General features: G+C 42.4%; 102 protein-coding genes, 2 pseudogenes, 1 riboswitch and 1 other annotated feature (2 of these 106 running past the window's edge). Of the genes and pseudogenes, 77 read left to right on the top strand and 27 right to left on the bottom strand.

Going from position 1 to position 115,343, the window contains the following annotated elements; translation table 11 throughout:
* Positions 1 to 937: the 3' portion of an AbrB family transcriptional regulator gene (locus ACFSMW_RS11780; RefSeq protein WP_390355854.1), read on the top strand. It extends 173 nt beyond the left edge of the window; only the last 937 of its 1,110 coding nucleotides appear in the window; its start codon lies beyond the left edge, outside the window; it ends in the stop codon at positions 935 to 937.
* A gap of 71 nt (positions 938 to 1,008) precedes the next feature.
* Entirely contained in the window at positions 1,009 to 1,569 is a 561-nt protein-coding gene (locus ACFSMW_RS11785) for a thioredoxin family protein (protein ID WP_390355856.1), read from the top strand.
* A gap of 88 nt (positions 1,570 to 1,657) precedes the next feature.
* On the opposite strand, the gene ACFSMW_RS11790 is transcribed toward ACFSMW_RS11785, so the two are convergent.
* Complete coding sequence (locus ACFSMW_RS11790) at positions 1,658 to 2,431, bottom strand: YibE/F family protein (protein WP_390355858.1); 774 nt, start codon at positions 2,429 to 2,431, stop codon at positions 1,658 to 1,660.
* Positions 2,428 to 3,534, bottom strand: a complete 1,107-nt coding sequence (locus tag ACFSMW_RS11795) for a YibE/F family protein (protein ID WP_390356425.1) — start codon at positions 3,532 to 3,534, stop codon at positions 2,428 to 2,430. The genes ACFSMW_RS11790 and ACFSMW_RS11795 overlap by 4 nt, the downstream gene beginning before the upstream one ends.
* Before the next feature lie 213 nt (positions 3,535 to 3,747).
* Between ACFSMW_RS11795 and ACFSMW_RS11800 the strand changes: the two genes are divergently transcribed.
* Complete coding sequence (locus ACFSMW_RS11800) at positions 3,748 to 4,320, top strand: cysteine hydrolase family protein (protein ID WP_390355859.1); 573 nt, start codon at positions 3,748 to 3,750, stop codon at positions 4,318 to 4,320.
* A 278-nt stretch (positions 4,321 to 4,598) separates the two neighbouring features.
* Positions 4,599 to 5,771 (top strand): hydroxymethylglutaryl-CoA synthase, encoded by a 1,173-nt coding sequence (locus tag ACFSMW_RS11805; RefSeq protein ID WP_390355861.1) that lies wholly within the window; start codon positions 4,599 to 4,601, stop codon positions 5,769 to 5,771.
* A 158-nt stretch (positions 5,772 to 5,929) separates the two neighbouring features.
* Here the strand turns inward: ACFSMW_RS11805 and ACFSMW_RS11810 are convergent, their stop codons facing one another.
* The gene (locus ACFSMW_RS11810) at positions 5,930 to 8,821 is read right to left on the bottom strand and encodes a S8 family peptidase (protein ID WP_390355862.1); all 2,892 of its coding nucleotides are present in this window, start codon (positions 8,819 to 8,821) and stop codon (positions 5,930 to 5,932) included.
* A gap of 427 nt (positions 8,822 to 9,248) precedes the next feature.
* Between ACFSMW_RS11810 and ACFSMW_RS11815 the strand changes: the two genes are divergently transcribed.
* The 5 genes from ACFSMW_RS11815 to ACFSMW_RS11835 all read left to right on the top strand — a co-directional run bounded on the left by ACFSMW_RS11815 (position 9,249) and on the right by ACFSMW_RS11835 (position 16,490).
* Positions 9,249 to 12,644 carry a hypothetical protein gene (locus tag ACFSMW_RS11815; protein ID WP_390355864.1) on the top strand — a complete coding sequence of 1,132 codons (3,396 nt, stop codon included), beginning with the start codon at positions 9,249 to 9,251 and terminating at the stop codon, positions 12,642 to 12,644.
* 110 nt (positions 12,645 to 12,754) lie between these two features.
* Complete coding sequence (locus tag ACFSMW_RS11820; RefSeq protein ID WP_390355865.1) at positions 12,755 to 13,192, top strand: acyl-CoA thioesterase; 438 nt, start codon at positions 12,755 to 12,757, stop codon at positions 13,190 to 13,192.
* 13 nt (positions 13,193 to 13,205) lie between these two features.
* Positions 13,206 to 14,450 (top strand): beta-ketoacyl-ACP synthase II, encoded by a 1,245-nt coding sequence (gene fabF / locus ACFSMW_RS11825; protein ID WP_390355867.1) that lies wholly within the window; start codon positions 13,206 to 13,208, stop codon positions 14,448 to 14,450.
* Positions 14,451 to 14,482: 32 nt separating this feature from the next.
* The gene (locus tag ACFSMW_RS11830; protein ID WP_390355869.1) at positions 14,483 to 16,150 is read left to right on the top strand and encodes a class I adenylate-forming enzyme family protein; all 1,668 of its coding nucleotides are present in this window, start codon (positions 14,483 to 14,485) and stop codon (positions 16,148 to 16,150) included.
* A gap of 157 nt (positions 16,151 to 16,307) precedes the next feature.
* Positions 16,308 to 16,490 carry a YjzC family protein gene (locus ACFSMW_RS11835; RefSeq protein ID WP_390355871.1) on the top strand — a complete coding sequence of 61 codons (183 nt, stop codon included), beginning with the start codon at positions 16,308 to 16,310 and terminating at the stop codon, positions 16,488 to 16,490.
* 114 nt (positions 16,491 to 16,604) lie between these two features.
* Here the strand turns inward: ACFSMW_RS11835 and ade are convergent, their stop codons facing one another.
* Both ade and ACFSMW_RS11845 read right to left on the bottom strand, forming a co-directional pair.
* A complete protein-coding gene (ade, locus tag ACFSMW_RS11840) occupies positions 16,605 to 18,368 on the bottom strand; it encodes an adenine deaminase (protein ID WP_390355873.1) in 1,764 nt (587 codons plus the stop codon).
* A 26-nt stretch (positions 18,369 to 18,394) separates the two neighbouring features.
* Complete coding sequence (locus ACFSMW_RS11845; RefSeq protein WP_390355875.1) at positions 18,395 to 19,708, bottom strand: NCS2 family permease; 1,314 nt, start codon at positions 19,706 to 19,708, stop codon at positions 18,395 to 18,397.
* Positions 19,709 to 19,916: 208 nt separating this feature from the next.
* Positions 19,917 to 20,020: riboswitch (purine riboswitch) on the bottom strand.
* A 139-nt stretch (positions 20,021 to 20,159) separates the two neighbouring features.
* Here ACFSMW_RS11845 and ACFSMW_RS11850 point away from each other — a divergent pair.
* Positions 20,160 to 20,927: a MerR family transcriptional regulator gene (locus ACFSMW_RS11850; protein ID WP_390355877.1), complete on the top strand. Its 768-nt coding sequence runs from the start codon at positions 20,160 to 20,162 to the stop codon at positions 20,925 to 20,927.
* Between the two features lie 195 nt (positions 20,928 to 21,122).
* Here ACFSMW_RS11850 and ACFSMW_RS11855 read toward each other — a convergent pair whose 3' ends face one another.
* Both ACFSMW_RS11855 and ACFSMW_RS11860 read right to left on the bottom strand, forming a co-directional pair.
* Positions 21,123 to 21,320: a DUF2188 domain-containing protein gene (locus ACFSMW_RS11855; protein WP_390355879.1), complete on the bottom strand. Its 198-nt coding sequence runs from the start codon at positions 21,318 to 21,320 to the stop codon at positions 21,123 to 21,125.
* A 73-nt stretch (positions 21,321 to 21,393) separates the two neighbouring features.
* Positions 21,394 to 22,125 carry a YqjF family protein gene (locus ACFSMW_RS11860; RefSeq protein WP_390355881.1) on the bottom strand — a complete coding sequence of 244 codons (732 nt, stop codon included), beginning with the start codon at positions 22,123 to 22,125 and terminating at the stop codon, positions 21,394 to 21,396.
* 159 nt (positions 22,126 to 22,284) lie between these two features.
* Between ACFSMW_RS11860 and ACFSMW_RS11865 the strand changes: the two genes are divergently transcribed.
* The 17 genes and pseudogenes from ACFSMW_RS11865 to ACFSMW_RS11945 all read left to right on the top strand — a co-directional run bounded on the left by ACFSMW_RS11865 (position 22,285) and on the right by ACFSMW_RS11945 (position 38,364).
* On the top strand, positions 22,285 to 23,145 hold the full coding sequence (locus ACFSMW_RS11865) for an EamA family transporter (RefSeq protein ID WP_390355883.1): 861 nt from the start codon (positions 22,285 to 22,287) through the stop codon (positions 23,143 to 23,145).
* A 244-nt stretch (positions 23,146 to 23,389) separates the two neighbouring features.
* Positions 23,390 to 24,016, top strand: coding sequence for a metal-dependent hydrolase (locus ACFSMW_RS11870; RefSeq protein ID WP_390355885.1), 627 nt, complete (start codon positions 23,390 to 23,392; stop codon positions 24,014 to 24,016).
* Positions 24,017 to 24,174: 158 nt separating this feature from the next.
* Positions 24,175 to 24,573 (top strand): VOC family protein, encoded by a 399-nt coding sequence (locus ACFSMW_RS11875; RefSeq protein ID WP_390355887.1) that lies wholly within the window; start codon positions 24,175 to 24,177, stop codon positions 24,571 to 24,573.
* A gap of 45 nt (positions 24,574 to 24,618) precedes the next feature.
* The gene (locus ACFSMW_RS11880) at positions 24,619 to 24,933 is read left to right on the top strand and encodes a CHY zinc finger protein (protein ID WP_390355888.1); all 315 of its coding nucleotides are present in this window, start codon (positions 24,619 to 24,621) and stop codon (positions 24,931 to 24,933) included.
* A gap of 100 nt (positions 24,934 to 25,033) precedes the next feature.
* A complete protein-coding gene (locus ACFSMW_RS11885) occupies positions 25,034 to 25,729 on the top strand; it encodes a DUF4396 domain-containing protein (protein ID WP_390355890.1) in 696 nt (231 codons plus the stop codon).
* A gap of 222 nt (positions 25,730 to 25,951) precedes the next feature.
* A complete protein-coding gene (locus ACFSMW_RS11890) occupies positions 25,952 to 26,551 on the top strand; it encodes a DedA family protein (protein WP_390355892.1) in 600 nt (199 codons plus the stop codon).
* 165 nt (positions 26,552 to 26,716) lie between these two features.
* The gene (locus ACFSMW_RS11895) at positions 26,717 to 26,983 is read left to right on the top strand and encodes a thioredoxin domain-containing protein (protein ID WP_390355894.1); all 267 of its coding nucleotides are present in this window, start codon (positions 26,717 to 26,719) and stop codon (positions 26,981 to 26,983) included.
* Positions 26,976 to 28,919 carry an anaerobic ribonucleoside-triphosphate reductase gene (nrdD, locus tag ACFSMW_RS11900; protein WP_390355896.1) on the top strand — a complete coding sequence of 648 codons (1,944 nt, stop codon included), beginning with the start codon at positions 26,976 to 26,978 and terminating at the stop codon, positions 28,917 to 28,919. The genes ACFSMW_RS11895 and nrdD overlap by 8 nt, the downstream gene beginning before the upstream one ends.
* Before the next feature lie 30 nt (positions 28,920 to 28,949).
* Positions 28,950 to 29,603, top strand: coding sequence for a 4Fe-4S cluster-binding domain-containing protein (locus ACFSMW_RS11905; protein WP_390355898.1), 654 nt, complete (start codon positions 28,950 to 28,952; stop codon positions 29,601 to 29,603).
* 174 nt (positions 29,604 to 29,777) lie between these two features.
* A complete protein-coding gene (locus ACFSMW_RS11910) occupies positions 29,778 to 30,101 on the top strand; it encodes a PadR family transcriptional regulator (protein WP_390355900.1) in 324 nt (107 codons plus the stop codon).
* Positions 30,094 to 30,654, top strand: a complete 561-nt coding sequence (locus tag ACFSMW_RS11915; RefSeq protein ID WP_390355902.1) for an HAAS signaling domain-containing protein — start codon at positions 30,094 to 30,096, stop codon at positions 30,652 to 30,654. The genes ACFSMW_RS11910 and ACFSMW_RS11915 overlap by 8 nt, the downstream gene beginning before the upstream one ends.
* Positions 30,647 to 31,561 carry a DUF4097 family beta strand repeat-containing protein gene (locus tag ACFSMW_RS11920; RefSeq protein WP_390355904.1) on the top strand — a complete coding sequence of 305 codons (915 nt, stop codon included), beginning with the start codon at positions 30,647 to 30,649 and terminating at the stop codon, positions 31,559 to 31,561. The genes ACFSMW_RS11915 and ACFSMW_RS11920 overlap by 8 nt, the downstream gene beginning before the upstream one ends.
* A gap of 395 nt (positions 31,562 to 31,956) precedes the next feature.
* Positions 31,957 to 32,262, top strand: coding sequence for a metal-sensing transcriptional repressor (locus ACFSMW_RS11925; RefSeq protein WP_390355906.1), 306 nt, complete (start codon positions 31,957 to 31,959; stop codon positions 32,260 to 32,262).
* A gap of 12 nt (positions 32,263 to 32,274) precedes the next feature.
* Positions 32,275 to 34,656, top strand: a pseudogene (locus tag ACFSMW_RS11930) (heavy metal translocating P-type ATPase); the annotation flags it as partial.
* Between the two features lie 91 nt (positions 34,657 to 34,747).
* Positions 34,748 to 34,957, top strand: coding sequence for a copper chaperone CopZ (copZ, locus tag ACFSMW_RS11935; protein ID WP_390355908.1), 210 nt, complete (start codon positions 34,748 to 34,750; stop codon positions 34,955 to 34,957).
* Positions 34,958 to 35,256: 299 nt separating this feature from the next.
* Positions 35,257 to 37,239: a methyl-accepting chemotaxis protein gene (locus tag ACFSMW_RS11940; protein WP_390355910.1), complete on the top strand. Its 1,983-nt coding sequence runs from the start codon at positions 35,257 to 35,259 to the stop codon at positions 37,237 to 37,239.
* A 276-nt stretch (positions 37,240 to 37,515) separates the two neighbouring features.
* On the top strand, positions 37,516 to 38,364 hold the full coding sequence (locus ACFSMW_RS11945) for a DUF72 domain-containing protein (protein ID WP_390356427.1): 849 nt from the start codon (positions 37,516 to 37,518) through the stop codon (positions 38,362 to 38,364).
* A gap of 65 nt (positions 38,365 to 38,429) precedes the next feature.
* Here ACFSMW_RS11945 and ACFSMW_RS11950 read toward each other — a convergent pair whose 3' ends face one another.
* Positions 38,430 to 39,149 (bottom strand): pentapeptide repeat-containing protein, encoded by a 720-nt coding sequence (locus ACFSMW_RS11950; protein ID WP_390355912.1) that lies wholly within the window; start codon positions 39,147 to 39,149, stop codon positions 38,430 to 38,432.
* 87 nt (positions 39,150 to 39,236) lie between these two features.
* Positions 39,237 to 39,566 (bottom strand): PadR family transcriptional regulator, encoded by a 330-nt coding sequence (locus tag ACFSMW_RS11955; RefSeq protein WP_390355914.1) that lies wholly within the window; start codon positions 39,564 to 39,566, stop codon positions 39,237 to 39,239.
* A 438-nt stretch (positions 39,567 to 40,004) separates the two neighbouring features.
* On the opposite strand from ACFSMW_RS11955, the gene ACFSMW_RS11960 reads away from it, so the two are divergent.
* The 20 genes from ACFSMW_RS11960 to ACFSMW_RS12055 all read left to right on the top strand — a co-directional run bounded on the left by ACFSMW_RS11960 (position 40,005) and on the right by ACFSMW_RS12055 (position 59,568).
* A complete protein-coding gene (locus tag ACFSMW_RS11960; protein WP_390355916.1) occupies positions 40,005 to 40,403 on the top strand; it encodes a DoxX family protein in 399 nt (132 codons plus the stop codon).
* A gap of 43 nt (positions 40,404 to 40,446) precedes the next feature.
* On the top strand, positions 40,447 to 41,430 hold the full coding sequence (locus ACFSMW_RS11965; RefSeq protein WP_390355918.1) for a ring-cleaving dioxygenase: 984 nt from the start codon (positions 40,447 to 40,449) through the stop codon (positions 41,428 to 41,430).
* A gap of 744 nt (positions 41,431 to 42,174) precedes the next feature.
* A complete protein-coding gene (locus ACFSMW_RS11970) occupies positions 42,175 to 43,278 on the top strand; it encodes a CpaE/TadZ family protein (RefSeq protein WP_390355920.1) in 1,104 nt (367 codons plus the stop codon).
* 10 nt (positions 43,279 to 43,288) lie between these two features.
* Positions 43,289 to 44,581, top strand: coding sequence for a CpaF family protein (locus ACFSMW_RS11975; RefSeq protein WP_390356429.1), 1,293 nt, complete (start codon positions 43,289 to 43,291; stop codon positions 44,579 to 44,581).
* A 103-nt stretch (positions 44,582 to 44,684) separates the two neighbouring features.
* A complete protein-coding gene (locus ACFSMW_RS11980) occupies positions 44,685 to 45,614 on the top strand; it encodes a type II secretion system F family protein (protein WP_390355922.1) in 930 nt (309 codons plus the stop codon).
* Positions 45,615 to 45,632: 18 nt separating this feature from the next.
* Positions 45,633 to 46,499 carry a type II secretion system F family protein gene (locus tag ACFSMW_RS11985; RefSeq protein ID WP_390355924.1) on the top strand — a complete coding sequence of 289 codons (867 nt, stop codon included), beginning with the start codon at positions 45,633 to 45,635 and terminating at the stop codon, positions 46,497 to 46,499.
* A gap of 23 nt (positions 46,500 to 46,522) precedes the next feature.
* Positions 46,523 to 46,693: a Flp1 family type IVb pilin gene (locus ACFSMW_RS11990; protein WP_390355926.1), complete on the top strand. Its 171-nt coding sequence runs from the start codon at positions 46,523 to 46,525 to the stop codon at positions 46,691 to 46,693.
* A 51-nt stretch (positions 46,694 to 46,744) separates the two neighbouring features.
* Complete coding sequence (locus ACFSMW_RS11995) at positions 46,745 to 47,341, top strand: TadE family protein (RefSeq protein ID WP_390355928.1); 597 nt, start codon at positions 46,745 to 46,747, stop codon at positions 47,339 to 47,341.
* Between the two features lie 10 nt (positions 47,342 to 47,351).
* A complete protein-coding gene (locus ACFSMW_RS12000) occupies positions 47,352 to 49,505 on the top strand; it encodes a hypothetical protein (RefSeq protein WP_390355930.1) in 2,154 nt (717 codons plus the stop codon).
* Positions 49,506 to 49,533: 28 nt separating this feature from the next.
* On the top strand, positions 49,534 to 50,115 hold the full coding sequence (locus tag ACFSMW_RS12005; protein WP_390355932.1) for a DUF4352 domain-containing protein: 582 nt from the start codon (positions 49,534 to 49,536) through the stop codon (positions 50,113 to 50,115).
* A 60-nt stretch (positions 50,116 to 50,175) separates the two neighbouring features.
* On the top strand, positions 50,176 to 50,571 hold the full coding sequence (locus tag ACFSMW_RS12010) for a hypothetical protein (protein WP_390355933.1): 396 nt from the start codon (positions 50,176 to 50,178) through the stop codon (positions 50,569 to 50,571).
* A gap of 35 nt (positions 50,572 to 50,606) precedes the next feature.
* Positions 50,607 to 51,200 carry a TadE/TadG family type IV pilus assembly protein gene (locus ACFSMW_RS12015; protein WP_390355935.1) on the top strand — a complete coding sequence of 198 codons (594 nt, stop codon included), beginning with the start codon at positions 50,607 to 50,609 and terminating at the stop codon, positions 51,198 to 51,200.
* Between the two features lie 39 nt (positions 51,201 to 51,239).
* Entirely contained in the window at positions 51,240 to 51,758 is a 519-nt protein-coding gene (locus ACFSMW_RS12020; RefSeq protein WP_390355937.1) for an A24 family peptidase, read from the top strand.
* Positions 51,759 to 51,899: 141 nt separating this feature from the next.
* The gene (locus ACFSMW_RS12025; protein WP_390355939.1) at positions 51,900 to 52,385 is read left to right on the top strand and encodes a DUF4352 domain-containing protein; all 486 of its coding nucleotides are present in this window, start codon (positions 51,900 to 51,902) and stop codon (positions 52,383 to 52,385) included.
* Positions 52,386 to 52,539: 154 nt separating this feature from the next.
* Complete coding sequence (locus ACFSMW_RS12030; protein WP_390355940.1) at positions 52,540 to 54,174, top strand: DUF6382 domain-containing protein; 1,635 nt, start codon at positions 52,540 to 52,542, stop codon at positions 54,172 to 54,174.
* On the top strand, positions 54,174 to 55,010 hold the full coding sequence (locus tag ACFSMW_RS12035; protein WP_390355942.1) for a PP2C family protein-serine/threonine phosphatase: 837 nt from the start codon (positions 54,174 to 54,176) through the stop codon (positions 55,008 to 55,010). The genes ACFSMW_RS12030 and ACFSMW_RS12035 overlap by 1 nt, the downstream gene beginning before the upstream one ends.
* A 12-nt stretch (positions 55,011 to 55,022) precedes the next feature.
* A complete protein-coding gene (locus ACFSMW_RS12040) occupies positions 55,023 to 55,823 on the top strand; it encodes a serine/threonine protein kinase (RefSeq protein ID WP_390355944.1) in 801 nt (266 codons plus the stop codon).
* A 33-nt stretch (positions 55,824 to 55,856) separates the two neighbouring features.
* A complete protein-coding gene (locus ACFSMW_RS12045; protein WP_390355946.1) occupies positions 55,857 to 57,305 on the top strand; it encodes a type VII secretion protein EssB/YukC in 1,449 nt (482 codons plus the stop codon).
* A 158-nt stretch (positions 57,306 to 57,463) separates the two neighbouring features.
* On the top strand, positions 57,464 to 57,667 hold the full coding sequence (locus ACFSMW_RS12050; RefSeq protein ID WP_390355948.1) for a hypothetical protein: 204 nt from the start codon (positions 57,464 to 57,466) through the stop codon (positions 57,665 to 57,667).
* Positions 57,668 to 57,975: 308 nt separating this feature from the next.
* On the top strand, positions 57,976 to 59,568 hold the full coding sequence (locus ACFSMW_RS12055; protein ID WP_390355950.1) for a solute:sodium symporter family transporter: 1,593 nt from the start codon (positions 57,976 to 57,978) through the stop codon (positions 59,566 to 59,568).
* Between the two features lie 187 nt (positions 59,569 to 59,755).
* Here the strand turns inward: ACFSMW_RS12055 and ACFSMW_RS12060 are convergent, their stop codons facing one another.
* Positions 59,756 to 60,934, bottom strand: a complete 1,179-nt coding sequence (locus ACFSMW_RS12060) for an MFS transporter (protein WP_390355952.1) — start codon at positions 60,932 to 60,934, stop codon at positions 59,756 to 59,758.
* 285 nt (positions 60,935 to 61,219) lie between these two features.
* Between ACFSMW_RS12060 and ACFSMW_RS12065 the strand changes: the two genes are divergently transcribed.
* Both ACFSMW_RS12065 and thrS read left to right on the top strand, forming a co-directional pair.
* Entirely contained in the window at positions 61,220 to 62,869 is a 1,650-nt protein-coding gene (locus ACFSMW_RS12065; RefSeq protein WP_390355953.1) for an FAD-binding dehydrogenase, read from the top strand.
* Positions 62,870 to 62,939: 70 nt separating this feature from the next.
* Positions 62,940 to 63,164, top strand: a binding site (T-box leader).
* Positions 63,165 to 63,212: 48 nt separating this feature from the next.
* Entirely contained in the window at positions 63,213 to 65,111 is a 1,899-nt protein-coding gene (gene thrS, locus ACFSMW_RS12070; protein ID WP_390355955.1) for a threonine--tRNA ligase, read from the top strand.
* 77 nt (positions 65,112 to 65,188) lie between these two features.
* On the opposite strand, the gene ACFSMW_RS12075 is transcribed toward thrS, so the two are convergent.
* The 6 genes from ACFSMW_RS12075 to ACFSMW_RS12100 all read right to left on the bottom strand — a co-directional run bounded on the left by ACFSMW_RS12075 (position 65,189) and on the right by ACFSMW_RS12100 (position 70,773).
* Positions 65,189 to 66,481, bottom strand: coding sequence for an arsenic transporter (locus ACFSMW_RS12075; RefSeq protein ID WP_390355957.1), 1,293 nt, complete (start codon positions 66,479 to 66,481; stop codon positions 65,189 to 65,191).
* A 31-nt stretch (positions 66,482 to 66,512) separates the two neighbouring features.
* Positions 66,513 to 66,824 carry an ArsR/SmtB family transcription factor gene (locus tag ACFSMW_RS12080; protein ID WP_390355958.1) on the bottom strand — a complete coding sequence of 104 codons (312 nt, stop codon included), beginning with the start codon at positions 66,822 to 66,824 and terminating at the stop codon, positions 66,513 to 66,515.
* A gap of 190 nt (positions 66,825 to 67,014) precedes the next feature.
* Complete coding sequence (locus tag ACFSMW_RS12085; RefSeq protein ID WP_390355960.1) at positions 67,015 to 68,022, bottom strand: FecCD family ABC transporter permease; 1,008 nt, start codon at positions 68,020 to 68,022, stop codon at positions 67,015 to 67,017.
* On the bottom strand, positions 68,019 to 69,026 hold the full coding sequence (locus tag ACFSMW_RS12090; protein WP_390355962.1) for a FecCD family ABC transporter permease: 1,008 nt from the start codon (positions 69,024 to 69,026) through the stop codon (positions 68,019 to 68,021). The genes ACFSMW_RS12085 and ACFSMW_RS12090 overlap by 4 nt, the downstream gene beginning before the upstream one ends.
* Positions 69,027 to 69,041: 15 nt before the next feature.
* Positions 69,042 to 69,971, bottom strand: coding sequence for an iron-hydroxamate ABC transporter substrate-binding protein (locus ACFSMW_RS12095; protein WP_390355964.1), 930 nt, complete (start codon positions 69,969 to 69,971; stop codon positions 69,042 to 69,044).
* Positions 69,922 to 70,773, bottom strand: a complete 852-nt coding sequence (locus ACFSMW_RS12100; protein WP_390355966.1) for an ABC transporter ATP-binding protein — start codon at positions 70,771 to 70,773, stop codon at positions 69,922 to 69,924. The genes ACFSMW_RS12095 and ACFSMW_RS12100 overlap by 50 nt, the downstream gene beginning before the upstream one ends.
* Positions 70,774 to 70,924: 151 nt before the next feature.
* Between ACFSMW_RS12100 and ACFSMW_RS12105 the strand changes: the two genes are divergently transcribed.
* The 7 genes and pseudogenes from ACFSMW_RS12105 to ACFSMW_RS12135 all read left to right on the top strand — a co-directional run bounded on the left by ACFSMW_RS12105 (position 70,925) and on the right by ACFSMW_RS12135 (position 79,342).
* Positions 70,925 to 71,980, top strand: coding sequence for an NAD(P)/FAD-dependent oxidoreductase (locus tag ACFSMW_RS12105; RefSeq protein WP_390355968.1), 1,056 nt, complete (start codon positions 70,925 to 70,927; stop codon positions 71,978 to 71,980).
* Positions 71,981 to 72,131: 151 nt separating this feature from the next.
* Positions 72,132 to 72,593: a GNAT family N-acetyltransferase gene (locus ACFSMW_RS12110; RefSeq protein ID WP_390355970.1), complete on the top strand. Its 462-nt coding sequence runs from the start codon at positions 72,132 to 72,134 to the stop codon at positions 72,591 to 72,593.
* Between the two features lie 239 nt (positions 72,594 to 72,832).
* On the top strand, positions 72,833 to 75,151 hold the full coding sequence (gene helD / locus ACFSMW_RS12115) for an RNA polymerase recycling motor HelD (protein WP_390355972.1): 2,319 nt from the start codon (positions 72,833 to 72,835) through the stop codon (positions 75,149 to 75,151).
* 112 nt (positions 75,152 to 75,263) lie between these two features.
* A pseudogene (locus tag ACFSMW_RS12120) lies at positions 75,264 to 75,515 on the top strand (NUDIX domain-containing protein); the annotation flags it as partial.
* 46 nt (positions 75,516 to 75,561) lie between these two features.
* A complete protein-coding gene (locus tag ACFSMW_RS12125; protein ID WP_390355974.1) occupies positions 75,562 to 76,416 on the top strand; it encodes a VOC family protein in 855 nt (284 codons plus the stop codon).
* Positions 76,417 to 76,598: 182 nt separating this feature from the next.
* Positions 76,599 to 77,381 carry an ABC transporter ATP-binding protein gene (locus tag ACFSMW_RS12130; RefSeq protein ID WP_390355976.1) on the top strand — a complete coding sequence of 261 codons (783 nt, stop codon included), beginning with the start codon at positions 76,599 to 76,601 and terminating at the stop codon, positions 77,379 to 77,381.
* Positions 77,382 to 77,644: 263 nt separating this feature from the next.
* A complete protein-coding gene (locus ACFSMW_RS12135; RefSeq protein ID WP_390355978.1) occupies positions 77,645 to 79,342 on the top strand; it encodes a methyl-accepting chemotaxis protein in 1,698 nt (565 codons plus the stop codon).
* A gap of 435 nt (positions 79,343 to 79,777) precedes the next feature.
* Here the strand turns inward: ACFSMW_RS12135 and ACFSMW_RS12140 are convergent, their stop codons facing one another.
* Positions 79,778 to 81,355: a peptide chain release factor 3 gene (locus tag ACFSMW_RS12140; RefSeq protein ID WP_390355980.1), complete on the bottom strand. Its 1,578-nt coding sequence runs from the start codon at positions 81,353 to 81,355 to the stop codon at positions 79,778 to 79,780.
* 582 nt (positions 81,356 to 81,937) lie between these two features.
* Here ACFSMW_RS12140 and ACFSMW_RS12145 point away from each other — a divergent pair.
* On the top strand, positions 81,938 to 82,969 hold the full coding sequence (locus ACFSMW_RS12145) for a DUF1646 family protein (RefSeq protein ID WP_390355982.1): 1,032 nt from the start codon (positions 81,938 to 81,940) through the stop codon (positions 82,967 to 82,969).
* A gap of 192 nt (positions 82,970 to 83,161) precedes the next feature.
* On the opposite strand, the gene ACFSMW_RS12150 is transcribed toward ACFSMW_RS12145, so the two are convergent.
* Positions 83,162 to 83,431, bottom strand: a complete 270-nt coding sequence (locus tag ACFSMW_RS12150; protein ID WP_390355984.1) for a hypothetical protein — start codon at positions 83,429 to 83,431, stop codon at positions 83,162 to 83,164.
* A gap of 513 nt (positions 83,432 to 83,944) precedes the next feature.
* Between ACFSMW_RS12150 and qoxA the strand changes: the two genes are divergently transcribed.
* The 7 genes from qoxA (at position 83,945) to ACFSMW_RS12185 (ending at position 90,721) form a co-directional block, all read left to right on the top strand.
* A complete protein-coding gene (gene qoxA, locus ACFSMW_RS12155; RefSeq protein ID WP_390355986.1) occupies positions 83,945 to 84,817 on the top strand; it encodes a cytochrome aa3 quinol oxidase subunit II in 873 nt (290 codons plus the stop codon).
* 39 nt (positions 84,818 to 84,856) lie between these two features.
* Entirely contained in the window at positions 84,857 to 86,827 is a 1,971-nt protein-coding gene (gene qoxB, locus ACFSMW_RS12160; protein WP_390355988.1) for a cytochrome aa3 quinol oxidase subunit I, read from the top strand.
* Positions 86,808 to 87,395 (top strand): cytochrome aa3 quinol oxidase subunit III, encoded by a 588-nt coding sequence (gene qoxC, locus ACFSMW_RS12165; protein WP_390356430.1) that lies wholly within the window; start codon positions 86,808 to 86,810, stop codon positions 87,393 to 87,395. Before qoxB ends, qoxC begins: the two co-directional genes overlap by 20 nt.
* Positions 87,396 to 87,402: 7 nt before the next feature.
* A complete protein-coding gene (qoxD, locus tag ACFSMW_RS12170) occupies positions 87,403 to 87,687 on the top strand; it encodes a cytochrome aa3 quinol oxidase subunit IV (RefSeq protein WP_390356432.1) in 285 nt (94 codons plus the stop codon).
* Positions 87,688 to 87,877: 190 nt separating this feature from the next.
* Positions 87,878 to 89,230, top strand: a complete 1,353-nt coding sequence (locus tag ACFSMW_RS12175) for an MATE family efflux transporter (RefSeq protein ID WP_390355989.1) — start codon at positions 87,878 to 87,880, stop codon at positions 89,228 to 89,230.
* A gap of 10 nt (positions 89,231 to 89,240) precedes the next feature.
* On the top strand, positions 89,241 to 89,741 hold the full coding sequence (locus ACFSMW_RS12180) for a metallophosphoesterase family protein (protein ID WP_390355991.1): 501 nt from the start codon (positions 89,241 to 89,243) through the stop codon (positions 89,739 to 89,741).
* Positions 89,742 to 89,821: 80 nt separating this feature from the next.
* Positions 89,822 to 90,721: a hypothetical protein gene (locus ACFSMW_RS12185; RefSeq protein WP_390355993.1), complete on the top strand. Its 900-nt coding sequence runs from the start codon at positions 89,822 to 89,824 to the stop codon at positions 90,719 to 90,721.
* A 144-nt stretch (positions 90,722 to 90,865) separates the two neighbouring features.
* Here ACFSMW_RS12185 and ACFSMW_RS12190 read toward each other — a convergent pair whose 3' ends face one another.
* Positions 90,866 to 90,991 carry a hypothetical protein gene (locus tag ACFSMW_RS12190; protein ID WP_390355995.1) on the bottom strand — a complete coding sequence of 42 codons (126 nt, stop codon included), beginning with the start codon at positions 90,989 to 90,991 and terminating at the stop codon, positions 90,866 to 90,868.
* A gap of 260 nt (positions 90,992 to 91,251) precedes the next feature.
* On the opposite strand from ACFSMW_RS12190, the gene ACFSMW_RS12195 reads away from it, so the two are divergent.
* Entirely contained in the window at positions 91,252 to 92,121 is an 870-nt protein-coding gene (locus ACFSMW_RS12195; protein WP_390355996.1) for a gamma-glutamylcyclotransferase family protein, read from the top strand.
* 139 nt (positions 92,122 to 92,260) lie between these two features.
* Here the strand turns inward: ACFSMW_RS12195 and ACFSMW_RS12200 are convergent, their stop codons facing one another.
* Positions 92,261 to 92,968, bottom strand: a complete 708-nt coding sequence (locus ACFSMW_RS12200; RefSeq protein WP_390355997.1) for a potassium channel family protein — start codon at positions 92,966 to 92,968, stop codon at positions 92,261 to 92,263.
* A gap of 152 nt (positions 92,969 to 93,120) precedes the next feature.
* On the opposite strand from ACFSMW_RS12200, the gene ACFSMW_RS12205 reads away from it, so the two are divergent.
* A complete protein-coding gene (locus ACFSMW_RS12205; RefSeq protein ID WP_390355999.1) occupies positions 93,121 to 95,439 on the top strand; it encodes an ATP-dependent DNA helicase in 2,319 nt (772 codons plus the stop codon).
* Between the two features lie 97 nt (positions 95,440 to 95,536).
* Positions 95,537 to 96,094, top strand: coding sequence for a YdhK family protein (locus tag ACFSMW_RS12210; protein WP_390356001.1), 558 nt, complete (start codon positions 95,537 to 95,539; stop codon positions 96,092 to 96,094).
* 143 nt (positions 96,095 to 96,237) lie between these two features.
* Here ACFSMW_RS12210 and ACFSMW_RS12215 read toward each other — a convergent pair whose 3' ends face one another.
* Positions 96,238 to 97,404, bottom strand: a complete 1,167-nt coding sequence (locus ACFSMW_RS12215) for a pyridoxal phosphate-dependent aminotransferase (RefSeq protein ID WP_390356003.1) — start codon at positions 97,402 to 97,404, stop codon at positions 96,238 to 96,240.
* A gap of 328 nt (positions 97,405 to 97,732) precedes the next feature.
* Between ACFSMW_RS12215 and brnQ the strand changes: the two genes are divergently transcribed.
* On the top strand, positions 97,733 to 99,112 hold the full coding sequence (brnQ, locus tag ACFSMW_RS12220; RefSeq protein WP_390356005.1) for a branched-chain amino acid transport system II carrier protein: 1,380 nt from the start codon (positions 97,733 to 97,735) through the stop codon (positions 99,110 to 99,112).
* A 51-nt stretch (positions 99,113 to 99,163) separates the two neighbouring features.
* On the opposite strand, the gene ACFSMW_RS12225 is transcribed toward brnQ, so the two are convergent.
* Positions 99,164 to 99,844 (bottom strand): GntR family transcriptional regulator, encoded by a 681-nt coding sequence (locus ACFSMW_RS12225; RefSeq protein ID WP_390356006.1) that lies wholly within the window; start codon positions 99,842 to 99,844, stop codon positions 99,164 to 99,166.
* A 108-nt stretch (positions 99,845 to 99,952) separates the two neighbouring features.
* On the opposite strand from ACFSMW_RS12225, the gene ACFSMW_RS12230 reads away from it, so the two are divergent.
* Positions 99,953 to 100,639, top strand: a complete 687-nt coding sequence (locus ACFSMW_RS12230; protein WP_390356008.1) for an RluA family pseudouridine synthase — start codon at positions 99,953 to 99,955, stop codon at positions 100,637 to 100,639.
* 147 nt (positions 100,640 to 100,786) lie between these two features.
* On the opposite strand, the gene ACFSMW_RS12235 is transcribed toward ACFSMW_RS12230, so the two are convergent.
* Together ACFSMW_RS12235 and pdxK are read right to left on the bottom strand one after the other, a co-directional pair.
* Complete coding sequence (locus tag ACFSMW_RS12235) at positions 100,787 to 102,163, bottom strand: Nramp family divalent metal transporter (protein ID WP_390356010.1); 1,377 nt, start codon at positions 102,161 to 102,163, stop codon at positions 100,787 to 100,789.
* A gap of 450 nt (positions 102,164 to 102,613) precedes the next feature.
* Positions 102,614 to 103,423, bottom strand: a complete 810-nt coding sequence (gene pdxK / locus ACFSMW_RS12240) for a pyridoxine/pyridoxal/pyridoxamine kinase (RefSeq protein ID WP_390356011.1) — start codon at positions 103,421 to 103,423, stop codon at positions 102,614 to 102,616.
* Positions 103,424 to 103,979: 556 nt separating this feature from the next.
* Here pdxK and ACFSMW_RS12245 point away from each other — a divergent pair.
* Together ACFSMW_RS12245 and ACFSMW_RS12250 are read left to right on the top strand one after the other, a co-directional pair.
* Positions 103,980 to 104,690 (top strand): EcsC family protein, encoded by a 711-nt coding sequence (locus ACFSMW_RS12245; protein ID WP_390356013.1) that lies wholly within the window; start codon positions 103,980 to 103,982, stop codon positions 104,688 to 104,690.
* Positions 104,691 to 104,712: 22 nt separating this feature from the next.
* A complete protein-coding gene (locus ACFSMW_RS12250) occupies positions 104,713 to 106,068 on the top strand; it encodes an MFS transporter (protein WP_390356015.1) in 1,356 nt (451 codons plus the stop codon).
* Between the two features lie 22 nt (positions 106,069 to 106,090).
* On the opposite strand, the gene ACFSMW_RS12255 is transcribed toward ACFSMW_RS12250, so the two are convergent.
* Together ACFSMW_RS12255 and ACFSMW_RS12260 are read right to left on the bottom strand one after the other, a co-directional pair.
* Positions 106,091 to 106,807: a phosphatase PAP2 family protein gene (locus ACFSMW_RS12255; RefSeq protein ID WP_390356016.1), complete on the bottom strand. Its 717-nt coding sequence runs from the start codon at positions 106,805 to 106,807 to the stop codon at positions 106,091 to 106,093.
* Between the two features lie 358 nt (positions 106,808 to 107,165).
* Positions 107,166 to 107,789, bottom strand: a complete 624-nt coding sequence (locus tag ACFSMW_RS12260; RefSeq protein WP_390356018.1) for a DUF3298 and DUF4163 domain-containing protein — start codon at positions 107,787 to 107,789, stop codon at positions 107,166 to 107,168.
* 172 nt (positions 107,790 to 107,961) lie between these two features.
* Between ACFSMW_RS12260 and ACFSMW_RS12265 the strand changes: the two genes are divergently transcribed.
* The 3 genes from ACFSMW_RS12265 (at position 107,962) to ACFSMW_RS12275 (ending at position 111,752) form a co-directional block, all read left to right on the top strand.
* Positions 107,962 to 109,497: a multicopper oxidase family protein gene (locus ACFSMW_RS12265; RefSeq protein WP_390356020.1), complete on the top strand. Its 1,536-nt coding sequence runs from the start codon at positions 107,962 to 107,964 to the stop codon at positions 109,495 to 109,497.
* Between the two features lie 309 nt (positions 109,498 to 109,806).
* Entirely contained in the window at positions 109,807 to 110,253 is a 447-nt protein-coding gene (locus ACFSMW_RS12270) for a MarR family winged helix-turn-helix transcriptional regulator (RefSeq protein ID WP_390356022.1), read from the top strand.
* A 23-nt stretch (positions 110,254 to 110,276) separates the two neighbouring features.
* The gene (locus ACFSMW_RS12275) at positions 110,277 to 111,752 is read left to right on the top strand and encodes a DHA2 family efflux MFS transporter permease subunit (protein ID WP_390356024.1); all 1,476 of its coding nucleotides are present in this window, start codon (positions 110,277 to 110,279) and stop codon (positions 111,750 to 111,752) included.
* A gap of 84 nt (positions 111,753 to 111,836) precedes the next feature.
* Here ACFSMW_RS12275 and ACFSMW_RS12280 read toward each other — a convergent pair whose 3' ends face one another.
* The gene (locus tag ACFSMW_RS12280; RefSeq protein WP_390356026.1) at positions 111,837 to 112,418 is read right to left on the bottom strand and encodes a TetR/AcrR family transcriptional regulator; all 582 of its coding nucleotides are present in this window, start codon (positions 112,416 to 112,418) and stop codon (positions 111,837 to 111,839) included.
* A gap of 146 nt (positions 112,419 to 112,564) precedes the next feature.
* Here ACFSMW_RS12280 and ACFSMW_RS12285 point away from each other — a divergent pair, with 146 nt between their 5' ends.
* From ACFSMW_RS12285 to ACFSMW_RS12295, 3 genes are all read left to right on the top strand, one after another.
* On the top strand, positions 112,565 to 113,464 hold the full coding sequence (locus ACFSMW_RS12285; RefSeq protein ID WP_390356028.1) for an ABC transporter ATP-binding protein: 900 nt from the start codon (positions 112,565 to 112,567) through the stop codon (positions 113,462 to 113,464).
* Positions 113,464 to 115,065, top strand: coding sequence for an ABC transporter permease (locus tag ACFSMW_RS12290; RefSeq protein WP_390356029.1), 1,602 nt, complete (start codon positions 113,464 to 113,466; stop codon positions 115,063 to 115,065). The genes ACFSMW_RS12285 and ACFSMW_RS12290 overlap by 1 nt, the downstream gene beginning before the upstream one ends.
* A 73-nt stretch (positions 115,066 to 115,138) precedes the next feature.
* On the top strand, positions 115,139 to 115,343 hold the beginning of the coding sequence (locus ACFSMW_RS12295) for an NUDIX hydrolase (RefSeq protein WP_390356031.1). It continues 296 nt past the right edge of the window; the window shows 205 of its 501 coding nt (coding positions 1-205); its start codon is at positions 115,139 to 115,141; its stop codon lies beyond the right edge, outside the window.

Here is a 115,343-nt window from a genome sequence, read left to right on the forward strand (position 1 = left end):
TCATTTACGTAACACAGGCATGATGATCATTGGCTATACGATTGGTTTGTCCATGACGCTGGCAGCGCTTCGTGAAATGGCGTTACAGCTGCCAACGATGCTGCTGATGACAGTGTTGCTGATGCTATTATGCGCCGGTATTGCTTTGATTGTTTCCATGCTATCAGACAGTGATTACCGTTCCGCCTTATTGGGAAGTATTCCAGGTGGGTTGACGCAGGTTATTGTACTGGCGGAAGAAACAAAAGGAATCAATTTGGCGGTAGTGACTGTAACCCAGGTGATTAGGCTGATGATGATTGTGATCGCAATGCCGCTGCTTGTATTGATGCCTTTCTTTGGACAGCATGCAGGTGACAACGGAGGAACTGCTGCATTGCCGATAGAGACAACAGTCAGTCTATTTCCTCATATTATCTTATTTGCATTGGTCGGAGTTATACTTGCGTTGTTAGGAAACAAAATACATTTTCCGACAGCTTACTTGCTTGGACCTATGATTGGAACGGCCGTTTTACAGGTCTTGGGGTTTACGGGGCCGCATCTCCCTGGTTTTGTTATCAATGCGGCCCAGTTATTGATTGGTACGCATGTTGGCCTTATGTTGAAAGCAAGTGAGATTGAACATAAGGGCAGAACATTTTCCCTTGCGATTGGCAGCGGATTGATGTTAATGGGAGGATCGGTGGTATTGAGTTTTATACTGGGATGGCTGCATGATATGTCCAGAGCTACTGCGCTGTTAGCAACGGCTCCAGGCGGGATGGACCAGATGGGGATCATCGCACACGCGATTGAGGCGGATTTGTCCATTGTGTCGGGCTACCAGCTGTTTCGGACCTTTTTCATTTACTTTGCGATCCCCCCGATTTTAAAATTGCTGTTTAGAATGATGGGCGATAAAAGGAAACAAAAAAGACATGGTGTAACAACTTGAAAAAAGGATATGAAGTTATTTTGCTTCTGTGGTATTTTAAATATATAGATAAAAGGTAAAGGGGAATGTAAATGGCAACACTTGAAAAGTGGTTCGAACAAGCTATTCCAGCTGAAGACTTTGTGGCTTCCATGCAAACACATCGAGAAAACTTGCAATCTATTTATCAGCAATTCCGCGTTCCCGAGGAGGATAGGGCCTTTTTTGACGGGCTGAAAAGCAAAGGGATTCGCGTGATTGCCATTACTGAGGACTGGTGCGGGGATGCGATGATGAATACGCCAATTTTGATGCGGATAGCGGAAGCGGCTGGTATGGAGATTCGCATGATCCTCCGTGATCAAAATCTGGAACTGATGGATCAGTATTTGACGAACGGGACTGCCCGCTCGATCCCGATTTTCATTTTCATTGATAAAAATGGAGAGGAAAGGGCTGTATGGGGGCCGCGTGCCGCACGTGTCCAGGAATTTGCCATGGGGCTTAAAGCGGGGTTGCCGCCAAAAGAAGATCCCCATTTTGCCAAAGAACAAAAGCGGGTCATAGAAAAAATTACACAGGCTTATACAAAAGACAGACAATTATGGAAAGAAGTGTATGACAGCCTGAAGAACGTTTTGACCACTATATAGCACAATGCCCTGCCTTCAGGAAGGAGACAGGGCATTTTTTATATATACAGAAGTGTAAATCGCAAGGACTGGCGCGTGATTTGGTTATCTATCTGTTTTGTGATTTTTCCCTCATCCTCACCAGATAATATGCGTTCATCCACGCAGCAATCGGGATGATGAGTGCTATGCCGATCCCTGCACAAAATATGGTTAGTATCTCAGCACTGAACACCTTTGAATTGATGATTTGTCCAAAGGAATAAGACAAGTCCTTGAACCAAATAAGCAATCCCAGATAACCGCCGATAAAGGCGAAATACAGTGTATTCGTATTGGTACCCAGGATGTCACGGCCAATCCTCATCCCGGAAGTAAACAAATCCTTTCTGTCAATATGCGGATGATGGTTGAAAATCTCCTGCATGGGCGATGTGATAGAGATGGCGACATCAGTGATCGCACCGATCGTACTCATAATCACCACGGCAGCGCCAACCTTTATGAAATCAACACCAATATGAAGGGAAAATACGCTCAGTTCCTCTATCTCTTCCTCGCCAAATCCTTGTATCATCGCTTTTTTTGTCAATATAAATATAAAGAAAAGTAAAATGATAATGGTGGCAAGTGTCGAGAGAAAAGCGGTAATTGTTTTGCTGTTTACGCTATTGATGAAAAACAGGTTGATACTGCTGACCACAGTACAGGCAATCACTGTCAAAATAATCGGGTTGATATGGGGATCATTCATAAGAAATACAGTGAATAATAGTACTACAAAATTCAGGAATAAAGAAATGAACGAACGGGCACCTTTTCTTCCGCCAACCATGACCATGAGGATGAATAATACAATCGCCAGCACCAGTAATGTGTTCATCGTTTCACCCTCTTTCGATTAACGAAGAAAATAGTTGTATACAATCCGATCGGTATCGTCAGAACGATACCGATGCCTCCAGCAAGGGCTCTGGCCAATTCCAGTGAAAGATTCATGGAAAGGGTGAACCCTAATGGTGAGGCGTTTTTCAGATATAAAATAAGCGCTGGGATGGATCCGCTGATATATGCGAAAAACAAAATATTCGTCATGGTGCCCATAATGTCTTTTCCAATATCCATACCCGATGTTTTTAGAGCTTTTATCGAAACGTCGGGATTCTTTTGGTACAGCTCGAAAACGGAGGATGACATGGTTATCGCCACATCCATCACTGCACCCAGAGACCCGATGAATAGTCCCGCCATGAACACAAGCTTATAAGGCCGGGTAAGAAATTGCATTTCTTCATAGTGCATTCCGTTTTCGGACGTCACCCACATCACAACGACAGTGACGATTAGAGAAGCGGCGGTTCCTATCATCGTAGCGATGATGGCTGCGTATGTCTTTTCATTGAAACCGTTGACGAGCAATAAGGAAATGACGGTAAAGAGCACCGCAATGATTCCGCAGATCCAAAGCAGATTTGTATTCGAGTTGCTTACATAGATATCCAAAGCATAGGAAAGTAAAATGGCATTCACTGCCAAACTGATACCGGAGAACAGTCCCTGTCTCTTGCCGACAGCCAGTAAAATGAAGAAAAATAACCAGCCTGCGAAAACGATATATGTATCCCGTTTAACATCCTGGATGCTGCCGGTTAGGTGGGAGCTCTTTTTTGTTTTATCTATCGTAACAAATAGTTCATCGCCAACATCATAACGTTGATCATAAGCTTTTGATAAAGAGTACTGATTCGTGAGTTGTATGAGTTGTCCTTTATCTTTTCCATTTTTCAATTCCGCTGTGATATGCTGTGTAGACAGCTTGTCTTTATTATGCCGGCTGTCTTTCACATTTGTCGTATCTGTGACCTTTGTTTGAATAACCTTTGCTATCGGCCGGTCATAAAAGGTCTCATTATGGGTAACAAATATGAAAGAAGCAGCGCAGCAAACTGCTAATATGATGAGAAAACAAATTTGTTTATAATTCATAGTTTTGAATGCGTCAATGATGTGTTTCAACTTCAAGCCTCCAGCTTTGTCTGCTTCCTGTTTCCTGTATGGTATTTTTACTTAACAATGCATTTAGAATATCAATGTTGCTTTTGGCGGTCAAGAAAAGCCGTCAGAAAGTGAATGAATATAGGACAGGTTACCTTTTGTTTGGGCTGGGTTGGAACATGTAAACTGCTAGGAGGGCTAAACATGAAAGAAGCGAAATCAGTTTTACTTGTAATGGATTTGCAAGCGGGAATTGTGAAAGGAAATTTACAGGATTCAGCTGCACTTGCACCATTTCAGCAGGCGATACAGACTGCAAGGAATTCAGGAGTCCCAGTCATTTTCGTACGAGTTGCATTCCGAAGCAATTATCCTGAAGTGAGTGAAAAAAATAAAATCTTTTCCGCCATTTCCAAGCGCGGCGGCTTTACGGAAACAGACGAAGCGACACAAATTGTTCCAGAAGTGGCGCCGCTTCCGGAAGAGCCGATTGTGGTCAAGCGACGCTTCAGTGCGTTTTCCGGCAGTGATTTACAGGAAATTTTACGTGCTAAACATATTGACAAGCTTGTACTTGCCGGCATATCTACCAGTGGAGTGATTTTATCGACTGTTCGTGAGGCAGCAGATAAAGATTTTGAAATGGTCGTCCTTTCTGATGCATGTGCGGATTCAGATGTCCAGGTACACGACACTCTTATGCAAAAAGTATTTCCTAAGCAAGCCGAGGTCATGACAGTCCAGCAATGGCAGGAAAGTTTACAATCCATGGAATGACTGATGTAATACTTTGTCTAAAGTGTCGCGAATGCAACCTTTGTTCCTGTCATCAGTTGAAAAAAGGAAAATCCTCATGAGCGCTCCTTCTTGCATGGACTTTTGTCTGACAGATGATACAATATATTTGTGATGTAATTCACGTAAAGGATTTATTTCATATAGTTGCAGACAGCTGCTCGAATTGGCGGTTACTCGATTGCAACCTGGAACTGCTTTTTACCATATAGAATGCATTAAATTACAAAAATAAAACCATTTTTACAGGAGAGCTGAAGATGAATATTGGAATAGATAAAATGGGGTTTTATTCTCCACATTTATACGTCGATATGAATGAGCTGGCTATTTCCCGAGATGTGGATCCGGGAAAGTTCACGGTCGGCATTGGCCAGGAAAAGATGGCTGTGGCACCGTTAACGCAGGATCCAGTTTCTCTTGCGGCAAATGCAGCTTTAGAGATATTGGATGAAACGGATCAGGAAAAAATCGACTTAGTCATTGTCGGGACTGAATCTGGCGTCGATCACTCTAAATCAATTGCTACTTATATCCACCCGCTTCTCGGATTAAATCCGCAGGCACGTGCTTTTGAAATCAAGCAAGCTTGCTATGGTGCAACTGCGGGCCTGCAAATGGCAAAGGGGCATATTGCACTGCACCCGGACAGTAAGGTACTGGTAATCGGTACGGACATTGCCAGGTATGGATTGCGTTCATCCGGCGAAGTTACACAGGGTGCCGGAGCAGTTGCAATGTTAATCAGCCGGGAACCAAGGGTACTTAGGCTTGAGGAGCATCATGCGTATCACACGGAGGACATCATGGATTTTTGGCGTCCAACGTATGCGGAGAATGCATTTGTTGATGGGAAATTTTCCAATGAACAATATATTTCTTTTTTCAATCGCGTGTGGGAACAGTATAAAGCAGCATCCCATTTGAAGCTGGCAGAATATGAAGCGATTTGTTTTCATATGCCATATACCAAAATGGGCTTGAAGGCACTAAGGACCATTCTGGAAGAAACAGATGAGGCGAATCGTGATCGTTTGCTCGCCAATTATGAAGTCAGCAAGACATTTAATAAAAATATCGGCAATATTTATACAGCATCCTTATATCTTAGCTTGTTATCCTTATTGGAAAATCAAGAAGGGTTGCCAGCAGGGGCAAGAATCGGGATGTACAGCTATGGATCGGGGGCTGTCGGTGAATTCTTTTCCGGAATTTTGCAGCCGGACTACCAAAAACAGCTGCATATCCAAAGACATGCAGATCTGTTTGCTTCCCGGAAGGAAATTAGTGTAACGGAGTATGAAGAAATTTTTCAGCAAATGCTCCCTGCGGATGGCTCGAAGGCAGATCTGGCGATAAACGAGGATCCTGCGGACATTGTACTGGCTGGCATCGAACATCATGTTCGCCAATATGTAAATAAAAAACAGTAACAAAAAGGCAACAGCCTCCCTTTGGGAGAGTTGTTGCCTCTTTGCATACTCTGGCTTTTGCAATCAATGATAAGTAACCTTTAGGTAAACTGAATATCACCGGATTAAGATATTTATCTTGCAAATAACAAGACAGCATTTATTTAATGAACGGAAGATCATTTCTTTACGGCCACTTTCGTTGCCTTGCTGATATTGCCAGCCTTATCCTTCGATGTTACGTACAGAATTGTTCCGGCTTTTTGCTTCTTGATTTTTATGTTGAAATTACCTTTGCTGTCAGTTTTTTTGGAGGCGATTTTTTTGCCTTTTTGCTTCACAACCACTGTTGCTCCAGTCTCTGTTTTTCCTCTTATGAGAGTGTCACGAGTGGTTATCTTGTTTACTTTAGGCGCCTTGGGCGGGATTTTATCTGCCACGACTATTTTAGCGGCCTTGCTTTGCCTTTTGGCGAGATCTGTAACGGTGATATGAAGCACAGTCCCGGCCTTTTGTTTTTTGATCTTGAGTTTAAAAGTCCCTTTATTGTTTGCTTTTCCGGAAGCAATGGACTTGTTGGAGTGATTCTTGATTTTCACCCCTAGATTAGCGAGTGTGGAGCCCGTTACAATAGTGGACTTATTGCTCACTGCTTTCACCTTTGGAGCTGGTGGCTTCGTTCCTTTTTTGACGATAATCTTCATGGTTGTTTTTGCTGAACCGTTTTCTCCTGAGAGGTGGAGTACAGTGTCAGCCCGCTGCACTTTTTTTATGCTTACTTTGAATTTTCCATTGGAATCAGCTGTGGCTTTGCCAAGTACCTGTTTCCCTTTTTTTATCGTAATGCGGGTCCCCTTTTTAGCAGAACCGGTCAATGAAATCATATTATCTTTAAGTTTGCTGACATTCATTCGCAAGTCAAGTGCACTCACGGCGCTAAAAGCGTTCAACCGCCCCCATCCTGAAGCATAATCATAGCCGGGCTGCTGGCTGCAAGGGACGATTTCGTAGTCATCATTGTAGCATTCCAAATATTTATTATCTTGTTCCTCCATGGCAATATCATCTGCTGTGTTCGTTAATAAATGTTTGATTTGAGCTGGCTTCAGTTTTCGATCCTTTGCAAGCAGCATGCCGGCTACAGCAGTAACATGCGGTGCTGCCATAGATGTGCCAGACATATAAGTGACGTTGCCGTTTGGCAGAAGGCTCGGGATGTCAGAGCCAGGTGCGACGAGAGCCAGTTCCTTGCCAAAATTGGAATAGTCACTGGTAATGTCCAGCTTGTTTGTTGCCCCGACAGCGATTGCATAACGGGAAGATGCAGGATAATCTATTTCTTCTGAACCATCATTTCCACTGGCTGCTACGATAGTGACATTTTTATTTGCGGCATACTTCATAGCGTGTTCAATTGTCCTGCTGTAAGGACCGCCGAGACTTAAATTTATCACTTTTGCCCCTTTGTTGACGGCATATATGATACCTAGAGCGATTTGCTCTGTTTCTCCTTCGCCATATGCATCAAGCACTTTGACTGGCAGAATTTCAGCTGATTGATTCACTCCGGCCATGGAATAACCGTTGCCGGCATTTGCTGCGATGATGGCCGATACATGCGTGCCATGACCTTCATCATCGCTTGCATCATTGTTATTAGCGACAAAATTTTTTCCCAGATCGGTGCGGACTTTTCCTTTTAAATCTGCCAAGGAACTGTCTACACCAGTGTCCGTGATCGCAATCAGTGTTTTTGGCAGTTTTTGGCCTTTCAATAATTTTTGAAGGCTTTCCTGCTTTACGTCTGCCCCTTTTTTGCCTGCATCTTTGCCAGTATTGTGCAATGACCATTGATATGGATATTGCACATCTTTGGATAGGGCGCGGTAGGTCCGGACTGGTTCAACATATTCGACTTCCGGAAGGTTATCTAGCTTTTTTATTAGTGTGTTTGCAGCATTTTTGTCGATGCTGGCTACGAATACTCCGGGTAAAGATACGTTTTTAGTCCCAAGCGCAGATACATGCTTTGTTTTATAACCGTGCGCAGCAATTTTTTGGGAGACCCATTTTCCGCTTTTTCCATTTTTTACTTTGATGATCAATTTTTCGGAAGCAGCCGCTGTACTGGAAAGCTCAAAATCTTTCAATGCTTGTTTGATAGATTTGCCTGCAAGCTTTGAGAGCTTTTTTTCTGGAACAAGCTGGCCAATGCTATTTTTCATGTCTTGCGGTAAAGTATTCATCGTAAAAGTATACAAATTGATAATCGCTTGCTGGTCTTTACCCTGAATCATATAGCCGGCATCAGAGCCGTTTTCTGCGATATCTTGAAACATTGATTGCAGCTGTACAAGGTTTTTATAGACGTCATCCTTTGCTTTGGTGTTGAAAGCCATTTTGGCAATGAGAAAAGGAGATGCATGATAATATAGTGATGTCAGTTTCTTGCCTTTGCTTGTTTTGCTTAAAAGACCATCCCTTGTCTGGCGTAAATGTTTCATGATTTGGGTACCGGACTTTTTTTGAGATGTACTTAATTCGACAGGACAAGGCTCGCCGGATTCTGTGGCAGGTGGAAGATTGACAGATTCATAATGAAGCTGGTAATTAATTGCTTTGGAAGCGGAATTTGGCTGTTCCCCATCATTAAAACCAGTTACTTTGATGTAGCAGGGTCCACTCCACGCATAAGGGAAATCTACTTCGGCAGATTGTTTCTTATCGGCATATGCCTGATACCAGTAGAATGGTTCATTTTCGATTGCACTTTTCTTGCTTGGATAAACGCTGATCTCAACGGGCGCATTGCTGCTCAATGTCAGACGCAAATGTGTATGATTAGTAAGATTGGCTTTACCTGGATCGAATTGATACCATTGTTCGTCCTCTAGATGGGTAAGTACATTGGAAAACGTGTTTGGCTTAACCGAGATTCCTATCAGCTTAACCGGATGGTCAATGGACTTCCCATCCGGTTGGGAGTTGGTAAAGCCGGTTTCCGGGACTATCAGGCTGAAGCATAACGCACATGTAAGGAAAAATCCAATTAATCTCTTTCTATTGGTCATGTAACTAACCCCCACGTTCATCGATTTTTAGAAGTGCTGTCAGGTAAGAAAAACATATAAATAGATTCGGGTCCCGTGCTATCCCCTTTCACGTGCATACTTTTTAGAATATTATCCCACAAGCGCGGTCAAAGTAAAGAAGTATTTTCCGCTTCCAATAAGAATCGTTCGACAAAACATAATTTACTTGAATAAGAGCTCCCGTGCCCTCCTCGAAAACAGCGTAGGTTACAAGGTGCTGGCCTTCTTTTAGAAAACGCAAAATCGGTCATGTAACATTATGCAGTAACATACATATGAAATATTTATTGATCACCATTGTTTCTGGATTAGAAAGGGAATTCGAGCGCTTTTGTCGAATATAGTCTAGTAAGAGGAAAGCGAGGTGCCTATTTTGCCCTGGTCAATGTACACAGAGAGAAAGCAAATGGTTGAAAAAGAACTGAAGAAACTTGAAAAGGAAAAATATATTTCAACAGACGTTTGTCAGCAAGTTGTAAAAGCCCATGAAAAGTATTACAAGGAATTGGAACATAGAGAGAAAGAGGAAAGAAACGCACGTTTGTCCAAGAATACATCTGCCTTGAAGAAGAACAAAAAATTAAATCAATCAAGCCCGGTGCCGTTTGCTAAAAAACAATTATCCCCACAGCAAATCCGTGAACGCAATATCATCTGGTCACTGAATATAGGCATTATCCTGTTATTGCTTGGGGGATTGGTGCTGGCAACTAGCACCTGGGACACATTGAACAGCCTGATGAAAGTAGTTCTGATCACATTTGTTTCGGTGCTGTTCTATGGGCTGGCATATGTGACAGAGCGCATGCTTAAAATTGAGAAAACAGCATTCGCCTTTTATGTGCTGGGAAGCCTGTTTTTGCCGATTGTTATTTTATCAATTGGATTTTTCAAACTGTGGGGAAATTATTTCTCCGTTTTTGGTGAAGGTAAATTTCTGTTCGGTGCTGCCGGAAGCCTGATCATATTGCCTGTCTATGTGTTTTTTGCACAGAAGCTTCGCGCCAGATTGTTTGTCTGGTTTGCCTGCGCCAGTCTGACATTGGCTGCTGGATTTTTGCTGGCAGCTTGTAAACCTCCACTTGATGTGTTCTATTTTGGTATGATGCTGTTCAATGGGTTGCTGATGGTGCTGTACCGTTATTTGAAGAAAAATGATGCATGGCAATTGTTTTCGAAAGAATGCCTGCTTTATGTACAGGTAAATATGATTTTTTCCACTTTGCTGATGCTGGGATTTTATGAAAGGGAAGTGGCACACGGCTTTAATTTGATTTTGACAGCGATACTTTATTTTGCGATGGTATATGTCAGCAAACATAGGGAATATCAATTTGTGTTTACTGCCATGCTTGTCTATGGTGTATATCAGATAATTGAGTTCTCTGCGCTTGTGCATGTTGGCGCAGCCGTATACGCGTTGCTCGGTTTTGTATTCATTGTACTGCCTTTATTACTGAAAGGCGATGACAAACAAAAAAGGATATATCATTATACCAGTGCGCTGGTATCAGGGTGTGCTTTTCTTTATATCAGTTTTCAAGGACTCGTATGGCTCCATGATCAGCCATCAATCGTATTTTTAGCAGCTTATGTGATTATATTTCTGAATTATGCATATCTGTCTCACTCGGTGAAGCGTGTGCTGTTTTCCTACCTGGCTCCTGTGTTTTTATTGGCTGCTTTACGTGAGGCTGTTTTGCTCGGACACACTTGGTTTGGTTACGAATCAATTACGTTAATCATGTTCTTTGCCAGTCTGCTGGTATATATTCTGTTTGGGTGTTTGATGAAGCTACCACTCTTTCAGTCTTTGAAGGAAAGTTCACGTGATATTGCTGGCGCTGCTGCGCTGATATGCTTGATTGCAGATTTAATCGTTTTCAACTGGTGGCAAGCAGGTATGATGATGCTTTGTCTCAGTTTAACTGCGGCGTTCGTCGCAGCGAAATTTGAAATACGTACCTGGATACCTGAAATCAATTTGCCAGCATTGTTTCATGCCATCCTGCTCGCAATGAGTGTTTGCTTATTTTATGGAGCATGGGCTGATAGGAGCATGCCATATCATCATGACGGTCCGCTGGAGGCACCGGGAGCGGCGATAGCGAGCTTTCTTACACTTTTGGCAAGTATATTATGGCAGAGAAGAAACAACAGATTGTTTGCTGATTACTGTTTTTATACTTCCGAGATATTTTACTTGTTCGCAATAGCTGGTACCTTGACGTGGGGTTTCAGTCCGTCCTTACGGGTAAGCATCGTTTCAGGCGGCATTGTGATGGCTTATTTGCTGTATCGCAAAACAAAATCGAGAACAGCTTCATTTGCGGCTGGCAGTACTTCCTTACTATTCTATCTGACAACCATTTACTTGATGGATGTCGATCTATATATACAATCAGAAATGTGGCAGGAGCTTCGGTTTTTGCTTGGGGCGGTGTTGTTACTCGCTGTCGGCATGGCATTGGCAAAATGGGATGATGTACTGGCAAGGGCCTTTTGGTGGACAGGGCACATTTATTTGCCGCTCGCACTGCTTGGCAGTCTATTAGAACACGGTGATAAGTCATTCTGGGTATTTGGTATTGCGGTGTTGATATATGCCATTAGTACTGTCAGGGTTTCAGAGGAATGGCGAATTAAAACGTTTTTATACGCGACCTTTGTCTCCTTTTGGGTAATGCTAAGTCTCGGCTTCATTTTTTTAGGGTGGTATGACACCTTACATTACACTTGGCTGATAACAAGCGCGACTGCGGCTACTGTATGGTTCATCGCCAGACAGCCATGGACAAAACGGATCGCCTATTTGGTCGTTCCTTTTTCCGTCTTTGGTATGTTGGATTTTGTCATGGCACAGCCTTTTGGTCTGCTGCTATTGATTATAACAGCCATATACGCCTCAGGGCTTCTATTCATCCTACATGCTGAAGAATGGGATATGTTCGCCTTCATACCCTTGGCCTTTGTTCTTTACGCTATCAATGTTTACAGCGAGGCATATCCTGAACAGGAGTACGGTTTGCTGGTGATGTTCCTGGCTGCAGTGACGTTGGCTGGGCAATCACTCTACAAGAATATTTACACCAATATCGATAGGAAGGTGTTACGTGTTGATTGGTATACGATTGCTGGGCTGATGCCATTGATACAACTTAATTTCCAGACGGGAGAGTCGCTCTGGGTCCGCCTGCTGCCCGGTCTGTTTGTAGCAACATTCATATTTTTGCAGCGTAACCGTGTACCCGATATCAAACCGAAATGGGTCATATTCGCATCCATTGCTTATTTGCTGCAGCCATTTTATGCATTGCTGGACCGGCTGGATATTCCCCCATTGTTTGAAATGGAATGTTATGTACTACCTTGGGTGCTTCTTTCAGTCATTTTACAGAAAACGGCTGGAAGAAAGAACAGACAGATCACCAGCTATATTCAGTGGACCATTCTAGTAATTGTTTCCTTGCTGCTGATTCAGGATGGGCTTGACGGAGGCACCGTGTACGATGCGCTGGTCATTGGGTCGTTATCACTCGCATCCATGCTTGGCGGTATGGCATATAAAATGAAATCCTTCTTCTTTGTCGGTTCGGGCGTCCTGCTGCTCAATGTTTTTTTGCAGACCAGGCCATTTTGGGGAAACATGCCTTGGTGGGGCTATTTGCTTATCGGAGGTTCTTTGCTCATCGCGGTTGCAAGCTATAATGAATGGCATAAGCAGAAAAGTGCGGAAGGACGGGAAACTTTGCTGTCAAAATGCAGACGGTATCTCATACAGAAGTTCAAGGAGTGGCAATAACAGTGCATGCCCTTTTAAAATGAACTTTCGCTTTAGAAGCAAAATAATTCATCCAAGCTTTCTCTAGGTGTACAATTGTTAAATAAATTCATTAGAAAGGGGGGATTAAAGTGGCTGATGTTAACTTTCATGATCAAATGGGAATGATTGTAAAATGGGGAGATTGTGACGCAGCAGGCATTTCTTATTACGCGAAAAATTTTGAATGGTTTACAGATGCCCGGATGCAATTGCTGCATCAATATGGGTTTCCGTATATGGAAACATTTCAGGAGCAGGGCATATCTCTTGTATGTTTAAAAGCGGATTGCCATTATAAAAAAATGATACGACCCCTGGAACATATTACGGTACATACAAGGCTCTCTGTTCTAAAACGTTCCAGAATGGTATTCGACTATCAGGTGACGAAAGAAAATGGTGAACTGGCTGCTGAGGGGATGACTTCCCATGCGTATGTTGACGATAATGGGAAGCCCTTCGATGTGAAGAAGCGCTTCCCTTCTTTGTGGGAAAAAATGAATCATACTTTTTCATCAATAAAATAAGGAGGGACATGTCTTGGGTAAAGAGCGAATTGTCATTACGGGCATGGGCGCTGTGACCCCTGTTGGAATAGGGGTCACAGCTTATTGGGAGAACCTGGCGGCAGGAAAAAGCGGCATTTCCCATATCACCCGCTTCGATACGGATGAACTTCCGGTGCAGATTGCTGCAGAGGTGCAAGATTTTTACCCGCAGGAGTTTTTACCTAAAAAGCTGGTAAGAAATACAGATATATTCATGCAATTTGCTTTAATTGCAGCAAAGGAGGCATTGGCTCAAAGCAGGCTGGATGCTGATCCAGAACGTATAGGTATTGTGATGGGAACAGCACTTGGCGGTATATCCACTGTGGCTGAGACACAGGCAGCCATCACCGAAAAAGGCAAATACAGGGTAAGTCCGCATGTCGTTCCAAAGATGCTCGGCAATATCGGCGCTGCGCAAATCGCCATCATGCACGGTATTAAGGGACCGAGCTTGACTGTAAACACTGCTTGTTCATCTGGGGCGGATGCTATTGGAACAGCATCCATGCTGCTAAAAGCCGACCAGGCTGATGTTGTCATTGCAGTTGGAGCGGAATCGATCCTTAGCGGATTGATGACTGCGGGGCTTCATTCGGCACGGGCACTTTCGACAAATAACGCAGATCCAGAAAAAGCAAGCAGGCCTTTCGATTTGAAACGTGATGGTTTTGTCATGGGCGAAGGCGCTGGGGCGATTGTACTTGAAAAGTTAGGTCGTGCGAAGACAAGAGGGGCCGAAATTCACGCAGAGCTGCTTGGATATGCGAACAATACGGACGCCTATCATGTTACCTCGCCGGAACCGCACGGCTATGGAGAAGTCCGCTGTATGCAGCAAGCCTTGCGCGAAGCGGGACTTACAGCTGATGCGATCGATTATATCAATGCACACGGCACTTCCACGAAGCTGGGCGACGAAGTGGAAACAACGGCGATCAAGTCTCTTTTTAGTGAAAGATTGGCAAAGCAAATCCCAGTCAGTTCCACGAAAGGCGCTACCGGGCATATGATGGGAGCCGGCGGTGTGACAGAATGCATCGCATGTATTCAGGCTATCAAGAAATCACTAGTACCGCCAACGATCAATTACGATCAACCGGATCCACAATGCGATCTGGATTATGTGCCGAATCAGTCACGCCAAGCAGATGTGAAAGCGGCCATGTCGAATGCATTTGGCTTCGGTGGTCAAAATTCTTCATTGATTGTTGGTAAATGTGATGAAGACGAGTAGTTTTTGAAAACGAATGGATAGGTGGAGAAACAATGGAAGATAATCAATACACATATGACACAACGATGTTCAAAGAAACCTTTGAAAGCGGGTTTACCTATATAAATGGTTTTATTCGCAACACACACAGATATGCCAGCCGTCCTGCGCTAACGTGTCCTTTACGCAATAAAACTTGGACATATGCCGAATTGAACAAAGAAGTGAACCGATTTGCACATGCACTGTTGGCTGATGGCGTAAGCAAAAATGATGTCATCATGTATCAGCTGCCGAATTCTGCAGAATTTGTTTTTTGCTATTTGGCTCCGCAAAAAATCCGCGCCATTAATGCCCCGATCAATTTCAGGCTTTCTCCAGGAGAAACAGCTGCTATTCTGGATGACAGCAAACCCGTTGTCTTTGTCTATGATGCAGAATATAAGGAAACCGCCGAACAGGCACTCAGTATGGCGGACCACCAGCCGCACCGTATCATCGTGACTGAGTTGAGTGGAGAACAAGCAGTTCCAGCTGGTCATATCCCTTATAAGACTTATGTAGAGAAACAGCCGGATATAGAGCCGACTGTGGAAGTGCCTGCCCACGTATATGATGAAGTGACCAGATTGTATACCTCAGGCACGACAGGAAATCCAAAAGGTGTTCCGCTGAACAATATTAATGAAGTGCTGTCTGCACATGATGTTGCGATGCATTTTCCGTTGAGCCCTCAGGATAAAACGATGAATATGAGTCCTTGGTTCCATCGTGGAGGAATCCATTCCGGCGGCCCCAATCCGACATTATACATGGGCGGGGAGGTTGTGATCCTTCGTAATTTTGAACCTAAAAAATGTTTGGACTATGTAGAAGAATATGGCATCACTTTTTTAATCGGTGTACCTTCGATTTTGAAGATGCTTTACCATGCCCAACGGAAAAAACATATGGATTTGTCTGGTTTAAAAGGGATAGTCACAATGGGCTCGCCTTTGGAAAAGGAGGATTGCATCAGATTCCAGGAAACATTGACACCAAATATTTTCAACGGGTATGGAACCTCGGAGGCATTTTGGAACACTTTTCTGCGGCCGTATGACCTTCCGGAGATGGCTGGTTCTTCAGGAAGATCATGTACAGATGATGATGTCGCAGTAGTCAAAGTTTATCCTGACCGTAAAGCTGACCCCGATGATTTTGTTGCCAAGGATGGAAATGAAGTCGGAGAGGTCATCGTCAAAGCTCCTGGAAAAAGTGCATATGCCTATGTGAACCACCCAGAAGAAAGCAGAAAAGTCTTTCATAAAGGTTGGATTTATATTGGGGATATGGCTACTTGGGATGAAGCGGAATATGTAACTATCGTCGGTCGCAAAGACGACATGATTGTCTCTTCCGGTGAAAACATTCATCCAGTACAGGTCGAAGAAATTCTGAATATGCATCCGGATGTTTCTGAGTCTGTCGTTGTCGGTGTCCCGGATAATCTTAGAGGAGAAGCCGTGGTCGCCTACATCGTCAGCGAGAATGCTTCGTTATCAGCCGCAGACTTGCATCACTATTGTACCGAACATGAGATGCTTGCAGATTATAAACAACCAAGGTTTTATCGGTTTATTGATGAGCTGCCTTATACGGCCACCGGCAAAAAGAAACATTATTTGATGAAGGAGCAAGCAGTGAAAGACCAGCAAGCAGGCTTGCTGAAACGCTCTTGAGCAGCCAATTTTAACAGGGATATATCATCTTTTTGACGCTGATGAAATATCTGATGTTTCGTGTTTATTTTGCTTTCTTTCGGGAATCCACTAAATAGAAAAGAAGAGACAGGCTTTCATATACCTCTTCTTTTCAATATACTTGGAGGTGAGAATGATGGCAAAAGAAACTTACAAAACAGGAGAAAAGGCTCCAGAGAATGGAACTTTCAAGGTGGATAGCTTGGTAAGCGGAAGTTCATCTTCTCAAGACAACACGGAGATTCAAGTAGAAAAAGGGGAGCAGTTCCCTCCTTCACCGTCCAGCAATGAGGCGGCTAACTGGGTAAAAGTCTCTTAAGTCCTATGGACCCGGAAATTTAAAAGAAAACAATATTTTAAGTGTAACGCAAAGAACAGCCTTATCGAAATTTTCACCCTCGATAAGGCTGTTTTGTATTAAAATCAAGCTGCATCAGTTTTGGAACAGCGGGATAAGCTCTTGTTTGCCGACATCTACTAACCCTAAATCGCTTATTCGAACCTCAGGGATGACAGTCAATGTTAGGGAGGAGAGCGCCATAGACGGTGATCGTCTGCCGACTTTTACTCCCAGGTTTCTCGCTACGCGGTTGAACGTTTCAACTCTGGGTCCCAATTCTTCAATAGGTTCTGCCGCCATCAGGCCAGCAATCGGAAGATCCACCTGAGCCATTTTTTCTCCATCTTGCACAATACACAAGCCGCCGCCGGATGCTTTCAGATTTTGTGCAGCAAGCAGCATATCTCGCGCGTTTTTTCCAGCCACTACCAAATTATGGCTGTCATGGGCGACAGTCGTGGCATAGGCACCGGCATGCAGACCAGCATTTTTTAATATGCCGACAAAAGGTTTGCGGTTTTGTCCATGGCGGCCAACAACAGCAGCAAATACATAGTCCTCCGGCAGTTCGGTAATTTTCCCGTCAGTGACTTCCAATTGCAATGTTCCTAATTTTGTCGTTCCGATCTCTGTCATTTCCATTGTGTGAATGGTGACCATTCCATGCTGGACCGGGGCATGAACCGCGAAATCCTGTTCAGTCAAGCTAGGAATCATCACAGTGTTTTTGCCGATGGGAGGTATACTGCTACGAATATCAACAAGGATTTCCTTATTTTTGACCATATGTTTTCCCTGTACAAAAACGTCCGCTACGTCCATAGTCTCTAAGGAATCTACTAATGAAAAATCAGCCAAATATCCTGCTGTTATGGCACCGCGGTCCCTTAGGCCGTAACGGATAGCCCCATTTAGAGAAGCGAAGCGGATGGCAAGCGGAGCAGGAATTCCTTCCTCGATACAGCGTCGTACGACCCGATTCATTTGTCCGTTATGAAGCATATCATTCGGCTCTACATCATCTGTACACATGGCAATATTTGCGGCATAAGGCAGCTCCTGCCAAGCTTTTGCAGCGATATCCGCAAATTGGCTCACACTGGATTCACGAATATAAATCAGCATACCAGCACGCAGCTTTTCGATAATTTCATTAACTGATCGGCTTTCGTGATCCGAATTGACCCCTGCAGCCAGATAAGCATGTAAATCACGGCCGGTAACGCGCGGTAAATGGCCTTCATTCAGAACCTGGAGGTCCAATCCTTTTTGAACAATTCCAGCCATTCTTGGGCTTTGCTTGATGACACCGACATAGTCCATCAATTCAGCAATACCAACTACCTCTGGGAGCTGAAGCAGTTTTTCAATTTCTTCAGCTCCAAAGACCGCGCCAGAGGTTTCCAAGCCGGGAACTGCCGGTACGGAAGAAGGCACCGTGGTCAGGATATGAACAGGGAGCCCTTTGCTGGCCTGGACCATGTATTCCACACCTTCCATCCCTAGAACATTTCCAATCTCATGCGGATCAATAACCGCGGCGGTTGTTCCATTACGCAATAATGCCCTTGCAAACATATCAGGAGTGACCATGGTGCTTTCAATATGGACATGACAGTCAATGAATCCGGGAACTGCAAATTTTTCTTTCGCGTCAATTTGTACTTTCCCTTGCATTTCAAATGCAGGAGATCCCTGATGATAAGGTGCAATAGCACTGAATCTGTTTTCTTTGATGCCGATATCGGCAGGATAAATTTCGGCTGTAAACACATTGACCAGATTCACATTTTTGATGATAGTATCCATGGGCTCGTCTCCGCGGGCAGCAGCAACAATATGTTGGCGTTCATACATTAAAAAAACTCCTTTTCATTTAAATTTTAGGCGAGTGAAATAAAATATGCGATAAGCGGGATGACCAAGATATACATCCCCGGATGAACTTCTTTATGTCTGCCGGATAAAGCCTTGACAACGACATAGGTGATAATGCCGGCAGCAATCCCAGTCCCGAAATTAAAGGTGAAAATGGTCATGACAATCGTCATAAATGCCGGCAGTGACTCGGTCACGTCTTCAAAATTAATGTTTCGAACGGAAGAAAGCATAGTCAGTCCAACTAGAATGAGAGCGGGAGCGGTCGCTTCAGTGGGAATAATCATAATTAATGGCGTGATGAACAAGGTTAATAGGAACAAAAAACCCGAAGAAACCGCAGTCAGTCCCGTCCGTCCCCCCGCTTCCACTCCAGCAGCGGATTCTACATAAGTTGTCATGACAGGCACGGAAAATAATGACCCAAGTACTGTGCCGCCTGCATCCACCAGGAACGGCTTATCAATATCTTTTAAGTTGCCGTTTTTATCGAGCATATTTCCCTTGCTAGCCACACCAAGCATTGTCCCAAGACTTGAAAAGAAGTCAGGAACAAAAAATGCGAGCAAAAATGGGAAATACGACCATTTTAAAGCTTCTATGATGTCAAGCTGAAAGAAAGCCGGACTGATACTTTCTGGCAGTGAAAAGATAGCGTTGGGAAGCTTGGTAACTCCCATCGGAATACCAACCAGTGTGACAATGACAATACCGATAAGCAAATGGCCCTTTACTTTTCTGGCAAGCAACACGCTCATGATGAAGAAGCCCAGTAATGCCAAAAGTGTATTTGGCGAGCCAATATCGCCTAATTGCAAAGAATTTGCTTTTTCACTGGCTTGAATCAAACCAGCATTCCTAAAGCCGACTAAAGCGATGAATAGTCCTACGCCTGCTCCAATCGATAATTTAATGGCAGGCGGGACAAGTCGGACAATCAGCTTTCTTAGCCCCAAGACGGTAAATAGGACGAAAAGCAAACCGGATATGAAAACCATTCCCATGCCAACCTGCCAAGGGATATCCTCTGCTACAACGAGTGTAACAGTCAAAAATGCAACAGAACCAAGACCTGGCGCTAAAACAAATGGACGGTTACTATAAATTCCCATGATGATAGATATAACGCCAGTCATGATGATTACTGTTACTGTAGCTGTCCCTTTTGGGATACCAGCACTAGCCAGCATGCCTGGAACGACAATGAGTACATAGAGCATAGTCATGAAAATTGTCAGGCCAGCGCTGAATTCTGTTCTTACATTCGTATTGTTGCTTGATAGGCGGAACATTTTTTCAAGCAGATTAGATTTACGCATGAAGTGAAGACCTCCTTGATGCTATTAAATGTGTAATACTAATCTTGTAATGCAATCCTCCCCGCGTGAAAATTTACCCGATGAGCCATTTCACTAAAAAAGGTCTGGAGGGTAGAAAAAAATGTCTACCTTCCAGACCTATAAAAGTTAAAGTATCCAATACTATAATTCCCGAATTAACATTCAATTTCGAAAATGAAGCATGGCCATGACTTATACTTTAACCCGTAGTCTGGTTCTTTTTCCGGGAACCAGGTAGAGACGCTCGGACCTTATTACCAAGCATATACGAGTACTCACTATGAAGATTAATATGGAGATAGTATAGCATAAGAAAAAAGCGTTTGTCACTTCCGGTTTTCGACTGGTCTCCTGTAAAAACATGAAACTATCCCTTGACCTTTACGTTGCGTAAAGGTTTATGCTATATATTGTCAAGGAGGTCGATGTTGTGGAGTATACAGTCAATAAATTGGCAAAAATGTCCGGCGTAAGCGGCCGCACCCTGAGATACTATGATCAAATCGGATTGCTGAAGCCGGCTAGAATCAGTTCATCCGGATACCGTATCTATGGGGAAAAAGAGGTAGATCTGCTGCAGCAGATATTATTTTATCGGGAGATGGAGATTAGTTTGGAAGAAATAACGAGCATTCTCCATGATCCGGATTTTAACCGAATGGCCGCTTTGAAAAAGCATTATCATTCCCTGCAGAAAAAACGCGCCCGCCTTGACAGACTTATGGCTACTGTTGAAAAAACAATTGTCAATGCAGAGGAGGGAGCATTCATGCAAGATGAAGAAAAATTCGCTGGGTTCAAGGAAAAACTGATTGAGGAAAATGATCAGCAGTATGGCAAAGAGATCCGTGAAAAATACGGAGAAGAAACCATTCATGCCAGTAACGAAAAATTAAGAGGACTATCGCAGGAGAAGTTTCAGGCAATGACCGCTTTGGAAGAAGAAATATTTGAGCTCCTGGAAAAAGCAGCCGCTATAGGGGACCCGGCATCTGAAGCAGCACAAGAACTAGCGGAAAAACACAAACGCTGGCTGATGTTCACCTGGCTGAATTATACGAAAGAAGCGCATGCTGGTTTAGCCAAAATGTACGTATCTGATGAGCGATTCGCTGCCTATTATGATAAAAGGGTTAAAAATGGAGCGAAAATATTGCGAGATGCGATATGGTATTACACAGGCAATCCCCATGCGTAAAGGATCACCTGGCTAAAGTGTAGACTGAACTGTGTAAATAAGAGTGCGTACGGCTCTTACCTCGCAGTTCTTTTTTAATGCCTCCTAATGAGAGGAGGCATGCCAGAACAGAGGAGTCATGCGAAGAACCCCCACCTCTCAAAGGCAAAAAAGAGAGACAGCCTGTAAGACTGCCTCCTTTTTAATCCTGTTATTTTAAAAACGTTTTTCCTCACGTATTTCATTTTCCACATCTAAAATTTTGACTATGCTTGGGCTATTTTCTTTTGCCATTTTTTCAGCAGCATCGATTGCTTCTTCTTCAGATTCATATTGCTTTTCAGGAGCAACATCTTCTAATTTCACTAACCATCCAGTTTTTTCGGGGTTAGGTGCCACACTGTACATATTCATATAAAAAACACTCCTCACTATCTCGTTGTTTATTTTTATGTTCCCGACTGTATGAAACTCAAACGTGTACGATTTATAGTTTAGTAAGCATCCACATGAAGGCCTGCTTTTTATGGGAATAGTGGAATACAGGCGATTGGACGGCAGCATCGTTCAAATGAGAGGGAAATGACTCAATAAATACTTTTGCTTGCTTGATTCGCCAAGGGGTGTGATGGATATCCCCGCGATAAATCTTCTTTTTTCTTACTGTGAAGAAACAATAACGTTCTAAGAGCCAATGTTCCAGACTCCCTGCCAACGGGGTATAGCTTTGTGAAACTGGTTGGTAGTGCAGCTTCAGATTTCCTTCCATCCAGTCAGGACCACATGGTTCACTTTCGAAATAAACGGAATGCCCTTTTTTGACCATTTTTATTTCTGCTCCTTTATATGGAAGCAATGCTCCGACTCTTCCACCAAAAACAGCAAGCGATTTATCTGCATTCAGTGAGAGGAAATATATCCCGGGAACACCTTTGTATGTGACATAGGTGCGAACGTTCACTTCAAGATAAGATTGGAGATATGGAACGGGGGGCATCATCCTGAGTCGCATATTGTCTACTTGGAAAGGGATAACGCCTACCCAGCAATTTCCTTCATACGTATCGAGTTCTAATTCTGGTGGAATGTGTTTGCGTATGACAGCATACGATACCGGCCAATGACAAAAAAGCAGATCCTCCCAAGTCTGTGTCATCAACCATTTCCTGTCAGGAAGCGGGAAAGGGCGATGATGTGTATCTGAAAATGCTTTATGCAACATGTTCCCTCCTTCAAATGATGTATAGTATTAGTATTTGCCAAACAAAGCTATACTTATTTCTTTTTTAAATGAATCATTCGAATCCCATGTACTGTTGGAAAATTTAGTGTATAATTTCCAATTAATAATAAGAGGGAAAGGGAGGGAAGATTTTTTATGTCAGCACTTGCCCTATCACTTATCGTTATGTCGGCATTCATGCATGCAACTTGGAATTATCTCGCAAAACGATCGGCGGGCGGTTTTGCTTTTGTTTGGCTGTATATGTCAGTCAGTACCGTCATTTTTGCACCCTTCGTCATTGGTTTGTTTTTCTTGCAAAGCATCTCTTTTGGCTGGATGGAGCTGGCTTTTATTGCAGGCAGTGCCCTGATTCATGTGGTTTATGCCTTGATGCTGCAAAAGGGATACAAGATTGGTGATTTTTCCCTGGTCTATCCTGTTGCGCGCGGTATAGGACCAGCCATTGTAGCTATCTCAGCTGTCTTTTTATTTCATGAAACATTATCGCTCATTTCCATTATTGGCATCATATTGATTATCGGCAGTATTTTCGTGATTTCTGGAGGGCTGCAAGCCATCCGGGGAGCAGATACATTGTTTCCATTACTATATGGGTTGATGATTGGTTGTCTGATTGCTGCTTACACTTTATTGGATAAAGCTGCAGTGGGTTTCGCGCTCATGCCCCCGCTGCTCTTAAATTACGGCACCATTGTCGGTCAGGTGCTAATGCTTACTCCCAAGGCTTTGCGGAATGTTGACCAGGTTAAAAGTGATTGGAAGGAGCATCGCAAAGAGGCGATCGGTATCGGTATTTTAAATCCGCTGGCGTATATACTGGTATTGACGGCGATGACATTCACTCAGGTCAGTCATGTCGCGCCTGTAAGGGAATTGAGTATCCTGATAGGAACTGTGATGGGCGCAAAAATGCTTTCTGAGGGTCTGGGATACCGCAGAATTGTTGCAGCTGCGACGATGGTCCTTGGTATCATTGTCATTACACTGTCGTAAGATAGAAGATCAGACTCGGGTTTTCTTCTGACTGGAAAAGAAAAAATAAAAGGGGCTGCTTGAATGTGAGCAGCCTTTTTTATATTGATGGGAAATTGTACTATCTTTATAAAAAGTGATATATTATTCTAGTTGACTGTATGTAATGATGGATTCAAAAAATAATGTTGTTTTACTAAAAAATGACCTCAAGGCAGAGAAGCAGGCGAAACGAATAGCTTGATGTTAAAAGGAGGTTGCCCAAATGAGAGGATCCGCGCATGCGGTACTTGGCGCAGCAGCCGGTTTTATCGTGGCGCAAAAAGTAGGTGCTAATCCTGAAGATGTACTTTTTCTGACAGGAGCCGGCGTGGTTTCCGGGTTAATTCCGGATTTGGATACTGGCGGAAAACTGGCCAACCGTATTTCTGTTTCAAATAAATATTTGAATGCAGCAGTAAGACTGATTGGTATCTTGCTAGGCTGCTACGCTTATTTTTTTGCCTCAGGCATGGATGAATACATCAGTTTTATTGGCGCGTTCATCCTGTTGTTTGTATTGCCGCAGTTTTCAAAGAAGTTCATGCTGCTGCTTTCCGGTGTTGTTATTGCTGTTGCGGGATACGTTTTAATGACTATATGGATCCAGTTGATCGGTGTGTATGTGATGGCCGCTTCGCTGCTTGCTCACCGGTCTTATACGCATTCCCTGCTGGGATTGGCTTTTTACGGGGTGATTTCATATCATTTTGCAGCGGATTTTCCGATCAATGGTCTGTTTACAGCCTGCGTCTTTGGGTATATCAGCCATTTGATTGCCGATATGCGCTTCATCCCCGGAAATAAAAAAGGCATTAAACTATTTTTACCATATAAGGGAATAGAACTATAAGGCACCCGAATGCAGTGCACCTTCTAATAATTAGGGGCACTGCAAAATGGGTGTCTTTTAATTACTGCCGCCGGCTTTTCAAAATTACGATATTCCTATTCAAGTTAACTGAAAATATGTTAAACTTATTGAAAATATAGCTCAAACGGAGGAATGAAATGATGAAACAGCTTATACCGCATCTCACCATGAAAAATTGTGAACAGACCATCAATTATTATCAGGAAGTGTTTGGTGGGGAAATTAAGAATGTGCAACTGGCTGATGGGAATGAAATGTTTAAGGGGCATGAGGGGAAATATATTCATAGTGAATTGCACATTAACGAAAATTGCGTTATGTATATGAATGATACTTTCCATGGTGATGTGCAACATGGCAATGCTATTCAGCTATCTCTTGATTTGGAATCAGAAGAGGAAATTGATCGTATTTATCATGTTCTGTCCGCAAGCGGCACGGTAAAAATGGAGCTGCAGGACACGTTTTGGAATGCAAGATATGCAGTTGTAACTGACAAACACGGTATCACATGGGAATTGAATGTTTCGAAATAACCTTGTGTATTTATCGCAAGAACATTGCGCGCGAGGGGGATAACGATGCCAAACGTTTATGGACCGACGGTGGATGAACAGACACGCTGCATCCATTACCATGGACCTACAGACATTATTGCTATCAAATTTCATTGCTGCGGCAAATACTATCCATGCTATCAATGTCACCATGCATGCGAAGAGCATGAAATTTCCGTTTGGAATAAAGCAGCATTCCATCAATATGCTATACTGTGCGGGGTTTGTGGGGAAGAGCTTACGATAAATGAATATTTACATACAAAGCAATGTATTCATTGTCGCGCACCGTTCAATGTGGGCTGTAAAATGCATTATCATATCTACTTTGAGCTCTAAATGCCAGGAATATATCCATGCAAGGAGCGCTCTCCTTTATTTTTTGTTTAAAAATTACGTTACGGGGGTATCGTAAAAGCAGATTACTTAACGTAAGGAAGTGATTTGTTTGGATCGTCTGGAAATGGTTTCGTGGATTGCTATTTTAATTGGCGGGATGCAAGTAATCGCCATTTTAATTGATTTGAGCAGACACCCCCAAAGAATGATGCCTATTATGAATATCGTTTGGCCATTGACAGGTTTATATTTTCCTATCATCGGCATTGCTGCATATTACAAGCTGGGAAGGGATACTGGTGCCCCCCATGAACATATGGAGCATGAGGATATGCACCACCATCGTGACAAACCATTTTGGCAAAGCGTGTTCGTTTCCACGACCCATTGCAGCAGCGGCTGCTCTCTTGGTGACATGATCGGTGCGCCGATTGTATTTTTTACCGGTTTCACTATTGCGGGAAGTATGCTGCTTGCCGAATATGCAGTCGAATTTGTGATTGCATACGTGCTTGGCATCGCATTTCAATATTATGGGATGGGATTCAAAAAACATTCTCAACCAGCAAAAAGGATCAAGAATGCTATCAAGGCGGATACATTGTCTTTGATCGCTTTTGAAATCGGTATGTTCGGCTGGATGGCATTGGCACATCTTGTTTTTTTTACAGAAGCTCCTGGCCCGGGTACGGCCACATTCTGGTTTATGATGCAGCTGGCCATGATGCTAGGTTTCCTGACCAGCTATCCAGCCAACTGGTTGCTGGTGAAAAAAGGTATGAAGCATGCGATGTAGACAAAAGCATATAATATGAATGATTACAGTGCCGGCCAATCAAGGTCCGGCGCTGTTTACGTGTATATGTTTGCCGGGATTAGTGAAGGATTGGGAATCCGGAGCCGTGAATTTCATCATAACCTGCAGAATCAGTGGCAATAATAGAGTAATGAATACGACTTTTACAAGTTTATGCAATATTGGTATTCTAATAGAAAGCAGTGGACGGGGAGACGCTAGATGGATCAAATTATCAGCTGGTTTGCAGATTATGGATATAGCATTTTGTTTTTTGGATTATTGCTCGAGTTTCTATTCCTGCCTTTTCCTGGTGGTACAGTCATGGGTTTTTCGGGTGTGCTGGCTCATAAAGATGAACTGATATATGGACTATGTGTGCTGTGCGCCGGGATGGGTGCATCCACCGGAATGACGATAACCTATTTTATTGGCGCGAAACTAGGTGCACCATTTTTTGAAAAGTACGGATCACGTTTTTTGATGGGGCCAAAACGCTGGCAAGTTGTCCAAAAATGGTTTCAACGATTTGGTAATAAAATAGTCTTTATCTCTTTTTTTGTTCCGGGAATCCGACATTTTACCGGCTATTTTATGGGGATTGTTCAAATGAAAGCGAAAACGTTCGTCCTTTATACAATCGGGGGAGCCTTTTTGTGGGCAATTGTATTTGTATCATTAGGTTACTTTTTAGGGCCGAAATGGGAACAAGCCATTACAGTATATAAAATGTATACCATACCAATAACCATTGCGGTTGTCGTGATTTTTGTACTGATTATATATTTCAGGAAATCGTTTGATGGGGTGAGAAGCAAATAGTGGATGCATGACAGCCCGGTAATTCAGTAAAGATTCAGAAGGATGACGGAGCCATTTATATGGTTCCGTTTTTAATTACATACTATATATAGTGATTATTGTCACTTTTATATTCTGTATGTTGTGTTACGGTTGGTTTTATAATACCCGAAAGGAGAAAAACTTATGAGACTGCTAAAATTCGAAACAGTATCTTGTCCAAGATGTGCACTTGTTTCCAAGTTTCTGCTGGATCATCATGTAACATTCGAATCCATAGATGCAGTGAAACAACCAGAAAAGGCAGAAGCATACCTCGTTACTTCTGTTCCAACGATGATATTATTTGCGGAGAATGGAATGGAAATCATGCGTAGTACCGGTGTAAATCCGCCGGAACTGATTCAAATGATTGAAATCATGTCACAGGAAGGGACGTTGAATCATGTTTGAAAGTACCAGGCAGATCATTCAAAAATTCACATCGGATACAAATGACAAACAGGCAGACTACCTGAAACATGAAAATAGCAATTACGTATATTCATTGCCTTTACTCCGGCACAATTTGCATAATTACGCGGAAGAGGAATTTTTATTCTCTCAGATTCTCCCTCCGAAAATAAAAGAATTGTATGATGAAGGTGTGATTTATGTCCATGACAAGCAGCTGGCACCATATTGTGTATCCATCAGCTGTATGGATATTGCTGCCAAGGGAATCCCTTCGCTGGCCAAGAACATGATTTCATCTAAACCGACAAAGCATTTGACCACACTGGTCAGACATTTTAGCAACGTAGTCACTTTGATTTCGCAACAGGTATCCGGGGCTGTCATGCTGGCACAGCTGACAACAGTTGCGGCTTCTTATTTACAAGATGAGGAAAACCACGGGGTTACATATCAAGACGCTGAGTTGCAGCAATTGTTTCAAAGTTTGGTTTGGGAGCTGAATATGCCGCTGCGATCCGGTGCACAAAGCAGCTTTTCCAATATCACTTTGGAGTTTGGCAGACCATCCGCAGAGATCAAGGAGGAATATGTAGTGATCGGGGGAGAGATCCGTATGCTGCAATATAAGGATATTCCTACTGTCTATTTTGACAGGATCAACCAGGCGATCATCCAAGTCATGAGCCATGGTACTGGAAATGGGGGCATCCCGTTTACGTTTCCGTTGCTGACTGTGCAGATTGATGACCAATTCAACTATAGGAATCCGCAGTTTCTGGAACTTCTTGACAAAATGTATCAGTGGGGCGGTGTTTATTTTGAAAACTTTAAAACCAAGCCGTTTGAGGATGAATATTACAGGAAACTGAATCCACTTATCCAGACAAAGGATCCTGAAGTGAGCCGAAGCCTGTGCTGCAGACTGCAAATCAATCTGGAAACCTTATCTAAAGCTGGCGGGGGTATTTTTGGCTCTTCAACAGGTTCTACCGGGGCAGTCCAGGTGTTGAACCTGAATATGAATCGCATGCTGCTGGAGTTTGCTTATGATATGGACTTGTTGAAGAGGAGAATGCGGGAGTACATGGAAATCATGCAGGAAGCACATATGGCTAAACGCAGTTGGATCGAGAGAAACAAAGCATTGTACCCGACCTTTTTTGCTTTTAACGATACACTCAAAAACTATTTTAATGTGTTTGCTGTAACAGGTATGCATGAAGGGTTAATCAATGCGGGATTTGCCGGCGGGATAAAAGATGAGGCCGGCAAACTGCTTGCGCATGAATTGATGCAGTATATGACCGAAATTATCAACGAATTTATTGTCAGGGACAAAGTCGCCTGCGGAATTGAGTATGCACCGGCGGAAAATGCCGCGATAAAATTGGCACGTCATGACGTCAAATGGGCAGCCAAAAACGACCGTGATATTTTTGTACAAGGAGAGGGGGAGAACCCATACTTGACAAGCGGCTGTATGACACCATTTTCCGAGGAAGATTTTTTGGAACAGCTGGAAAACAGCGCTGAATTTCAAGGATATGCAACCTCTGGCAGTGTATTGCATCATTTTTTGGAATCGAAGGTTTCTCCGAAGTATCTGGCTGATTATTTGGACCGTATTTTCGAAAAACCAATCAATTATATTACATTGACACCAACCATCACATCCTGCATGTCATGCGGACAAAAAATCGTTGCTGAAGATGCGAAAAATATCCACCACTGCCCGACTTGCGGTTCGGAAGATATTGCCACTTTCAGCAGAGTCATCGGATATTTAAAGATGATTGCCCGCAGTAATATTCATATTGATGACAAAGGATACTATAAAGGTAAATATAATTTTTGGTCCAAAGCTCGAAGGCATGACTGGAATGTAAGGAATCGTGTCGATGAAAAAACGTTAAGGGAGGTAGTTCGTCAATAGAGAGTTCCACTTCTTATTTGACGGCTTGTGATGAATTTTTATAGCAATTTTATACGAACATTTACCGATCTTCCGAACCATACGACCCTGCTGGTACATTCCCTGGCCGGCTGTCCGTTTCACTGCTTTGGCTGCCATAATTATGAAGAAATCGTTGCTGGAACGCCTGCAGTATATAAGACAAGTGAAGACTTGTTCTCTTATTTGGAGAAAAGCGGTTTCCTTTTTGATGCAATCATGTTTAGCGGCGGGGAATTTCTGATTAGTCCGCTGGATGAAATTTGTGAACTATTGCAGAAGGTACGCAGAATATTTACCGGAAAAATCATTATTACAACCAGTGGTATATACCAAAAGAAAATCGAAAAGGTATATAGCGGCAACTTGACCGATGGTGTCCATATCGATATGAAGCTTCCATATCACGTGCTTGATGTAGTAGAAGATAAACAAATATACCAAGATATAATGGGAATCACTCCAACCAAAAAAATGGTGGATAATTTACTGTGCAGCGTTGAAATGGTAATTGCTCATAATTCTATACTGGATCAAGTGCGGACAGTGAAATATCCGATTTTGGGAGACGCGTTTTTTGAAGAAATCCGTCGGTATGTCGATGAATTAAAGGCCAGATACCAGAGTAATGTGCCTTATTTTCTCAACGAATTTTTGATGGCATGACATCATGTAGACTTATTATCGCATTTGCAGAAAAATCAAGAGGGACAACCCCCATGGCTGTCTCTTTTGATCTTTTTTTGTTTAGTACCTTGCAATAAACAGTAGTGTGTGATAAATTGATGTTAATAAGTACTGTTTATTGCAAGGTAGTGTAGTCTGAAACGGGGTGAAAGGATGAATGTACAGTTCAAAAAAGGCATATTAGAAATCTGTGTACTCGTTTTACTTGATAAAAAGGATCGATATGGATATGAATTGGTACAAAAAATTTCTGAGAACGTTGAAATATCGGAAGGGTCCATTTATCCGCTTTTGAGAAGGCTGACAAAAGAGGGGTTTTTTACAACATATCTTCAGGAGTCCACAGGAGGGCCGTCCCGGAAATATTATAAGCTGACGGATACCGGACGAAAACATCTACGCGATCAAATGCAGGAGTGGAAAGAATTTTCGAGTGCAGTCAACCAATTAATTGAGGATGGTGAGAAGGGTGAATGAAGAACAGTTTTTGCAGGAACTGGGAGATGTAATCAAACATCTTCCAACCGAGGAACGACAAGATGTTTTGAGTGATTACGCGGAACACTTCACATTGGGCAGGGAAGAAGGAAAGACAGAAGAGGAAATTGCGAATTCACTTGGCTCCCCAAAGAAAATCGGCAAGGAAATATTAGCAGTTTACCAGTTAGAAATAGCCGAAGAAAAAGCTACGACAGGAAATATTTTGCGGGCGGTGTGGGCTGGAATAGGGCTAGGTTTTTTGAACTTGGTTCTTGTTTTGGGACCTTTCATTGCTTTGGCTGCTGTTGTGATATCAGGATGGGTTGTTGCGGTTTCTTTTGTTCTATCTCCATTGATGATTCCGGTGAATGCAATCTTTTACCCAGGCACTTTTGAATGGGTCGACTTGTTCTTTATGCTGGTTGCTGCAGGATTGGGAATCTTAATAGGCATCGGTATGTTTTATTTGACCAAGGGGTTTGTCTGGGTGTTCGTTCAATATTTGAAATGGAACACGAGACTTGTCAAAGGGGGGCTGACACATGCTTAATGTGAAAAAATTGGCAGTGCTAGGAATTGTCTTACTTGTGGCAGGGTTAGCTGGTATCTTTTTTACGAAGGATTCTGCGAAAAATGTAGTTAATGAAACAAGGGATTTACAGCAAAATGCATTCAACAATATCACAGTCAATACAGACAATGCTCGTGTAGATATCGTTGCAACCAAAGATGTTTCTCCTAAAGTGACATTGGAGGGAAAGCAGCCTTCTTATCATAAGCAGGATTTTTCCGTAAATACGCAAAATGGGACACTTCATATCAATCTCAAAGAAAAGAATACAAAGCTTTTCAATATTGATTTTGATTTCTTCCAGAAGCCATTGCATTTATATGTATATCTACCAGAAAAAAAATACAAGAAGCTTTATGTAAACGGAAAAAACGGCAGAATTAATATTACGAGTATACAAGCAAATGATGCGAGTGTTTCTTCAAGCAATGGACGTTTGACCTTAGACAATCTTCAAAGTCCAAAGCTCAACGCTGAAACGAATAATGGACGAATCCATGCCACGAATATTCATGCCGCTGAATTGCGGATGGCATCCGATAACGGTAATATCGAATTGGAGCGGGCAGATACAGCTGAAGCAAAAGTGGAATCAAATAATGGCAGAATCAGCTTGACAGCCGTGGAAGGAGAAATTGTCGGCAAAACAGACAATGGAAGAATTTCACTGGTAACAGATCAAATTGACCGTCCTATGGATCTTACCTCTCATAATGGCAATATCAAGATCTCCACAAAAAATAAACCTAAAAATGCGTTGTTTGATGTTGAAGTACACAATGGCAAAGCCAGCCTATATGGAAGTAACAAAAACACCCTCATCTTCGGAGAAGGAAAAAACATCATCAAACTCAGCACTCATAATGGTAAAATAACGGTGGACTGATAGGAAACAGTCCCCGCCGCTCTAGATTTTAAAGCGACGGGGCTGTCTTTTTTTATGTACCGGATTGTAACAGTCTCCTACCTGCTGGATGCTTAGCAACTGTAGTCCAGCTATCATCACTGCTTTACGTCATACTGACAAAATGTCAAAAATGAAGCAACCGGTGGTTTGAAGCCAGGAAATTGCGGATACTACCCGAGAATCCGTGAAAATGCAGACTCCAGCATATTACCAGGAAGACCAATATAGAAAATAAATATCGTATCAAACCTGCTTATCGCTTTATCATTTTTTCAGAGCAGGTATGTATTATCTTTATTCGCTTGACAAATACAGTAGGGGGGTATAGTATATAGGTATAATATATGATGATAATAAAACTAGGAGTGATTTCTATGGAGGATAAATTTTTGCATGACCATCCGAGCAAACCAAGGACAAAAGATGAGAAACAAGCGGTTATTAATCGTTTGAAGCGTGTAGAGGGTCAGGTTCGCGGTATTCAGAAGATGGTGGAAGAGGACCGGTATTGTGTGGACATTCTTGTCCAAATCAGTGCGATCCAGGCCGCGTTGAAAAAGGTCGGCTTTTCAGTGACAGAGCGGCATATGAAACATTGTGTCACAGATGCTATCAAATCGGGTGAGGGAAAAGACGCCATAGATGAGCTGATGGACGTATTGCAGCAGTTTTCCAAATAGGAGGGAAACAAAATGGAAGAAACGAAACATGCAACACTTGGCGTAACAGGTATGACATGTGCTGCGTGCTCTAACCGTATTGAAAAAGTGTTGAATAAAATGGACGGTGTGGACGCGAAGGTCAATCTGACAACGGAGAAAGCGACTGTTGACTATAATCCTGAAAAAGCTTCCATAGATGATATTTCATCTAAAATAAATGATATCGGCTATGGTGTGCTTATGGAGAAAACTGAGTTGGATGTATTCGGCATGACATGTGCTGCTTGTTCTTCACGCATCGAAAAAGTACTTAACAAGCAAGAAGGTGTGGGAAAAGCGACTGTCAATTTGACGACAGAAAGCGCCACTGTCCAGTATAACCCTGCGATGGTAGATACAGGAACCATCATCGAAAAAGTCAGGAACATTGGATATGATGCCAAGGTGAAGGCAGACAGACAGGAGAAACAATCTCATAAAGAGAAACAGTTTAAACGCATGAAGTTGAAGCTGACTGCTTCTGCTATCTTGTCCTTGCCGCTGCTGGCAACGATGCTGGTGCATCTGTTCAACATCAGTGTCCCTGCCTTGCTGATGAATCCATGGTTTCAATTCGCTCTTGCAACACCTGTCCAGTTCATTATCGGATGGCAATTTTATGTGGGTGCATATAAGAATCTTAGCCACGGCGGAGCCAATATGGATGTACTCGTTGCACTAGGCACAAGCGCAGCATATTTTTACAGTTTATATGAAGCTGTGAAAACTATTGGGGTTGTGCATGCCGCACCGCATTTATATTTTGAAACAAGCGCTGTTCTGATTACGCTGATACTGTTCGGCAAATATTTGGAAGCGAGAGCGAAAAGCCAAACGACCAACGCTATCTCTAAGCTGCTGCAAATGCAAGCGAAAGAGGCTCGTGTGATCCGAGACGGCAAGGAGAAGCTCATAGCCGTTGAAGATGTTATTGCCGGAGATATACTGGTTGTCAAGCCAGGGGAAAAGATACCTGTAGACGGTATTATTGTCAAAGGACATACGTCAGTGGATGAATCCATGTTGACAGGAGAATCAATTCCAGTCGAAAAAGAAGCAGATGCGCAAGTAATCGGAGCTACGATGAATAAAAACGGGTCATTTGAAATGAAGGCCACGAAGGTCGGCAAAGATACTGCTTTGGCGTCCATTGTCAAAGTGGTTGAAGCGGCACAGGGATCCAAGGCGCCGATTCAACGGCAGGCTGATGTGATTTCCGGCTATTTTGTGCCAATCGTAGTCGGTATCTCCGTATTGACGTTTATCATCTGGATTACAATGGTACAGCCAGGACAGTTCGAACCGGCGTTGGTTGCAGGGATTGCTGTTTTGGTCATCGCCTGCCCATGTGCACTCGGTTTGGCTACACCGACTTCCATTATGGTGGGAACTGGCAGAGCTGCCGAAAGTGGTATCTTGTTTAAAGGCGGCGAACATCTCGAACGGACACATCAGCTGCAGGCGATCGTTTTTGATAAAACGGGTACGATTACCAAAGGCAAACCAGAAGTGACACATTTTACGGGAGATGAAGAAGCATTGCAATTACTTGCGAGTGCTGAAAAGGGGTCGGAGCATCCTTTAGCTGAAGCGATTGTCACTTATGCGTCTGAAAAAGAGATTTCCCTGTTGGATGCTGACCAGTTCGCAGCAGTCCCTGGACACGGTATCGAAGCAAACATCGCAGGTAAGCAAGTGATCGTTGGAAATCGTAAGCTGATGATTGACCGGCATATTGTGACGGCGGATGTGGAAGAGCAAATGTCTTCTCTTGAAAAAGCTGGACAAACTGTCATGTTACTTGCTGTGGATGGCGTTTTTCGTGGAATCGTCGCGGTTGCAGACACGATCAAAGAAACAGCGCGTGCAGCTATCACGCAGCTGAAAGAGCAAGGATTGGACGTGTACATGCTCACGGGGGATAATGAACGTACCGCGCAGGCTATTGCCAGGCAAGCAGGTATTGATCATGTGATTGCCCAGGTGCTGCCGGAGGAAAAAGCAGAAAAAGTAAAAGAAATCCAATTGCAAGGAAAAAAAGCCGCGATGGTAGGAGATGGGATCAATGATGCGCCGGCGCTGGCGATTGCAGATATTGGCATCGCAATCGGAACAGGTACAGAAGTTGCTATTGAAGCTGCTGATGTGACCATTTTGGGAGGCGAGCTTACATTGATTCCAAAAGCGATACAAATCAGCCATGCTACGATGAAAAATATCAGGCAAAATTTATTCTGGGCATTCGGTTATAATACGGCAGGTATTCCGATAGCCGCCTTAGGTCTGCTCGCCCCATGGATTGCGGGAGCTGCCATGGCTCTCAGTTCTGTAAGTGTTGTTTCTAACTCTTTAAGACTTAAACATATAAAAATTAACGGAGAAGCACGGGGTCAACGAATGAGCTCTGGCGGAAAATCTACAGCCGCACAAGCACGTTGAGAATTTTTAAAGGAGGTGATTCAGGATGGCTGCAACAACACTGCATGTCCAAGGTATGTCATGTGGACATTGTAAATCATCAGTAGAAGGTGCGCTTGACAAACTCGATGGCGTATCCGCTGTGGATGTGCACCTGGAAACAGGCAAAGTCGATGTGACCTATGATGAAACCAAAGTCAATTTAAAAGCTATGCAGGAAGCCGTTGAAGATCAAGGTTATGATGTCGAAGCATAACATCACTTCATACCTTTGCGATAGCAACTGAAAGCACTTGTGGGGACAGTACTTTAAACTGTTCTCATAAGTGCTGTTTTTGATTTTTCCTTCTATAAAACACAAAACATCGTTCAGATCGCTATTTCTCTCTTCACTTTATATAAAAGTAGGTACAAGGAACAAAAATATAGGTCTAATTACATATTTTTAGAAAGAAAATTACTGTGAATTACTTCACTTAAATTTTATCATGCCGATATAAACAAATGTAGAAGCAGTTATATATCACATTACATATAGAGATTAGGAGAGTAAATATGCGTAAAAAGAACACCAAGAGAAATATGAGCATGAAGAATAAACTGATACTTTCTTTTTTGGTTGTGCTGTTGATTCCCAGCCTGGTCATATTCTATACAGCTTATACCAGTGCCAAGAACACGATCGACCGTCAATTAAAGGATTCAGCGCTAGGGAATGTAGAGATCGTCAACCAGACTATTGACCAATTCATTCGTGCCCAAATGGAAAATGTCGACTACTTATCACATGCTATCAACCCGGGAAAAATGAAAAATAACAGTGATAAAGAAATAAGATTGTTGCTGGATACTATCCAGGATTCGAAGAAGGATGTGGAGCAGACATATGTAGGCTCTGAAACAGGAGAATTCATGAACTCGCCAACATCTTTTAAAAACCCTCCTGATTATGATCCGCGTGAACGTCCTTGGTATCAAACGGCCATGGAAAATAAAGGCGAGGTCATCATCACTGATCCATACGTATCTAAGTCTTCCGAACAAGTTGTTGTCACACTTGCAAAGGCCACCCCTGATGGAAAAGGGGTTGTGGCAGTGAACTTGAAACTCGGTAATTTGACAGAGATGATCAATCAGATCAATATCGGTAAAGAAGGGTACGTTTCTTTACTCGATACGACTGGCCATTATATAAGTGATCCGAATTTAGAAGCCGGCTCGGAAGCGAAAAGTGATCTTTTCAATAAATTGAATGCAACCAAAGCAGGTAAATTTCAATATGGAAAAGGCAGCAAAGAAAGCAACAGATCATTTACAACCAGTGACATTTCTGGATGGAAAACAGTCGGGACAATGTTCCAAAGCGAAGTCAAACAGACTATCCATCCGATTTTGAAATCGACTTTGATCGTGATTGCCATTTCTTTGGTATTGGGCGGACTGATTGTGCTGTTTATCATTCGTTCCATCAACCAACCAATCAATAAATTACTGCTTGCAAGCCGTGAAATGAGTAAAGGGAATCTTAGCGAACCTATTACCTTATCCAAGAATGATGAATTGGGACAGCTGGCACAGTCATTCAATCAAATGCGTGAAAAATTGAATGCGATCATCATGAGCGTCAGGGATAAATCGACCGGCCTTGCAGCTTCTGCCGAGCAATTAACTGCAAGTACAGAACAAAACACGCTAGCGACAGAGCAAATATCATCTTCTATCCAAGAAGTAGCTGCCGGAATGGAAACACAGTCTGCCAGCCTGGAAAAAAGTTCACAAAGTGCAACAGAAGTATCCAGGGTGCTCCAGCAAATCACTTCCAGTTCGGAACAAGTAACAGAAACAACTGTTCATGCGTTATCTGTAGTCAAAGAAGGCAATGCTGCCTTAGAAACGTCTGTCGGACAGATGGATTATATTAAAGAGACAGTACATGAACTATCCAATAGTATTGAAGGATTGGGCAGAAATTCCCAAGAAATCAGTAAGATTGTCGATGTTATTAAAGATATAGCGGATCAAACGAATTTGCTTGCCTTAAATGCGGCTATCGAGGCTGCAAGAGCGGGTGAACATGGAAAAGGATTCGCTGTAGTAGCCAGCGAGGTCCGTAAACTGGCTGAGCAGTCTTCGCAGTCATCTGAACAAATCAGAAAAATGATCGAAATGATCCAGGAAGAAACCAATTCTGCCGTCAAATCCATGGAAGTAGGTACAACTGAAGTAGAAAAAGGAATCCATGTAGTGAATAATGCAGGAAAATCGTTCACTGCCATATCAGATTTTGTGAATGATATCAGTGATCAAGCCGGCATTGTAACTGCTAAAATGCAAGAGGTTGCGTCTAGTGTCGATCAGTTTGTGCAGACATTCGATGAAGTGACTACTGTGGCTGATACCACTGCTGATGGCGCGCAAAACGTATCTGCTTCTACCCAGGAGCAGCTTGCATCCATGGAAGAGATAAGGGGATCAGCAAGCTCGCTAACCGAGATGGCCGAGGAACTCCAGGAGTTAGTAGAACAATTCAAACTATAATCAAGACCGTCGTGATACACGGCATGCAATACCCCTCTATCTGTCAAAAGATCGAGGGGTTTTTTTCTAGTTTGCTTTGCCGGTAGTACAGGAATATTTGTTTATGGGGAAGGAACAGGCAACATTTCTTTTGACAGTAGAAAAAATATAAAGACCTTTCCTTCTGCATAAGAGCAACTAGCCTTCCTGCAAATGTATTCATATAGAGTAGACGAATGGGCGGCAAGCCAGCATGGTAAATATTCTGTGTTATGATAGAAGGAGGAGGGTATGACATTGATTTACATTGGTGTAACCGGCTGGGGAGATCATTATTCATTATATCCGGCCCATATAAAACCGAAAGATAAATTACCTGAATATAGCAGTCATTTTCCTGTGGTCGAAGTCGATGCCTCATTTTACGCTGTGCAGCCCGTACGCAATGCTTTGAAATGGGTTAGTGAAACACCAGCTGATTTTCGTTTTGTTGTCAAAGCATATCAGGGAATGACCGGACATCAACGCGGGGAAGAGAATCCCTTCGAGACAAAAAAAGAGATGTTTCAAGCGTTCAAGGAATCGTTGCGGCCATACCAGGAGGCAGATAAATTGGCCATGGTACTGTTCCAGTTTCCGCCATGGTTTGACTGCAGAAAGAAGAACGTACAATATCTGCGTTTTTGCAAACAGATGATGGGTGATATTCCGCTGGCGCTTGAATTCCGAAACCAAACCTGGTTCGGTGAAAAATATTATTCTGATACGTTGACATTTGCCAAACAGGAAGGTTGGATTCATGTCATTGCAGATGAGCCGCAGGCAGGAGAAAAATCTATTCCGATTGTTCCTGAAATCACAAATGGCAATATTACTTTGATACGGATGCACGGCAGAAATGTACATGGCTGGAATAAACCAAAGGATGCCAATTGGCGAGAAGTACGTTATCTGTATAGATATAACAAAGAAGAGCTGACAGAATGGAAGAACAGAATATTGGCATTGCGCGAACGTACTGAAGATGTCATCATCCTGTTTAATAACAATTCGGGTGGAGATGCTGCAGGAAATGCAAAAGAACTGCAAAAAATGCTTGGCATCGAATACGAAGGACTCTCTCCAAGACAGTTGGATTTGTTTTAATTACGTAAAAAAGGGATAGTCTCCATGTTCCATTTTGAGCCTGGAGACTGTCCTTCTGCATCGGATCAAATAAGTGTCACATTATTTAATTCTGCTTTGGAGCCTTTTAAGAAATTGTAGGTTAGTTTATCCATGATGGTACCGTCAAAATCGATTTTTTTCACGTCGGAAAGACGGAATTGCACATTGTTTAGTGTAGCGTTGCGAAAGGATGCTCTTTTCAGTGAGGATGTTTCAAAAATGGTCTGATTGAAGACTTCCCCCTTAAATGAAAGTCCTTCCAGATTACATCCCTTGAAATGGGCGCGATCGTAAACACAGTCTTTAAAGCATGCACCTTTCAAATTCGACCGCTTGAAGACTGCTCCTGTCAAATCAGTTCCTTCAAACACACATTTATTTAGATTGCTGCTTTTAAATGAACAATCGGTCAAGTTGGCGTGGCTGAAGTCAGATCCTTTCAAGTCTGCGGAATTGAATTTTCCATTTTGAACGGTTACGGAACGGAAATCAGAGTCATGAAGACGCTGCCTGGAATAATTCATATGGACAGCCTCTTCTAATTCATTTTGCTGGAGATTGATGGAAGCAATCAGTTCAGATACTTCGCCGATGGAATCGGTTGTTAACTGATATGCCTCATCATCACTGTATCCCTTTGCTTTATAGTCATCGTACTTTTCTCTTAGGTTTTGCAACAATTCTTCTTCCAATTCTTGCGCTGATTTTGTTTTTTGGTACGGAGCGAAGATTTGCTTCACATGTGCCTGTAATTGATCTATCACTTCTGCTCATCCTCCTTTTATTTTTTGTGAAATATCACCATTAATCTTATGGATTCAATGGATATAAATTTGGCTGAAACGCATCCCTTATAACAGACGTTCCAGAATCTGCTTTGCTTGTTCCCAGTTTGCCTTGTTTTGCCTATATGCCTCTTTGCCATTAGCTGTAATCGTATAGTATTTACGTCTGCCGCCTTGGGTCGCGTCTCCCCAATAGGATTGGATTTTTTCCTCCTTTTCCAGACGTTTCAAGCTTGAATACATCGTCGCTTCCTTCAATTCGTATCGTTCGCCGGAACTGGCGAATATGAGTTTGCTAATTTCATACCCATATTTATCTCCACCCATTAAAAGTTTCAATATCATCGTATCCGCATGTCCGCGAAGTAAATCAGACGACAATTTCGATGCAACCACACGTTCACCTCCTTAGTTTCACTGCCGGAAAACATTTGATAAATCAATTGTAATGCGCTAATTGTTACACTGCTATGTTGCATGAAGCCATGATAATCCCATGTTTTACGAACAGATATAATGGCATCAGCTAAATACAATATAAAACGAATTACTATGACTGTCAAGGTAATATAATAAACAAATTACTTAACTGAAAAAATATAGCATTCGTTCGAACATGATGTATTGACAAATTGACATACAGTTGTTATCATTAGTTTTGTAGTTACGAATTGTAATTACTGTTTTGCAAATCAATGGCTGGCCACCTTGATGCGTTTTTTTCTTGGCATAACAAAAGGAATTATGTATAAGATAAGGGTAAGCTGATTATTTTTTGCCTGGATATCTCGAATTCAAGATATATGAAATGAAGGAAATAAAGGAGGATTTAAAATGGCAGGTTTAGGATTGTTAATAATTCGTTTGTTAACAGGGATTTCTTTCATGGGCCATGGTGCCCAAAAAATGTTTGGCTGGTTTGGCGGAGGGGGTGTGAAGGGTACAAGTCAATTTTTTGAATCTATCGGTGTTAAGCCCCCAAGAGCAATGGCAGTAATGGCTGGGTTATCAGAATTAGTCGGCGGTTTACTTTTTGCGTTAGGATTATTGACCCCGTTGGCAGCACTGCTAATAGCGGCGGCAATGGTCGTTGCCATTGCTAAAGTGAGCGGCCAAAATGGTTATTGGATTACGGAAAATGGGTATGAATATAATCTGATGATCATTGTAACCGTGATAGGGGTAGCTTTGATCGGACCAGGCACCTATTCTATTGACGCACTCATTTTCTAAAATGGAATTCATTTGATTCATTTAAACATTAGGAGGCATTGAAATGACACAATCATTAAAAGGTATGCACCACGTTACAGCGATCACCAGCAGTGCTGAGAAAAACTATGATTTCTTCACATATACGCTTGGAATGCGTCTGGTAAAGAAAACAGTAAATCAGGATGATATTCAAACATATCATTTGTTCTTTGCAGATGATACTGGCGGCCCCGGTACAGACATGACGTTTTTCGATTTCCCCGGTATCCCAAAAGGGACACATGGCAACAATGAAATTTATAAAACATCTTTTCGTGTCCCAAGTGATGCCGCTCTTGATTATTGGAGCAAGCGATTCGATGAAAAACAGGTCAAACATTTCGGCATTCGCAAGCAATTTGGCAAGAAGACACTTTCTTTCGTTGACTTCGATGACCAGCAATATCAGCTGATCTCAGATGAAAATAACCATGGAGTTGCGGCGGGAGTGCCCTGGCAAAAAGGACCAATTCCACTGGAATATGCTATCACAGGATTAGGGCCAATCTTTGTTCGCATAGATAATATCACCTATTTCAAAGAAATGATGGAGAAAGTATTGCAGTTCAAGGAAATCGATCAGGATGGATCCTTGCATTTGTTTGAAACTGGAGAAGGAGGAAACGGTGCCCAAGTCATTGTGGAGCATAATACGGTTCTTCCGAGAGCCCGACAAGGCTATGGAACAGTTCATCACGCTGCATTTCGTGTTGCAGACCATGAAGGGTTGGAGGAATGGATCGAACGTATGAAGCAGTTTGGTTTACCAAATTCGGGGTATGTCAATCGTTTCTATTTTGAATCTCTATATACTAACGTCGCTCCACACATTCTGTTTGAAATCGCTACTGACGGTCCAGGCTTCATGGAAGATGAACCCTATGAAACCTTAGGTGAAAAACTTGCTCTGCCGCCGATGCTGGAGCCTAAAAGGGAGCAAATTGAAAATTATGTTCGTCCAATAGACACCATGCGAAGTGATAAGGATTTGACCAAGGAAAGATAATATGCTGGAAGCAGGGAGCAGATTTTATATCCTGATCTGCCCCTTGCCCCCTTTATCCATTAATCCATTCTTTCACAATAAGTGCCATTACATAAAACCCAAATAATGATTTATATAATTGAAAAACACGAACAGTTTTTGAACGTAACTTAATCATTTAGATGATTTCTAATATTTTGTTTAAGTACGTTTATTATGTAACCACTGCTGCATAAGGAACTGATTGTAATTCGTTTATGGGTAAATTGAATAATTGTAATAGAGGTAATTTTAAATTTATGGGGAATTTTCAGTAGTTTAATAGGTCTAAAGAACTGATTTAAAAAGTGGTTATTTTGTTGAATTTTGTAATGAAATTGCAATAAATATAATCAAATCGTTGGTAATAAACCAACCATACAACTGTAAACATTAAATTTCTATGACATGGAAAATACATAAAAATCACCTAGGGAAAAGTACCCACAACCAAAGTCCTTCATCATCCTTTCTTTTTTGAAATCCAAGATTTTAAGCAGAAATGCGAACAAAACTTACAAAAAATGTAAAATTATCCTTATAAAAATAGCAAAAAATGATCAAAATTGATTGTTTTTTGCTATTTCCTTGCAATTTTCCTCGAAAGTCATAACCAATCATGTTGTTTAGGTCTAACTACTCAATTTCCCGGGAGCCCCTTTTCTTTTACACATATTTACTGTACGTTTATTATATATTTTTTTATGACTAGACGGGGGTAGGAAAGTGAACAAACTAAGGGTTGTTTTATATACAAAAGATGCCACATATGCGAACTTCTTTTCAAATTTTATGCTCAATCCGGACAACGGAGAAAAATATGCAACGAAAATATTTACAAATCTCGATGCTTTTCGCGAAAATACAAGGAATCAAAAACATCATATTTTATTGACGGATGAAGAGTTGGACACGCAGGATATACAGGTATTCGACCAGATGATCCGTCTTGCTGATTCAGTGGATGAATCGGATTCCCCGGAGATATCGCTTTTTAAATACCAGCCACTGAAAGACTTGATGTCTCAAGTGTTGGCCAAGTACTACGAACAAAGCGGTAAAGTGCTGCAAATGGTAAATGGCAAACAGAAGGAATCCGTCATCACTTTTTACAGCGGCAGCGGCGGCGTGGGTAAGACCCTTTTCTCTTTGTGCATGGCCAAATACCTGGCAATGCTTGAAAAAAGGGTATTCTATCTCAATCTGGAGCTATTGCATACGACTTACCTGTATTTCAAAGATGAAAAGCCTTCATCAGCCGAAGTGCTATATTATCTAAAAAACAACCGGGAACGTTTGATAGCAAAAATCGAGTCATTGAAATCACGTGATGCTTTATCAAACATTGACTATTTTTCACTTCCTGCAAATCCGGAAGAAATGGAAATTGCCACAAAGGAACAAATAGAATCGTTTGTCGAGGCGATTAGGCAAACACAGGATTACGATTATATCATCATCGATCTTGACAGCACATTACATGAAAGAAACAGCAGTGCCTTGGATATTAGTGACGAAATATTCTGGTTGTTGTCCGCTGATGAAACGAGTTTTGAACGGACGAAAAACATGCTGAGCAATGATTTGCATCATATCAACCTGGATCAATCAAAAATACACTTTGTATTAAATAAAGCCGGGCAGGGGCATTTCGATGGTTTTTCTGCATACAACCTCAGTATAGAGGAACAAGTCGCATTTCAAGAGGCATGGCTGCTGCTAAGCGAGGAAGAAAAATTCCGCTCCGACACCATGATCGGTGCAAAGCTTGCTTCATTGTTAAAAAGCCATTCGAGTTTGGAAGCGGGGGTAGCACAAATTGGCAGCTGATAAAACAAAAATGAAGCAAACACAGGATGCACAACCGAAAACGGAAGATGACATCACGAAGCACTTAATTGAAAAACTGCGGGAAACCCTTGATTTCATGCACTCGACAACAAATGAAGAATTGTTGGAAATGGTCGAGGAAACCGTTATTGAATTTGCGCAAAAGGAAAAGCTGACCTCGACAATGATCAAGCGGATTGTGGATCGTATGTACCATGCTTTTCGCGGACTGGGAGCCATTCAGCCGATATTGGATGATCCGTCCGTAACAGAGATCATGATCAATAATTACGATGAAATCTATATCGAGCGTAATGGTCAGGTTTTTCAGACAGAAACCAAGTTTGAAAATCAGCAAAAGCTGGAGGACACTATTCAGGCGATTGTTTCCAAAGTGAATCGTGTTGTAAATGAGTCCAGCCCGATTGTCGATGCGAGGCTCGAAGATGGTTCACGTGTCAATGTCGTTTTGCCACCGATTGCTTTGAAAGGCCCGGCAATGACGATTCGTAAATTCCCGGAAAACCCATTGACAATTGATGATCTCATTCGTTTCGGGGCGTTGGATGAAGAAGTGGGGGAATTCCTTAGACAGCTTGTGGAAGCAAAGTATAATATTTTCATCGGCGGCGGTACTGGTTCCGGGAAAACAACTTTCCTGAACGTATTGTCCAATTTCATCCCGAAAGATGAACGGATCATCACGATTGAAGACTCTGCAGAGCTGCAGATACGCCATGTTCCAAACTTGGTTGGTCTGGAAACTAGAAATGCCAATACAGAGGGCAAGGGAGAAATAACCATTCGGGATTTGATCCGGGCTTCTCTCAGGATGCGTCCGAACCGGGTGATAGTAGGTGAGGTCCGGGGGGCGGAAGCATTAGATATGCTGCAAGCGATGAATACAGGACATGATGGTTCTTTGTCTACCGGTCATGCCAACTCTGTATTTGATATGCTGAGCAGACTGGAAACGATGGTGTTAGGCGCTGCAGAGATGCCGATTGAAGTGATCCGAAAGCAAATCAGCTCTGCCATAGATATCATGGTCCACCTCTCCAGATTCCGTGACCACTCCAGAAAGGTGGTCGAGGTTTCAGAAGTGTTGGGTGTGGAAAACGGTGAAATACAGTTGAACCCGCTATTCGTCTTTCAAGAAAAAGGAGAAAGCTACAGCAAAAAAGTGATTGGCAAGCTCGAGAAAACCGGCAATCATTTACAGGCTTTTGAGAAATTGATCATGGCAGGGAAATACGATACAGCAGAACAGTTGTCAGGCAGAAAGTTTTCCATGGATAATTAGTTATTATGTTTTGAAAATTATTAACACGGGTACAGTGTAATATATTTGTAACATCCATGTAATGCTTATTATGTTATGTCGAGCCATAAGGTGGTGAAATAGATTGGGTATTGATAAAATTGTCGGCACCATTTTAATTGTCTTCTTGATCGGCATTATCGTTTTCCGACGTATCACGCAATCCAAAAAGGAAAAAGAGGAAAAAAAGCAGTTCGATTTAAAAGAAAAGAAGACAAGAGAACGGGCGATGGCCACGATTCGCAACAGGACTATCGGCGGAGAAACATTGATTGATTATGCTACATATAGGCTTTCTTTTCAGGAAAAGGTCAAGTATTCGCTGCTCGCAGCAGCAGTGATTTTCTGCGTAGCTTACCTGTTTTACGATAATATTATTATTTCATTGATTGCAGCATGTTTCGGAATGATTTATCCCAAATTTAAACGTAAACAGCTTATAGAAAAACGCAAGGATGAGCTGTCCATGCAATTTAAAGAAGCGATTTCCTCTCTGGCGTCCTCTCTGGCTGCCGGACAATCGATTGAAAATGCCTTTCGGGACGTATTGCGGGATTTGAAGCTGCTGTATACGGATGATCAGACATATATCATTAAAGAGTTCAACCTGATCAACCGCAGGGTGGAAAATGGCGAGATTATCGAGCGTGCGGTGGATGATTTTGCTAACCGTTCCGATGTGGATGATATCCGCAATTTCGCGGATGTCTTCATCACTTGTAAGCGCACGGGCGGTGATTTGGTGGAAGTCATCAAACGTACTGCTGATATCATTACCGATAAAATAGAGATTCAACAGGATATCAAAGTTCTGATATCTCAGAAAAAATTCGAATCAAAAATCATGGCAGTTGCGCCGCTTGGGATCATTTTATTCCTGCGTCTCTCTTCGCCGGATTTCATCAAACCTTTATACCAATTCGGGACATTCGGCCCGATAGTGATGACTGTAGCACTTGTCATGGTCGTCTGCGGTCTGCTGATCAGCCAAAAAATCATGGACATTAAAGTCTAGAAAGGGATTGATGCCGTTATGGTGTTGAAAATCATCATTGCCATCATTTTACTGGCAGTACTGTTTTTAACTGTAAAGAACAAGGCAGTTTACACGTCTTTCATCAAGCAATATGAAAAGGACATCACATTGCCGGTGCTTGCACCATATGCATTTACAGTTATTGACAAATTGAACTTTTACAAACGATTCCCCAAAATGGTCAATTTTATTCATCAAAAAATGATTATTTTGCGAGGAAGCAAATTATCGAAGGATTACACCAGGATTTATCTTGCCAAGGTCATTACAGTTTTTACACTGTTTGTATTTTTCACGCTGGCGCTGACAATGGCCAATGACTCAGAATATTCGAATCTGATATACGGATTCCTGCTGACTGGCATTATCACATTCTATCTGGTCAAGGACCTGGATAAGAAGGTGAAACAGCGCAAAGATGCCATTATCATCGAACTGCCGGAATTTGTCAACAAACTGATCCTGCTTGTCAACGCCGGGGAGACAGTGCAAGGCGCGATCAAAAAATGTGTCCAGCAGAATAAGAAGAAAATCTATGACTCTCCGCTCTACTATGAATTGAATGAGGCTGTGAACAAAATGACAGCCAACACTTCCTTTCAGGATGTGCTGAAAGACTTCAACTATCGATGCGGCATTCAGGAAGTGTCAATCTTCACGACGACTGTCATGATGAACTACCGCAAAGGCGGTTCATTGTTAGTAGATTCATTGAAAGAATTATCTGTATCACTTTGGGATAAACGGAAAACCGTCACCCGTATCAAGGGGGAGGAAGCTTCTTCCAAACTGGTTTTTCCGATTATATTCATATTTGCATCCGTACTTATTATCGTGATTTACCCGGCGCTTGCCGTATTCTAAAAAAATGGGGGAGAGATATTACTATGAAAACATTTTTGACAGATTTTTGGAATGATGAAGAGGGAATGGAAACGATTGAGATGTTGTTGATTCTATCTGTATTGATTGTAATTGCAGTCATGTTTAAAGAAAAAATCAAAACATGGGCAGATCAATTGTTTTCTAAAATCAACAAGGAAATGAAGATTGACTAAGGAGGCATTAACATGCATTCCTTCTTAAAAGATGACAGGGGAAGTTTCACGTTGGAAGCTTCTCTTGTTTTCCCGGGTTTTTTGATGTTCACATTAGTCTGTATCTTCTTTTGCATCGTGATTTTCCAGATTGGTACAGCAAATTTTGCAGCGCAAAAAGCTGCTTCAGAGCTGGCGTACATATGGAATAATTCTCACAAAGACTTGGAAACTGGTGATTTTGGGAAAGCCAATTACACTGGTTTGCCAGCAGGGGATGGATTGTATTGGAGAATTACTGATAGTGGGGTACTCAAAATTTTTGGCTTAAATGGATTCCCAGGCAGTAGTTCTCATGAGGGAGATAAAAAGGATAAAGTTGCCACCGAATACAATGGGGCTATTAAAATCGACCTAGGCGATATTCAGTATGAAAGTATTTTAATAAACAGTGAAGTCAGGGTTAAAGCGAAAAGCTCGTTGTATGTTCCTGGGTTCATCTCAAAGTTAGTCGGTTCTGAGGTGGTCGGTACCTCGTCAAGAACGGTTACCGATACACCAGAATTAATAAGAACATTCAACTTTTCCAAATATCTGTGGAGTGAATTTGGATTTGACAAGAAGGTTTCAAGGGCAATTGAGTCAATAAAAGGCTTCTTCGGGAAGTGAGGGTGAGTTGATGAAAAAGATAAAAAAACTGTTCTTTAATGACAAAGGCTCAGTATCCATTTTTGCTATAATCATCATCTTACCTATATTCGTATTAAATGCATTACTGATTGATACCTTGCGGATTGTAACTGCTGAAAGACAAATGGAAAATGCAATGGATGCGGCTTTACGCTCCACTTTTTCACACTTTAAATCAAACCTAGCTGATGTAGGGTTATTTGCATATGACGGTAATTCCGATGATGCATCGAGTCAATTCGATCAATACCTTAAAAAGCAGTTTGAAGGGTTGAGTGGATTTGATAATCTTTCAGTACCTAACGGAATAAAAGCAAATGCAACTTTCGATGATGAAAGAAATTTGGTAGACTATGATGTATTTACACATCAAGTATTGGAGAGTATGAAATACCAGGCTCCGGTACAACTTGGAAAAGATTTTACAGAATTGCTGTTGGGAGGCAAAGGAGTATCTGATGAAGATATAGACAATGCTGAAAAATTGGTTGAAAACTATGAAGAGATATTGGATTTGATGAAAAAAAGGAACAAAAAAATTGATGAGATAACAGAACAAATGAACCAATATTTAAAAGTAGTCAAATCAGATATAAAAAATAAAGTGATTGGCAGTGAAGTTACATCTGACAGCGACAAAATTCCAGCTAATATAAAAACATTCAACCAAATGGTTTTTTATGTTAACAGGTATAAAAAATTAAAAGAAAAGGAATCTGATGAAGATAAGAAGCTATCTGATAAGGAAAAAGAAGAAATAAAACATTTTGAGGAAGCTATCAATAAGAATGCCTTTAAATCCATTTATGATGTGGAGATTTATCATAATCACATTCCCGAGTCTTTAATTGGTTCTGGAACGCTTCAAAATCCAGCGGATAAATCAGCCAAATATTATGATGATCAAATTAGCGAGATTTTTGATGATGACGATAGTGACATGTTGGAGGAACTCAAAAAATTTACTTTAAGTGATAAGTTTTTCAAGGACATTTTGGAGGGTAATGATCATATTTATGATCAAATTAGATTGGATAAAGAACTACCTGATTCTGGAAAAGACCTAAGCGACCCTGGGAAGTATACAATAGGACAGCTGTACGGATTGTTTTATTATGCCATGTCAATGAAAAGCAAAAAGGCCGGGGAAATAATTATACAGTCTATTGAAAACAAACTGGGCGATCTAAAGAAAAAACAAGTTAAAACAATAGAAGGCCATATGAGTGACTACGATAAGGCAAAGAAAGAACTGGAAAATGTAGACACAAAAAAAGAAGAAGATAAAGCCGACAAAAGCTTTGGTGAATTATGGGCGGAACTGAACAAATATAAGGACATAAAGGATTCAATCACTTCTGATAATGCAACATATGCCGAATTGGATGGGTATATTAAACAGTATAATGGTGCCGTGGAAGGGGCTGGAGATGCCTCTGAACCGGAATCCAGGCTGCAATTTATAAAAGATGCGTTTAATCGATTTAAAGAATTTGTGGAATTCATACAAGGTTTTCCAAATTCGATTAGGAATGAACTTTACATCAATGAATATATACTTGCCAATTACGGTACAAAAGCTCCCTATGAATTGGGAAAAGAAAGTTCCTATTATTACAATACAAAAAAAGCCCAATACATTACTTATGGATATAATACCGCGGGTATAAATTACTTTATGTTTTTGAAGGATGTCGTGATGATTTTATTTGTGGTAAATATGTTAGCTCAGATCACCCAAGGGGGATTTGCAGGGCCACTAGCATTTTTTAAAGCGTTGGGATTTGCCCTTGCAACAACCGGAAATGATTTAATGGAGTTAACAGGGAAACCCTATAGCATACAATGGGCTCCCTTCAAGACAATGAAAAAGAAAATTACAGTAACTATGCCCATGTTTTTGAGGATAATTATGGCCATGAAATCAACCGGAGAAACCTACAATCATCAAAAAATGAGGAGGTTACAGGCTGTTATTACTAAAGAAACTGGTGCAAACTTATTACGCTCACCGTCATATATCACGGGGAATGTGGATGCAAAATTAAAGGTCTGGTTTATACCACAATTAGCCAAAGCTTTACCTGGTAAAGTTGAGGATGGCTACTATATTATTAATCAGAAAAAAGTTTATTCATATTAAATATATTCGTTTCAAAGGAGGAAAAAACATGAAAAAAATTTTGGCTGTGTTAATACTGGGGATACTTTTGGTAGGATGTAGTGATGGTGAGAATAAGAATGAGAAGTCAAACATTGATGATAGTGCCACATCCAAAGGTGAAGATGTAAATAAAAGTGATGAAGGTAAAAAGGACGAGAAAAAGGTTTATCAAATAGGGGAAACAGCTGTTATTACAAGTGACATGTATGATTTTGATTATCAAGTAACCGTAAACGATTTTAAATTAGTAAGAGAAGTTGATGGCGTCAAAATTGAAGACTATATCAGTGGGGCGATCGATGAAGATAGATTTGCAGTTATCAATGTAACGATAAAAAACATTAGTGATGAGGCTTATGTTCCAAATGAAATGTTCTCAGCCAATTTTTCAAAGCAGGGTGATGATGGGGGACATACCTCTGAAGATCAATTTTTTACTGAACGTGACAAGGAGTTGCAACCCGGAAAAGAAATTACTGGTAATATAGTTTTCACTACCAGAGTGAATAGCGCTAAAACTTTTTTGATAAAGTTTGAGGGAAACTCTGATGAAGAAACACATTTTGAACTTCCAAATCCCGAAAAATAATAAGTGAGTTGGGTTCAAGCAATTTGAACCCAACCTATAAAAAATCGAAAGGAGGATACTATGAAAAAAACAATAGCATTACTAGGCTTATGTATAATTCTATTAGCAGGCTGCGGAGGTAACTCTGATTCAGAGGCAAAAGGTAATAACGTTAAGGGGATAGACGATATAGATAAAGAGAAAGCAAAGAACTCCATTATTCAAGGGGCATTGGACTCAAACTTATTAACCAACACAGCAAAAGAAGATTACAGTAAATCTGATATCGTTAATATAAAAATGTGCGAGGCTTACCATATTGATCATCCAACAGATGGTTTTGAAGGGAATTTCATAGTTTTTTGGGAAACAAGTGATGGAAAATATGAACATAATTTCATAATGAAAAATGATTATGAGATTGAAAACTTAGCAAACTATGAACGACTAGACGATAAATGTGTCAACCTTGATTAAAGCCTTTAAAGAAAAAAGTCAAAGGATGGTTGTCAATGGGAAGAAAACTTAAAAATGAAAATGGAAGCATAACCCTTGAAGCTGCGTTGATCATACCTATATTATTGACTTTTTTCCTGTTGTTAATATCATTTGTAAAAATTAGTATTGCAGAAATGGCTTTGGATGATGCAGTTAGTGATGCGGCTCAATCAGTTGCCCACTATTCTTATGTGGCAATGGTAGTCCAAGGTGTAGTGAAAAAAGGTTCAGATGGTTTTGTTGACTCTTTGACAGACAAGGCGAGTGGGAAACTGGATAATAATGAAGTAGCCAAGTATTTGCTAAAAAAATTAGGTGGAATCGGTAAAGACGCCATCCCTACAACAGGAGATGTCGCCAACCGTTATTCGGATAGTTTTTACCAAAAAATGGTGATAGACAGATATAAAGAGAGAGTAAGCAATACATCTTTTTTTAACCCTGGTGGCATAGTTGTAAAAAATTCATCTTTTCCTAGTTCAACAAGCGGTGACAGTGCAAATGTAAAAATACCTGCTGAGAACACATTGAAAATTATACTCCCTTTTTTTGAAAAAGATATAAAAATCAAGAAGGTTGCAGTTGAACGTGGTTGGGTTGGTAATTGATTTTAAGTAGAATTCAAACAAGGGAAAGGGGGCAATCTGTTGCAGTGGCATTTTATCATACTCATTATTTTTCTCGCTATTGTTTGTTATTATGACATTCGGCAAAATAGAATTCCGAATTGGCTAAACTTGGCTGGTATTCTTGCTGGTATACTTTATCATTTAATTGCCGGGCAAATGGCTGGTTTCCTTGATGCCATGTTCGGTATGCTGGCGGGCGGCGGGATCATGCTGCTCTTATATATTTTCAAAGCGCTCGGTGCAGGAGATGTGAAATTGTTCGCAGCGATTGGTGCAATCTGCGGTGTCCTATTCACGTTGTACAGCGTCATGTATTCGATTGTCTTCGCAGGTATTATCGCACTCCTTATATTATTGTTCACAAGAACGTTTCTTGTCAGTATGACAGTGGCCATTCTACATATCTATGAATCTTGGAAAAAGAAATCACTCACTGCGTTGGATGAATTCAAGAGAGAGTTCTCCAATCGCTATCCGTTCATTTATGCCGTTATTCCGGGTGTGGTCACAACTTTTTACTATATGTATTTGGCATAAGCGGGGATTGGAATGGATCACAGCTTTCCAATTGACTTTACAAATAATAGGGTCGATACAATGACTCTTCGCTTTCCGAAAAGATGAAAAGACAAGCGGTAGCATCTATAAAGTAAAAAAATAAATAGTGGGGGGTTAGTGATGAAAAAAATTTACTTGCTAGCCATAACGATATTAGTCAGCGTAGTAATAACAGGTTGCAGCTCATCAAAAGATAGCACATCAAAAGATAAAACAGAAACAACTATTTTAACTAATACAGGCGATAAAGAAAAAGACAAAAACAAAAATGAAAAGAAAAAAGATATCTACCAAATTGCTGAAACGGCTAACACAGAAAGCAGTAATGGCGGTCATCCATACTCGGTCAAAGTAAATAGTTTTGAAATTATAAATGATAAAAGTGCATCAGGTGTATCAATGAAAGACGCTGGATACACAAAAGATGATCCAGATGCGCGGTTTGCAGTAGCCAATGCCACCAATAAAAACACAGGTGATAAGCCATTTGTACCAAATGATGAGATCGAAGCACAAATTGAATCAAAAGTTACACCCCAGAAGATGATTATTCGGATATTACTTTCAAGGAAAGAGACGAAGAACTTGCACCTGGTGACGAGATAAGTGGTAATTTGGTTTTTGCAAGCAACTACTTTTTGGATACGGATAAACTCTATATTATTTATGAGTATGCGTCTAGTGATAATGAATTCAAATTCGAGCTACCTGTCAAAGATCAGTAAAAAAGTAGTATTTTACAGCAAAAGGGGGAAATAGGATGTCCATTGAATTATATGATTATCATATAGATTTTGTGCAAACCAATGGCACTTACATGAAATTGCGCAAATCTGAAACACATGGTTTTTCCGCGGATGATTTTCAGGAATTACAGCTAAAAATGATCCAATCTAACACGATTCCCCGGCTTGTCCCTATCCGCTTTGAAGAGAAGAATGGGGAATCCAGTATTTTCTATCGGGTGGAAGGGCTTCGCCGGTTGCGGGCTATCGCAAAGGAAAAACCAATGTCGATGCAGGACTATTATGCGTTGTTTATTAACATCGTGCAGGCGATTCAGGATGCGACCAATAACATGCTCGATGAAGATCATTATGTATTGAACGAGGACTTCATTTATATCGGTCAAAATTACCATCAGGTGTATCTGACTTATTTGCCATTGAAAGAAATCAGTGGAAAAGCCGATATGCATGAGAAGTTGAAAAAACTGCTGCTTAACCTGGCTAGTGAAGTGCAAGGCATCCATGGCGGGCAGTTCAAGATGATTTTAAGCTATATCAAGGATCCTGGCTTTAGTTTGCAAGGATTGAAAAAATTACTGCAAGATTTGCAGACAGTTCGGCCAGTTGATGAAGTACAAGGCGCCTACGAGTCTTCAGAAACAGTTGTGGATACGACAAACGAAACGGAAGAGGTCACCATCACGAAAAAGGTGAAGAAACTGCCTCCGCTGCCGAGAAAAATGAAAATTTACACCGTACTCATCGGTTTGCTTTTGATTGCTGCCAGCTGGAAGCTTTCGGAAGGCTCATCTTCCGCCATGATGATTGTATCAGCGGTATTGTCAGTCATCATCATAGCCGGTGTGATCACTTATCTGTTCTTCTGGCGTCCAGGCGTCGAGCCGATCATTACGGAAAAAGAAGTAACGGTTAAAAGACCTAAAAAACAAGTTCATAAAAAACCACAGCAACCGGCAGCCAACCCTCAACAAATGTCGCAAAGTGCTTCAGAGCAGCATCTCACATTACAGGATTTGCAATTAGAGATGGCTAATGCTGTGAAACCAACAGAGAAGCCTGTTACAGCGAGTGCGGAATCGCAGCAGGCACCTGCATTTTCTGCACAGGTGGAGGAAACAGCTGCAGCAAATCGTCAGGATGGCGTCCACGAGGCAGCTGCATCATCGGTTACTGTCATGGAAAAACCGCGGGCAAAAGATACAGCTGTGGCTGCCAAACAACCCGGAGCCAGTTTTACTGCCAATACAACTGTTGCTGAAATGGAAGGAAATGTTCCAAAGGCATCAGGATTGCGTGATCAGACAGTTTTGCTGGATGAAGGCGAGTTGCTAGGCACGGCAAGCAAACATGTCAAAAACTATCTGATTGCAGAAGCAGATGGCAAGGAGAATGAATTGGAAGCAGACAACATCATTATCGGACGCTCACCAAAAGCAGCACAACTTATAGATACAGGCGTTGGGGTGTCCCGATCCCATGTAGAATTGGTCAAGCTTTCCGATACGTATGGTGTAAAAGATCTTGGTTCTAAGAATGGTACTTTTTTAAATAACAAACGATTGATTCCATATAAGATTTATGAAATGAATCATGAAGATACCGTACAGATCGGTAAATCCATTTACACATACAAGGTGCAGAAATAATGACAGAGAAAAAGAAGCTTCATATCGGGCAAAAGACGGTTCAAGGACCTGATAAAGAAATAAACGATGATTACATGGATGTAGAAATATGCCACATTCATCAGGAGTCAGATGCATATCTGCTAGTCATTGCCGATGGAATGGGTGGTCATGCGTTTGGTGATATTGCAAGCTTTTATGCAGTGAACAGACTGCAAAAATGGTGGAAAAAGACCAGCTTGCACTGTCATACCCCCGAGGCGTTCCTCCAGCGTTGTAAAGAGGAGATGCCGAAGCTCTTTCAATCCATCAATAAGAAATTAATTGCGATCGGGCAGGCAGAGGAAAAGGGCACAGGAACAACAATGACGGCATTGATGCTGGTAGAAGGCAATTATTTTATTTGCCATATTGGGGACTGCCGCGTTTATCAATTACACAGTGCCAGCACAAATGGTGTGTATTCAGACGATACGGTGGACTTGACAATGGAGAAAAAAGACTTTGTCCAATTGACCAAAGACCACTCATGGGCAAATATGCAAATCGAACATGGTGCGCTGACACCGGAAGAAGCAAAAGGGCATCCGAAAGCGCATGTTTTAACACAGTGCCTGGGGATACGTGGTGATGTTCGCCCATATACAGCAACAGGGACTTTTCGGGAGTCGGATCATTTCCTGCTTTGTACGGACGGCTTTTATGCATTATTTGACGATGGACTCATTCAAAGGCAATGGATGGAGCAATTGCAGGCAAGCGCCAGCGAAACAGAAATGGCAGCGCATTTTCTGCAACTGGCGAAAAAAGGGAAGCACCATGACGATGTGTCCATTCTTTTAGCTAATTTACGTTAAAGAGGGATGAGTATGCTGAAAGAACATGATGTCATAAACGGCAAATATATTGTTACGGGATTCATCGCAGAAGGCGGGACCTCACTTTTATACGAGCTGAAAGACCAACAAGGCAAAAAAGCTGTGTTAAAAATTGTTAAAGAGCCCACCACGCTTTTTAAACAACAATTGGAAAATGAATCGAAAATCCTTGCTTCTCTAGAGATAGCCAACATTCCTGTTCTGTATGATAAATTTCAATATAAGGATCAATATCCTGCCATTGTCATGGAAAAAGTACCTGGCAAAACTATTGCCTATTTAATAGAAAAAGATAAGCAGAAGTTCCATTGGAAACAGCTGCTATCTGTGGCAAAACAAATGGCATTGATGGTCAAGCAGCTGCATGATCATCAGCCTGCTATTATTATGCGGGATATCAAACCATCCAATGTACTGCTGACTGATGACAATAGGGTTTCTATCGTGGATTTTGGTGCTGCAGCAACGCCGGAGACAAATACGATGGCATTGGGGACAATTGGTTTCGCGGCCCCTGAGCAATTTGAAAGAGGCGTGTGCGATGGCCGGTCGGATTTGTTTTCCATGGGTGCGACCTTATTTTATATTCTGAGCAATGGAAAAAATATTTTTACAACGGAACATGAGGCAATGGTTTGGGAGAGGTTGCCGAAGTCATTTGCCAAGATCATCCTGAAATTGACAAAAACGGATAAGTCAGAACGTTACCAGAACATTGACCAGCTGATAAAGGAACTGGATAAAGTAAAACTGAGTTGGAAAGAAAGGTTTTTCTCAAGGCGGTTTAAGTAGTATATCTACTCTCGGGAAAAGGAGTTGAAGACATTGGCACAAGGGAAAATCAGTGAAAATAATGAATTTGTCACCTATGAAATAGCACTGAATGAAACGAATCTGGTAGAAGCGGAACAATTGGAAGAATTGAAGCGACCACACCCACTATTCTTACCTTGCGACAGCTACAAGATGGAAAATCAGCAAGTGACCATTCACTATAAGAAACAACCAGGCTATACCCCACTTGTTACATATCTGCAAAGCGACTTGCCATTAAAACAAAAAATCGCTGAACAAATTCTTCAGGTAGAGGACTTGATTGGAACGCAATATACGGTTTTATTAAGTCCCAATAATATTTTTGTGGAGGAAACCGGGCAAATAAAATTTGCTCACCGAGGTATTCGTTCGGTATTACCCCCAGAGGAATTACCTGAAGCAATGCTGCAGGAAGTAAAGGATGTTATTATTTTCCTGCTGAAAACGGGGAGCGGTAATGATACACAAACTCCGGCAGTTATACTAGCCAACCAAGTAGCTTCAGCAGAAACAATCAAGCAAATTCATACAGTCCTGCAATCGGACATACCGAACATGGAACCAAAATCAAATGAACCAGCTGCACCTGAGCCAGTTCCAGTTACTGAGCCAAAAGCCAAGCCATCTGTACCACCAGCGGCTAAGCCTGCAGTAAGTGAGCAAAAGCCACCGCAGGCGAAAGAAAAACCGAAAACCCCTGTTAAGCAAATAGCAGCAGCGAATACGAGAAAGATGCTGTTAACAGGGATTTTAATTGGGCTGCTTATTGGTTTCGGGGCTTTGTATTTGGCGAAGGTTATGCCGCTTGAAAACGAGGTTGCCAGTGCTTCAGATGATTATCGGAGCCAGGTGGAGGCCCTGGAACAGGATCAACAATCCACACAGGAAAAACTGGATAACCAAAAGGCGATTAACCAGGCTTACCAATTGGTGATCAGTGATAAGGCAAAAGAGGCGGTTGCACAGTTTGAAAAAGCAAAAAGTCTTAATGATGCTGACAAAGAAGTCCTTGCTGCCCAATATATCAAACTCAATACAGTGGAAAGCCTTACAAAGGCAGCCGAACTAAATCCGGACAATCAAACGCAAGCTGTAAATCATTTGGTGGCATTACAGTCTGATGAAGCGAATAAAGCCATTTTGAATATGGAGTCAGAAAAACCGGAAATCAACATTGAAAAATCATGGTTGAATAAAGATTATCAGCAAGTGGTTGATCTATCTGCTAAGTTAAAGAATAACAAGCGTGCGAAAGAACTGGCAGCCAAAAGTTATATCGAATTAGATAAGCCGGCTGAAGCAACAAAACTCGCAAAGGAATTGAAAAACAAAGATTTGCAGATAGCCAGCTTGAAAAAAGAGATTGCCATGGTAAAAGCTGATAAAAAGATGAAAAAAGATAAGCGCGAGAAAAAAATCAAGGACTTGAATAAACAGGTGAAGAAGCTGTCAAAATAGCATATGGAGCAGGGCGATTTTGAGATCTGCTATTTGTGTAATATTAGGAATTCAAAGCAGAAGGCGGAAGATTCGCATTAGCCAATATTACTATCAAAAATATTAGTGATAAGGCTTTTGTTCCCAAATCGACTTTGGCGGGATTTTTAACTTCTGAGATGGAGGACATTCCATCCGATGAAGAATTTTTTACTGAAAGAACAGAAGAATTAGCACCTGGGCAAGAAATCACGGGAAATTTAGTTTTTATAAATGAAAACTTTGATGCCGTAGACAAGGTTTATTTAACTTTTGAAGAATTATCTAAGCATGAAATCAAGTTTGAGATACCAATCCCAAAGATTAAAAAGGCAGTTCCTTGATTCAAACAAATACAACATTGAAAAAAGGTCAAATGACTCCCTTGTGGATCATTTGGCCTTTTTTACCAACTGCTTTTCAGCTTCATCATGTTTGTCGGGACAATATAGGTGGTAAATAAGAGAGGGAGACTGGTGATTTCGTAACCAATTGTTCCGAATCTATCATTCAACGCGTCTGTTTGAAGACGGGTTGTTTATTTATTTGGCAGGTACATTATCCTGATTAAGGACAGCGATGGCATTCGCTTTAGATGAGTGGATGTCGGCTTTTTTAATATATATTTTTAAGAGGGAGGAAGACTGGAAAGGTGAATTTATTTGCAATTGTTTCATTCATTATCATTATAGCGGCGATATGGACGTATGCTTACTTCCGGAGCCGCTCCGTTGATATTGCCACATCAGAAGGTTATTTTCTTGGTGGAAGAAGTTTGAAAGGATTTACGATCGCGGGAACAATCATTATGGCCAACCTGTCCACTGAACAAATCGTTGGCCAAAATGGCCAGAGCTATCAAGCGGGGATGCAGGTGATGGCCTGGGAGGTTACAGCTGCTGTAGCCGTAGTCGCATTAGCTTTGGTTTTCTTACCGAAATACTTGAAATATGGTGTAGATACGATATCTGACTTTATTGAAATACGTTATGATGGTACGACAAGAAGAATTGTCTCGTTTTTATTCATGTTAACATATATGATCTCATTTATGCCGGTTGTATTATACTCCGGATCACTGGTTTTCAATAAGATTTTTTCTATCGATAAGCTGCTTGGCGTGAATCAGCTGACTGCAGTGATTGTCATTGCAACGTTTGCAGGTATTGTCGGTATGTTGTACTTGTTGATTGGCGGACTGTCCCTTAGTGCATTCAGCGATACCATTTACGGGATAGGTTTGCTGGTAGCTGGATTGGCCGTTCCGATTGTTGGATTATTCCTATTGGGAAAAGGAGATCTTTTAGATGGTCTGGGCACTATAGAGGCTAGAACTCCGAAATTACTTAACTCTATCGGTGCATATGACTCGGAAATGGTGCCCTGGCCTGCTTTGTTTACAGGTATGCTTTTTAATAATCTGTTTTACTGGTGTACTAACCAGATGATTGTTCAGAAAACATTGGCAGGGAAAAGCCTGAAAGAGGGACAGAAAGGGACATTATACGTTGGGATGTTCAAAGTGATCAGCGGACTGATTCTGGTTTTTCCTGGCATTATCGCTTTCAATATGTTCGGTGACTCGCTGCCGATTGCGGATGATGCCTATCCTAAATTGGTAAATAGTGTTTTGCCTGGAGCAGTGAAAGGTGTATTTGGCGCAGTATTTTTCGGGGCCATTTTGAGCTCGTTTGTTGCAGCTTTAAATGCCACATCAACCTTATTTACGATAGATTTTTACCGCCCACTGCTAAAAAGCAACCCATCTGATAAAAAGGTTGCCCGGGCGGGGAAAATCGTTACAATCGCTGTTGGAGTGGCTTCCATCATGATTGCTCCCCTGATTTCCTTTGCGCCGAGCGGTTTGTACAATGTGGTTCAACAATTCAATGGCGTGTACAGTATGCCTTTGCTTGCTGTTATTTTATTTGGATTCTATTCCAAGCATGTTACCGCATTGGCAGCCAAAATTACTTTCCTTTTCCATGTGGTCGTATATCCGGTCGCGAATTTGCTGCTGGATGTCAATTACCTGTATATCCTTGGGGCGATGTTTCTGTTGGATGTGCTGCTCATGTGGATCATCAGCAGCATCAAGCCGCTGCAGTATACGTTTGTATTTGAAAAGGATACAAATAAAGTCGATCTCACACCTTGGAAATATGCGAAGGCAGGGGGGGCGATTGTTATCCTGTGTGTGATCGGTATGTATGTGCTGTTCTCGCCATTAGGACTGGCAGGCTAAATACAGCAGAAATTCATATTCTCTTTTCATTTAGGCTATGAAGAAAATGAGCATCGGTTGCTTCCCCCACAGCTGAACGATGCGGCATTTCATTGAATAAAAAATGCAAGCCCAATGGTGGCAGCCACCAAAGTCAGTATTTCAACGCTAACTTTCGGAGGACGGTACCAATTAGAGGCTTGCGTTTTTAGGTTAGGGTGTACAATGATTTATCTTCTACTTTATGCGTTATGACTGCGATGATGATACCGAGAAGGATCATCACAGACGCAATGAATGTGATTCCCTTATAATCGAGCCCGCTGCTGAGAAGGAAACTTCCTAAAGTGGCACCGATACTATTAGCCAGATTGAAAATCGATGCTGCGATTGTTCCGGAAAGCGAAGGCGCTTCCCGGCCGCCAATAATAATCTTTGAATTTAACAAAGGGCTTGTCCCGAATGTTCCCAGCCCGAACAGGAAGCTCATGGCAAAAGCAAGTGCAGTCCATTGGATGAGAAAGGTGAAGCTGGCCAGCACGATCGCCAGAATCGTCAAAACAGCAATAAGACGTTCAGTCAATACATGTGGCTGGATACTGCCGGAAATGAAATTGCCAATCACAGCACCTATCCCAAAGCAGAGGAAAGCCCCTGTTACGCCTGCGATACCAAATCCTGCAAAATGGCGCAGCATTGGCTCAATAAAGGTATACGCTGTAAAAACTCCGGAATAGCCGAACACGATAATAGCAAGTATCAGCAAAACGTTTTTATTTTTGAAAATGCCAAGTTCCTTTCGCAAGTTCGGCGCTTCTGCCGGCTGTGGATTGGGAGTCAGGAAAATGATGCCGGCCAGAGCGATTAGTCCGAGCAGCACAATAAACCAGAATACATAGCGCCAGACGAAAATTCCGCCAAGATAAGAGCCGAATGGCACACCGATCATGACGGCAATTGTCAATCCACCTTGAACAGCTGCGATCGCGCTCGTTTTTTTATATGGCGGTGAAATCGCGACTGCAGTCGACATACATAACCCAAAAAAGGGAGCATGCATCATTGCAGAACACAATCTGGCCGCCATCAACACACCAAAATTAGGGGCCATTGCTGCAATTGCGTTACTAACGGCAAATAAACCCATAAAGCTGATCAATAAAGGTTTTGGAGAAATTTTAATGGTTAGGATACGGAAAATTGGTCCAAAGACTGCGACGCTGATGGCATAAACGCTTAAAAGCAGTCCAGTTGTGGAAATAGCAACATGAAAATCCTTCGCGAATTGTGTCAACAAACCAGTAACAACATATTCAGTCATGCCAATTGCAAAAGTGGCTACCATAAATACCAATAGTACGACGTTGCGGGAGGATTGCAGTTTCATCATCACCCCTCCTTTTAAGAAATCAGAAATGAATATAGTAAAATAAAATAACGATAATGTCTAGCAGCATGTTTGTAAACAGAAAGAAACCTGAATTTTTCCCCGGATTTCGATGAACATCAAACTTGAGTATATATATTACAAAGTTGATAGTAATCGGAATAGTGTATATATTTGAAAGTAATCCCATATCAACAAGGAAATCAGCTTATCATAAGGGTTATACCTAAAGATACCTCTGAAAAGGCTGCTTGGCCCTATTCTAATAAAAGGACGTGAGGGTACATGAATTACGATGTAATCGTTGTCGGAGCAGGACTTGCAGGGCTGGTTGCGACTGCAGAAATAGCCGATGGCGGAAAAAAGGTTCTGCTGTTGGACCAAGAGGCAGAAAATTCACTTGGCGGACAAGCTTGGTGGTCCTTTGGCGGTTTATTCCTGGTTGATTCTCCTGAACAGCGGAGAATGGGAATCAAAGATTCGAAGGAGTTAGCTTGGCAAGATTGGTGCGGATCTGCAGGATTTGATCGGGAAGCAGACGAAGATTATTGGGGAATGAAATGGGCTAAGGCCTATGTGGAATTCGCAGCTGGCGAAAAACGACAATGGCTTCGGGATATGGGGGTGCGTTTTTTTCCTGTTGTTGGCTGGGCAGAACGAGGCGGGTATTTGGCAGACGGTCATGGCAATTCAGTACCCCGATTCCATATAACCTGGGGCACGGGTCCTGGACTAGTTGCTCCTTTTGAACGCCGTGTCAGAGAGCATATGAAAAAGGGACTGGTTGATTATCTGCCACGGCATCGTGTAAACCGCCTGATTAAAGAACATGGTGTGGTGGCTGGTGTCCAAGGTGACATATTGGAGCACGGTAATATCAAGCGTGGCGAGGATAGCTCAAGAATTCCTATTGATGACTTTGAATATCGGGCGGAAGCTGTACTTGTTTCCAGTGGCGGAATTGGTGCGAATTTCGAATTGATTCGCAAGCATTGGCCGAAACGGCTAGGGGATCCGCCAAAGCATATGATTTCAGGGGTCCCAGCCTATGTCGATGGACGAATGCTTGCCGTTGCAGAAAAAGCGGGAGGTCGTATTGTCAACAGGGACCGTATGTGGCATTACACAGAAGGTATTAAAAACTGGAACCCTATCTGGAGAAGTCATGGTATACGTATTTTGCCAGGACCGTCATCTATCTGGCTGGATGCGCGCGGACGACGATTTCCCGTCCCTTATTTTCCAGGTTTTGATACCCTTGGGACGTTGGAAGCCATTCAAAAAACGGGCTATGACTACTCGTGGTTCATTTTAACCCAGAAAATCATCGAGAAAGAGTTTGCTCTTTCTGGTTCTGAGCAAAATCCTGATTTGACTGGAAAGCGTATCAAAAAAGTGTTGCAGCGTGTCAAACCTGGAGCGCCCGGACCGGTAGAAGCGTTCAAGCAATATGGAGAGGATTTCATTGTCGCCAATACAATTGACAATTTGATTATCGAAATGAATAAGCTTGCTGGGGAAAATCTATTGGATGCAGATGAGGTCATTGCACAAATACGGGCACGAGACAAGGAAATAGATAACGCTTTTACCAAGGACTTGCAGATTGCAGCGATAAGGGGAGCAAGGAATTATCTGGGAGATAAGTTAATCCGTGTCGCTAAACCGCATAAGATTCTGGATTATAAAAATGGCCCGCTGATTGCGGTCAAATGTCATATTCTCAGCAGAAAAACACTTGGCGGGCTGCAGACTGATCTAACTGGGCAAGTGTTGAATGAAGCCGGCCAGGCAATTCCAGGATTATATGCTGCGGGAGAAGTTTCCGGTTTTGGCGGTGGAGGTGTTCATGGCTATCGATCCTTGGAAGGGACATTTTTGGGAGGCTGTTTATTCAGCGGCAGAGCAGCTGGAAGGACATTTGCGGACGTGTAACAGTAAAAGTATGGTTGAGTAAAGTGGTTGTAAGAGACCATGTTTTTGTGTAGTATATAGGGAAATTATAAAAAAGGCTTTGAAAAGGATATGTGCTGTTTTACACTGGTCCACAGAGAGGGAAGTCTTGCTGAAATCTTCCCAGCTAAGAAGAACGGTTCACCACCTTGGAGCTGTATCGGTGAAAAAGAGTAATCGATACCGTCCAGCAGACGTTACACTGCGCCAGAGTCATAAACGAATAGGTTTAGGAGAAATTTGGGTGGAACCACGTGTATAAATACCCGTCCCTTTCGCAGGGGCGGGTATTTTTTATATTTAAGTTTACAAAGGAGGCATTTATATGCGTCAAGCAGATTTGATTGGAGTTCAATTTCCGGATGGACAGGTAAATGCATACACGAAAGGGATTTCTGTGAAGGACATTGCATCCGATATTTCTTTTAGGCTGGAAAAGAAGGCAGTGGCTGGAAGAGTGAATGGTGAGTTGGTTGATATGGCTCACCAACTACAGCAAGATGCAAAGCTGGAAATTTTCACATTGGATTCTGATGAAGGAGTGCAAGTATTGCGTCACACACTTGCCAGCGTATTGGCTCAAGCGTTAAACAGGCTTTATCCTGAAGCGCAATTGGGTACGGATGCCGTGGCTGGAAATGGCTTTTATGTTGATGTGAAGCTGGAGGAGCATATTAAACCTGATGATTTGGCAGCAATCACCAAAGAAATGCATGCTATTATACAAGAAAATTTGGAGGTTCCACGCATTTCAATAGCACACAAAGATGCGAAAATACGTTTTGCGGATAGGGAAGAGCACTTAAAACTGGAGATACTGAATGAGTTGGATGAGAAACAACCATTGATACTGTATCAACAGGGCGAGTTTATCGATCTTGGCGGCAGCCCCTGCTTACCCAGAACGGGAATGATTCCGAAAGCTTTTCAACTGACAGATATATCTGGGGCCTATTGGAAGGGAGATAGCCAAAATGAAATGCTGCAGCGCATATATGGGTTAGCTTTTGTAAAAAATCAAGCGTTGCTGGACTATTTGCACTTTATCGAGGAAGCAAAGAAACGTGACCATCGCCTATTAGGAAAACAGCTGGATCTGTTCATGTTTTCTGAAGAAGCTCCGGGCATGCCGTTTTATCTGCCGAAGGGTCAAATCATTCGTAATGAATTGGCGTCTTTTTCACGAGAGATGTTTACAAAAGACGGCTACGAAGAGGTTCGCACACCACTGATGATGAATCAGCGGCTTTGGGAAGAATCCGGACATTGGGACCACTATCACGAGAATATGTATTTTACAAAAATCGATAACGAGGATTTCGCATTGAAGCCGATGAATTGCCCTGGACATATGCTGATATTCAAAAACAAACTGCGTTCTTATCGTGATCTGCCAATTCGTTTAGCAGAATTCGGCCAGGTACATCGTCATGAATTCAGTGGAGCCTTAAATGGTATGTTGCGTGTTCGTACATTCTGTCAGGATGATGCCCATATTTTTGTTCACAAAAATCAAATCGAATTAGAAATAAAGGAGGTATTTCGCCAAGTAGACGCCATGTATCAGACATTTGGTTTTTCTTATTCAGTTGAGCTCTCTACACGTCCAAAGGATTCTATGGGTGAAGATCATTTATGGGAGATGTCGGAGCAGGCGCTGAAAAAGGTTCTTGATGAATTACAAATTGCCTACCAGATAAATGCAGGTGACGGAGCTTTCTACGGTCCAAAGATCGATTTTCATATTCAAGATGCATTAAAGAGAAGTCATCAATGCGCAACAATCCAGCTTGATTTCCAAATGCCGGAAAAATTCGACCTCACTTATGTGAATGAGAATAATGTAAAAGTTCGGCCTGTTGTCATCCATCGAGCAATATTTGGCTCTATTGACCGTTTTTTAGGAATCCTGGTTGAACATTTTGCGGGAGCCTTCCCTGTATGGCTTGCGCCCGTGCAAGTCAAAGTGATACCGATCGCAGCTGTGCATCATACGTATTGTATTGGTTTGAAAAGGAAACTGGAGACGCTCGGAATAAGAGTAGCACTAAATGATCGGGACGAAAAACTTGGCTATAAAATGCGAGAAGCACAGACGCAGAAAATTCCTTACACACTTGTGATTGGCGACAAAGAAATCGCTGATCAAACAGTGAATGTCCGCCGCTTTGGAAAGAAACAGTCAGAATCACTTGCTGCAGTGGATTTTCAAGAAAGCATTTGACGTAAAATCACATCACGAAGTGCAGACTGAGCGTACAAATAGGCGCAGGGACGCAGGTAGTCCTTGCGCCGCCATGTTCATTGCAAAAGATAGAGCCATATATACAGACCGCTCAGCGTGATGAACAAGGTGGGGATAGTCAACACGATGCCGATTCTAAAATAGTATCCCCAAGTGATCCGCACACCTTTTTGTTTTAAAACATGCAGCCACAGCAACGTGGCCAATGATCCGATGGGGGTAATTTTCGGACCGAGATCAGATCCAATCACATTGGCATAAATAAGCGCTTCTTTCACGGCCCCAGTCGTATTTGCATCCGCAATCGCCAATGCATCGATCATGACAGTCGGCAGGTTGTTCATGATGGAAGAGAGGAATGCTGCAATAAAACCCATGCTGATGGTGGCGATGTACATGCCATGACTCGCTGCAAACTGGATCAGGTCTGTCAGCAATGTCGTCAGTCCGGCATTTCGTAGTCCATAGACAACGACATACATGCCAATGGAAAAGAACACAATTGCCCATGGGGCGCCTTTGAGAATCGTTCTTGTCTGCACGACGGTACTTCTGCTGGCAATAATCAGGAAAATGATGGCAATCGCTCCAGCAATGATAGAAACAGGTATCCCGATATATTCACTGGCGAAGTAGCCGATCAACAATACACTAAGTACGGTCCAGGACAGACGAAAGAGCTGTTTGTCCCTGATCGCTTCTGCAGGCAGTTTTAGCTGTGATATGTCATATGTTTTCGGTATGCTTTTTCGAAATGCGATATATAAAACGAGCATACTTGCCGCAACACTGAAAAGATTTGGGATAATCATGCGGGAAGCATATGCTGCAAAGCCAATATCAAAGAAATCAGCTGAAACGATGTTGACCAGGTTGCTGACAATCAAGGGTAAGGAAGTTGTGTCGGCAATGAATCCCGAAGCCATGATAAAAGGGAGAATAAGCTTGTCTTTAAGCCTCAGGCTCCGCACCATGGCCAGCACAATTGGTGTCAGGATGAGCGCGGCGCCATCATTTGCAAACAATGCTGCTACAACCGCCCCCAGCAGGCTGATTAATACAAACATTTTCATACCGCCGCCGTTTGCGAATTTTGCCATATGTAATGCTGCCCATTCAAAAAAGCCGATCTCATCCAGTATGAGCGAAATAATGATCAGCGCAACAAACGTTAAAGTGGCATTCCAAACCAGGCTGGTCACATCCAGGACATCGTGAAAATCGACCACCCCGGTAATCAATGCTAATGCAGCTCCGATACAAGCGGACCATCCGATGGAGAATCCTTTCGGCTGCCAAATCACAAAAAACAATGTTGCTAAAAATATTAAGATTGCTACATAAACCATTCCAGTCACCTTTCAGTCATGAATTTTAACATTAATCGCAGGTCATACGCTGAACTCTCATCTTAAGTGGCGGAAGCATGCTGTACAAATGAAGCAGCAATGGGTAAAATGCATGCTGCTTATTCAATGCATAATACATCCATTTGCCTTTACGAGTTTCCTGGATGATACCTGTCTGCTTTAGTCGCTTTAAGTGCTGGCTCACTGCAGGCTGGCTCATTTCCAGCAGTGCCACCAATTCACATACACAAAGCGCCTCCTGCATCATCAAATATCTGATGATTTTCAAGCGGTTTTCATCCGCCGCTGCTTTTAGGCATGTTACCGTATCAGGAAGATCCAACCTCATCGCCTCCTTTAATATATAAATGTATGCGTATATATATAGTTATTTTATCTTTTATTATACATATAATATATAAGTATTTCATTATATGTGTAAAGAGATTAGTCCTAAAAAATGATTTTCAATATATTGATGTTATAAGAGGAAAAGCATAAAAAAACCCCCGCCACTTGGCAGGGAAGCTGCACTATTTTCTAAGCAATAAGTAAATGAAATACGGCGCACCAAGAATAGCAACGATGATGCCAGCAGGGACACCATTTGGTTCCAATATGTTATGTCCAATCGTATCGGCGAATAATAGCAGCCAGCCACCGATACAAATCGCAATCGGCAAGAACAACTGATGTCTTGGGCCGACTAACGCCTTGGCAATATGCGGTGCCATCAGTCCGACAAAAGCTATCCCGCCAGTGACGGCGACAGCTGAAGCGGCTAATGCAACCGCAGTGATGAGCAAATAAATACGTTCCTTTTCTACATGCATGCCTACGCCGATCGATACAGGTTCACTTAGGCTGAAGATGTTGAGCTGTTGTGACTTATAAAGCGTGAATGGTATCAAAATGACCAGCCAGGGCAGCAACGCCCAAATGAATGGCCAATCCGTCCCCCAAATATTGCCAGCCAGCCAGGTGGAAATAAAATCTACTTTTTCTCTTTCTGCAGATGAAGTTAAGACAATCATCACACCGGAAAGAGCCATAGAAAACCCGACCCCTGTGAGAATCAACTTCATTGGTTGTAAGCCTGTCCGTTTGCTGTAGGAGAAAATGTAAATCAATATTACCGTTAAGAAAGCCCCGCAAAAAGCCACCAGCGGCAGTATGTAGACAAATGATGCGACATCAACAGGGAAAAACAAAAAGAAGATAGCGATGGCAACGCCCGCACCGGAATTAATGCCGATAATCCCGGGATCTGCTAAATCATTACGGGTCAATGTCTGCAAAATGGCACCGGAAAGTGCAAGTGCCATACCAGCGAGTAAGGTGATGATCATTCTAGGCATACGTAACGAAAACAGGATGAAGTTTTCTTTGAAAGTTCCCTGGCCGAACAAAGCAGGGAGCAAGCGCTCATAGGACAAGGTGGAATACCCAAGTCCCAAACTGATAACAGCTGTTGCGATCATAACGGCGAGCAGCAAGATCATAAAGAGGCGCTGTTTTTTGATTAACTTTGAATTAATCATGTGAATGCTTTGCCCCCTTTATGCAGGATAAATAAAAAGAAGGGCAGGCCAAGGATGGCGACAATGGCTGCTACAGGTGTTTCTAAAGGTGCATATAATGTTCTTCCGACTGTATCTGCGAGTGACATGAAAATGGCACCGATGATAATGGAGGTTGGAATAATATACCGATAATCTGTGCCGACAATGGCGCGGACGATATGGGGTATCATCAAACCAATGAAAGCCATATTGCCTACTAATGCGACCGCCGCTCCAGCCAAAATCACGATGGCGATAAATAGGGCGAATTTTACTCGGCCTGTATGCTGGCCAAGTCCAATAGCAACCTCTTCATTCAAACTCAGTATAGTCACCTGTCTGGATAAAAAAATCGCGATGATGATGCCTGCTGCGATAGCAGGAGCAATGATTTGCAATTGTATCCATGTGGTTCCAATTGCACCTCCGGCAGTCCACATGGAAATGTTCTTCGACACTTTGAAATACAGTCCGACGCCATCAGCAAGTGCTTGCAGAAACGTCGATACAGCGGCTCCTGCAAGTACAATTTTGAAGGGAGAAAATCCGCCCTTTTTAGCAGCCCCAATTCCAAATACGATGCCCGCACCAGCGGCCGCCCCGATAAAACAGGCAATCATGATGCCAAAGGGAGACAGGGAAGGGAGCATCGCCAGAGAAACCGCAAGGGCTGCATTCGCACCTCCGGTCAACCCAAGTAGACCGGGGTCAGCCAAGGGGTTTCTTGTCATCCCCTGCATGATTGCCCCGGATACTGCCAAAGCTGCCCCGACAAGCATAACGGCAAGTTCACGAGGTAAACGGATTTCTCTGATGATAGAAAGCTGTTCGCCTCCGGCATTGGATATCATCGCTTTCCATACGTCCGGGACAGAAATATCTGCTGCTCCAAAGGTCATGGATAGGAAGAATACAACAATCAACCCGATACATCCAATGATGAATTTGTTTATAAATGAAAAAGCGTTCTTTTTTTTCCCCATTATGTCAACTTCTCTTTATTTGTTTTTCGAACCCAGGAATTTTTCTTTAAAGAAGTCCAGCTGATAGTCCAGTGTTAAAGGATCATTGAAATAGAATTCTTTAGCGTTGGCTACGAATAAATGGTTGTTTTTAACTGCTGGGATATTTTTAAACGTTTTGGTATCAAGGAATGAGTTGTCTGTATCGTCACTTTTACTCAAGATGACATAATCTCCTGCAAATTCAGGGATGACTTCCAAAGACAATGCGTAATACCCGTCCTTCAATGCTTTCTTTTTCACGGCATCCGGCATCTTCAACTTCATTTCTTGATAAAGTATTTCGGTCCCTCGTCCCCAGTTATCTCCAAAAACGTACATTTGTTTATCGAATTTTTCCAGTACGGAAACAGTTGCGTCCTTGCCGATGACTTTTTTGATGTCTTTTCCAGCTTGCTGGGCGCGCTCTTTAAAGTCTTTTACCCAGGTCTCTGCCTCTTTTTCTTTATTCAGCAGCTTGCCGATTTCGATATGCTGCTGCAGATAATCGATTTTTCCATACGTGAATGTAACGGTTGGTGCAATTTTTTTCAGCTTATCTACATTTTTGAGATCGGATAGCCCGATAATCAAATCTGGATTCAGTTCCATGATTTTTTCTATATTATCTTCAGAAACTTCTTCAACATCCTTCAATTTATCCTGAAAGCGCGGATTGCTTTTAGACCATGCATCCACGCCGACAACGTTAACACCAAGAGACATGACATTACCGGCAAAAGTGGATAGTACCACAACTCTTTTTGGGTGGGCAGGAACTTTCACGGGCCCATTCTCAGATTGATACGTGATCGTTTTTTGATCGTCTGCAGCGCTGCCGTTTTTTTCGGAACTGTCTTTGCTTTGTCCACAAGCGCTAAGAAATAGAATGAGACATAAGAGCAGGAATAGGCTCGTTTTCTTCATTGGTTGTTAACTCCTCTGGTCTGATAAGATTATAAGTAATACACATCGGCTTGCCGGTTCTTGGGTCGATACCGATTTCCCCATCAATATCAAATACTTGCTGCAGCACTTTTTTAGTAAGGATGGCGTGCGCATCTCCCGTTTTTACGACTTCACCATTTTTTAAAGCGATCATGTGATCAGCAAAACGCGCTGCTTGATTTAAATCATGCAGTACCATGACAATGGTCCGTCCTTGTTCTTGGTTGAGATGCTGCAAGAGTTCCAATACTTCCAATTGATGGGCCATATCTAAATATGTTGTGGGTTCATCAAGAAAAATGATATCCGTTTCTTGTGCGAGAGCCATTGCGATCCAGACTCTTTGACGCTGCCCTCCGGATAAAGCGTCGACTTCACGGTGTTTGAAACCAATTGTACCAGTAACCTCAAGCGCCCAATTGATGACTTCATGGTCAGCTGCTTGCAGTCTTCCGAATCCCTTTTGATGCGGGAATCGTCCATAGGAGACCAATTCTCCCACGGTCAATCCGCTGGCACTTTCCGGCGTCTGCGGAAGAATAGCCATCTTTTTGGCCAATTGCTTTGTTCCCAGTTTGGAAATATGTTCACCATCCAGCAAAACTGATCCTGATTCGTGACGAATGATACGCGTGATCGCTTTTAACAGGGTCGATTTACCGCAGCCATTTGCGCCGATGATCGTAGTGATTTGTTTATCAGGTATTTCTATATTCAGATCTTTGACGATGAGTTGCTCACCATAACCTACATTAATATTTTGAGTCGCCAAGCGAAACATAAAATTCCTCCTCAAAAAATGAGAATGATTATCATTATCGTAAATATAAATTTAATCTGCCTTTTTGTCAATCATTTTTGGGTTGCAAAATGAGAAAATAACCTGTATATTTAATGTAATTGATAATCATTATCAGTCGTGAGGTGTAATTATGACAAAAGGCGAACAGCGTGACATTTTCGACGTGACAATTATTGGTGGAGGGCCCGCTGGTCTATACTCTGCATTTTACAGTGGTCTCAGGGAAATGAAAACAAAAGTTATTGAATATCAGCCGGAACTTGGCGGAAAAGTTCATGTTTATCCCGAAAAGATGGTCTGGGATGTTGGAGGTTTGCCGCCGTTACCCGGACAACAGCTGATAGAAAATATAGTTCAGCAAGGATTGACATTCGACCCCGAAGTTGTTTTGAATGAGAAAGTGATCTCCATCAACAAAAACAAAGATGGCATTTTTGAATTGACAGCGGCGTCAGGCCGGATTCATTATTCGAAAACAGTCATAGCTGCCGTTGGCGGCGGAATTCTGAATCCGAAAAAATTACAGCTGCGAAATGATAAAAAAATCGAGGCTGCGAATCTGCATTACAGTGTTACATCACTCAAGCATTTTAAGGATAAGCGTGTACTTATTTCAGGTGGAGGCAATTCCGCAACCGACTGGGCAAGTGAATTGGCGCCGATTGCCAAAGAGGTTTTCATTGCATGCAGAAGTGATTTTTCCTGCCATGAATCCCAGTTGACTGAGCTGACCGCCAATGCTGTTGTATGCCTTGTCAATACGACGATAACTGATTTGATAACCGGAGCGGATGAAGGATATGTTGAAAAAGCGGTACTGACGAATAACCAGACCGGTGCAGTACAGCAGCTGCCAGTGGACGAAATCATTGTCAATCATGGCTATGAACGGGATATGTCATTGCTGGAAGAGAGTGAGCTGCATGTGGACATCGTGGATGACTATTTCATTGCGGGATCCAGCAGCAGTGAGGCATCCGTACCAGGTATGTACGCTGCAGGCGACATTTTGATGCACGATGGTAAATTACACCTGATTGCCGGTGCTTTCCAGGATGCGGCAAATGCAGTCAATAAAGCGAAACAATATATCGCACCAGAAGCTACCAAAACGGCAATGGTTTCTTCGCATAATGAATTGCTGACGGAACGTAATGAGAAATTGGTACGGGAACTAGTAAAATAACGTCATTAAAATGGAAGACATGGATGAGGGGATTGGGGCGCATGTGAAAGGGATGCTATCTCAATCCCTTTTTTGTTTGGTGAAGCGTCCAGATGCGGACGTGATATAATAAATTTAGAAATACATAACATTGCAGAAAGAGCGTGAAACAGTGGAACTCGCAATTCGGGCTGTAGATGAAAACAATTGGCGGCAAGCAGCTGCATTGAAAGTAGCTGATAATCAAGCAGATTATATTGAGAGTAATCTTTATTCGATTGCACAATCAAAATTTGAGACATGGTGGCATTCCCTGGCGCTTTACGATGGAGATGTTTTAGTGGGGTATGCCATGTTTGGGGCGTATTCTGAAAAACATCAAACGGCATGGCTTGACCGGTTCATGATTGGTGAAGCGTTTCAGGGCAAAGGCTATGCGAAACAATTCATTCCTTTACTGCTTGGAGAAGTCAGGCGGAAATATCCTTGCAAGCGTATTTTGCTGAGTGTAGTCCCGGAGAATAAGGTGGCCATACGCATGTATGAAAAGTTCGGTTTCCGCTTCAATGGAGAGATTGATGATACAGAAATTGTAGCAGGACATGTGATGGAGCTATGTCTTCACGATAGATAGGCCTGCAGAAATGGATAATAAGCATAAGCGTCGACTTTCCATATAGAATAGAGGAAAGTCGACGCTTCTTTTGACCCAAAATGAAAAAACCTGCTTGTAACAGGTTGATGAAAAAATATAACCGTGATAAACTATATTAGTTAATGTTTGTTTTTATTAATAATGTAATCCTATCCAATTATATTATATCAACAAACATTTTCTCTGTCAAGAATTTCATTGCGAATGGGGTCGATAAAATGGAAAACCAAGCAAATGAGCGTCAGATGGAGCAGCAGCGCGTCGATAAGGTTATGGAGGAAATTACACATAAGGAAAATATTTTACAAGCGAAGTCGGTTGGCCTGAAAGAAAGTGTGATAGCACTTCGGAAGAACTTTTGGGAGGATGTGACAGTCAACCTCGATGAACCAGATGATGTGATTGAAACACAAGCCAGTATCAAGCAGCAGGCAGAACTTTTATCTGAAAGGGAAAGAAGCCATGGCAGTATTGCTGATGAGCAAAAAAAACTGCATAAACTGAAGAATGAACCTTATTTTGGCAGGATAGATTTTCTGGAGCAGGACGATACAGAGAGTGAAAGCATCTATATTGGTACATCCACATTACTTGATCGCCGGGAAGAAGATATTTTGATCTATGACTGGCGTGCGCCGATTTCAAGCCTTTATTATGATTATGCGCTTGGGGAAGCGGCATATGATACTTTGGAGGGGGATGTCAAAGGCAATATCTCACTGAAACGGCAATTCATCATTCGTCAAGGGAAAATCAGAGGAATGTTTGATACTGGTTTGACGATAGGTGACCGTCTGTTACAGGAGGCATTAGGTAATCAAGCCAGTACGATGATGAAGAGCATTGTAGCCACCATCCAAAAGGAACAGAATAAAATTATCCGCAACGAGAAAAATGATTTACTCGTCGTCCAAGGAGTAGCCGGCAGCGGGAAAACCTCCGCAGCTTTGCAGCGTATTGCTTACCTTATGTATCGGCACAGAGATGAGCTGAATGAAAATAATATGCTGCTATTTTCCCCGAACTCCCTATTTAGCAGTTATATTTCCAATGTACTTCCTGAATTGGGGGAGGCCAACATCAACCAGGTTACATTTCAACGTTTCCTGCAAGAACGGGTAGGAAAATACACAGTAGAATCCCCATTTGAGCAAATGGAATTCGTATTGACTTCCGATAAGAATCGGAAAGCAGATACAATAAGAATTGCTAGCGTCCCGTATAAATCCAGCCTGAAATTCAAACAATTTATTGATGCCTACGCAGAGGAGTTGAAATTTGACGGTATTCAATTCCGAAATATTGTTTTAAGGGGAAGTAAATTGGTTTCTAAAGAAACCATCCGTGACTATTTTTATAGTTTGGATGAAGGCATGACGATACCGAACAAGATGGAACTCACAGCTAAATGGCTGCTTCAGGAAATCCGGCCCATACAAAAAGCGGAAACGAACAAGGATTGGGTCATGGAGCAGGTCGAATTGATGGATAAAGAGGCTTTTCAGCAGGCATATTACCAGAATCAAGAGATAGATGAAGATGATTTTAGCCTTGAAGAGAAATTTCTACGCGAAGAAGTGGTCGATCGTGCTTTTCAGCCGATAAAAAAACGAATCAAACACTATGGTTTTGTCCATGTCGGCAAAACGTATCAAGCTTTGTTTACAGAAACAGAAGGTCAAGCAAACGTTCCCGAAAATTGGGAGGAAATCTGCAAACAGACGGTGGAGAACCTATCGGAAATGTATTTGACTTGGGAAGATGCAACACCATTTCTTTACTTTAAGGATTTACTTTTCGGACCGCGCAAGGAAAGAATGGTGAGACATTTATTCATTGATGAAGCACAGGATTATTCCGCATTCCAGTTCGCTTATATCAAACATACTTTTCCTTATACCCGAATGACGTTGCTTGGAGACAGCAACCAGGCAATTTATACCTATGCAACGGATGAAAATCCGCTGCTCACCAATCAACTAAAAGAAAGCTTCGACCGGATTGCTCTTACAACCAGCTATAGGTCTACAAAACAGATTGTGCAATTTACCAAGGCATTTGCACCGGCGGGAGAAGACATCGAACCGTTTGAGCGTCACGGGAATAAGCCTCGTGTCATAGGGGCAGGGGAAAGTTCCTCGTTGCCTAAGCTGATTCGGAAGCTGGCCGGAAAACAGTTTGCAGTTGGTAATGAAACGATAGGCATCATTTGTAAAACGATGCGGGAATGCGAGGAATACTACCAACAATTAAAACATGATTGTGCGGTGTCACTGATCACCCCCAAAACTGCCAGTTTTGAAAAAGGGCTGCTGATTTTGCCAATATATCTTGCAAAGGGGATTGAATTCGATGCTGTCATCATTCCGGAGGCTTCGGCAGAGAATTATGATGATGAAACGGATCGCAATTTATTTTACACTGCCTGCACAAGGGCGATGCACGAATTGTTGATAATCAGCAAGGGAACATTGAATCGTTTTATTGTTGAAGCGCCGGAAGCGTCATATGAGGTAATGTCTTCCAGTTCCATCTGAACTGGAAGACATCTGAAATCAAAGGGGGAAAAATTTAGTGGATCTGACTACCATTTCCAGAAGGACGTTTTAACCACCGGGTCACAGGGGTTTTCTTGGAAAAAATTGTTTACTTATCCACCGGTCCCAATTCGACAGTTTCTGGACATTGCCAGGCGGCAGGATCCGATTGCATGAAAGCAGCGAACAAGCATTGCGGAGGGAAATGAAAGAGGAGTTGAACTGGCGTATCAGTCAAACAACGCTGCTTTGGATTGCGGAGAACTTTTTTACATATGATGAAGAAAAGTATCATGAAGTAATAAGAGCAATCGGCTTTCCCAAAATTGATTCTTATGATACGATATGTATAATTGTTACATAAAGTAACCTTGTGCAATTAGATAACTATAGTATCGGAGAGTGGCGATATGGAAAAACAATTCTTTGCTAGACCGGCGGTTTATGTTGGAGAAGTGCATATAAAAGTAAAGCATATGGAAAGGGCAATACATTTTTACCGATCTGTTTTGGGATTTCGAGTAATGAAGCAAGACCATCACGAGGTAGTATTGACTGCGGATGGAAGGACGCCACTCCTAACACTGCATGAGCCACAAGGGGTGGCCGAAAAGGAAAACCGTACAACCGGCTTATACCATTTCGCCATTTTATTACCGAACCGCAGTGATTTCGCAGCTTTTTTGCGGCATATACTGCAGTCTGGCCAGCAACTCGGAGCGGCTGATCATTTAGTAAGTGAAGCTTTATATTTTTCGGATCCGGACGGCAACGGCATAGAAGTATATCATGATCGCCCTTCCAATTTGTGGCAGTGGGAAAATCGGCAGGTGTCCATGACGACTGATCCATTAGACGCGAATGATATATTAGCGGAACCGGATATTGCATGGCAGGGATTGCCGGAACATACATTGATGGGGCACATCCATTTGCATGTTTCCGATCTGGAGGAAGCAGAGGCTTTTTATGTACAAGGCCTTGGATTTCGTATCGCAACCACTTATCCTGGGGCGTTATTTCTCTCAACAGCTGATTACCATCATCATATCGGATTGAATGTATGGAATGGCAACGGAGCAAAAAAACCATCAGCTAAAAGTGTTGGACTGGAATGGTTTTCGCTTATTTTCCCTGATAAAACCAGTCGTGATTTGGCTGTGGATCGTTTACAAGCGCAGCATGTCACTACCGTGTGGATGGGAAGTGACGTGGTAGTTGAAGACCCGGCTGGCAACAGGATTCATTTAAAGGCCTCGGAGTGATAGACGTTTCCTTATAGGATAGCCGGCGGCAATCGCCAGTCTGTCGAAAACTGCTGCTATGGCGGGAAGACCTCTGCCAGGGTGGGTACACGTGATCGAAACCATCACGCCTGCTTTTGAAATGTGATATACTGAAAAATATGAAATTACAGGAAAACACAAAGGAAATGCAGGTGTAAAAATTGGAAAAAGTTGTTTCTTTCACCAATGTATCTTTGACAAAGAACCGCCATTCACTGCTGGAGGAGATCGATTGGCAAATCAATCCAGGTGAAAAGTGGGCGGTACTTGGATTGAATGGTTCGGGGAAAACGTCACTGTTGAATGTGATCAACGGCTATCACTATCCAACCAGGGGAGAGGTGTCTGTACTCGATAATCCATTTGGAAAAACAAATCTGCCGGAGCTGCGTAAACAAATCGGATTCGTAAGCAGTGCACTGGATAAATTTTCTCATGTAATGAATCGTGAATCAGTGGAAGCTGTCATTTTGAGTGGCAAATTCGCTTCATTCGGGATATATGAAGATGTATCTGAGGACCAATGGCAGGAAGTGTATGCATTGATGGAAAAACTGCGTCTGCATCACTTGGAAGGAAAAGCTTTCCGGCTGTTATCACAGGGGGAACAAAGGCGGGTGCTGATAGCCCGGGCACTGGTCCATCATCCAAAAATTCTAATATTGGACGAGCCGTGCACTGGATTGGATGTATATTCACGTGAGGAAGTGCTCGGTTTGGTAGAAGACATTGCAAATGGCGATTGCCATGTACTCTATGTCACGCATCATATTGAGGAACTTGTCGGCGGAATAACACATGTGTTGCTGATGAAGGATAGCAAAGTTTTTGCAAAAGGAACAAAAGAAAAAATGATTCAGGACAATTTGCTGTCAGAGGTTTTTGGTGTAGATGTCCATGTGCGCTGGGAGGCAGAACGTCCCTGGCTTTCTGTTATAAACTGAGCAAAGGCAGCGGCAAATGGAAAAAAACAAAACAGACTGCTCCCTGAATAATTGAATAGTCTCGAAAGGAAGCCAAGACTTGGTTACGTGTAATCAGGAAATGGCTTCTATTTTTGTTTGATTGGAAAATAGACTTTTCAAAAATCAATAAATCCCATTCAAAAGTGTAATGGTGAGCCGATAATCTTAATGACCAAGCTTGAAATTTTGTTTCAGGGGGTTAGGGCTGAAGGGATTAACCTTTGGCAGAGGGAGGAAAAAAGATGAAGCGTTTTTTTCAATTGAATAGTTTGCGGAAACGACTGCTGCTCAGTTTTGGAATAGTGGTGCTGCTCGCTTTCTGTTATGGAACGTATAATTATTTTGTGCTTCATAAAATCAATGGTCAGTTAGAGGACATCGCAGAGGAACAACAGCCATTATTAATGCTGGATGAAAAGCTGACTATCAATATGCAGGAGAGGACAGCACTTGTCAGAGGCTACTTGCTGTTTGACGATTCGTCGCTTAGGCAATCGTTTGATGATGGAATAGAGGAGAGTATTGCACTTGAGAAAAAGGCGTCCAAACGGACAGATTCTCCTAAAATGAAAGCATTGCTTGCTAGAAAAATGGACTGGGGCAATGCGGTCAATGAGGTTTTTGAAGCCTATGATGCAGGTGATAAAACAAGGGCGATAGATATTATGACAGAGAAAGTACAGCCTTTGGAAAAGGAACTGATCGATGGGTTTCAAACAATGGCGAATGAGCGAGAAGCAAAAACGGCAACTGCAAGTGAAAAAGCCGTTGCTCTCGGAAAAAAATCATTGTTTATTACAGGGACAGTGAGTCTGGTGATTTTCTTTGTAAGTATTTTGATCGCAATCTTAACAGCCCGGGCAATAGGCAGACCAATCAACGCACTTGCCAAGCGCATGAAAAACATTGCAGATGGACACCTCACAAGTGAAATGCAAGCAGTGACATCGAAGGATGAAATAGCACAATTGGTAGAAGCGTCAAATATGATGGAAAGCAATATGCGCAATCTGTTACAGCAAATCCAGAGGGTTTCAGGATCGGTTTCTTCTGAAAGTGAGGAATTGACGCAGTCGGCAAATGAAGTGAGAGCTGGTATGGAACAAGTCGCTGTGACAATGGATGAGCTGGCTAAGGGTACGGAAACACAGGCTAGCAGTGCAAGCGATCTGGCGTCGATGATGCGCACATTTTCTATCAAGGTAGCTTCGGCGAATGAAAACGGAGAGGCCATCAGGGAAAAATCCGCTTGGATTATGGATAAAACGAAACGAGGCAGTGATCTGATGCAGGCCTCCAGTGAACAGATGGTTAAAATAGACCAAATCGTACAGGATGCAGTGTTGAAAATGGATGAGCTGGATAATCAGACAAAAGAAATTTCAAAGCTGGTTCTGGTGATTAAGGATATTGCGGAACAAACCAATTTGCTTGCGTTGAATGCTGCCATTGAAGCTGCCCGGGCCGGCGAACATGGGAAAGGGTTCTCCGTTGTTGCTGAGGAGGTCAGAAAACTGGCTGAGCAAGTGGCATTATCCATTAAAGATATAACAGGATTTGTCAGTCATATACAACATGATTCTGGACAAGTTGCTGCTTCATTGCAATCGGGCTATCAGGAGGTGGCACAGGGCAGTGCGGAAATTGAAAAGACCTGGCAAACCTTTGCAGAAATCAATAAAGAAGTAGAAGAAATGGCGAGAAATATTCAAACCGTGTCTACCAGCCTGACAGATATCATGGCGACAAGCCAGGAAATGAATGGTGCTATTGAAGATATAGCATCTGTATCAGAAGAAGCAGCTGCAGGTGTGGAACAGACAGCAGCATCTGCACAGCAGGCAGGCAGCTCGATGAATGAAGTAACTTCAAGCTCTGAACATCTTTCCAAAGTAGCAGAAGAACTGGCACAACAGCTTAAGCAATTCCGGATTTCATAAAGGCAGCTGACTCCTTGAAAAAGAAATTCGCTTTTTCTGCGTGCGATGTGAATGCTGCCGAAGCGTTCCTTGTCCTGCGGGAACAATGGTTTTCGATGGGAAGCGTAATCGCAGTCCCAGCACGAGTCTGAAGACCCCGCAGGAAGTGATTTTCTTAGAAAGTACATGAGGGAAGGCAAGCTACATACGGCCTTTGCGGCCAACGCTTGCACACCCCTTGTCGGGGCGCCTGGCGTGCAAATCAACGAAATTACGAAGCTAGATAAAAAAAGTTGGGCGGTTCCATGTCAAGATGGTACCCTTCAACTTTTTTACATTTCCCAAGGTTTTGTCTCACCCTCTTTTCCTGATAAAAATACGTTTTTCGATGTTGGAATACAACAACCCGCAACGTTTTTATGCTTTATCTTTTTTGGACGGTGAGACTCTCCTTGATCATTGATTATATTGATTGACTTCAAAGAGGTCTATCAGCTCGATAGTCGGATTTTTGTCTTTGAACCAATTGAGTGAGAAATCGTTCTTGAATAGTACCAGTGGCTGTTCTTCCCGGTCGGTGACGAGCATGTTGCGCTCATCAAACAGGGAAGGATCTACTTTTTGTTCTGGGTTAAGCCATCTTGGGATACGTTCCCCTATCGTTTCGAACATCACATCGACATGGTATTCGTTCTGCATACGGTATTGAAATACTTCGTATTGCAGTTCTCCGACTGCTCCCAGAATGTAAGATTCTGTGCGATGCTGTCTAAAGAGCTGTATAGCACCTTCCTGGACAAGCTGTTCGATGCCTTTCTTGAATTGTTTGGATTTCATAACGTTTTTGGCAGTTACTTTCTTGAACAATTCCGGCGGGAACTGTGGTAACTCATTATATTCGAATTTATCTTTGCCGGTGATCAATGTGTCTCCAATCCGATAAATGTTCGGGTCATAAATCCCGATGATATCACCTGCGAATGCCTCTTCTACAGTACCCCTGGAGGAAGCAACGAATTGTTGGGATTGAGACAACTTTATTTGCTTGTTCGTTCTTGCCAGCTTCACATCCATACCACGCTCAAATTTTCCAGAGCAGACGCGCAGAAACGCGACTCTGTCACGATGTGCCGGATTCATATTAGCCTGGATTTTGAAGATGAACCCTGAAAAATCAGGATTATCCGGGCTGATAACCCCTTCTGTTGTTTTTCTTCCCCCTGGAGCAGGTGCCATCGCGATGAAGTTATCAAAAAATGTTTGTACGCCGAATGGCGCAAGCGCACTTCCGAAGAATACAGGGGTCTGTTTGCCCTGCAATACATCTTCCAATGAAAAGCGATTTCCCGCCTCTTCGACCAAAGCGAATTCATCCATCGCCTCTAGATATGTGGAGTTGGACATTAACGTTTCATCTAGTTCTAATTCTTCTTTCGGTATATATGTCTCTTCTTCATTACCATTGAATTTGACAAGTTCTTGCTTATTGCGGTCAAACACGCCAAGAAATCGTTTGCCCATGCCGATTGGCCAGTTCATTGGACAGGTTTCGATATCCAGTACTTCTTCAATTTCTTCCAGAAGCTCCAATGTTTCTTTGCCTTCCCGATCCAATTTGTTGATGAATGTAAAAATTGGGATACCGCGCATGCGGCACACTTTAAATAATTTGATTGTCTGTGCCTCAATGCCTTTGGTGGAATCGATAATCATGACAACACTGTCTACCGCAGTTAACGTACGATAGGTGTCCTCACTGAAATCTTCGTGTCCGGGTGTATCAAGAATATTGATGTGATAGCCGCGATAAGGGAAGTTCATCACACTGGAGGTGACAGAAATACCACGTTGTTTTTCGATTTCCATCCAGTCAGATGTAGCGAACTTTCCGGATTTTTTTCCTTTGACCGTTCCCGCGGACCGAATCAGGTTGCCATACAACAGCAATTTCTCTGTTAATGTCGTTTTCCCGGCGTCCGGGTGAGAAATGATGGCAAATGTTTTACGCTTGTTAACTTCTTCATATAAGTTCATGGAAAAACCCCTTCTTTGACTGATTTTCGTTTTTGAATGATAAGGGATTTATAAATCACATTGGAATTCGATCTCCTTTGTATCTAAGCAGTGATGTGTATCGGTAAGAAGAAGGCGTTCACAAAGCGATTGCGAATGCCGGATTTTCTAAAACGATTATGGGCAGGCTGGTATACACTTTCCCATCATTATATGTTCATCATAAATAAGGTGAACATTGTATTTATACAAAAGTAATCTTACCATAAGTCCGCATGGTGTCACAATATCAAGGATAATGATTCCAGACCAGGCAAATCGGATAGAAAGGTAAATATGAAATATTGTTTGCAATGCCTGCATCAGCATGCTATAATTTACACAAATTATAAGTGAATAACGTGTACTGTTTGGAGGAGTCTGTCACCAAGGGAGTAGTGTACCCTTTGGTAACAGGCTCCTTTTCTGTTTTTGACAGAGGCAGTTCTGAATGGGGGCCATGCAATAGTGACAGATTGAAAATTCACAATTGATCGGAAATGTATTTTATAAGAATGAGGGCATGCAACCGCCCGAATAAAAATAATGGGAGGAATTCGTTTTATGATTATTGGTTTAACGATCATTCTATTGCTTGTACTCGTATTGCCATTCACCAAACCTGTTGAAAAAAACCTGGAGATATTCCTGTTCATCATGGGACTGTTATCTGTGTTTGTCAGCCAGGTATGGGATATGGATTTATTGAAGGAAGCGCTGGTGCACCCGATAAATATCACATTGGCAGTATTGATTGCTGGTCTGTTATTCCGCTGGTTTCAAACGCCGGTGGAAAAAGGGATACTCGGTGTCAGCAGAGCGATGCCATATCGATTATTCATCGCTTTGTTCGTCATCATTCTAGGTTTGATTTCCAGTGTGATTACAGCAATTGTTGCCGCAATTATTTTAGTAGCCATCATCAGCGTGCTGCAATTGGATCGTAAATCCGAAATCCGCCTGGTGGTGTTGGCGAGTTTTGCAATTGGACTTGGTGCTGCATTGACTCCTATCGGAGAGCCGCTATCGACGATTGTTGTCAGTAAATTGAACGAAGATTTCTTTTATCTGGTCCGCCTGATTGGGGCCTATGTCGTCCCGGGTGTCATCATCTTCGGCTTATTGGCGGCTTTTGCAGTCAAACCGAAAAAAATGAGCGATCTTGTAAAGGGAGACAATGAAAATGAAACAGTAGCTCAAACAGAATCTTATGGTGAAATCATTTTCCGCAGTCTTAAAATCTATTTGTTCGTCATGGCATTGACTTTTCTTGGTGCGGGATTTCAGCCTTTCATAGAAAAATTCCTGCTTCATTTGGATCCGTTGATTTTATATTGGATTAACATGCTGTCTGCTGTTTTGGATAATGCCACGCTGGCTGCGGCGGAAGTTAGTCCAGCCATGCATGGTGAAACCATTCGGGATTTACTGCTTGGACTTTTGATCAGTGGCGGTATGCTGATCCCGGGGAACATTCCGAACATCATTGCAGCAGGAAAATTGAAAATCACAAGTATGGAATATGCAAAGTTTGCATTTCCAATCGGTCTTATCTTCATGTTCATCGGTTTTGTGGTCATTATACTGTTTGGATAGTACGTGCAATCAATGCGAAATGCGCTAATCGGATTTGAACAGAGTACGCAGTAAGAATAGCCAGCCATTTTTCCTTTATCAAGGAGATGGCTGGCTATTAAATGGGTTTTGATAAATGCCCTCTCCACGTAAACCGGTAAAATGCCGCCATCGATCAATTGAAATGCTGTCGACATGTTGTTGCATGAAGTTTCATTTGAAATTCTTCCTCTCCTCTAATATGTCTTGAATCATTGCTATGTGAAAAGCTGCCCATGCTTTCTCCCGAAAATGAAGCATGACACCTCCAACGAGTAAAACCAGATAAAGGATACAAAAAAGCAGCCACCACAAGCTTCCTTCCTGAAATAAAAATTCCTGCAGCTGTTTGGAAAACAAAAATAATAACCATGGAATAGCTGCAACCAATACCGGGATTACCCCAGCACCATTTTTTTCCTTGATCATCCTGTATCGAATCATTTGTAAAGTACTGCTCTCGATTTCGGTGTAATAATGATAAATTTCCGCTGCTTCCTGAATATATGGATCATCTGTGAGTTCCCCCTTATTATTTCTGAAACGATGAAATAATCGATGGGCGTCACCTCGGAATAATGAAATGTTGTTTTCCTCCTTTCTTTCATAGCTTTTAGCATCGAAGCATATTCTATTCCGGTTTCATATCTTGTGCAAAATGGAGCAAACAAAAAGAAAGGGAAGCAGTTTTTTCTGGTAAGAAAGCTATCCAGAAAAATAGCCTTGTTTTCTGTATACAAGAAACAGAAAAATCGGGATTGGTCGGTCGAAGTGATGTTTGTCACATTATGGATAAAAATTATTGACAGTTTTGTGACGTTGTTCACAAACTATTGTTTTACATTTTTTACAGGAATAAAATAATGAAGCAATGAAAAAGCGAAAAAAACCACTGATAACATTGTGATTATATTCACATAAAAGCGGGTGGTCAGATTGAGAGGGAAGGGAAATAACATGAAAAAGATTTGGGTAATGCTTGGTCTCGCTGTAATGCTGCTGCCGACATTGTCTGGTTGTCAGTTGAAAGTACTGGATCCAAAAGGCCCGGTAGCGGAAACGCAAGCACATGTTATCAAATTATCCATGCTTGTCATGGCGGTAATCGTTGTGGCCGTAATTGGACTATATATATTCATGCTTTACAAATACCGAGCTTCAAAAGTGGGGGGAGATTATACGCCGCCACATATTGAGGGAAGCAAGGTGTTGGAAACGATTTGGATTGTCATTCCAATACTGATTGTTATCTTCCTTTCCGTTGTGACCGTAAAGTCTACGAGTGATGTGGAAGCAACGGCGAAAGGATATGAAGATCAGGAACCTCTTGTCATATATGCGGCATCATCTAACTGGAAATGGCATTTCAGTTATCCTGAACAAAACATTGAAACGGTAAACTATGTCAATATCCCGACTGATCGTCCAATTGAATTCAAACTGTATTCCTATGGACCGATAACCAGTCTGTGGATTCCACAGCTTGGCGGTCAAAAATACGCCATGAGTGACATGGTTAATACACTGCATTTACTTGCCGATACACCTGGTTCTTATTTTGGCCGCAATTCCAATTTCAGCGGCTCAGGTTTTGCGGAAATGGAATTTGAAACACAGGCAATGCCGCAGAAGGATTTTGATAAATGGGTAAAAGATGTTCATCATACAGCGAAAAAACTGACAGAACCAGAATTTAAAACACTGCTTAAAGAGGGGCATGTCGGCCGGCAAACCTATACCGGCACCCATTTGACTTTCATGCCGGCTCCTGAAATGGATATGAAAAATATGGATAAAGATATGGATATGAACATGGATCACGGAAAGTAACGTGTTTTTCAATAGTATCTTGGAAAGGAAGTTTACAACATGAAGGAATACTTCTCCAGGTTCGCCGTTCCAAATAATGAACCGATGATCGTAGCATCACAAATTGCTATTGTTGTTGTTTCGCTAGGAATCATTATTGGAGTGACCTATTATAAAAAATGGGGTTATCTTTGGAAAGAATGGCTGACAACGGTTGATCATAAAAAAATTGGTATCATGTATGTTCTGTCCGCGCTGCTCATGTTGTTCAGGGGTGGTGTGGACGCACTTTTGATGCGTGCGCAGACCTCCATGCCTGAAAATGGTCTTCTGGATGCGCAGCATTACAATGAAATATTCACCACACATGGTGTCATCATGATTCTTTTCATGGCTATGCCATTCATTATCGGTTTGATGAACGTTGTCATTCCGCTGCAGATCGGTGCAAGAGATGTTGCTTTTCCACGTCTGAATGCACTTAGCTTCTGGCTGTTTTTCATCGGAGCCATGTTGTTTAATATATCGTTTGTAATCGGCGGTTCACCGGATGCGGGATGGACAGCGTATTTCCCGCTTGCAAGCACAGAATTCAGTGAGAGTGTCGGAATGAATTATTACGCGATTGCTATTCAGATCGCAGGTATTGGTACATTGATGACTGGTATCAACTTTATCGTGACCATCCTGAAAATGCGCGCACCAGGCATGACATTGATGAAAATGCCTATGTTCACCTGGTCTGTGTTGATTACAAACGTCATCATCGTCTTCGCATTTCCAGTATTGACCGTTGCGCTGGCCTTGATGACGATGGACCGTTTATTTGGAACACAGTTTTTCACTATGGCAAATGGCGGTATGGATATGCTTTGGGCCAATCTGTTTTGGGTTTGGGGACACCCTGAAGTATACATTGTCATTTTGCCTGCATTCGGTATTTATAGTGAAATTATTTCCACTTTCGCGAAACGTAACTTGTACGGTTATAAATCAATGGTATTTTCTATGGTCGCTATCTCTGCGTTATCGTTCCTGGTTTGGGCACACCATTTCTATACGATGGGTCACGGCGTCATGGTTAACGGTATTTTCTCGATCACTACGATGGCGATTGCTGTACCGACTGGCGTGAAGATGTTCAACTGGCTGCTTACGCTGCATAAAGGGAAAATCACTTTTAAAACACCGATGCTCTGGTCGATGGCCTTCATACCAATCTTTTTGATTGGCGGTGTGACAGGTGTCATGCTTGCGATGGCAAGCGCCGACTATCAATACCATAATACGATGTTTCTTGTCGCACACTTCCACTATGTATTGATTCCGGGTACTGTATTTGCTGTTATTGCCGGGTTTACGTACTGGTGGCCAAAAGTTTTCGGTTTCAGTCTGAACGAAAAAATAGGCAAATGGGCTTTCTGGTTTGTAGCTGTCGGCTTCAACGTCACCTTCTTCCCAATGTTCATCACTGGTTTGAATGGGCAAGCACGGCGGATGTACACTTATTCAGCTGCGACAGGTTTTGGTCCGTTAAACCTCATTTCGTTTGTTGGTGCGCTTGGGTTGGCAATTGGATTCATTCTGATTGTCTACAATGTTTACTGGAGCACCAGATATGCGAAAAGACATGTCACATCAGATCCTTGGGATGCAAGATCGCTTGAATGGGCCACACATAGCCCAGTCCCAGCGTACAATTTTGCCATCATCCCAACGGTAGAATCAACGCAAGCATTCTGGGATACAAAAACAGAAGGCAAGAAGCTGTTTAATGGAAAATATGAACCGATTCATATGCCGAGCAATAGTGGATTACCGTTCATCATGGGTGTGATCTTCTTTGTCTTTGGATTCTGCATGGTATTTGGCATGTGGATTCCGGCAATTGTTTCAGCACTGGCAATCTTTGGCTGTATGTTGTATCGTTCGTTTGAAAAAGATCCTGGTTACCATATTTCTGTAGAAGAAATTATGGAAACTGAAAAGAAAGCTGGGGTGAACAGTCATGATGAAAACCAACTCGCTTGAATATAGTACGGAACAGAACCGCTTGAAAATATTGGGTTTTTGGATATTCCTGGGAGCAGAAATTGCCCTTTTCGGAACTTTGTTTGCAACATATTTTACGCTGGTTAACCGTACGGGGAGCGGGCCAGCGGGCAGTGAAATTTTTGAATTGACGCCAGTATTGATTGAAACATTCGTCCTGCTGACAAGTAGTTTCATGATCGGGCTGGCAGTTAATGCGATGCGTCTTGGTAATAAAAAGGCGACAATCACGTTTATCACCATCACGCTCCTGCTTGGTTTGACTTTCCTGGGAGTTGAAATCTCCGAGTTCGTGCATTACGTCCATATCGGTGCGGGCATTACTGTCAGTGCTTTTACTTCCAGTTTGCTGACACTGCTTGGTACTCACGGGGCCCACGTCACGTTGGGTGCTTTCTGGGGTCTTGCGATCTTAATGCAAATAGGCAAGCGCGGCATTACAGCTGAAACCTCCAATAAAGCATTCATATTCTCGCTTTATTGGCATTTTCTAGATGTTGTCTGGATCTTCATCTTCAGCTTCGTCTATCTGAAAGGGATGATGTAATATGGGAATCAAACAATTATTTCCTGTCAAACACATCATGGGATTCATATGTTCACTTGTTCTGACGGTAGTCGCTTTGGGTGTACTGGCATTTGATTTGTCAGTGAAATCCGGCGTCATACTTTTACTGATAACGGCATTCTTGCAGGCAAGCATTCAACTTGTCATGTTCATGCACGCAGGTGAATCAGAAGATAAAAAATCTATTTACACGAATGTCATTTATGCATTGTTCATTGCTGTTGTCACCATTCTTGGTACATTGCTGACCATGATCTGGGGTTATCAGTGAATTGATATATGATGAAAAAGCTCTGGAAAGCCATATAAGGCTCTCTGGGGCTTTTTTTTGCAAAAAAAAGAGTGAATTCCACTCTTTCTAAACCGGATAAACGGGTATGTGTTTGAAGCACAGCCTGCTGATAGACTTTACGAAAAAGGACATTTAAAATGAGGATAATAGACATGTCGGAGGGAGATGCATGAGTCACTTAAACGGCAAGTTGGATACGCAATCGGCGTTTAAAAGCTTTTTCCAGTATTTCATACCAACATTGCTCGGTATGATGCTGATGTCTGTCAACATTGTGATTGACGGCATCTTTGTCGGAAATGGCGTGGGTCCGGTAGCATTAGCCAGTGTTAATGTTGCAGTCCCGGTCTTTTCTATTATCGTGTCCATTTCTCTGCTGATTGGAGTCGGGGGCGGTACGCTTTATTCCATGGCAATGGGGGAAAAGGACCCGGAAAGGGCCCAAGGGATATTCACCATCTCCATTATTTTTATCACAGCCATAACTGTCGTGATCAGCATCTTGAGCTTTATTTTTATGGAACCGCTCGCAAGAATTTTCGGCGCTAACAAAGAAACATTGGTATACACGATGGATTATATGCGCATCTTGTTCATTTTCTCGTTGATTATCGCATGGGAGAATTGTATGAGCATTTTTGTGCGAAACGATGGGGATCCGCAACTGGCCATGATTGGGCTAATTGTATCGGCGTTGTTGAATATCGTATTGGATTATTGGATGATCTTCATGTTGGATATGGAAGTGACTGGGGCTGCGCTGGCAACCGCGCTGGCAACTGCGGCGGGTCTGGCAGTCTATCTGCTGCATTTCTTTAAAAAAGGGTCAGGACTGAAATTTATCAAGCATAAGTGGCGTTGGAGAGAGGTCAAACAAATCAGCATGACAGGTTTGCCAAGCTTTTTATCTGAAGCGGGAACAGGTATTTTTGTCATGGGGTATAATATTGCAATCGCCTGCTATGCTGGAACAGAAGGACTGGCCGCGTTCTCTGTTATCAATTATTTGCATACATTCATGTTTTTAGCATTTATCGGCATTGGTCAATCGATTCAGCCGATGATTAGCTATTATTACGGTGCCAAGTCGCAAGAGAAAATCATGCACACTGTCAAGGTTGCAGAATGGACAGGCCTTGCTTTAGGGGGGATATTTCTTGCCATTGGTTACCTCTTTTCAGATTTTCTTGTTTCCATCTTCGGCATTACTTCTCCTCAGCTCATCGCCATGACAACCAAAGGCATCAAATTGTTTTTCCTTGGGTATCTATTCATGGGAACAAATTTTATTTACATGACCTATTACCAGTCAACTGGTTATGTGGCGCCATCAGTCGGCATTACTGTTTTTCGCGGCTTTATTCTGTTGATTGCCTCCTTGCTGCTGCTGCCACTATGGCTTGGCACAACCGGGGTCTGGCTATCCCTGCCGGTGGCGGAAGGCTTGGTTGCCCTGACATTGATTGTTGTGGCCAGATATGACGTCATGAATAGGAAACGAGGGTCCAGGGGATACAGATAATCCGGAGAGGGTGGAAATCTTGAAAATAATTGTTACAGGGGATACACATCTCCCTGCCGGCAAGAAAAAATTGCCTGAAAAATTGCTTGAGGCTTGCCGAAATGCAGACTTGATTCTCCATACTGGTGATTGGAAAACGCTCGATGTGTATAGGGAACTTTCTCAATATGCTGCGGTTAAAGGAGTTTACGGCAATGCTGATGGGGAGGATATCACGCAAGTATTCCCAATCCGCGAAATATTCGAGGTGGTTGGAATGAGAATCGGTATGGTACATGGGCATGGTGAAAAAAAAACGACAGAGAGGCGTGTATTGGAGATATTTGAAGATGATCAAGCAGACATCATCATCTTTGGCCATTCCCACATCCCGTATGTCCGTTATCATGGAAAAACCCTGCTCATCAATCCCGGGTCGCCGACAGCTAAGCGAAAACTGCCGTATTTCTCCTTTATCACATTGGACATTACGGAATGTGTTCAAGCTGAGATTGTATTCTTCAATGACTGAGTCACTTCATGTGCAGGAAGTTTTCAACTGTTCTTCTGCGGGAATAATGGTTACAAACCCTAAGAAGGAAGGTTTAAGCGATGCGAAGCTTATACATGCTCATTGTTTTGGCTGCTGTATTCTTGTTATTAAGTGCATGCAATACCAATGACAGCAGCAAATCTGAAACAAAAGGAAACGGTCCCGACAGCGAGAAGACAGCACAAAATGATCAGCACAGCACCAGTGAAAATGGAGAGGCAGACAAATCGGAACAAGGCAAAGATCAGCATTCAGACAAATCGCATGGTGATGCAGATAAGCAAACATCTAAAGGAAAAAAAGATGCAGAGGATAAGGATGCTGAACGAAGCGATATGACACAAAAGCAGGTGCTTCAAGCTATAAAAGATCAGCTTGACACCAATCTGGATAAACGGTTGCCGGCTTCATTGCCATTGGAGAAAGGCAAGCATTTAAGTGCTGCAACCAAATCGGATGCCGACAGCTATCGTGTTATCTTTTTTGCCAGTGACAAGCCTATTCCAATTGATAATAAAGCTTTGAACGATAAGGAACAGGCAACGGAAATTGCCCGATTGCAGGTAAAAAAATGGCATAATGAACAAGAAGCGAATAAACAAATCGGTTATGAGGATTATGGAAAAAATGGCGGGAAACAGGTTGACCTGGGTCACCATATCAAAGGTTATCAGGATGCAGGTGCAGGTTCCTTGTGGACCAGCTGGAATGAAGGGCGGTGGGCACTCGTGACGCATGCTCGGACAACGAATCCTGAGACGGGAGAAAAATTAGCAAAACAGGCAGTAAATGATTTGGAATCCCGCTCATTGCCTGTTCCGCAGCAAAATGGCATGGTCCGTTTGGATGCAGCGGGCACAAGTAATCAGATTTTGTGGCAGCAACAAGCAGTGGTATATTCACTTGACCATGTCGAAGATCCTATCAATGCACTGGATATCGCTACATCATTCAACTAAGGTAATAAACTGTCATACAATGAAGGTATGGCGGTTTTTTGTGTGTGGAATATTGATTTGAAGTTGGATTCAAGTACGAAAGGGGTTAATTGTGTGGCAGTTAAAATGAATTCATTTTATGCATTGGGTATTCGGTATTGCCAGTTATTTCTTCTTTCGGCTGATGCCAACACCTGCCTGATAAATGATGACGGCTACGAACACTCCCGCCATGACCATTACTGCAACCGACGCAGCGGCGAACAACATTTCCTTTGTGAAAAATAGCATAGTAGAAAATCCTTTCTTTGTATACTACAGATATATACGAACGATAAAGGTAAAGGATTCAATATGTATATAAAAAGCTTATTTATTTTTCTAAAGGGGCAGCAGTCATTCATGAATCATAGCATCTAAAATTGAATTTTATTACCCAAAAAATCACCCTAAAAAATACGTTAATAAACAGACTTAAACGTTTTGAAATTACAGAGAAATATGACACGATGGACAGAGACCGAAAAATAAAATCAGGTAGGAGAGGGATGGTGACAAAAGGGATGTATGTCTTTGTGTACGGTACATTGAGATGGGGAGAAAGGAATCATCCATTGCTTGCGCATGCTGAACGCATTGCCGAGCAGGCATGTACAGCGGGAAAGATCTTCACAACATGCGCAGATTATCCTGTTTTGCAGGAGGATACAGAAAGCAGGACATATGGTGAGCTGTATCGGATCGATCACGCTTTGCTGGAACAGCTGGATGCATTGGAAGGATATGAGGGCCCGGCGAGCACCAACAATTTATATGAGCGTGTGAAACAGCAGGTGTATACTGATAAAGGCGAATTTACAGCGTTTGTATATGTCACAGGCAAACAAACTGCAAAAATAAAGCTGATAGAAGAAGGTGATTGGCTAGTTCATACATACTTGCAAAATGAGCGGCTTCTTTATTTTGCTTATGGCAGCTGTATGGATGACCTCCGCTTCAAAAAACAGCAAGTTGATCAGCACTTTCAGAAAGTCGTCGGCAGGGGTAAGCTGGATGGCTATACATTAAGGTATACGATTAACAGGTTGGACGGCGGCCGAGCCGACATTGTGGAAGAAGGGGGATTGGTAGAAGGCAAAGTGTACGAGATTGCGCATGACGCTGTTTCTTATCTGTACGAGCGGGAAGGGGTGTATGCAGGCAGCTATCGGCCGGCTGTCGTTCAGGTTCGTTTAGACAAGGGTAGAGTTGTACCGGCATTGACTTTCATCGTGGTCCATAAGGAAAAAGAGACCGCTCCCCCCAGCCACTATATAGAAGAAATTTTACGGGGAGGAAGGGGATGTTGCAGCAAGGCGTATATAAAAATGCTAGAAAATCAGTACATGGGATTTTCAAATGTAAAAACTAAAAAAACATGACAAAGAGAAAACAAATCAGAAAACGATAAGCAGCATGAGGACCCCTTTTTAACTGAACCTAAACTTTATTTTTATGCCATTCACATTTAAACCCAACATTCCAACCCTGTTACCCGACACACCAGTAATTTGACAATACTCATCCCTTTTCTTTATTCAATTCCTGCAGCAAGATCTCCAGTCGCTTTTTCTCCTGCCATGTCAGTTCGTCATAGCGGTCCAGTTCGGATTGGATGAATGTCACGGTTGGATTCTTTTCAGTTTTATCTTTGACAAAATATGTTGTCAAAGAACCAGTCAGCATACCGATAATACCGATACCGACAAGCATTAGCACAATGGCGATGATCCTGCCTACGCCAGTGACGGGAGACAAATCACCATAACCGACTGTTGTGGTTGTGACAACGGCCCAATAAAGCCCGTCGGCATATGTATCGATATTCGGCTCGAAATGAGTAACCAGGACAGTGGCGGCAATCAGTATTCCTGCTGATACTGTTAATAATTTACCAAGTCCATTTGTTGCCAAAATATTTTTTACCGGGGTCAAATATTTTTTTCCGATAGAGAAGAAACGAAGGACGCGGAACAAGCGGACAATCCTTGCTGTTTGGAAAATGCTGTCCAGTGGAAGCGCAGCAATGATGTCGAAGGGATTCTCTTTGATGAATTTCCATTTATTTTTGGCCATGATGAGACGGACCAGCACGTCAATGAAAAAGACGAGCCAGATCATTTTGTCCAGATAAATAATTTTTTGATTACTTGACCAAATGAAAATGACAGAGATTAGTGCAAGTACCACTAATGTAATTTCATAGATCAATTGTATTTTTTTCTTCAAAATAGACGCTCCGTTCATGTGAAAAGTAAATCCAAAACTATTATACTTGTATTATGGCTGTGGAGACAAACGGGTTTCCCGCCAGATATTTAAAAAGTTTCTAAACGAACATCATATATTATTGTTCATATAGATTGGGGAATGACTATTCGATGCCTAAACAAAAAAAGGGGAGCGGGAAACACCTCCGTCTATCTGCCAGGGGGCTGGTAGAATATGTGTTTCGCAGCGGGAGCATCGAAACAGGATTTCGTTCTGCGGCACCGCTGCTCGACGGGACTAAAGCTCACCAGAAAATCCAAAAAACTTACGGTAAAAATGATCAAAAGGAAGTCTATTTGAAGACGGAGATTCCTTTTGGGGATATCACCTTTCAAATAGACGGGCGCTGTGATGGCCTGCTGAAAAATGATGATGGTTCTTTCGTCATTGACGAGATCAAATCCACCTCTGGCCCGCTCGACTTGGTCAATGAGGAAACATATCCAGTTCACTGGGCCCAGGCTAGCGTATATGGTTATATCTATACCACCGATAATCAACTGGAAAACATTACGATCCAACTGACATATGTACAGGTACAGACGGGGGAACAGAAAAAATTCCAGCGGAAAATGACGCGTCAGGAGCTGGGTGATTTTCTGATGGATGTAATTTCCAAATATGTGCCATACGCTCGACTTCGGATGGAGCTTTTGGAAAAAAGAGCTGCCAGTTCCAAAGCATTGGCATTTCCTTTCGGGAATTACCGCGATGGCCAGCGTAAACTTGCTGGTGCAGTATATAAAACAATTCTGGAGAAGAGAACGCTGTTTGCCAAAGCGTCAACGGGGATTGGCAAGACGATCTCTACCATTTTTCCTGCAGTAAAGGCGATTGGCGAAAATCATCTGGAGCGAATCTTTTATTTGACTGCCAAAACCATCACCCGTACTGCAGCCGAGGAAGCATTTCGGATACTGCAGGCTGAAGGTTTGGAATTGACTGTTGTCACTATTACGGCAAAGGATAAAATCTGTTTCCAGGATAAAGTGAACTGTGACAAGGCAGAGTGTCCGTTTGCCAACGGCTATTATGACCGGATCAATGGTGCGATCCTGGATATTCTGCAGCATGAATCCCTTCTGACAAGGCCGGTCATTGAGAAATATGCTCGCAAGCACATTGTTTGCCCCTTTGAATTTTCACTCGATCTGGCCTACGCCGCAGATGTGGTCATTTGTGATTATAATTATATTTTCGACCCAAGAGTTTCCTTGCAGCGCCTGTTTGAGGAGCAGAAGAAAAAGACAGCACTCCTGATCGATGAAGCCCATAATCTGGTCGACCGTGCGCGGGAAATGTATTCTGCGACGGTGAACAAAGCGGATTTTCTCGCCTTATATAAAGAATATAAAGGAAGCAAAGAATTCATTGCCAAATCAGCTAAAGCGGTGAATGATCGTTTGCTTGAAAAAAAGAAACAGAAGCAAATACTGGAAACAGAACTGGATGAAAAGCTGGTACATGCGGTCGATGCCTTCGCTTATGATGCTGAAGAAGAGCTGGTGCGCGGCGGTGATGCAGATGAGTTGCTGTTGAACACGTATTTTGCTGCCCAGTCATTTGTAAAAATTGCGGAGCTGTATGATAAACGGTTTACAAGTTATTTAACAGTGGATGGCAATGATGTTGTGTTGAAGCTATTTTGTCTCGACCCATCGCATCAGATAAAGCGAATGGGAAAAGGCTTCCGGTCGAAAATATTCTTTTCGGCAACGTTGACACCTGCGGGCTATTATATGGATTTGCTTGGAGGCAAATCGGAGGATTATGTTCTCTCTATCCCTTCGCCATTTGACCGGGAGAACGCTGAAGTGATCATTCAGCCGTTATCCACAAGATTTCGTGACAGAGGGCGTACCTTGGAACCAATGGTTCGTTTTATCGTGGATTTGCTGGAAAAGCGGCATGGGAATTTCCTTGTGTTTTTCCCATCTTATAAATATATGCAGCTGGTGTTTGAACGGTTTGCAGCAGTTGCTCCTGAAGTGCAGACTATTGTACAGCATGGACAAATGACGGAAATTGATAAAGAGGTCTTTCTGGAAGCTTTTCATGAAAAAGAGGATCCAAAGGAACGCCTTGTTGGATTCGCCGTGCTTGGAGGAATTTTTTCAGAAGGGGTCGATTTGAAGGGAGACAGGCTGCAGGGAGTGATCATTGTTGGCGTGGGGTTGCCGCAGATTGGCCTGGAGCGTGACATCATCAAGGATTATTTTCAAGCTGATGGGCATAACGGGTACGATTATGCCTATATTTACCCCGGCATGAACAAAGTACTGCAGGCAGGAGGCAGACTTATCCGCACGGATACCGACCGCGGCACTATCGCTTTAATCGATGATCGCTTTCTTCAGCCAAAATATCAAGCAATGCTGCCCTATGAATGGCAGCATTATAAAGTAGGAGACAGTCCCTCGTTGCGCTAACGTGATAAAGGGTTAATGTGACGTTTTTTATATCCCCCCGGTGGGTATAATGTGAATGTGGATAAAATTTCACATTATCGAAATGGGAGTGTGCATCATGAAAAAACAGTTATTTGCAATAGTTACTGCAGCAATCATCGGAATGGCTGGCTGCAACAGCGGCCCCAAGGGTGGTCAGTCTCATGAAAATGGACAGAAGGATGATCAGAATATATCTCATCAGCATGCGGATGATGCTCTGGCTGAGACACAGGGTTTGAAAGAAGCAGAGAATCCAACCTATCCAGTAGGCAGTGAAGCTATCGTTAAATCCGGCCACATGGCAGGAATGAAAGGCGCAAAAGCCTCCATTGTCGGTGCATATGATACAACCGTATATGAAGTGGCTTATAAACCAACAACTGGCGGAAAAACGGTTCGCCACCATAAATGGATTGTCCAGTCGGAAATAAAAAATGCCGATAATAAAACGCTGGCCCCTGGAACTGAAATCACCATTACAGCAGATCATATGAAAGGAATGAAAGGTGCCAAGGGTAAAGTCGAATCGTCTAAAAAAACTACCGTTTATATGATTGACTATCAGCCGATAACCGGAGGGAAAGAAGTGAAAAATCATAAATGGGTTGTGGACGATGAGCTTTCCAAGCCGTGAAAAAATGGGAAAAGGACTGGCAAGCGTGCCAGTCCTTCTTCTATCGTGGATCACTCCGCTATTAATCCGTTGGAGATAGATCTGGTAACAATGGGCTATGCTCTTATGGATGCTATCCTGCTGCTGTTCGTACGAAGTATTTCCTATCTAAAAATCCCAAGCCTGCCAATACGCTTGATGGCTTCTTCTATACGAGCAGCATCTACAACGAGACCGACTCGTACGTATCCCTCTCCATATTCCCCAAAACCATTTCCGGGAGCGACCCCCACATCAGCGTACTCCAATAAAAAATCTGCAAACGACTCACTGGTGAAACCATTCGGTACTGGCAGCCAGGCAAAGAAAGAACCTTTTGGAGCACTCATTTGCCAGCCGATGTTTCGGCAGGCATCCATTAATTTTTTTCTGCGTTCCTGATACAACGCCACCATATTGTAAACACATTGCTGGCTGCCGTTCAATGCTTCAGCAGCGGCTTGTTGAACAGCAGGAAATAAACTGACATATAAATGGTCCTGTAGTATTTCCAGGGCTTCTACCATTTTCGCGTTGCCTGCTGCAAAGCCAATCCGCCACCCCGCCATGTTATATGTCTTTGAGAAGGTGTACAATTCCACACCAACATCCTTTGCTCCTTTTGCCTGCAGAAAACTGATTGGTTTACAATTGTCAAAACCAATTGCTCCGTAAGCGAAATCATGAACGATTCCGATGCTGGAATTTTTGGCTAAACTGACTGCGGAATCGAAAAAATCCACATCTGCAACCGCACCGGTAGGGTTATTTGGATAGTTCAGATACATTAATTTAGCAGCTGATTTTTGTTTGTTGGACAAATGGTTAAAATCTGGCAAATAATTATTCCGGGCAAGCAATGGCAACGTGTCAAATTTGACGCCAGCCAATGCGGCTCCCGATAAATAGTCGGGATAGCCGGGATCAGGCAAAAGCATAAGGTCGCCCTCATTCAGCAACGCCAGAGGCAATTCTGCCAGTCCTGCTTTACTGCCAAATAAGATAGCGATCTCAGTAGCAGGGTCTAGTCCAATATCATATTCCCGAGCATAGAAATCCGCTGCCGCCTGTTTGAGTTGAGGTATACCACGAAACGGAGAATAACGATGTGTTTGCGGATTGGCAACAGCGCTTTGTAATGCTTGAACAATATGTAGGGGTGTCGGCTGGTCGGGGTTGCCTTGCCCCAGGTTGATAATGTCCCTACCTTCACTTATAGCATGATCAATTTTTTTTACTAAAGAAGCGAAAAACTGTTCAGGCATTCGGGACAGGCGATGGGATAATTCCATATAATATCACTCCAATAAATTAACAATTGTCTATAGTATATGTTACTCGAAGTAATTTGTTAACATTTTGAACTATCCGCTATTTGCGAACTTGCAACCTGGATAATATTGCATGGCATACATTGCAGCCTGTAATTTTGGCACATTTGAAGTCGAACTTTTGCTCAAAAGTGTTCCATTATTTACGGGGCTGATAAGTTGCGAAGCTATTTTTCGTGCGATATATTGCATTTTATAAAAAAGAGTAGTATTATAGTTCAAGGTTACACCATTACACAAAAATATCTGAATAATCAAATCAATGTTTTGGGTCTTTAGGAGGAATTGCATGAAAACGAAGTTATCTTTTTCATCACACTTTTTTATTGGTGTGATGCTGTTTGCGCTATTTTTTGGTGCTGGAAATCTAATTTTTCCGGCGGAACTTGGTCAAAATGCCGGTGATCATTTACTTCCGGCAGCGATCGGGTTCCTGATCACTGGTATTGGATTACCCTTGCTTGGCATACTTGCAATGGGATTCTCGGGGAGCAAAGACTTGCAAGAGCTTTCCGGAAGAGTTCATCCCCTATATGGCATCATATTTACTATATTGTTGTATTTAACAATCGGGCCATTCTTTGCAGCGCCGCGTACTGGTGCTGTTGCTTATGAAATTGGCATTTCTCCTTTTGTCGGGGAAGCACATGCTCAATTGGGATTGCTGATATTTACGTTTTTGTTTTTTGCAGCTTCTCTCATCTTTTCGCTGTATCCTGCCAAATTGGTGGACAACGTTGGGAAAATATTGTCTCCCGGCATCATCATTTTGCTGCTTATACTGCTCATTATGGTTTTTGTCAAGCCTTTGGGGGCGATTGAGCCTGCACAGCAGGCTTACAGCCATGGTCCTTTTCTGAAGGGGTTTACGGAAGGCTATAATACAATGGATGCGCTGGCATCACTTGTATTCGGGATTATCGTTATTCAATCTGTGCGGGCATTGGGAGTCAAATCGAACAAACAGGTTCTGTCTGCCACGGCAAAAGCAGGGATCGTTGCCAGTTCATTTCTCGGGCTGATTTATATCGGTATCGCTTATTTGGGAGCAGTAAGCACACAAGAATTTGGCATTTTTGCCACAGGTGGACCTGTATTAAGTGAAGCAGCTGCATATTATTTTGGCACGGTCGGCAGTGTGATGCTGGCAGTTATCATTACGCTTGCCTGTTTGACTACGAGCATCGGATTGATGACTGCTTGCGGAGAATACTTCCATAAATTAATGCCTAAAATCAGTTATAAGGTTTTGGTGACATTTTTCACAGCTATTACATTCATTTTTGCCAATTTTGGACTGGCAGACATCATTAAATACTCTGTTCCAGTATTGATGCTGTTATATCCTTTGGCAATCGTGCTTGTCCTGCTAACATTCCTGTCATCCTTATTTCGCCATGCAAGACTTGTTTACGCGAGTGTGACAGGTGTGACATTCCTGATCAGTATCGTGGATGGTTTTAAATCACTTTGTGAATCGCTCGAAATCGACTATTTTGCTTGGCTGAAGCCGATACTCACTTTTTATACAGACAACTTGCCTTTATATGAAGAAGGGCTTGGCTGGCTGCTGCCGGCATTGATTGTCATGGTGGTCACCACAGTGATTGTGTATGCGACTGGTAAAAAGTCAGCTGATCGTCCTGTTGGTCAGCAGCAAACCAGATAATGAAAAGCTGGCTCCTTTATAGGAACCAGCTTTTTTAATAAAATGACAGGTTTATTCTGGATTAGAATCTTGTTTTCCCTGCAAGGAACGAAATTCATCGATGGCACTAACCCAGTTTTGATGCATAATTTCTGAAGCTGCTTTTGCGTCGCCATCTCTCATGCATTGGATAATCTGTCTGTGCTCATCCACCGATTTATCCCGCAGAATGATAGAATTGTGGAAAAACAATCTTCTGACATGCGCCTGCAGTGACCCAACAATCTTATTGACATACGGATTCATTGCAGTTTGTCCAATAATTTCATGAAATTGTTCGTCGACCTTCAATGCCTGGAAGTAATTCTCCTCTTGAATGGCCTTTGCAAATTCATCGTTGGTTTCATCAAGCAATGACAATGTGTCTTTCGTCGCCAGGGGTGTGGCTAACTCCGCTGACAACGCTTGCAAAACAGCAAGCGGCGGTAAAAGATCATAGATTGTTTCTTTCTCCACCTCTGTAACCTGGGTTGCTTTGCCGGGAAACATTTTGACAAAACCTTCTACTTCTAAGAGCTGCAAGGCCTCTCTGACAGGGGTTCTGCTAACACCGAGCGCATCGGCAAGTTGTTTGTCACTCAGCTTTTCACCGGGTTCCAGTGTACCATCGATGATCCATTCGTTTAATTTGGACAGTACGTACTCCTTGGCGGATTTGCGAACCATTTTGTCATGTTTTTCTGGAATAGGCATGAACATCACCTCGCGATATGCTAGAATATGCTATGTCTAGTATACATCAAATGGATGAAAAATGTGATATATAATATATTAGTTTATTTGATTGAAAGGAGAGCAACATTGCAAATACCGATTATTTATGAAGATAATCATCTGTTGATTGTTGAAAAACCAGTCAACATTCCTGTTCAGGCAGACAAATCCGGGGACATGGATCTCCTGACGCTGCTAAAACAGGATCTGAAAGAAAGATATCAGAAACCAGGAAATGTTTACCTTGGGCTGGTCCATCGACTTGATCGTCCTGTAGGTGGAGTGATGGTTTTCGCGAAAACTTCCAAGGCCGCTTCCAGGATGTCGGATATTCTCAGGCGTCAAGAACTGAAAAGAACATATATGGCGGTTACGCGGGGAAAGCCTGATAAAAAGACAGCGACATTGATACATCATCTGGCAAAGGATCGGCGCAGAAATATGGTGCGAGTTGTGAATGCGAAGCATAAAGATGCAAAAAAAGCAGCACTGACATACGACATGATAGGAAATAAGCACGGTCTTGGCTTGTTGGAAATCCAGTTGCACACGGGAAGATCCCACCAAATCCGTGTCCAGCTTGCATCTATTGGCTGCCCGCTTTATGGGGATCAAAAATACGGACAGCATGTCAATAAACCCGGACAGCAAATTGCTTTATGGGCCAAACAGCTGACCTTCGAACATCCGGTTCGGAAAGAGAAGATGACTTTTATAGCCGAGTTCCCGAGGGAAGAGCCTTGGCTGCATTGGCATCAGCTGGCTGGCACATGAGAGGTTCAAGAGAAACCATGATAGAACAACAAGATAAAAAGGCGGGCATGATAATAACCGCATGAAATCAAGTTCAAGTTGGTATGATTTCATGCGGTTTTTATTTACCGTGCCTCATTGATCAAGACATGATGTGTCATAAATTGCTTAGCCTATATCCTGGCCGGTGACAAGGATATACCCGATTAAAAACACATTCAGAATGATAATGATAGCAGTACATATCCAGGCAAGTATTTTAGTTGGAAGCCGGTTGGCGAATACGCCCATTTTCTTTTTATTGCTAGTGAAAGCGACGAGCGGCACAACAGCAAACGGCAATTGCAGACTGAGCACTACCTGACTCCACAACAGTAAATCTGCAGTCCCTCGTGATCCGAATAACCAAGTTACAATGACAGCTGGAATGACAGCTAATAGTCTGGTGATGATCCTGCGCAGCCATGGAGAAATACGCAAGTGAATGAATCCTTCCATGACAATCTGTCCTGATAATGTTCCAGTAATCGTTGAGTTCTGTCCGGATGCAAGTAAGGCAATAGCGAATAACGTACTTGCAATACCCACACCGACTGTCGGACTGAGCAAGCGGTATGCTTCCTCGATTTCAGAGACCTGAGAGCCTAAGCCATGAAAGGCCGCTGCTCCGAGAATCAAAATTGCTGAATTGATCAAGAAAGCGACTGTCAGAGAAAAGGTGGAGTCCATCACTGAAAACTTGATGGCTTCCTTTCTCCCTGCCTGTGTTCTTTTATACTGTCTGGTTTGCACAATGGAAGAATGCAGGTACAGGTTATGCGGCATGACAGTGGCACCAAGGATACCAAGAGCGATAAACAGCATTTGCGGGTTCACGACGATCTCCTTGCTTGGTACATAACCACTTAATAATGCCGAAACTTCCGGTTTGGAGGCTATTACCTCAAATACGAACACAGCGAAAATGGTGACCATCAATACGATGACGATAGACTCGATAATACGAAAGCCTTTTTTCTGCAACAGCAGCAGTAAAAGCACATCGGCAGTGGTGATCAGGATGCCGGCCAGCAGTGGGATTCCAAATAGTAAATTCAAAGCGATGGCGGATCCGATTACTTCAGCCAGATCAGTCGCTATGATAGCCAGCTCGGTCAATATCCATAAAATGAACGATGACTTCTTTCCAGTGGCATCTCTTGTTGCCTGTGCCAAGTCACGTCCTGTTACAATCCCCAGTTTGGCTGCCAGGGTTTGCAATAGCATCGCAATTAAATTGGAGACAAGGATGACGGACAGCAACGTATAACCAAAGCGGGCACCACCTGCGATGGAGGTGGCCCAGTTGCCTGGGTCGACATAACCAACTGCTACTAAAGAGCCTGGTCCTGCAAACGCGAAAAATTTACGCCAAAACCCAGCGTTTTCTGGTATTTTTACGCTATTATTCACTTCCTCCAGACTAAGGTTGGAACTTCTTTTCAGCCAGCCTGATTCTTTGCGTGGTTCTTTTGTAGCAGCTTCTTGTTGTTCTTGTTCACTCATCTTACTCACCTCTTAAAAACATGACTACGGGTAATTAAGTTTCCCGAAGGCAAAACTTGTCTAAAAAAATAATCGCTTTTCAGCGGCGATAATTTGCTGAATATTATTAAGGGTTTTACGAAGTTCATGTTAGATGTACGCCGTGTATAACTTTACTAGTATATAATATAACCATATATGTCCATTGTGCAAGAGAAAAATACTAAAAAAAGTTTTTTTGCAAAATAATGCATTAGATCTTGGGAGGGGCTGTATCCCCATGAAGTTACAGTAATGTCCTCCTTACGTGAATTAGTTACCCGCATTGTAAGGCGGTGAAACGTGAATTGGCATATGGTTACTGTTTTGCACGATACTAGCATGGCGGGCGATCAGAGAAATACATCATGAAAAAAAGCCTTACTCATCGTGCTTGCTGTGAGTAAGGCTTTGAAGTTCTTTTAAGCCAAATCATTTCCCGTACTTATTATATGCTCCGTGCATGACCGGACCAACATACTCGTTCAACTTCCAGCCGTGAGCGATTGCAGCGTGGACAAAATCTTTTGCAGCATGGACTGCATCGCTTACTGGTTTGCCAAGTGCCAGGTTGGCAGTGATAGCCGCGGCAAACGTGCATCCAGCACCATGATTATAAGTTGTATCAATTTTTTCGCTTTCAAGCAAAACGAATTCATTTCCGTCATAGAAAAGGTCGACAGCTTTTTCGTCTTCCAATGCTTTTCCACCTTTGATAACGATATTCTTCGCGCCTAGTTCATGGATTTTGGCTGCAGCATTTTTCATATCATCGATTGTTTTTAAAGGGCCAGTTTGAGCGAGTTGTCCAGCCTCAAACAAGTTAGGCGTCGTGATGGTTGCAAGAGGCAGAAGGAGTTCGCGCATCGCATCCGTATTTTCCGGCTGCAGGACCTCATCTTCGCCTTTACACACCATAACTGGATCGATAACAACTTTGTCCAGCTTATATTCTTCTATCTTACGTGCCCCAAGCTCAATAACATCCACAGAGCCGAGCATACCTGTTTTCATCGCATCTATACCCACGGATAAAATCGTATTCAATTGTTTTTCTACGACCTCTACGTCTATAGGATAGACATTGTGGCTCCAGCTTTCCTCGGGGTCCATCGTAACAATGGATGTCAGGGCGTTCATGCCGTACACACCATACTCCTGAAATGTTTTAAGATCCGCCTGGATACCAGCTCCTCCGCTGGAGTCTGATCCAGCTAATGTGAGTGTCTTTTTCAGTGTCATAATTATTCCCCTTTGTTTTCAAGATAGGTTGTTTATTTAAGAATATACCATTTTCCCGCCGGTATAAAGAAAAACACAAGTGAATACATTTGAATGCTGGTTTTTAATGCAGAAATTGTCACGTTAGTGGTCCTATGCAATCGTCGTTAAGAGGAGGATCGTAGGGGCCGCTTAAAGAATCGAATGGTTGTTACTGGGGAAGCAATCACAGCAATAACACCGTGAAAACCGGAGCGTTATTGTTGATAGAAGGACTGTCAAAGCAATAACACCGTGAAAACCGGAGCGTTATTGTTGATAGAAGGACTGTCAAAGCAATAACACCACGAAAACTTGAGCGTTATTGTTGATAGAGGGACTGTCAAAGCAATAACGCCACGAAAACTTGAGCACTATTGCTGATAGAATAACTTTCACAGCAATTAGTAAGCACAAAATCCTGAAAGCTAGTCAATAAAGCAGTTTTCTAACAAATCAATAGAGATGCTCTTCAGCTAAAATAGTTGTAAGATTGATTTACGTTACATCAATATACTGTATAAGGAATGATCAATTGATGAATGATTATGAATGGATGGTTCATGATGAACTGACGGCATGGAAGGAGACTTTATGTAAGCGTCCTAATTTGGTGAAGCGCTTCACCAAAAAAACGCAGACAAAAATTAACGCGGTAATTCCGGATAAGGTACACAAAGCTATTTCCGATAGTATCAAAACGATGGTGAAGGCGACATTATCCGGGTCGAATATCATTAGCCGGAAACAGAGGCCGTTGCATACTTTATATGAAAAAGATAAGCAGTTGCAATCTGCTCTGTCAACCTATAGAAAAACGGCGGTGGCAGAGGGGGCGGGGACCGGGGCAGGTGGTTTATTAATGGGGTTGGCAGATTTTCCACTTTTGCTCTCCATTAAGATAAAGTTTTTATATGATGCTGCCTATATCTACGGTTTTGATCCAAGGACATATGAAGAGCGGTTATTTATTTTGCAAATATTCCAGCTTGCATTTTCCAATGATGCCCATCGCAGGAAAACACTCTACCTGGTAGAAAACTGGGAGAAAGAAAAAGAAAGCGTAATGGATATGGATTGGCAGGTTTTCCAACAGGAGTATCGCGATTATATTGATTTAGCAAAAATGTTGCAATTAATTCCAGGTTTTGGTGCAATTGTTGGTGCATATGCAAATTATAATTTATTAGATCATCTGGGGGAGACGGCGATGAACGTGTACAGGATGCGTATTCTCCAAAACCAGTGATGAGAAATACAGGTGAACAGATATGAAAAATTTAAAGCAAAATCCATGGATGCTCGTTTTTACAATTGGTTTAGGGACAATGCTCAATCCCTTGAATTCTTCCATGATATCTGTAGCATTGACAAAATTGCAGCATGAATATATGTTGACGTTCGCAGATGCTTCATGGCTGATTTCTATTTTTTATCTGGCGAGTGCAGCTGGCCAGCCAGTTATGGGCAAGCTGAGCGACATGTTCGGTGCTAAACGGATGTTTATGACAGGGCTGGTGCTGGTGGCCATTTCCTGCTTGCTGGCGCCGTTTTCACCGAACTTCGTATTCTTGCTTGCGTGCCGGGCCTTGCAGGCCATTGGCAGTTCGACTTTATTTCCAAGCGGTATGAGTATGGTCCGCGAAAGCATTACGACAAAGCAGGCTCGCGCGCTGGCTATCTTGTCCATTTTTGCCTCGACTTCTGCTGCGTTCGGACCTTCCATTGGTGGATTTTTAATTGGTGCCTGGGATTGGCAAGCAATCTTTATGATCAATTTGCCATTGATTGTACTTGGTTTTATCCTGGCGGTTTTCATTTTGCCGCAGTCAGAAAAGGTTTCATTTGATATGAAGCGGATAGATGTACTTGGCATTGTGATGTTTATCGCTTCGATGACAGGACTTATACTGTTCCTGCTATCGCTCGATCAGAAAATACGCTGGTGGGCGCTTGCACTGTTCATTATTGGCGGTATTGTGTTTTATTTGCAGGAAAAACATAGGACAGAGCCGTTCATTGATTTGGCATCATTGAAAAAAAATACTAATGCGACATTAGTGTATGTACAGTTTACATGCATCAATCTGATTTATTATTGTTATTTTTTCGGCTTTCCTACTTTCTTGCAGCAGGTTCGAGGCTATAGTGAGGAGCATACAGGATTGATTATGCTGGCGCTTGCCGGCTTTAGTGTGATTGTTTCGCCTCTTGCAGGGCGTATCATCGATAGAAAAGGATCGAAGCTGCCAATGTTTATCGGTGCGGTTTTATTGCTGATTGGGACAGGACTTTTACTGACCTATCAAGAGTCATCTCCGTTGCTATGGTTTCTGATTATCATGTCCGTGCTTGGGATGAGTAATGGCTTCAATAATATTTCCGCACAAACAGCTTTGTATGAACACGTGGCACCTGAAGAAACAGGGACGGCATCAGGCCTTTTTCAAACAAGTCGTTATATTGGATCGATATTGTCAGGGAGTTTGCTTGGTTTGACATTCAGTAATCATCTGGACCAGTCTCACCTGCATCTGGTTGCGATCGTGTGCTTTGTTTTCTGTCTGATTGTTGTAGGTCTGTCTTTAAAATTGCCAGGAAAGATGCGAAAAAGCCAAGGAACCTGATCCCTGGCTTTTTTATACGCGATTAATAGATTCCTCTGCGTTTTTGATTCAGTAATTTACTTTGATCTGTAAGATTGAACCTCTCCAGCAAGTCAATCAGCGGCTGTTGAAATCTTACGTATGCGGCGATGGATATGAAAACCGATGCCATGCCATAACAAAAGGCACCAACCACGTCTGTCGGGTAGTGGACGCCAAGATAAATTCTGCTGGCCAGTATCAGGGCAATCAATAAGAATGTAATGACACCAGTCCACACAACTCTGGAGAGTCTGACAGCAGACAACATCAGCACCACGCCGATAAATCCGTAAAAAATAGTCGTAGCAGTAGCATGTCCGCTTGGAAAACTTGCGCCAGTCTCACTGATAAGCTGCATGAAATCAGGTCGGGCACGGTCAAATGTTTTTTTCAAAATCATTTCCAGAATGACAGCACAAAACAATACCGTTCCGCCAAACCAGAGACCATCCGCATATCGTTTTTTCACAAATAATATCGCACAAATAAGAATGGTCAGAATAATAACCAGTTTAACATCACCTAAATGGGTGAACAGCTTGATAAAGCTTGTCAGTCCGTTGTTGACAAGTGACTGGATGCGGTCGATCCAATACATATCGAAGCGATGTACCCAATCGCCTTTTGAAGTAACGCCCTGGGCAATGACGCCAAATAGTATGAGGAACAGCAAACCTAGAATAAATAAAGGATTCACGGGGATTCTTCTTTTTTGCATGAAATGACCTTCTTTCTGTAACAATGTGTGCTTGTCTTAAATATCTTTCATTAGCTTACCAGTTTTCGGGTTTTATGCAAGCGTAATTTATCCAGCATCTACTGGCTGTAAACCCCAGCTACAAGAATCAGTTAAAAATCTCTTGCATGGTAGGTAGGGGGCGACTGGCAGAGTATGCAGGACAGGATCATAGATTAAATTAGCTGCCACCTTGGAGTGTCACCTGCAGCACCGAAAACAATTGTCTCGATGTCTATATAACTCACAGTGTATGCGCAGAGCGAACAAGCTGAGAGGCAGCAGAGCCGCTTACTGATTATCTCTCACTTTATGTAAGAAACAGGCAACCAGATTCGGACTAAGAATTGGCCGCCATGACAGCTAACGGACTGTCGTCGTTGATAATATTCGTTAAAGCGTAGACAGATATGGGGAAAATTGTAAATCCATAATAATAAGGTGTCAGATCGTAAGGCTGAAAATATAAAACCAATGTCCGGTCTGCGATATAGAAATCCTGATGGCTGGAGATTGTGTTAAAGTCTTCAATAACCGGAATATGTCTTTTCTTGATCTGGGCTTTTATGTGATTAGATAGTATTTCTATATAATTGCTTTCTTTCTTGAATAGTGCAGGCAGCTGATAGATTTTGCCTGTAAGCAAATCAAAAGTTAATGATTTCATGATGGTCAATCCATGGGCTGCTTGTTTCGCAATGGCGTAATTGCTGATTGTAAGACTGAGAATATTGCGTTGGTTATTTTTGATTTCAAAGCTGCCGACGATTTGATCAAATTCCGCCATTTGCTGTTGTTGGTATTGTTCTTGTATGACAGTCTGTGTTAATTGCAGAATTTTTTGGTTGATGGATTGTTGTATGGTTAAATCCTGCATCCCGAAAACTTGCGGATAATAAATTTTAACGGAACCCCTGTCTAAAACAAACGTTTGAATGGAAACCGGAAAAGCAATTGCTGCCATAGTATTTCTCCCTCCTTCCGCCAATTTATGCAGAGAAACATTCACACGTTACATCAAAACATGCGCCACGCCACGAAGAAAATAAAAACCCATGGATAAACGCCTTTCCCATCTCCGCATGTGTGACATCTAATATAGATATACCGATTTTAGCGGAAATGGGGTTAAGCTGATGAGTATAACATTAAGAAAATTTGTGGACCGTTTACCGAAAATGTCTACCATCAAGCCGAAACACAAAGACGACAAAGGTGCCTACTATGAAGTTCGCATGACACAATTTATGCAGCGGCTGCACAGAGATATGCGTCCGACCATGTTATGGGGCTACAATGGGCAATTCCCAGGGCCATTGTTTGACGTGAAACAGGGAGAACCGATACAAGTAAAATGGATGAATGATTTGCCATCCAGACACATTCTTCCAGTTGATTTATCGCTGCATGGATTGGCGGAGTTACCGGAGGTTCGTACGGTAACACATTTGCATGGCGGCGTAACACAGGCATCCAGTGACGGCTATCCTGATGCTTGGTTTACAAGGGGATTTGAGAAGGTGGGGCCGGACTATGAACAAGAAATTTACCATTACCCCAATAACCAGCCTGCAGCAGCCTTATGGTATCACGATCATGCCATGGGGATTACCAGGTTGAATATGTACGCAGGTCTTGCAGGCATGTACATCATCCGGGATGAGGCGGAAAAAACATTGTATCTTCCTGAAGGTAAATACGAATTGCCGCTGATTGTCCAAGATCGATCGTTTAAGCCAGACGGTTCCCTGGATTATCCGAGACAGCCGGATGATCCTGAGGAAGGTTGGCCTGACCCTTCTGTTGTCCCATTTTTTCTCGGAGATACCATTTTGGTTAATGGCAAGGTATGGCCATATGCAGAAGTGGAACCAAGAAAATACCGGCTTCGAATCCTGAATGCTTCCAATACCCGGGCATATGCCTTATACCTTGATTCAGAAGATTACTTTTATCAAATAGGCACGGATGGCGGATTGATGCAACGAACAACAAAGGCAAAAAAAATACCGATGGAACCCGCTGAACGTGTTGATTTGATTGTAGATTTTACCGGCTTGCAAGGAAAAACAATCACGTTGAAAAATGATCTAGGACCAAACGCGGATCCGGAAGATAGAACGAATGACATTATGCAATTCAGGGTAAACCAGCCACTTGCGGGGAAAGATAACAGCAATATACCTCGAAAATTGATTGAGATCCCTTCATTAAAGAAAAATAAAGTCCAAACAATTCGTGATTTAAAACTTGTAGGAACAACCGATGAGTTAGGACGTCCGTTATTATTGCTCAATAACAAAAAGTGGATGGATGAAGTTACTGAAAAACCTCGTTTAGGTGACACCGAGATTTGGTCATTTAAGAACCTGACAACATTCACACATCCTATTCACATTCACTTGGTTCGTTTCCAGGTACTTGATCACAGACCGTTTGACCTGGATGCATTTAATGAGACGGGGATATTGACATTCACTGGACCGGCCACACGCCCTAAATCGAATGAACTTGGTTGGAAAGATACAATCGCAGTGCCCTCGGCAACCATCACAAGGGTCATTGCCCATTTCGTGCCATATGCTGGTGAATATGTATGGCACTGCCATATTTTGGAACACGAGGATTATGACATGATGAGGCCCTTCACTATCGTGGATCCTGAATCATAGCAAACAATGTGATGACGGCATCGTGGGTGCTGTCTTTCTTATGGTATTGGACATGCTTTGTGCAAGGAAGAAAGGCGAAATGGGACAATCTGTAAAAACATCCTTGCGCTGTTATGAATGTGATTGCCAAACTGGCAAGCTTGGCGAAAGAGACAGGAATGATAAAATACATAAGATGAATTTTTATAAAAAAAGTATTGACAGGTAGTTAAGGGAAGCGTAAAATTATTCTTTGTTGAAAAAAATGATTTAGTACTAAGATACTTTTCGCCTAACTATATTTTGCCCATTTCTGCGAGGTGTTTTGTAATGAAGAATAGCGATTTTTTGGAATTGGAAAAAGCGATTCGAAAAATCATGCATATTGGTTCAAATGAGTGGAAAAGGCATGTCAGTCTTGAATTTACCAGAACTGAGGCTCTTGTGTTATACAAATTGAATAAAATGGGTCCGCAGCGTGCTTCGCAACTCGCGTCAAGCTTATTCGTCACTACGGGTGGGTTGACAGGCATTACTGACAAGTTAGTGAATAAAGGCTATATTGATCGAAAAAGAGATGATCAAGACAGACGTGTTGTGTATTTAAGCTTGACAGATAAAGGGAAGAAAGCATTGCATGTAATGTATACTTCGAGACAGGATTTTATCGGTTTGCTTTTTGATGGAATCTCGGACAAAGAATTGGAACAACTGTTGCAGATTATAAAAAAGATGCAAACCAATCTGGAATACGCACAAGAAAATAGGGGAAATTGATATTTTAAAGGGAGTTGACATATATGGATAAAGCAATGGAACAAAGTAATATTAAAAAGGGACCGATACTCGTTGTTTTACTTCTCGGCGCATTCGTATCTCTTTTGAACCAGACCTTGATGAACGTGGCTTTGCCATCCATCATGGTGGACTTAAAAATCACAGAGAGCACCGCACAATGGATCACAACAGGGTTTATGCTGGTTAATGGGGTGCTTATCCCGGTTACGGCATTTTTAATGGAAAGATTTTCAACCAGACAGTTGTTTATAACTGCTATTAGTTTGTTCGCACTTGGTACACTTATTTGTGGCATTTCTCCTGATTTCAGCACATTGATGGCTGGCCGGGTAATCCAGGCAATAGGAGCAGGAATCATCATGCCATTGCTGACAACCGTTATTCTGGCTATTTTCCCAGTAGAGAAACGCGGCGGGGCAATGGGTCTGATCGGTATTGCTATGATTTTCGCCCCGGCAGTCGGACCTACGCTATCTGGTTTCGTCGTTCAGAATTACTCATGGCGTGTATTGTTCTACATCATTTTGCCAATTGCATTGATTGATATTATCATTGCTCCGTTTTTCTTAAAAAATGTTACCAAACAAACATTTCCTAAAATCGATGTCCTCGCGATTATCTTGTCAACACTGGGATTCGGCGGTATATTGTACGGATCCAGCACAGCAGGAAACCACGGCTGGACCAGTGCAAGTGTATTGACCACATTGATTATCGGTGTAGTCGCTTTAGCTTTATTTATTATCAGAGAGTTGCGTTCGGCAACCCCGATGCTTGATTTTAGAGTGTTCAAAAGCGGTATTTTTTCATTAACAACAGTGATTAACATCGCAATTACTGTAGCCATGTTCGCACCAATGCTGCTCATCCCGATCTACTTGCAAAACATCCTTGGTGTAAGTCCGATGAATTCTGGATTGATGCTTATGCCAGGAGCTGTGATTATGGGTGTCATGTCACCATTCACAGGAAAACTATTTGATAAAATCGGTGCCAGACCATTGGCAATAGTCGGATTGGCAATTACAGTTGTCACCACTTACTTATTCACACGTTTGACCGATGAAACAGGCTATGCGTATTTGATTACGATTTACACGATCCGCATGTTCGGTATGTCCATGATTATGATGCCGATCATGACAGCAGGGTTAAACGAATTGCCTCCACGTCTTCACGCACATGGAACGGCGATGGTGAACACAATACGGGCAGTTGCTGGTGCCATTGGTACAGCATTCCTGGTAACAGTGATGACCACACAAGCTAAAAACAGTATAAAAGATATCATCATTTCGCATGGATTCAACCCACAAAACAAACAGGACTTGCTTCATGCCACGAATTTGGCAACTGTCCAGGGGATCAATGACGCATTTATGATATCGACTGTCTTTGCAGTCATCGGACTTGTACTTTCATTCTTCATCAGACGAGGAAGAACAACCCAGCAAGAAGAAACAGATTTTGCGCATTAATGAATTTCGGGGACAATCCCCGCTGCACAAAACCACTATCGTTATATAGTGATAAAGCAGCGGGTGTCTGTCCCCGTTATTTTTTTATGTTTTTTTTCCCATGATGCCATGGAAAACAAGGTTGGTAATGTCTTCAGTATATGGGAGGATGGCTTCATAAATTTCTTTTTTTTGCATGCTTTCATTCAGCATTTGAAGATAGAGCAGCATGGCTTCACTCGATAAATTTTCGTCCACGAACCCACGGACTTTTCCTTCTTGAAGTAATTCGGTAAACAGGGGAACTGCCTTTTCATTATAAATCTGTTTGATATAACCGCCAGCAACATATTCATTCATTAAATACGTATAGAAATTCTCATTGATCTCATCGGCCAACCTCTTTTTATCAAAGACGATTTGCTGTATTTTGTCAGGAAAAGGAAGGTCACTATGGATCAATTGTTCATATTTCATCCATTCCTGATCGATATAATAGATGACTACTTCATTGGCCAGTTGTTGTTTGCTGCCAAAGTAATTATAGATTGATACTTGGGATACGCCAGCTTTTTTGGCAATATTAGCTACAGAAACTTTCCTCACGCCAAATTTTATGAATAATTGCAAAGCATTCTGCAGAATATTATTTTTTTTTTGGGTCGTCCGTCGCTCAAAACCATCCATTTCGTTCACCTCATGTATAGTTTAGCCAAAAATATGAACGATAACAACAGAAATATTTCAAAACTTACTTGCGTTTTCTGGTTCTGATGTATATTATGAAATTAAAATGTATATATATTTCAAAACTAAAAAGGGGATGTTTTGTAATGACAGTCTTGCAAGCGACTGGTTTAACAAAGCGATTTGGCAGTTTTTTAGCTTTGAATCGTGTAGATTTACAGATGCGTCCGGGAGAGATATATGGTTTCATCGGCCCGAATGGTGCCGGAAAATCAACGACTATACGTGTTTTACTTGGGATATTGAAAGCGACAGAAGGTTATGCGAAAATCTTTGGCAAAGACAGCTGGCGGGATGCGGTTGAAATTCATAAGCGTCTTGCCTATGTACCTGGAGATGTTAATTTATGGCCTAATTTGACGGGCGGGGAAGTGATTGATCTGTTCATTAAGCTTCGCGGCGGACAGGTAACGAGACGCCGGGAGGAACTGATTGAAAAGTTTAGTTTGGATCCATCGAAAAAATGCCGGACATATTCTAAAGGGAATAGGCAAAAAGTTGCTTTAATCGCAGCGTTTGCCAGTGATGCTGATTTATATATTCTCGATGAACCGACCTCGGGGCTTGATCCGCTGATGGAAAATGTTTTTCAGGAATGTGTACTCAAAGCAAAAAGGGAGGAGAAAAGTGTTTTACTTTCAAGTCATATCTTATCTGAAGTGGAGCGTTTATGTGATAGGGTGGGGATCATTCGCAAAGGAGAAATCATTGAAACAGGAACACTGGATGAGCTTCGCCATTTGACCAGAATCAATATCCACTTGCGAACAAGTAATAAGATTACTGATTTAACCAGCCTTCCAGGTGTCCATGATATCGAAAACCATGACGAGGACGTTTCCTTTCAAGTAGATACTGAAAAGATGGGGGAAGTGATCAAGTACGTAAGCCAATTCGGAATTCTGAAATTGGAGAGTATGCCGCCAACATTGGAAGATTTGTTCATGCGCCACTATGAGCAATCTGGAGATGAGGGGGCGTTCTGATGAGCAGCAGACTATTTCACCATACAACTCAGATGACATGGTTCATCGGGAAACAAGGACCAATCCGTCATTTCATATGGATATGTTCCATTGTGGCTGTTACTATTATCGTAGCATATGCCTATGCTGATTTGTATCCGACTGCACAAGAACGCCAAGGGATGGCAGAAACAATGAAAAACCCTGCCATGACAGCTCTTGTTGGCGTCGGATATGGATTTGGGGATTATACGGTTGGCGCGATGATGGCGCATCAGATGCTGCTCTTTACTGCGGTAGCCACTGCCATAATGAATATTTTATTTGTTACAAAACATACCAGGGCGGAAGAAGAGGACGGTCGGATGGAATTGTTGTACGCCTTGCCTATTGGCCGTTTGTCACAGTTACAAGCAGTAGTATGCCTCACTGTCATCATCAATTTCGTATTGGCATTGCTGTTGGGTACAGGCTTATCTTTGCTTAGAATCGATAGTATGAATCTGCAAGGGGCCATGTTATACGGAGCGGCGCTTGGGAGCACTGGGCTATTTTTTGCGGGGGCGACGATGGTTCTGGCTCAGGTTTCACAAACCTCCCGTGGAACGATAGGTATGGCACTCGGGATCCTTGGAATTTCATATTTGTTGCGCGCGGTTGGAGATGTTGGCCATGAAGCATTATCGATGGCTTCACCACTGGGGTGGCCCCAGCGTTCAGAGGTATTCGTGAATGATTACTGGTGGCCAGTTATTCTGTCATTGGGAATGGCGCTTGTCCTCGTCTTACTTGCATTTTACCTACATTCTTTTCGTGATCTGGATCGTGGGTTTTTACCTACAGTGCCAGGAAAGAAACACGGGAGTTTTCTCTTGAATGGGCCGTTCGGTTTGCTGCTGAAGCTACAGCGCACCAGTCTGCTATCCTGGGCAGTCGCACTATTTGTGCTGGGCGTTTCTTATGGTTCTGTCTTGGGAGACCTGCACACTTTTTTCGCTCAAAATGAAACAATGGCTAAAATGTTTGCTTCAAGTGGAGGCGCGTCTTTAACGGATCAATTCATAGCTATGATCGTTGCAGTGTTGGCTTTAATTGGAACAATCCCAGTGCTGATGACGGTCTTTAAGTTGCATACAGAAGAAAAAGCGGGGCGTGTAGAGCATTTGTTTAGCAGGGCTGTTTCGCGTCAACGTGTACTGTTGAATGCAAGTATAATAGGAAGTCTCACAGCCGTAGTGATGCTTTTTTGTTTGACTGCTGGGCTTTGGCTGGCAGGTGCAATAACATTGCCGGATACTTATTCCTTCCGTATGTTTTTCGAGTTTGCCTTTGTTTATCTGCCTGCCATGCTGATCATGATAGCATTTGCGTCAGTGGTAATCGGCTTTTTGAAAAAGGGAACCAGTATGGTGTGGTTTTACCTGGTATATGCGTTTCTAACCATTTATTTAGGGCAATTGCTTGATTTGCCGAAATGGCTGGAAAAACTTTCTCCTTATGGCTATATCCCACAACTGCCAGTCGAACAATCTTCAGCGAGCACTTTAATAGGAATGACAATCATTGCGCTGGTAGGAATCAGTGTTGGTTTATTCGCCTATAGAGAAAGGGATTTAAGTTGAAAGGCACCCTTAGGATGAGATGTGTTATGCTAAAAAAGCAGGTCGGCAAAGGAAGTGCGCGGGAGGGAAGAGAATGGAAATATGGGATTTATACGATATTAACAGGGAGAAAACAGAGAAGAAACATGTAAGGGGAGTCCCTGTTCCAGAAGGATATTATCATTTGGTCGTTCATGTATGGATTCAAAATGACCGTGGTGAGGTACTGCTCTCTAAGCGGCATCCCGATAAGCCTTACGGAGACCTCTGGGAATGTGCAGGGGGATCGGTTTTAGCAG

It is taken from the genome of Tigheibacillus halophilus (assembly GCF_042683165.1).
Classification (GTDB): Bacteria; Bacillota; Bacilli; order Bacillales; family Amphibacillaceae; genus Tigheibacillus; species Tigheibacillus halophilus.

Coding starts and splice junctions, on each gene's coding strand:
- ACFSMW_RS12260 (WP_390356018.1), bottom strand. CDS start 107,789: ATGGCAGCAATTGCTTTTCCGGTTTCCATTCAAACGTTTGTTTTAGAC.
- ACFSMW_RS12270 (WP_390356022.1), top strand. CDS start 109,807: ATGAAGAATAGCGATTTTTTGGAATTGGAAAAAGCGATTCGAAAAATC.
- brnQ (WP_390356005.1), top strand. CDS start 97,733: ATGAAAACGAAGTTATCTTTTTCATCACACTTTTTTATTGGTGTGATG.
- ACFSMW_RS12265 (WP_390356020.1), top strand. CDS start 107,962: ATGAGTATAACATTAAGAAAATTTGTGGACCGTTTACCGAAAATGTCT.
- ACFSMW_RS12135 (WP_390355978.1), top strand. CDS start 77,645: ATGAAGCGTTTTTTTCAATTGAATAGTTTGCGGAAACGACTGCTGCTC.
- ACFSMW_RS11870 (WP_390355885.1), top strand. CDS start 23,390: ATGAGAGGATCCGCGCATGCGGTACTTGGCGCAGCAGCCGGTTTTATC.
- ACFSMW_RS11960 (WP_390355916.1), top strand. CDS start 40,005: ATGGCAGGTTTAGGATTGTTAATAATTCGTTTGTTAACAGGGATTTCT.
- ACFSMW_RS11785 (WP_390355856.1), top strand. CDS start 1,009: ATGGCAACACTTGAAAAGTGGTTCGAACAAGCTATTCCAGCTGAAGAC.
- ACFSMW_RS12100 (WP_390355966.1), bottom strand. CDS start 70,773: ATGTTTCGCTTGGCGACTCAAAATATTAATGTAGGTTATGGTGAGCAA.
- ACFSMW_RS11920 (WP_390355904.1), top strand. CDS start 30,647: ATGCTTAATGTGAAAAAATTGGCAGTGCTAGGAATTGTCTTACTTGTG.
- ACFSMW_RS11985 (WP_390355924.1), top strand. CDS start 45,633: ATGGTGTTGAAAATCATCATTGCCATCATTTTACTGGCAGTACTGTTT.
- ACFSMW_RS12175 (WP_390355989.1), top strand. CDS start 87,878: ATGAGTCACTTAAACGGCAAGTTGGATACGCAATCGGCGTTTAAAAGC.
- ACFSMW_RS12105 (WP_390355968.1), top strand. CDS start 70,925: ATGACAAAAGGCGAACAGCGTGACATTTTCGACGTGACAATTATTGGT.
- ACFSMW_RS12250 (WP_390356015.1), top strand. CDS start 104,713: ATGAAAAATTTAAAGCAAAATCCATGGATGCTCGTTTTTACAATTGGT.
- ACFSMW_RS12210 (WP_390356001.1), top strand. CDS start 95,537: ATGAAAAAACAGTTATTTGCAATAGTTACTGCAGCAATCATCGGAATG.
- pdxK (WP_390356011.1), bottom strand. CDS start 103,423: ATGACACTGAAAAAGACACTCACATTAGCTGGATCAGACTCCAGCGGA.
- ACFSMW_RS12215 (WP_390356003.1), bottom strand. CDS start 97,404: ATGGAATTATCCCATCGCCTGTCCCGAATGCCTGAACAGTTTTTCGCT.
- ACFSMW_RS12275 (WP_390356024.1), top strand. CDS start 110,277: ATGGATAAAGCAATGGAACAAAGTAATATTAAAAAGGGACCGATACTC.
- ACFSMW_RS12050 (WP_390355948.1), top strand. CDS start 57,464: ATGGAGGACATTCCATCCGATGAAGAATTTTTTACTGAAAGAACAGAA.
- ACFSMW_RS12185 (WP_390355993.1), top strand. CDS start 89,822: ATGCGAAGCTTATACATGCTCATTGTTTTGGCTGCTGTATTCTTGTTA.
- ACFSMW_RS11890 (WP_390355892.1), top strand. CDS start 25,952: ATGGATCAAATTATCAGCTGGTTTGCAGATTATGGATATAGCATTTTG.
- ACFSMW_RS12225 (WP_390356006.1), bottom strand. CDS start 99,844: ATGCCTATTCCAGAAAAACATGACAAAATGGTTCGCAAATCCGCCAAG.
- ACFSMW_RS12205 (WP_390355999.1), top strand. CDS start 93,121: ATGCCTAAACAAAAAAAGGGGAGCGGGAAACACCTCCGTCTATCTGCC.
- ACFSMW_RS11805 (WP_390355861.1), top strand. CDS start 4,599: ATGAATATTGGAATAGATAAAATGGGGTTTTATTCTCCACATTTATAC.
- ACFSMW_RS11835 (WP_390355871.1), top strand. CDS start 16,308: ATGGCAAAAGAAACTTACAAAACAGGAGAAAAGGCTCCAGAGAATGGA.
- ACFSMW_RS11880 (WP_390355888.1), top strand. CDS start 24,619: ATGCCAAACGTTTATGGACCGACGGTGGATGAACAGACACGCTGCATC.
- ACFSMW_RS12025 (WP_390355939.1), top strand. CDS start 51,900: ATGAAAAAAATTTACTTGCTAGCCATAACGATATTAGTCAGCGTAGTA.
- ACFSMW_RS11910 (WP_390355900.1), top strand. CDS start 29,778: ATGAATGTACAGTTCAAAAAAGGCATATTAGAAATCTGTGTACTCGTT.
- ACFSMW_RS11975 (WP_390356429.1), top strand. CDS start 43,289: ATGAAGCAAACACAGGATGCACAACCGAAAACGGAAGATGACATCACG.
- qoxB (WP_390355988.1), top strand. CDS start 84,857: ATGAAGGAATACTTCTCCAGGTTCGCCGTTCCAAATAATGAACCGATG.
- copZ (WP_390355908.1), top strand. CDS start 34,748: ATGGCTGCAACAACACTGCATGTCCAAGGTATGTCATGTGGACATTGT.
- ade (WP_390355873.1), bottom strand. CDS start 18,368: ATGTATGAACGCCAACATATTGTTGCTGCTGCCCGCGGAGACGAGCCC.
- ACFSMW_RS12065 (WP_390355953.1), top strand. CDS start 61,220: ATGAATTACGATGTAATCGTTGTCGGAGCAGGACTTGCAGGGCTGGTT.
- ACFSMW_RS11990 (WP_390355926.1), top strand. CDS start 46,523: ATGAAAACATTTTTGACAGATTTTTGGAATGATGAAGAGGGAATGGAA.
- ACFSMW_RS11925 (WP_390355906.1), top strand. CDS start 31,957: ATGGAGGATAAATTTTTGCATGACCATCCGAGCAAACCAAGGACAAAA.
- nrdD (WP_390355896.1), top strand. CDS start 26,976: ATGTTTGAAAGTACCAGGCAGATCATTCAAAAATTCACATCGGATACA.
- ACFSMW_RS12075 (WP_390355957.1), bottom strand. CDS start 66,481: ATGGTTTATGTAGCAATCTTAATATTTTTAGCAACATTGTTTTTTGTG.
- ACFSMW_RS11790 (WP_390355858.1), bottom strand. CDS start 2,431: ATGAACACATTACTGGTGCTGGCGATTGTATTATTCATCCTCATGGTC.
- helD (WP_390355972.1), top strand. CDS start 72,833: ATGGAAAACCAAGCAAATGAGCGTCAGATGGAGCAGCAGCGCGTCGAT.
- ACFSMW_RS12245 (WP_390356013.1), top strand. CDS start 103,980: ATGAATGATTATGAATGGATGGTTCATGATGAACTGACGGCATGGAAG.
- ACFSMW_RS12190 (WP_390355995.1), bottom strand. CDS start 90,991: ATGCTATTTTTCACAAAGGAAATGTTGTTCGCCGCTGCGTCGGTTGCA.
- ACFSMW_RS12145 (WP_390355982.1), top strand. CDS start 81,938: ATGATTATTGGTTTAACGATCATTCTATTGCTTGTACTCGTATTGCCA.
- ACFSMW_RS12015 (WP_390355935.1), top strand. CDS start 50,607: ATGGGAAGAAAACTTAAAAATGAAAATGGAAGCATAACCCTTGAAGCT.
- ACFSMW_RS12235 (WP_390356010.1), bottom strand. CDS start 102,163: ATGAGTGAACAAGAACAACAAGAAGCTGCTACAAAAGAACCACGCAAA.
- ACFSMW_RS11895 (WP_390355894.1), top strand. CDS start 26,717: ATGAGACTGCTAAAATTCGAAACAGTATCTTGTCCAAGATGTGCACTT.
- ACFSMW_RS11965 (WP_390355918.1), top strand. CDS start 40,447: ATGACACAATCATTAAAAGGTATGCACCACGTTACAGCGATCACCAGC.
- ACFSMW_RS12040 (WP_390355944.1), top strand. CDS start 55,023: ATGCTGAAAGAACATGATGTCATAAACGGCAAATATATTGTTACGGGA.
- ACFSMW_RS11830 (WP_390355869.1), top strand. CDS start 14,483: ATGGAAGATAATCAATACACATATGACACAACGATGTTCAAAGAAACC.
- ACFSMW_RS11810 (WP_390355862.1), bottom strand. CDS start 8,821: ATGACCAATAGAAAGAGATTAATTGGATTTTTCCTTACATGTGCGTTA.
- ACFSMW_RS12030 (WP_390355940.1), top strand. CDS start 52,540: ATGTCCATTGAATTATATGATTATCATATAGATTTTGTGCAAACCAAT.
- ACFSMW_RS12060 (WP_390355952.1), bottom strand. CDS start 60,934: ATGAAACTGCAATCCTCCCGCAACGTCGTACTATTGGTATTTATGGTA.
- ACFSMW_RS12285 (WP_390356028.1), top strand. CDS start 112,565: ATGACAGTCTTGCAAGCGACTGGTTTAACAAAGCGATTTGGCAGTTTT.
- ACFSMW_RS12005 (WP_390355932.1), top strand. CDS start 49,534: ATGAAAAAAATTTTGGCTGTGTTAATACTGGGGATACTTTTGGTAGGA.
- ACFSMW_RS12255 (WP_390356016.1), bottom strand. CDS start 106,807: ATGCAAAAAAGAAGAATCCCCGTGAATCCTTTATTTATTCTAGGTTTG.
- thrS (WP_390355955.1), top strand. CDS start 63,213: ATGCGTCAAGCAGATTTGATTGGAGTTCAATTTCCGGATGGACAGGTA.
- ACFSMW_RS11855 (WP_390355879.1), bottom strand. CDS start 21,320: ATGAATATGTACAGTGTGGCACCTAACCCCGAAAAAACTGGATGGTTA.
- ACFSMW_RS11905 (WP_390355898.1), top strand. CDS start 28,950: ATGAATTTTTATAGCAATTTTATACGAACATTTACCGATCTTCCGAAC.
- ACFSMW_RS12090 (WP_390355962.1), bottom strand. CDS start 69,026: ATGGGGAAAAAAAAGAACGCTTTTTCATTTATAAACAAATTCATCATT.
- ACFSMW_RS11815 (WP_390355864.1), top strand. CDS start 9,249: ATGGTTGAAAAAGAACTGAAGAAACTTGAAAAGGAAAAATATATTTCA.
- ACFSMW_RS12280 (WP_390356026.1), bottom strand. CDS start 112,418: ATGGATGGTTTTGAGCGACGGACGACCCAAAAAAAAAATAATATTCTG.
- ACFSMW_RS12150 (WP_390355984.1), bottom strand. CDS start 83,431: ATGATTCGATACAGGATGATCAAGGAAAAAAATGGTGCTGGGGTAATC.
- ACFSMW_RS11865 (WP_390355883.1), top strand. CDS start 22,285: ATGTCAGCACTTGCCCTATCACTTATCGTTATGTCGGCATTCATGCAT.
- ACFSMW_RS11940 (WP_390355910.1), top strand. CDS start 35,257: ATGCGTAAAAAGAACACCAAGAGAAATATGAGCATGAAGAATAAACTG.
- ACFSMW_RS12140 (WP_390355980.1), bottom strand. CDS start 81,355: ATGAACTTATATGAAGAAGTTAACAAGCGTAAAACATTTGCCATCATT.
- ACFSMW_RS11795 (WP_390356425.1), bottom strand. CDS start 3,534: ATGAATTATAAACAAATTTGTTTTCTCATCATATTAGCAGTTTGCTGC.
- ACFSMW_RS12095 (WP_390355964.1), bottom strand. CDS start 69,971: ATGAAGAAAACGAGCCTATTCCTGCTCTTATGTCTCATTCTATTTCTT.
- ACFSMW_RS12290 (WP_390356029.1), top strand. CDS start 113,464: ATGAGCAGCAGACTATTTCACCATACAACTCAGATGACATGGTTCATC.
- ACFSMW_RS12000 (WP_390355930.1), top strand. CDS start 47,352: ATGAAAAAGATAAAAAAACTGTTCTTTAATGACAAAGGCTCAGTATCC.
- qoxC (WP_390356430.1), top strand. CDS start 86,808: ATGAAAACCAACTCGCTTGAATATAGTACGGAACAGAACCGCTTGAAA.
- ACFSMW_RS12035 (WP_390355942.1), top strand. CDS start 54,174: ATGACAGAGAAAAAGAAGCTTCATATCGGGCAAAAGACGGTTCAAGGA.
- ACFSMW_RS12010 (WP_390355933.1), top strand. CDS start 50,176: ATGAAAAAAACAATAGCATTACTAGGCTTATGTATAATTCTATTAGCA.
- ACFSMW_RS11845 (WP_390355875.1), bottom strand. CDS start 19,708: ATGCGTAAATCTAATCTGCTTGAAAAAATGTTCCGCCTATCAAGCAAC.
- ACFSMW_RS11800 (WP_390355859.1), top strand. CDS start 3,748: ATGAAAGAAGCGAAATCAGTTTTACTTGTAATGGATTTGCAAGCGGGA.
- ACFSMW_RS12085 (WP_390355960.1), bottom strand. CDS start 68,022: ATGATTAATTCAAAGTTAATCAAAAAACAGCGCCTCTTTATGATCTTG.
- ACFSMW_RS11875 (WP_390355887.1), top strand. CDS start 24,175: ATGATGAAACAGCTTATACCGCATCTCACCATGAAAAATTGTGAACAG.
- qoxA (WP_390355986.1), top strand. CDS start 83,945: ATGAAAAAGATTTGGGTAATGCTTGGTCTCGCTGTAATGCTGCTGCCG.
- ACFSMW_RS12125 (WP_390355974.1), top strand. CDS start 75,562: ATGGAAAAACAATTCTTTGCTAGACCGGCGGTTTATGTTGGAGAAGTG.